Below are 113,442 nucleotides of genomic sequence, written 5' to 3' on the forward strand. Positions count from 1 at the left end.
TCGCGGGCGGCGATTTCGGCTTCTTCCAGGGTTTTCTGGCGGGCTATCTCGCGCGAGCGCGTGTCCTGTTCATTGGCGATCCGGGCTTCCGCCACCGCGCGCTCCTGCAGGATCCGCGCGGTCTCGGTCGCTTCGCGCGCGGCGATCTCTTCTGCTTCATCTGCCGACGCACGGGCGATTTCCCGCGCCCTGATTTCACGTTCGGAGCTGATCCGGGCCTCGGCGATGCCGCGTTCATTGGCGATCCGCGCCTTTTCGATCGTCTCACGGGCGCTGATCTGGGCGGATTCGGCTTCGGTCTCGCGTTCGGCCCGCTCACGCGCCAGTTGCGCCCGCTGCTGCGCACGGCGGAATTCGACTTCCCGCTCCTGGTCAAGCCGCGCTTCCTCGCTGGCGCGCTCGATATCGAGTGCCTGCTTCTCGGCCTCCAGGTTTCGGGTGCGGATCTGGATCATCGAATCCTGTTCGATGTCGTTGCGCAGCTTGCGGCGGGCCTCAATGTCCCGGATCAGATCGGTCAGACCTTCAGCGTCAAACCGGTTGGACGGATTGAAGTATTCCAGCGGCGTCTGGTCGACATCGATGATCGCCACGCTTTCCAGCTCGAGCCCGTTCTTGGTCAGATCCTCCTGGGCCACCTCGCGCAGACGCGTCACATAGGTTGAACGGTTCTCGTGCATCTCGCCCATCGTCATCTCGGCAGCGATGGCGCGCATGGCGCTTTCGAACTTGCCCGACAACAGCCCGTGCAGATTGCTTGCTTCCAGCGTGCGGCGGCCAAGCGTCGATGCCGCCATCGACACCGAGGCCTTGGACGGATTGACCCGGACATAGAACTCGGCCTCGACATCGACGCGCATCCGGTCCTTGGTGATCAGCGCCGTCTCGTTCTTGCGCGCCACCGCCAGAGGCAGGGTGTTCATGTTGACCGGCGTTATTTCGTGGATGATCGGCCAGACGAAGGCGCCGCCGTCGATCACCACCTTCTCGCCCAGGAAGCCGGTTCGGACGAACGCCACCTCCTTGGTCGAACGCCGATACAACCACTGCATCACCCAGTAGATGATGGCGATCACCACCACAGCCAGAATAAGCCACAAGATCAGTTGTCCGATGATCTGTCCCGTCATCTCTTCCTCCCCTGGCGCGTTGCCAGTTACTTGCCTGCTATGCGCTTGAATGCGCGGGTCTGCTCAGTCAAAGCCACCTCGGTGGGAAGCCGCTCCATCGATGAAGCGCCGTAAAAACCGTGGCAGGTGGATGTGTTTTTCAAAACGTAATCAGCATCTTCGGGCATGGCGACGGGGCCGCCATGAACCAGGATGATCGCGTCCTTGTTCACCCTCAGCGCCGCTTCCGCCCAGCGGTCGACCAGCGCCGGACAGTCTTTGAGCGTCAAGGCTGTCTCCGCTCCGATTGCTCCCCCGGTGGTCAGGCCGAGATGGCAGACGATCACGTCCGCCCCGGCCCTGGCCATCGCCTCGGCGTCCTCCTCGCAAAAGACATAGGGCGTGGTCAGCATGTCCTTGGCCCGCGCCTTGGCAATCATGTCGACCTCGAGCCCGTAGGACATTCCGGTCTCTTCGAGATTGGCGCGGAAGGTGCCGTCGATCAGACCCACGGTCGGAAAGTTCTGGACGCCTGAGAATCCGACGCGTTTGAGCTCGTCGAGAAACACGTCCATGATCCGGAACGGGTCGGTGGCGCAGACGCCGGCCAGCACCGGCGTCGACTTGACCACCGGCAGCACCTCGCCGGCCATTTCGAGCACGATGGCGTTCGCATCGCCATAGGGCATCAGACCGGCCAGGCTTCCACGCCCCGCCATGCGGTAACGGCCGGAATTGTAGATCACGATCAGATCGATCCCGCCGGCTTCTTCGCATTTGGCGGACAGGCCGGTGCCGGCGCCACCGCCGATGATCGGCTCACCTGCGGCGATCATGGCCCGGAATTTTTGGAGAATTGCGTCTCTGCCGATCATGATTACGCCTCTCGTCTGCGGGCTGGACGGCCACCGCCATGAAGCGCGCGGAAAGCGGCAACGACGGCAGCGGCGAATTCTGGATCATTGATATGGTTCGGAAGCCGGATCAGCTGCCGGTTCGATGTCTGCCGGACCGTGGCTTCAAGCGCCGAGAAGAGCGCCTTGCGCGCGACAGGATCGTTAAACGCCTGACCGGGTGCATCGAGCGCCGATACCCCGCCCTCGGGCAGGAAGAAGCGGACCTGGCCTTCCATCTGGTTGAGACGCTCGCCGATCCACCGGCCCATGGCGGTGCATTCCTCCGGCGTGGTGCGCATCAGCGTCACCTGGGGATTGTGCGGGTAGAAGGTGCGGGACTGGTATTTCGCGGGCACCGTCTCGGGGGCTGCGAAGTTGACCATGTCCAGCGCGCCGACAGAGCCTATATAGGGCATCCGAGTGCGAATGACGGCGCCGAAGCGGTCTTCCTTCGCCGGGAACACCCCGTCCATCATCATGTCGCAGATTTCGGTGGTGGTGATATCGATCACGCCCGAAACCTTGCCGGAATCGATCAGTTTCTCCATAGACTGGCCGCCAATCCCGGTGGCGTGAAAGACCAGGCAATCATAGGCGTCATCGAGCAGGCCGACGATCTGCTGCACGCTTGGCGTCGTGACCCCGAACATGGTGAGCCCGACAGCGGGTTTTCCAGGCGCCTTGGGCTTGGCTCCGCGCCGTGCCTTGACCATGCCGATCATGGCATGGGCTGCGTTGCCGAGGACTTCCTCGGTGATGGAGTTCAACCCCTGCACATCGGCCACCGAGTGCATCATGGTGATATCGGAGGGACCGACATATTTGCCGACCTCGCCGGAGGCGACGGTGGAGACAATCAGTTTGGGAACCCCGATCGGCAACGCGCGCATCGCCGGGGCGACCATGGCGGTGCCGCCGGAGCCGGCCGCAGAGATGATCCCGCCAATTCCCTGCTGGCGCTCGATCCAGCGCGAAAAGGCAAGCGTCATTCCGGCGACCGATTGCCCCCGGTCTCCGGTGAAGACACCCGCCGATCCGCGCGGATGGAATGCCGCGATCTGATTGGCCGGAATTTCGGCTCCCGAATGGGCGCCGGACGTCGATAGATCGACAAGCCGGACCGGAAGCCCCGCCGCGCGTATCTGGTCGCGGATGAAGCGCAGTTCGGCGCCCTTGGTGTCGAGCGTGCCGGCCACCAGCACCACGCTGTCACCGGGGCTCGCCAATTGCCTGATTTCCGCCTGCCCCGAGGTCACCGACGCATGCCCCGTGGTGACCACTCGTGCCGAGCGTTCGATCTGGGCCACCGGCGTGGGCTGCGACCACCGGGTCGGTGAAACCGGATTGGACATGTAGATTTTGACCGAATGCCCCGCCGACGCCGTCTTTTGCGTCTCGTCGGCGGACGGCGTTTGAGGCGCCTCGGGCGTGTCGTCATGGCTGTGCCGGCCAACACCGAGAAGGCGTTGCTGCAGCTCGCGGTCCGCAGCCAGCTCCCCGGCAGGCGCAATCCGGTTGATGCGGCCGTTGACCATGATCGCCACATTGTCCGAGATCCCGCAGGCGACGCCGATGTTCTGCTCGATCACCAGAACTTCGATGTCGCCCTCTTCGGACAGGCGGACGAGCATTTCCTCGACCTGGGCGACGATGACCGGAGCCAGTCCTTCGGTCGGTTCGTCCATCACCAGCAGCTTCGGATTGGACAACAGCGCACGTGAAATCGCCAGCATCTGCTGTTCACCACCCGAAAGCTGCGCCCCGCCATTGCTCTTGCGCTCGGCAAGCCGGGGGAAGGTCGAATAGATCCGCTCGACCGTCCAGGCTCCGGATTTGGTGGCAACCATCTGGAGATGCTCGTCAACCGAGAGAGAGCGCCACAGCCGGCGCCCCTGCGGGACATAGCCGACGCCCATCCGGGCGATCTCGGCCGGTGTCTTGCCGACCAGCGACTGGCCGGCGAAATTGATCGAGCCGGACGCCACAGGCACCATGCCCATGATCGCCTTGCACAGCGTGGTCTTGCCCATGCCGTTGCGGCCGACAACCGAAAGCACGCCGCCTTCGAGCTTCAGATCGACACCCTGGAGCGCGTGGGACGCGCCGTAGAAAACGTTCAGTCCCCGGATATCAAGGGCCGGAGTGCGACCGCGCTCAACCATGACCGTCCCCCAGATAGAGTTCCTGGACTTCCGGATCGTTCTCGATCTCTTCGGGCGTTCCCTCCTTGAAGATCCTGCCGTTGTGCATCATCGTCACGCTTTCGGCGACGCGCAGCGCCACATCCATGTCGTGTTCGATGATGATGAAGCCGATATGCGATGGCAGTCCGGTGAGAATGGCAACGAGTTCGGCACGCTCGGTCGGAGACAGCCCTGCGGCGGGCTCGTCAAACAGGATGAAGCGCGGCGCACCGGCGAGCGCCAGCGCGATTTCCAGCTGGCGCTGCTGTCCGTAGCTGAGTTCGGACACCAATGTATCGCCTGATGCGGTCATGTGAACCGCCTCGATCAGTTCCGCCGTGCGGGTGAGCAAGGGATCACCCCGGCGCGGCCTGAGAAGCGAGAAGCGGCCGCGCGAAACGCCTCGGCAGGCCAGGTAGACATTGTCGGAAACCGTCAATCCACCAAAAAGCAGGCTGATCTGGTAGGTTCGGCGCAGCCCGCGGCGGATCCGCTCATAGGCCGGAAAGTTGCTCACATCCTCGCCAAATAGCCGGATGGTGCCGGATGTGGGCAGAAAGTCCCCGGTGATGCAGTTGAACAGGGTAGTCTTGCCCGCGCCGTTGGAACCAAGCACCGCGCGACGCTCGCCGGGACGGACCGAGAGCGTTATGTCCTCGATCGCCGCCAGCGCACCGAACATCTTGGTCACGCCGCGTAGCTCGAGCGCATTGCCGGAACTGACAGAGGCGAGGGTTTCGGAGCTTCTCCGCGTGTCGAGAAGGGTCATTTCGCCTCCCCGGTCAGTGGATCCCTGCCACGACCCTTGCGGGCGCGCCAGCGTTCCCAAAGCCCCAGAACGCCATCGGGAGAGAAGAACACGACGGCCAGAAATCCTAGACCGATCAACAGCTTGAAGCGTTCGCCCGACAGGCCGAATCCGGTCAGGATGTCTGGCGAGAAGGTGCGCAACACGGTGTAGATCAGCGCGCCGATGAAGGGGCCGATCGGCCGGCGGACGCCGCCGACCACGGCGATCACCAGAATATCGATCACCGCCGGAATTCCGGCCGTGCCCGGGGAAATCTGGGCATTCTGCCAGACCAGCAGAATGCCCCCAAAGGCAGCAATCACAGAGGCGAAGGTGTAGGCGGCGATCCGGTGGGCGGTGACGTTGAAGCCAAGCGCCGCCATACGCCGCGGATTGTCCCGAACGCCCTGAAGAGCCAGCCCGAAGGGCGAACGCGAAACATAGACCACGGCAAGATAGGACAGCACCGCGCAGCCTAGCGTGAGATAATAGAACGGCATCGGCTGGCGCCAGTCCACGCCGAACAGGTGTGGGGGAACGACGAGGTTGAACCCGGAATAGCCGTTGAAAATGCCGTAGTTCTGGCGCGTGAAGTAGAAAAACGCCGACGCGATCGCCAGGGTGATCATGATCGTGTAGATGCCTTCGGTCCGCACCGCGAGCGCACCGACAAGCGTGCCAAACGCGGCCGCAACGATCACCGCGATCGGTATGTAGAGCCACCAGGGCAGGTCCATGCTGATCGCCGCGACGCCGGATGTTCCAAAGATCGCGACCATGTATCCGCCAAGGGCTGCAACCGACATCTGGATCAGGCTGACCATGCCGCCATAGCCCGCAAGGAACATCAGGCTGAGCGCAATCATGCCAAGCACAAAGGTCCAGCCGAACACCTGGAAGAGGATGAAATCGTTGACGAAGGCGGGCATGATCAACGCCACCAGCCCGGCGATCCACCATGCGGTCGGGATCCGTTCGGCCCAGGAGGACTGATAGGGTGTTGAGCGTTCAACAAGCGCCATGGTCATCCCTCATCGCGTTGATCCGAGCAGGCCCTGGGGGCGGAAGGCCAGCACTGCGGCCATGATCAGGAATGTGAAGACAACCGAGTAGGTCGGGGCATAGACAAGCCCGATCTGTTCGGACAGACCGATCACCAGTGCCCCGATGGCAGCGCCCGGGATCGATCCCATGCCGCCGACGATCACCACGACCAGACTTGCCAATAGGAAGCGCGTATCCTCGCCGGGCGACAGCGACTGGAATGTGCCGCCGACGATGCCCGCCATTCCCGCAAGGCCGGCGCCGAAGGCGAAAACCGCCAGAAAGACATACTGGATCCGGACACCGGAGGCGGCGAGCATTTCACGATCATCGACACCGGCGCGGATCAGCATGCCAAGCCGGGACTTGTTGAGCACCAGCCACATCGCGATGCCGATGGCGATGGCCGCGACAAGGATCGCAATGCGCACTGCCGGGTATTTGAGGTAGACCACGTCGCCGCTGGATTTGATCGATGAGATGATCGGCAGCACCGTCGGGCCGCTCAGCCATTCGGGCGACAAGATCGTGTAGGACTGCCCTCCCCAGATCCAGAGCATGATGTCCGCGATCACCACCGACAACCCGATGGTCACCATCGTCTGGCGCAGTTCCTCGCCTTCCATGCGGCGGAAGACCTGGTTCTGCAAAATCAGCCCGAGCGCCGCCACCACGATGAACACCACCGGAAAGGCCAGAACCCATGAACCGGTCGCGTCGGACACCTCATAACCGACATATCCGCCCAGCAGATACAGCGAGCCATGCGCCAGATTGACGTTGCGCATCAGCCCGAAGATCAGCGTGAAACCGGATGCAACAAGAAAGTACAGCGCACCGAGGGTAATTCCGCCGAAAAACGCATTGAGGAAAATACGCTTTGCCCCGATCGCGTCGACCAGACCCTCAGGCCATGGTGCGAAGATCAGCCACAACACGATCGCCACCGCGATGGCGATGATCAACGACCAGATCGGTCTGCGACTGTAAAAACCTCTCATGCGTCCAGCCCGTAATTTCGGCCCGGCCTTGCCGGACCAATAAACAGATCCTAGCCCCTTCAAAGCCTTGCATGCATACCCGACAGTCTTTTCGTTGCGCTCAGGGTCGGGAAAACATCATCCGGGCTAAGCGACATGAATGCTGCGGCGGTAGGCCGATGGAGGAACGACGCCGTTTGCTATGAAGAACCGCGAAAAGCTGGCCTGGCTTGAGTAGCCCAGATCAAAACCGATATCGGACACCGCCTCCTGAGTAACCGCCAGCCGTTCGATGGCTCGCTCCATACGCAAGGCATTGAGATAGAGGTTCGGAGTCAATCCGATTTGTTCGCGGAACAGTTTGTAGAAATGCGGCCGCGACAGGCCGACTTCACGCGCCACTGCATCCAGCGCCAAGGCCTCACCGACGCGCTGCTGCAAGACTCGCAAGGCATTGCGAATGCGATAATCGCGCTTGGCGAACATTGGGCCGGTGAAACAATCGCCCTTGCTCGTCCATTGCAATGATTGATCAAACGCCAATTGCGTGAGGGAGCACAACCGCTCCTCCAGCAGAGCATCTTCCTTGTCGGGATCCAACATCGATTGTGTCGTGCCGAAAACCAGCCGCGCCAGCTGATCGGTTACTTCAATGCCGACGCGACCGAAACTGAGCGATGCTGTCGCCCGGCGCGAGGCCTCGAGGAACCAGGCCGGGCGGATATAGAGAACAAGGGCCAAAGTTGGCCCCTCACGGTGCAAACGGTTGTAATGATGGGACTGCCAGGGGCTGACCGCAACCGCCTGCCCCGGGGCCAATGGCCAGCGGCGATCATTGACCACCATCTCGGCCGGCGGGCCCTGAATATGGAAAACAAGATGACCTTCGCGGTGTCCGTGAGGCACCATTCCGCGATCCATCAAATATAGGCACACTCTCCCGAAAGCACCATGAAACACAGACAATGCAGTGCTCATTCTCCTCCCTCATGCGTTCTTAAGATGCGCTTTACAGAAACGATAACGCGGAATTTTCTTGCCGTAAACACATGTTTTTTCGACACCTTTATTTGAAAAAACTACCGCAGCGCACACTAAAAAGCCTCCTCGAGCAAACGTAGATAGTCTTCTGCGGACGCCAACCGGGGATTGGTTTGGTTTGCAGGGTCTACTGCGGCAGCCTGCGCCGCGCGACGAAGCGACGCCCGCCCCAGGCCCAATGGTCCGATCCTCTCGGGCAGACCAAGCCTGGCTCCCAGCTCGGTGATCGCCGAAGCGACATCGCAGCCGGCCCGCAATCCGATTGCTTCACGAACCACGGGAAGCCGGTCGCTTACAGCAGGCAGATTGAAGCTGAGAATGTGAGGAAGCAGAGCCGCATTGAGCGAACCGTGCCGCCCGAACATGCCTGCCTCGGCTTCCAGCGCTCGTGCAGCTGCATCGATGCCACCGAGCCCTTTTCGCGCCGACAGCCCTGCGTTGAGTGCTGCCGCGAGCATCTCGCGACGAGCCTCCACGTCACTCTGGTCTTCGACCGCGCGCGCCAAATGGCGCATGGCCCGCCGCAACCCTTCCAGCGCAATGCCATCAGCGGGTGGATTGAACGCGGTTCCCAGATAGGCTTCGAGGCAATGCGTAAGGGTATCCATTCCGGCAATTGCCGTCGCATATGCGTTGTTGCCAAGCGTCAGAGTGGCATCGCAAAGGACAACCGACGGGTTCTTGGGATTGAGGATCGGCAGGTCGGAAATCGCTCCGCCAATGGGACCTAGTCCAACGCTTTCAGTGGTTGTCGGTATCGTCAGCAAGTGCGCCTGATTACCTCTCTTGGGAGGCGCATCGATCACCCGCGCCAGATCGAGGGCAACGGCGCCACCAAAGCCGATCACCGCATCGCAGCCGTTCTTGAGATAGGTCTTCGATGCGGCGCGAACCTGCGATGCTTTGACCTGCGGCCGATACCCGCTCAGATGGACAGGTGCGCAATCCGCCGGAAGCGCATCGATAAGCCGTTCCAGGCAATCTTCATTTTCGCCAGCCTCATCGGTGACGATCAACGGGCGCCTTATGTCCAGCTTGCGCAATTCCTCCGGCAAGGCGTCCTCCAGGACGCGGTCGGCGAAATGAATCCGGGTCATGAATGAAATCAATGACATAAATCCATTCTCTCACAACAACCGGCCCCTTGGTGGAGCCTGGCAACCAAGGACGAGAGTAGACAGGGCGTGAAGACCCGCCACTGGCCGGGAGCATGTTCCCGGCCAGTGGCCTTGGTGTGTATCAGCCCTTGCCACCGAGCGCGGTGCAGTCAGGTGTGTCGCGTGAGGGAAGGCCCATTGCGCGGAATTCGTCCGGCGTCATGCCCAGCGTCTGGTTGACATTGTCGACGCGTGACTTGAGCTCGACCTTGAGGCCGCCTGCCCCGTCTTCAACCACTTCGGTGATGAAGACCGAACCCGATGCCTGACGGTTCTCGTTGAGCGTTACTGTGCCCAGCGGGGTATCAAGCGGCTTGGTCGAGAGCGCTTCCCGCAGTTTGGCCTGTCCGTCGCCCAGATCTCCCCCGACTTCGTTGATGCCCTGGATCGCCGCCAGCGCTGCGACATAGTAGCCAACGCCGAACAGTGATGGCGACGGGAACCGTTCACTTTCCGGGAATGCGTCCTGATAGGCCTTGACGTAAGCCTGCCATGCCGGGCTCGGATCGTCCGTGGCCAGCGGACCGGATGTCGGCGTGCCGATTAGCGCATCCTTCGCCCGTCCCTTCGAGGTCAGGACGGTCTGGTCGGCCATGATGGTGCCGCCAATAAGATTGGTTTCCGCACCGGCCTGTTCGTACTGGTTAAGGAAGTTGATGGCGTCCGTGCCGCCAACCCCGAGATAGATCGCATCGATGTCATCGGGCATCGCCGCAATCACGCCACCGAAATCGGAGGAGCCCAGCGGCACCCAGAACCGCTCGACGATTTCACCGCCGGAACGGCAGAAATCGACAGCGAAACCAAGGAAGTTGGTGTAGCCGAAGGAGTAGTCGGCAGCCACCGTGGCAACCTTGTTCCATCCCTTCTCCTTGACCACATATGAGCCAAGGCCGGCGCCCCATTGAGAGCCATCAAGATTGAAACGGAAGAAGTTCGGGGCCGGATCGACCCAGGTCGTTTCAAGCGCGCCGGAAATACCATTTATAATGGTCTTGTCGGGCACTGTCTTTGCGTAGTCGCGCATGGCGATGCCTTCCGAGCCGGAGAGCGGCCCGAGAATGATGTCCACGCCATCCTGCTCGATCAGCTTGCGCGCCTGGCGCACTGCCGTGTCCGGCGTCGTGTCACTGGGTGCCACCACGAGTTCGATCTTCTTGCCGCCGGCCATGCCGCCGGCCTGCTCGACTGCCAATTCCACATTGCGGACACCATCGGCGCCGCCGGCAGCAAAAACGCCTTCCAGCGCAACCAGAACGCCGATCTTGATTGTATCCTCGGCCATTGCTCCCGCGGGCAGCAAGAAGCATGTCGCAACCGAAGCGAATAATGCCTTCTTCATTGTCTTCCTCCCTAAGCAAGCGCGGACCACTTCTCCCAAAGTCACCGCCCCGCTGCCTGCATGAATATGGACGGCAACGGACCCAAGGTTAGCAGCATCACCACGGGTCGCGATGCCCCGGGGTTGGTTGCCATACCCCTACGTCTTTTTTTTTGAACGAATGGATGGCGATCGGCGCTGAACCGAAGCACGATGCGAGGCCGCAGGCACTCGCCGAAGCGGACAGGGAGATCGAAATCCGTGGGTCGGCGAAGCAGGAATGCGCAACCAGCACAGCCTGGTTGCGGCACTCACAGCCAGATGAATGATCGGGGAGAGAACGCATGAATGACCAGCAATTCCAGGGAATGACCGCAATCGTTACCGGCGGCGCCCAGGGTATCGGTGAGGCCGTGGCGCGGCGGTTGAACAAGGGCGGCGCAAGGATTGCCTTGTGGGATCTTGACCAGGAGCTGGCAAATCGCACCGCGCAAACACTCGATAACGCCATAGCATTGAAGGTGGACATCTCTGACTGGAACAATGTCGAAAGCGCCTGCGCGAAAACACTCGACGCGTTTGGCCGTATCGACATCCTGGTCAATTCAGCCGGCATCGCCGGATCGAATGCTCCGGTCGATCAGTACCCGGTGGATGAATTTGCAAAGATCGTCGCGGTCAACCTGAACGGGACCTTTCACGTCAATCGAGCCGTGGTGCCGTCCATGCGGGCTCAGGCCTATGGCCGGATCGTCAACATCGCCTCTGTTGCCGGCAAGGAAGGCAATCCGAATGCATCCGCCTATTCCGCCTCCAAGGCCGGCGTGATCGGCTTTACCAAGTCGCTGGGCAAGGAACTCGCCGGGCTCGACATCGCAGTCAATTGCGTTACCCCTGCGGCAGCGCGGACACGCATCTTCGATCAGATGGCACAAACCCACATCGATTACATGCTCTCGAAGATCCCGCGCGGCCGCTTCCTCGAACTCGACGAGGCCGCCGAGATGATCGCCTGGCTTTGCTCCCGCGAGAACAGTTTCACCACGGCCGGCGTCTTCGACCTCTCCGGCGGCAGAGCAACCTACTAGCACGCGCGTTGAGACCGGGTCAGGCAGGCAATCCGTCTCCTGCCCGGGTTATTGATCGGACGCGGCCGGCAGGCCGTGCTCGCCGCTTCGCGTCAGGCTTTTGGAACCAGCACGAAATCGTGCACCACTTCGTAATAGGGTCCCTCCATCCCGGCAGCCGCGATCCGGTCGGTATCCTCCACCCATTCGAAGGTGGCGAGAAGACTTTGCTTCACCCCGAAGACCGCGTCGGAATTGATGTAGGGATCATCGGGATCGAAAATGTGCGTCACCAGCGTCTCATAACCCTCCGCTTCGAGGATGTAGTGCAGATGGGCCGGCCTGTAGGGATGGCGGCCGAGCTTTCGCAGAAGCTGCCCGACCGGTCCATCGTCCGGGATCGGGTAGTATTTCGGCTTCACCCCCTTGAAGTGGTATGCGCCCTCCGGACCGGTGCGGAATACACCGCGCAGGTTGAAGTCGGGCTGGATGCCTTTCTGCTGGACATCGTAGAAGCCCTCGTCATTGGCCTGCCAGACATCGATCTTGGCGTGATCGATGGGCTTGCCGTCGGTGCCCAGAATGTGCCCCTTGACCAGCATCGGATCGCCCTTCTGGTCGAGGCAGATGTTGGCGCCCATCGGCAGTTCGGGCGCATCGGCGACATGAAACGGTCCGAGCACGGTGGATTCGGAGGCGCCCGAAGGCTTGCGGTTGTTGATGGCGTCGACCAGCATCGAGACGCCCAGGATGTCGGACAGCAGGATGTATTCCTGCCGCCAGTCGTTGCACATCTGGCCTGTTTTGGTGAGGAACATGATCGCCTCGAACCATTCCTCCTGGGTCGGCTCGATTTCCTTGACCGCGGCATGCAGATGCCTTGTGATCACCGCCATGACCTCGGCCAGGCGCTGGTCGCCGGCCTTGGCGTTGCGGCTGATCACCACGTCGGCGGAGTTTTCTTCCGTGAAGAAGCCCTGTTCGTGCGTTTCCATGATCATTCCCCTCACTGCGCCGCCCGGAGCGTGGCCGCCGCATCCCGATGCAGGACCGCGGTCAGCACCCGCATCAGATCGGCCTCGGGGTTGTCGGACAACTCCTCCGCGCGCCAGGCGACGTGCTGATCGGGACGGACCAGCACGCAGCCGCTTTCTGCGACTTCCCGCGCCCGGGCCCAATCGCCGTGATGGTCGACTATGTCGCGGCGCGGCCCGATGACGTGGACCGCCAGCTCAAGCCGCATCGACGACGCCACCTTCCCGGCCGCCCTGGCCCAGGCCTCGCCGCTGATCCCGGTCAGGATGGTGAACCGGCCACGGCCGACCAGGTCCAGCGTCGAATGCCTGCCGCCGTCGCGGTCATAGACCCAGGCGTGCGGGATGCGGGCGCCGGGCCATGTGGTGGGCTGGTAATGCAACTCGGCATCGAGTTCGTAGGCCGGCTCCATCTGTCCGTCGGTAACGACCGCGCCGGACTTGTAGCGCTGGTTCATCTCGACGCCGTGGGCATCGAATTCGTATTTCTTGAAGGCGATGGCCTCGCGGATCGCCGTACGCTGCCGCTCGGCATCGGCGCCAGCGTCGCAGCGCTTGTCCATGTTGGCCTGCATGACCTCGGGGTCGGTCGATTCCGTCAGCCCCAGAGCCTCGAAGATCGGTCCGAACTCGCCGATCGACTGGTTGGCGCGGGTGACGATCTGTTTCGCCACGGGCGCCCGCTCCTTGCTGTAGGTGTCGAGCAGGCCCTCGCCTGCCTGGCCCTTGAGCACGGCCGCCAGTTTCCAGGCCAGGTTGAAGCTGTCCTGGATCGAGGTGTTGGAGCCAAGCCCGTTCGACGGCGGGTGCCGGTGGGCGGCGTCGCCCATGATGAAGACGCGGCCTGACTGCATGTGGGTGGCGTACATGTTGTTGACCGTCCAGGTCGACACCGAAGTGATTTCCGGCTCCAGCGACTGGTCGCCGACCAGATCGCGCACGACCTTGCTGGCAAAGGCGTTGTCGACCACCGGCTCGGGGCCGTTGATGTCGTAGCCCCAGACGATCAGCCATTCGTTCCAGGGGCGCACCATGCGCACCAGGCCCATGCCGATGCCGCCGACATCGGCGCCGGGCTGGACGACCCAGTAGAGCACCGAAGGACGGTGGGCGACATATTTGCTCAGGTCCGCCTTGAAGATGATATTCATCGAGCCGCCGACGCCCATCTGGCCCTCGAATGGCAGCTTTTCCAGTTCGGCTACCTTCGAATTGCCGCCATCGGCGCCGATGAGATATTTCGACCTTATGGTCACCTGCTTGCCGGTCAGGCGGTCGAGACAGGTGGTGGTCACGCCATCGGCATCCTGCACGTGGCTGAGATACTCCGTCGACATCCGGGCTTGCGTGCCGCGCGAACAGGCTGTCTTGAACAGCAGCGGCTCCATGAAGGTTTGCGGCAGGTCGTTCATCATCGTCGGCGAGGACAACAGGTGCTCGGCCTTCGACAGCGGATGGTTGCCCCAGCTCTTCATCCGGCCGATCTCCTCGCCGGCCAGGCTTTCGCAAAACACGTTCTCCCCCATCAGGTCCTGGTGCGAGCAGAACAGATAGGCCTCGTCCTCGACCTCCCTGCCGAGGTCCCGCAGCACTTCCATGGTGCGCTGGTTGGTGATGTGGGCGCGCGGCGTGTTGGCGAGCCACCGGTAGCGGTTGACCGCCATGTTCTCGATGCCATAGGTCGACAGAAGCGCTGCCGTCGCCGATCCGGCGGGGCCGGTGCCGATGATCAGGACGTCGGTTTCGATATCAGCCATGATCTATTCCTCCTTCGATGATGATGATGTGGCGGACAGGCGCCCGCCGGAGATACCCCCGCCAATCAGGCGTCGGCGCACCGGAAAAAGCTCGATGCCCGTGCGATCGGAAAACAGCCCCCACAGCCCGCGCGGTGCAAACAGCATGATGGCGACTCCGATGGCGCCGAGCGCCATCAGGTACCAGCTGCCATAGTCGGCCAGCAGCGACTGCAGGATGAAGAACACCAGCACGCCCAGGATCGGCCCTTCGATGGTGCCGATGCCGCCGATGACGACGATGAAGATCACATAGGCGGTCCAGTCCTGCAGCGAGAACGCAGCGTCCGGCGAGATCCGCGCCTTCTGCAGATAGATCAGCCCGCCGGCGAGCCCGGTGCCGAAGGCCGAGACCAGGAACACAAGCCACTTCATCCGCACGGCATCGACACCGACGGATTTGGCCGCCTCGATGTTGTCGCGCACTGCGGCCAGTCCGAGCCCGCGCTTGGTCCTGAGCAGCCAATAGATCCCGGCGATGGTGGCAACCGCCAGAAACACCGCCAGCCAGTAGGCGAGAATGTCGCGCGCGGCCGCACTCTTGACGTCAAACAGTGTCTCGATCGCTCCGGTGAACCACATGTCGCTGGTGGCCGATCTTGGCAGCGAGGTGCCGGTGCCGCCGCCGACCTGCTTCCATTGCGCCACCAGGAGCCGCACGACCTCGGCGATCACCCAGGTGCCGATGGCGAAGTAGGCGCCCTGCAGGCGGAAGGCGAAGAACGCGGTGGGGATTGCGAGCACCAGGGCGGCGATGCCTCCGATCAGGATCGAGGCAACCGGATCGAACCCGAGCAGAATGACGACCCCGAACATGGCATAGGCGCCGATGCCGACAAAGGCCTGCTGGCCGACCGAGACAAGTCCGCCATAGCCCGCGAGCAGGTTCCAGAACTGGGCCAGCACCAGCATGGTGAGGATGAAGAACATATCCTGGATCAGGCTGCGCGAGGCGAATGCCGGCAGGGCCAGCGCCAGAACGACGAGCGCCAGGGCGACGATTGCCGAGATCGAGGAGGCCCGGGTGCGGGTCTGGACCGAATAGTCTGTAGGCAGCTCGCTCATGGTCAGTCCACCGCTCTCGGGAACAGGCCGCGTGGGCGCAGCAGCAGCACGACCAGGAAGGCCATGTGCCCGGCCAGGATCTGCCATTCGGGATTGATCGCAGCACCCACGGTCTGGGCGACGCCGATGATGACGCCGCCGGCGAGCGTGCCCCACAACGAACCGAGCCCGCCGATGATGACCGCCTCGAAGGCATAGATCAGGCGCGCCGGGCCGATGCTCGGATCGAAGTTCGAACGCATGCCGAGATAGAGTGCGGCGATGGTGACGATGATCATCGCGATTCCGGTCGCCTTGGCGAAGATGCCGGCGGGCTTGATGCCCATCAGGCTCGCAGTCGTCGGGTCATCGGAGGTCGCGCGAAAGGCCCGGCCGAGCGAGGTGCGGTAGAACAGCTGGTTGAGCCCGATGATGACGACAAGCGCCGAGGCAAAGGTCAACAGCGGCATGACGCCCAGGTTCAGTCCGGCGATTTCGACCGATGCGCTGGAAAGCGGGCCGGACTGGATGCGCTGGCTGTCGGCTGAAAAGCCTTCGAGAAGCGCATTCTGCAACACCACGGACAAGCCGAAGGTCACCAGCAGCGGCGGCAGGATGTCATCGCCCAGCACCCGGTTGAGCATGAATTTCTGCAATCCGTAGCCGAGCGCGAACATGAAGGGCATGGCGACGGCGGCGGCAACGAAGGGTGACAGCCCGGTCAGCGTTACCAGCAGCAGGATGAGATAGGCGCCGAGCACGATCAGGTCGCCATGGGCGAGATTGACCAGCCGCATGATGCCGAACACCAGCGACAAGCCGGCGGCGAACAGCGCATAAAGCCCGCCCAGCAGGATCCCCTGGATGATGGTATCGACCCAGATCATGCGGCGGCTCCGAAATAGGCGTTGTGGATCGCCTCGCGGCTGAGATCGGAGGGCCGGCCGGACAGGGTGATCCGGCCTTCCATCATGCAATAGACCCGGTCGGCGACAGCCATCGCCTGCCCGATATCCTGCTCGACCACGATCATCGAGGCTCCGGATGCCCGGATCTTCGGAACCGCCTTGTAGATGTCCTTGATGATCACCGGCGCCAGCCCGAGCGAGATCTCGTCGCAGAGCAAGACCCGCGGGTTGCTCATCAGCGCACGGCCGATGGCGACCATCTGCTGCTGCCCGCCTGAAAGCGCGGTGCCCGGATTGTTGCGGCGTTCCTTGAGCACGGGGAACAGCTCGTAAACGGTCTCGAGCGACCAGTAACCGCCGGTCTGGCGGCCGTAGGCGCCGATCTGCAGGTTCTCCTCGACGCTCAATGACGGAAACAGCTTGCGGCCTTCCGGCACCATGGCGATACCCATGGCCATGATTTCGTCGGCCGGCCTGCCGCCAATGGCGCGGTCCTCGAAGCGGATGCTGTCGACCGGATTGGTCAGCACCCCGGCGATCGAGCGCATCAGCGTTGTCTTGCCGGCGCCGTTGGAGCCGATGATGGCGATGGTCTCGCCTTCATCGAGCACCAGGTCTACCCCGAACAGCGCCTGGAAATCCCCGTACCGCGCCGTCAGGCCGCGGGTCTCGAGCAGCGCCGTCATATGTCGATCCCCAAATAGATCTCCCGGACCTCTTTGGACTCCATGATGGCGGCCGGTTCGCCGATGCCGATCACCTTGCCGAAATCCAGCACCAGCAGCCGCTCGACGACCGAATTGAGCGCATGCAGCACGTGCTCGATCCAGATGATGGTGGCGCCCTCGGCATGGATCGCCTTGATGGTCTCGATCAGCGACTGGCATTCGCCATCGGTCAGGCCGCCGGCGATTTCATCTAGCAGCAACAGCTTCGGGTGGGTCGCCATGGCGCGCGCCAGTTCGAGCCGCTTGCGTTCGAGCAGCGACAGACCGCCGGCCGGGTGGTTCGCCCTGGCGATCAATTCCGTGCGTTCGAGGATGACGGCGCAGGTCTGGGCGACTTCGTTCTCGCTGCGATCCTGGCCGAAGGTGGCCGCAACCAGCAGGTTCTCATAGACGGTCAGCTTGGAAAACGGCTGCGGGATCTGGAACGAGCGCCCGATACCCGCGAGGCAGCGTTGCCGCGCGGGCGTCCGGGTCACGTCGCGGCCAAGGAACTCCACGGTGCCGCTGTCCGCGGAGATGTTTCCGGTGATCAGGTTGAACAGCGTCGACTTGCCGGCGCCGTTGGGGCCGATGATGCCCAGCGCCTGGCCTTCGGGGACCTCGAAGCTGACATCGTCTGTCACCTTCAGGGCGCCAAAGCTTTTCGATACGTTCTTGAGGGCAAGAATGGCCATTTGAACCGCTGCTTGTATGGGAAAGGAACGCTGGCCCGGGCGGCATATTGCCCAGGCCAGCCGGTATCGGGGTCAGACGATCGGCTGCATCGTGCCGCCGGTCGGGATCGACGGCTGATCGGAGTTGTCGACAATGACAAGATCGTAGCCGCCGCCGTCTTTCAGCCGCCACTGGCCGCCGACCAGCGGGGTCTTGCAGATGTTCTTGGCGGCAAACGGCGGCAGACCCTTGCCGTCAAAGGCGATCGGTCCGACGATGGTTGCGAGGTTCGAGGCGGCGATGGCTTGCGCCACCGCGTCGCTGTCGCCGGCGTCGCTGACCCGGCCCATGACGTCGGTCGCAAGCTCGAACAGCGCATGGACAAAGCCGATCGGCTGGGTCCACTGCTTGCCGGTGGCTTCGGAATAGGCAGCGGCCACCTCACCCGCAGTCAGGCCGTTGAGCGACGACTTGAACGGATGGCTTGGCGACCACCACACTTCCGAGGACAGGTTGTTGCCGGCATCACCCAGCGCCTCGACGGCCTGCGGGAACAAGATCGCCTTGCCGATGGAAGCGGCCTTTGGCGTGAACCCCTGCTGCTTGGCCTGGTTCCAGAAGGTGGTGAAATCCGGCGGGATGGGAACGCCGGTGACGATCTCGACGTTGCCCTGCTTGAAGGCATTGATCTGGGCCGAGAAATCGTCGGTCAGGTTCTGGTAGCGGCCCGGATCGACAAGGCCATAGCCGAGCTTGTCGAGCACCGGCGGGAATCCGACATTGGGATCGCCCCAGGCATTGCCGTCGCCGTCATTGGGGAACAGGCCACCGACCTGCTTGTTGGTTTCGAGCTGGCCCCACATGGCGGTGAACACCGAAATCACGTCCTCCAGACCCCAGAAGAAGTGATAGGCATAGTCAAACGGTTGCCAGCTGTCAGGCGCGCCCGGATTGCCCTGCTGGCCGATGAACCAGGGCTGCCATGGCGCAACCGTCGAGATCACCGGAATGCCCTCGGCCTCCGCGGTTGTCGCGACCGGGTTGGTGGTTTCCGGCGTCGAGGCGACCAGGATCATGTCGACTTCGTCATCGACGATCAGTTCCTTGGCCACTTCAGCCGCGCGGTTCGGGTTGGACTGGCTGTCCTTGACGATCACCTCGAAATTTTTGGCAACCTCCGAGGCGCTGAAATTGGACAGGATGAAATTGTCAGCCTCGGCAAAGGCCGCAAGCGGTCCGGATTGCGGGCTGACATAGCCCAGCTTGATCCTGGCGCCCTGCGCGATGGCGGGTGCGGCCAAGCCTCCGGCTGCGAGCGTCAACCCGGTTGCGGCGGTCGTCTTCAGAAGTGTACGGCGAGTAATCATGGCTTCCTCCCAATGATTGATGACAAAGGTTCGTTCCCTATGCGGCCGGCGGGTCTCCAGCCCAGGCGGCCAGCAACAGCTCATCGATTGCCGGTCCGGTAACCGGGTGCGGGTTCCAGTAGGGTTTGCGCGTGGCAAGATCCGCGGCCCTGGAAATGTCGTCGCGCTTGAGCCCCAGGTCTCGAAGGGCCAAAGGCGCGCCCATGGAGCTGGCAAAGTCAAACAGCGCCCGACCGGGCTCGGATCCGCCGAAAATCTCGGCCACCGGCGCCAGCTGATCCGGCACCGCGCGCGCGTTGAAGGCGATCGCATGCGGCAGAATGATTGCATGGGTTTCGGCATGCGGCAAATCGAAGGCTCCGCCCAGCGTGTGGCAAAGCTTGTGATGCAGGGCCATGCCGACCTGTCCGAGCACGGTGCCGCAGAGCCAGGCGCCGTAGAGGGTTTCGCCGCGGGCGTCGAGATCCTGCGGATTTTCGATCACCCTCGGCAGCGCCGCGGCAAAGGCCCTCAGTCCCTCGATGGCAAGCATGGTCGACATCGGGTTGCGGTTTTCGGCGTAGAGCGCTTCCGCCGCATGGGCCATGGCGTTGAGCGCGCTGGTCACAGTCATGTCCACTGGCAGCGTGCGCACCAACTCGGCGTCATAGAGAATGACTTCGGGCTGGACTTTCGGGTCGGTCAAGGTGGTTTTCACGCCGTTTTCGGTCTGCCCCAGAATCCACGTCGCCTCGCTGCCGGCATAGGTGGTCGGAATGACGATCTGGGGAAGATCGGTCCGATAGGCAATGGCCTTGCCGAGGCCGGTGGTAGAACCACCGCCAAGCGCAACAAGGCAATCGGCGTTAACGGAGCGCGCATGCTCCATTGCCTCTTCGGTGACGGCGACCGGCGTGTGCATGGCAGCGCGGGTGAAAACGCCTGCCGCCAACCCTTTCAGGTCGGCTGCAAGCTGCATGGCGCCGTCGGCTTGCGGCGGTGTCGACAGAATCAGCGCACGATGGCAGCCCATGCGACCGATCTCGTCGGCAAGTTTGTGACGGACGCCAGCGCCGAATCGGACACGGACCGCGGCACTCCGGGCGTCAAAACTGGCCTGAAAAAACGACATCGAACCTCCTCGCACCCGCCGGCCGTCTCCTCTGGGCCGTGGGCTCTGGGATGGTTCTATCACGCCATGATGGGTATCTTGATCCAATTGCTGCGAGATTATATACCTTCGAGTTATGAAGATAGACTCGCGTCACCTGGAGATCATCGCAGCCATTGTCGACAATGGCGGTCTCACCGAGGGGGCCGAGGCGCTGGGGAAGTCCCAGCCAAGCGTTTCGCGCACTGTCGCCATGCTTGAGGCCCGCATCGGCGCACGGCTGTTCGAGAAGAACCGGCGACCGCTTCAACCCACCGATCTTTGCCAGGCGCTGGCGGTAGAGGGCCGCAAGGTGCTTGCCGCCAATCAGACCGCTTCCGCCCTGGTCAAGCGGTATGTCGACGGGAAGTCCGGCGTGGTGCGGGTTGGCGGAACGCCGTTTTTCATGGACGGCGTCATTTCCGGCATGATCGCCGAGTTCCAGCGTGCCTATCCCGAAATCCGGATCGAGCAATCCTACGCCTACGCCGCCGACCTTTCGCGGCAGCTCAACAGCAATGCGCTCGATGTCGCCATCTGCCCGATGGATCCGGGTGCCCTGCCCGAGACCCTTGAATTTTCTGCCTTGCTTGACGGGCGCAACGTGATTGCCTGTTCCCCCACCCATCCGCTGGCCGGCAAGCCTTCGCTGCGCCTGTCGGAGATCGCGCCCTATCCTTGGATTGCACCACCGGTTGAAAGCCCGTTGTATCAGGATCTGCGCAGCATTCTGGCGGGTATCGGCATGACCGATTTCAAGGTGAGTTTCTCAGGCGGAACGCTGGCCTCGATTCTCAACATCCTGACCCGCTCGGATGCGTTGACCGTTCTGCCCTACTCCGTGGTCTTCATGCTGCGCCGTCAACAGGCGCTTGCGGCGCTGCCGATCCGGATCAACCATCCGGAGCGGAGCCTGGGCCAGATGTGGAACCCGCTGCAAAACGACCGCCCGTCCGTCAGGCGGTTCCGCCGCTTCATCGATGCGGAATTTTCCAACCTGCGCACAACGATCATGAAGCATGAGCAGAACACCCTGTGGCGGCGCTAGCCTTGGCAAAGGCAAGGCTGGCGGATCAGACGACTTACCGTGCTGCGAGCCGGGTGCCGCAGGTTTAGAAATGCCCGCCCAGAAGCCGGTCGATAGGGGCGTAGTCGTCAGTCAGGATTGCGGGTGAACTGCGCGCCACCAGCCGGTCGGTGAAACTCTGCGCCATGGCGGCAAAGCGCGTCGGATCCGGCGCCGCCGCGGTGACCACGGAGAATGGCGTCTGCCTGTCAGCCGCGACCAGGACGAACACCCTTTGCTCGCCTGGGCTCGGCAGGCTTTCCTCGGTCCAGATCTCGACGCTTGCAAACACCGACGCAAGAGTTGCCGTGATGGCGCTCAGCGCCTCTAGACGCTCGGGGAAATCGATGACATTCATCAGGAAGACACCATCGTCCGACAGCCGGGAGCGGACCAGCCGGAAGAACTCCTGGGTGATCAGATGAGGCGGGACAGCGATATCGCCGAAGGCATCGCCGACAATCACATCAAAGCGGGCATCCGGCTGTTTCTGCAGGGCGACGCGGGCATCCTGATCAAGAATGGTCATGCCTTCGGGCTCAAGCCAGAACTCCTGCACCGCCGTCCGGGTCACTTCCGGATCGATCTCGGCCACGGTGATCGGCCCGGTGTCGCGGTCGGCCCAGGCGCGGGGAACCGAATAGGTGCCGCCGCCGATGAAGAATGCGGAGAAAGGACCCGGCTCCAGCCTGCCCCTGGCGATCGCGTCGAACATGGCGGTAAATTCCGAGAACATGGTTCGCGGCAGATCCCGGGCCGAGGTGCCGTGTGACAGGTGATCGAGCACCAGCCGCCTGACCGGTGATTCCGGCTGCGCCGACACATCCAGTACCCGGATGCAGAAATACTGGCTTTCCGTGGTGCAGCTCGACAGGCGGGTGAGAGAGACAGCTCCGAGCGCGATGACCAGGGCGTAGGCGACCAATGCCACCCCCGGACGGTTGACCGGGCGGGAAAGCCAGAGCAGGAGCGCGGCGGCGAAGAGATAGATCGCGGTGACGATCGCAAGCGTGAGCGATGTCCCAAGCCAGGGAATGAAGACAAAGCCCGCCAGCAGCGTTCCGGCAATCGCGCCGACCGCGCCGGCGGCAAACATGGCGCCCAGCGACCGGCCAGACCGGGCGTCCTGCTGCATCACCGCGATCTGCGCCAGAACAGGCGCCGGCACTCCGGCAAACAGGGAGGGAAGAAAAAACACGCCGGTTGTCAGGATGACGATGCCGAAGACCGGGTGCTCGACAGAAGCGAGCACCGGCCCGCCGATCAGCCGCAACAGCAGCAGAGCCCCGGCCGTGGAGAATGCGGCTGCCAGCATGACCCAGCCGGTCGTCGCCAGAGCCTGTCGCGCCGGGCGCTCGGCGATATGGCCGCCCCACCAGTGCCCGGCAGAAAACCCGGCCAGGACAACGGCGATGATCGACGTCCAGGTGTAGAGCGACATGCCGACATAGGGAGCCAGCATCCGCCCGGCGACGATCTCGACGACGAGGCTGACGCCGGAGACTGCAGCCTGCAAGGCAACCAGCAGCCAGAGCGGCACGTGTGTCTGTGACATCCGCATCCATCCTGCGTCCGGGTCAACAACAATACCGTCATCTTTATCGTGCCCTGACAGCAAGACAAGCCGTCAGTTGAACGATACCCCCATTGACGGGCGGCAATGAACCTCCCGTTCTCATTGGCGTACAGATCGGGCGCTGCTGTTGCTTTGCGCTCCGGCCGCACAGGGATTGGCCTGCCGCGTAAGGGGCATTGGACAGCGCTCCGGGAATCGCCTCATCTCCCGGTACAGATTTCGCTGGCTTCAGGCGCACTGCGGCGGGAAGATGGAGCATCATGATGCGCACCAAGGTGCGGCATCCAGCATTCAAGGGATGGCAATTGACGTGACCGATTTTCTTCATGACCGTTTGAAGGTGGCGCTTCTGGCGATCGCGCTTGCCGGCCTGATTGTCGGCCTCGGGCTGAGCTTCGCCGGTTTCGCCAGCGCCGCAGATCTTGCCTGGTCCGCCGGCGTCGTTCCGGTGCTTGCGGGTCTTGTCCTCGAAATCGTCAGAAGCCTCCGAGCCGGCGAAGTCGGGCTCGACATCGTTGCCATGCTGTCGATGTCGGCCGCGCTGGCCTTTGGCGAGACACTGGCTGCGGCGGTGGTGGCGCTGATGTATTCGGGCGGCACATTGCTCGAGAGTTTCGCCGAGGGCCGCGCCCGCCGCGAGATGCAAAGCCTGTTGTCGCGGGTCCCGCGCACCGCGTCACGGCGCCTGGACGGCACGCTGGAAGAAGTGCCGCTGGACGCGATCGAACCGGGTGATCTGCTGCTCATCCGGCAAGGGGATGTGGCGCCCGTCGACGGCTTGGTTGCCAGCGACAGGGCGATGCTCGACCAATCGGCCCTGACCGGCGAATCGTTGCCGGTGCGGCTTGACCGCGGTGCCGAGGTGATGAGCGGATCAACCAATGCCGGAGAAGCCTTCGACTTGCGGGCGACCCATGAGGCGCGGGACAGCACCTATGCCGGCATCGTCAGGCTGGTCGAGACGGCGCAGAAATCCAAGGCGCCGATGGCGCGGATGGCAGATCGCTATTCGCTGGTGTTCCTCGCCATCACCGTGGCGATTGCCTTTGCCGCCTGGTGGCTCACGGGGGATCCGATCCGGGCCGTCGCAGTCCTGGTTGTCGCAACACCTTGCCCGCTGATCCTGGCAGTCCCCGTGGCGCTGGTTGCGGGCCTTTCCCGGGCCACTCATTTCGGCGTGCTGATCAAGGGCGCGAAGCCGCTCGAGAAGCTAGCGCGGATCAGGACGCTGATCCTCGACAAGACCGGCACGCTGACCGACGGCAGGCCGGTGATCGTGGCGATCGAAAGCTATGGCGACCTGTCCGAATCCGAGGTGCTTCACTTCGCTGCGGCGCTCGACCAGGGATCGAAACACCCGATCGCACAGGCCCTTGTGACGGAAGCGCAGGCGCGCGGCGCCGCACTGCCATTCCCCGAGAATCTGGTCGAAACACCCGGCGAAGGCATTTCGGGAACCATTGGCGGCAGGAAGGTCGCCGTTGGCGGATCGGGCTTCATCGCCGCGAAGCTCGGCCTGCCGCTGTCTCCGGTCAGGCGGGCGGAAACCGGCGAGGTCATGGTTGCGCTGGCGGTGGATGGCGAGTCGGCGGGCCACATCATCATGGCCGATACCCTGCGGGCGGGCACGGCCGAGATGCTGGCCGGACTGCGCAATCGCGGCATCGACCGCATCCTGCTCGCCACCGGTGACCGCCGCGCGGTGGCCGACGCCGTCACCGAAGGGCTCGGGCTTGATGCCGTACGCGCCGACCTGACCCCGGATCAGAAGGTTCTCCTGGTTCTCACCGAACGCAAGAACGGCCCGGTGATGATGGTTGGCGACGGCGTCAATGACGCACCGGCGCTGGCCGCCGCCGATATCGGCGTGGCGATGGGAGCCCGTGGGGCCGCGGCATCGGCGGAAGCGGCGGATGTGGTGCTGCTGGTCGACCATCTCGACCGGCTGCTGTCCGGGGTAGAGATCGCCCAACGAGCGCAGCGGATCGCGCTTCAGAGCGTCGCCGTCGGCATCAGCCTGTCGGTGGCCGGGATGATTGCGGCGGGCTTGGGATACCTGACCCCGGTCGAGGGCGCGCTGCTGCAGGAAGTCATCGATGTCGCTGCAATCCTCAATGCGCTCAGGGCGCTGAGGATCAGGCCTACTGCCGCCGGCAACACCGCCCCGCCGCACGCGCCCGTACAGCCTGGCTGATCCCGGTTTGCGGTCTCCGCCGAAACCGGCAACCCCGAACACGACAGGCTTAACCCACCTGCCCCGGCGCGGGGCTCCCGGCCTCGCCGGCCGATCCCGGGCATTTCGGCAAGCACGCCACACACCTCCTCTTGCATCCTGACCTGCCAGTCGCCATTGTCTTTCAAGGAGTGGGAGTAAGCTCATCACATGACTTGGAAATTCAGTTTCATCGCCTCATCGGCGCCCGACGCGCAGGCGGCTGCGGCTCACCTCGCGGCGCTTTACGGCAATACGCGCCAGCAGGATGCCGACGTGGTCGTGGCGCTGGGCGGCGACGGCTTCATGCTGCAAACCCTGCACGAGCAGATGAACAGCGGCCGCGCGGTCTACGGCATGAACCGCGGCTCGGTCGGTTTCCTGATGAACGACTATTCGGACGAAGACCTTCCGGGCCGGATCGACGCCGCGGTGGAAAACATCATCCGCCCGCTCGAAATGACCGCGAAGGACAAGCATGGCGCAACCCACAGGGCGCTTGCCATCAACGAAGTCTCGCTGCTCAGGCAAAGCTACCAGGCGGCCAAGCTGCAATTGTCGATCGACGGCCAGGTGCGGATGGAGGAACTCATCTGCGATGGCCTGATGGTGGCGACACCTGCCGGATCGACGGCCTACAACCTCTCGGCCCACGGCCCGATCCTGCCGCTCGATGCGCAGTTGCTGGCACTGACGCCTGTGAGCCCGTTCAGGCCACGCCGCTGGCGCGGCGCGCTGCTGCCCAACAAGGTGACGGTCACCATCGACGTGCTGGAATGCGACAAGCGTCCGGTCAACGCGGTGGCCGATCATGTCGAAGTCAAATCGGTGACCCAGGTACAGGTGGCCGAATCCAAGGAATCGACCACGCGGATTCTGACCGATTCCAGCCATTCATGGAATGACCGCATATTGGCCGAACAATTCCTCTACTGAGTTTATTCGAACGGAGGTTTCGTGATGATCCGTAGACTATCGAAAGTGGCTCTGGTGCTTGCCTGTCTCGCGCCGGCACTGCCCGCCTCGGGATTTGCCCAGGAGGCCGCGGAACTGGCCGGCGGCCTGTCGCCGCGCATCCTGTTCGTCACCAGCGGCGGCTATTGGGAAAAGGCCGAGGAAGGTGCGCAGCAGCGCGGCTACTATCGGCTGATCGCCATTCGCGGCGAAGACAACCGCTCGCTCCTCGAGCTCCAGCACATCGCGCTGACGCCCGATGGACCGCAGCTCCTGACGAGCGCGGGCATCGAGGAAATCAACAGTCTCGGCGCTTACATCACCGATATCCGGCCCGAGGATTCAACCGGAGCGGCAACGCAGCAAGGTTTCGGCGCCTATGTCTATCTCAAGACGGACCCGAAAGTGGTCGAGCCGGAGACCTGGGTTGTCTACATCGACGATGTCGGCGACATCCAGGTGGAACGATCGAGCAACTGAGAAGACTTTTTTCTGTCGCGACTGCGCCGGAAGCACTGACGAAAGCAAAACGGGGGCCATCAGGCCCCCGTCCTGTCGGACATGACGGCTGAAGCTATCGGATAAGCTTCACAGTGTCCGCCATATGCTTGGAATTCTGCATATGCCAGCCGAGTTCGACCTTGCCACCGGCCTTGAGCCCGGGGTCCTTGAAACCCTTGGGCAACGAATAGGCAGTCCCGTCACTGAGGGTCAGCACGTTCTGTTTGGCGTCGAAGGTCTTGATGGTCCCGGTCGACATGGTGCCGGCGGCAAACGCGCCCACCGACGAGGCCAGGATGGTTGCGGCAGTCAGGGATGCAAGAATAACACGCATAGTTGTCACTCCATCTTGAAGTCCGGCAAGGCCGAAAGTTCCTAAGATGTCATGGACCTTGCCGGGTTGAACGAAACCGTCTGGTCGAGTCGCGTCGTGAAGAAAGCTATCTCTATCTCCACCGGCTCGATCCGGCTTCGGAAGGCAAACTAACGCCGTTTCATCCGCCGGTTCAATTTACAAAAATTTAAACTTTTCAGATACCTGGCCGCCACATTCAGCCGCGGACCGACACGATTTTGCCACAGTGTTGACGGTGCGATCAATCGATGTCGGCGACGTCTTCCCCACCGCCATAGACGCGCTGGGCGAGGGCTGCTTCCATGAATTCGTCGAGGTCGCCGTCGAGCACGCCCTGCGGGTTGGTGCTTTCGGTGCCGGTGCGCAGATCCTTGACCAGCTGGTAGGGCTGAAGCACGTAGGAGCGGATCTGGTGGCCCCAGCCGATCTCGGTCTTGGACGCAGCCTCCTCGTTGGCCGCTTCCTCGCGTTTCTTCAGTTCCGCTTCGTAGATGCGGGCACGCAGCATGTCCCAGGCCTTGGCGCGGTTCTTGTGCTGCGAGCGCTCCTGCTGGCACTGGACGACGATGCCGGTCGGATTGTGGGTGATGCGGACCGCGGAATCGGTGGTGTTGACGTGCTGGCCGCCGGCGCCGGAAGCGCGATAGGTGTCGATGCGGCAGTCGCTCTCGTTGATGTCGACATCGATCGTGTCGTCGATCACCGGGTAGGTCCAGATGCTCGAGAACGAGGTGTGACGGCGGGCCTGGCTGTCATAGGGCGAAATCCGCACCAGGCGATGCACGCCCGATTCGGTCTTGAGCCAGCCATAGGCATTGTGGCCCTTGACCAGCAGCGTCGCCGACTTGATGCCGGCTTCTTCGCCGTCATGGATTTCCATGAGCTCCACCTTCATGCCGTGCTGTTCGGCCCAGCGGGTGTACATGCGCAGAAGCATGTTGGCCCAGTCCTGGCTTTCGGTGCCGCCGGCGCCGGAGTGGACTTCGAGATAGGTGTCGTTGGCATCGGCCTCGCCCGACAGCAGCGATTCGATCTGCTGGCGGGTGACTTCGGTGCGAAGCTCCTTGAGTGCGGCCTCGGCCTCGGAGACGATGCTGGCATCGCCCTCCTCCTCGCCCATCTCGATGAGCTCGAGATTGTCGGAGAGCTGGGTTTCGAGGCGCTTCAGCCCGTTGATGGAATCATCGAGATTCTGGCGCTCGCGCATCAGCTTCTGGGCTTCCTGCGCGTCATTCCAGATCGATGGATCCTCAGCCTTGGCGTTCAGCCATTCCAGGCGTTTCTGGGCAGGTTCCCAGTCAAAGATGCCTCCTCAGCAGGCTTATGGCCTGCTTGATTTCGTCGACAACGACCTGGGTTTCTGCGCGCATTGTTCTTTGGTTCCATGCTGATGTGTGGCAAGCATCCTTGCCGAAGCGGGCGGACCATAAGGTCCGCTCCGCGCGATGTAAAGGCGTCGAGGGCGCCGAATTTCTTGGTCAGTAGAGCCCGCCGACACCGTTGACCACGGCCTGGTTGGCCTGCGGCGATATTGTGGTGATGGCGTCGCCGGTGGCGAATTCCTCAAGTCCGATGACCGAGTAGACATCAGACGGTCCGGTGCCGGGCTTGAAGGCTTCCATGATCACATCGCCCTCGCCTTCAAACGCCTGCATGCCGGTCTTGCGGTTGATGGCGATCAGCTTCATGCCCTGCGGAACACGGAAATCGGCCGGCCTGGTGCCTTCGAGCGCACCTTGCATGAATTCGTTGAACACAGGCGCCGCCAGCGCACCGCCGGTCGAGCCACGGCCCATCGGAGTCGGATTGTCGAAACCGATGAACACACCGGCCACCAGGTCAGCGGTGTAGCCCATGAACCAGGCGTCCTTTTCCTCGTTGGTGGTGCCGGTCTTGCCAGCGGTCGGACGGTCGAGCTTGACCTTGCCGGCTGCGGTGCCGCGGGTCACCACACCTTCCATCATCGAGGTGATCTGGTAGGCCGTCATCGGGTCGAGCACCTGCTCGCGGGTGTCGACCACTTCGGGCTCTTCCTGCTGGATCCACGCGGTGGCGATGCAGGCATCGCAGGTGCGCTCCTCGTGCTTGAAAATGGTCTTGCCGTAGCGGTCCTGGATGCGGTCAATGAGTGACGGCTTGATCTGCTTGCCGCCGTTGGCGAGCACGGAATAGGCCGAAACCATCCGCATCACGGTGGTTTCGCCCGAGCCCAGCGACATGGCAAGCACGGGCAGCATGTCGTCATAGACACCGAACCGCTCGGCATATTCGGCGACCAGATTCATGCCCATGTCCTTGGCGAGACGGACAGTCATCAGGTTACGCGAACGCTCGATGCCGAGCCTGAGCGTCGACGGACCGGCGGAGCCGCCGCCATAATTCTTCGGCTTCCAGAGTTCGCCCCCGGAGACAATCTCGATGGGCGCATCGAGCACCACGGAAGCCGGCGTGTAGCCATTGTCGAGTGCTGCGGCGTAGACGAAGGGCTTGAAGGCCGAACCCGGCTGACGCTGCGCCTGGGTCGCGCGGTTGAACTCCGACTGGGCGAAGGAGAAACCGCCGACCATGGCCAGCACGCGGCCGGTATGGGGATCCATGGCGACGAGCGCGCCCTGGATTTTTGGCGGCTGCCTGAGGCGAAGGCGCTGCGCGCCATCCTGCTCATACGGTTCCACGTAAACAACGTCGCCCGGATTCAACACCTCGGCAGCGGATTTGACGTTACGGCTCTTCTCGCCGTCGAAATTGAGCCTGAAAGCCCATTTCATGTCATCCGCCAGGATCGTGCCGATGAGCCGCTCGGCCCCGGCCTTGCCGGACACTTCCCGACCCGGACGAAGGCCGACGTCGACCTTGTCATCGGAGGCCGACAGGACGACGGCGAGTTCCCACTCGGGCATGTCACGCAAAGGTTCCACGTCGCTCAACGGCACACCCCAGTCTCCCGATACGTCGATGCGGGTGACGGGACCGCGGAAACCGCGGCGTTCGTCATAGCTCATCAGCCCCTTCTGCAGCGCCTTGCGGGCAATCGCCTGAAGTCTCGGATCGAGCGTGGTGCGGACCGATAAACCGCCCTCATAGAGCGCGTCATCGCCATAACGGCCGATCAGCTCGCGGCGGACCTCCTCGGCGAAGTACTCCGATGCGAACAGGTAGGAACCGGTCCTGCGCGGCGTCACGCCCAGCGGCTGAGCCTTGGCGTCGGCACCATCGGTGGCGCGGACATAGCCGTTCTCGACCATCCGGTCGATCACCCAGTTGCGGCGTTCGATCGCGCGCTCGGGATGACGGAACGGATGGTAGTTGGCCGGCGCCTTGGGAAGCGCCGCGAGATAGGCGGTTTCCGCAACGGTCAGCTCGTTGACGGACTTGTTGAAATAGGTCAGCGCCGCCCCGGCGATGCCATAGGCGTTCATGCCGAAGAAGATCTCGTTGAGGTAGAGTTCGAGGATCCGGTCTTTCGAATAGGCCTGCTCGATTCGGAACGAGAGAATCGCCTCCTTGATCTTGCGCTCGTAGGTCTGGTCGGCGGTGAGCAGGAAGTTCTTGGCGACCTGCTGCGTGATCGTCGAAGCGCCCTGACGCGCGCCGGTCCGGATGTTGTTGATGACAGCACGCGCCAAGCCAACCGGATCAACACCGGGGTGCGTGTAGAAGTTCTTGTCTTCGGCCGACAGAAACGCCGCCTTCACCCGGTCCGGAATAGCCTGGATCGGCAGGAACAACCGCCGCTCGCGCGCGTATTCCGCCATCAACTCACCAGAGGCGGCGTGGACGCGCGTGGTCACCGGCGGCTCGTAGCTGTTGAGCACTTCGTAGTCCGGCAGATCCTTGGACACATCGCCGATGTACCAGGCAACGCCGGCTGCGACGATCAGGAACAGCACGGTCCCAATCCCGAAGAAATATCCAATCAGTCGTATCATCAGCCAGCTACCGTTTGCTTTCCTGTCGACCTGCCTGACCAACGCCAGGGCAAGAGCCCACCATGTCGTCTGTCCGGTTAGCCCGGACAATGTGAATAAAATAGGGCGCTACCGCATTTGCCGCATCACGGGTGATGAACAAAAAGTGCCGGAACGTCTTGAGCCTCGACTTGAGCACCGCCCTAAACCCGTACAGGTTCGAAGACCTGCACCTTGCAACGGAAGCCGGCAAGGCCAGGGTCTTGCGCCACCGCGCGGCACCCGAGCCTTCACACCGCTTGTCCCGTCCAGATTCGATCATTGCTTTATCGGCCATCATCGCCTGCCCGCCAAGATCATTTCACGGTAATTCTGCACCGACCGGGCGAGCAACTGCGCGGTACTTTTCCGCCATTCCTCGTCGTTGAGCAGCTTTTCGTCCTCGCGATTGGACAAATATCCCATTTCCACGAGGACCGAAGGCACATCGGGCGCCTGCAGCACGCGGAACCCGGCGTGCCGTAGCGGATTCTTGATAAGCTTGACCTGCCCCTCGAAGGAGTTGATCACCTGCTGGGCCAGCCCCGTGGAAAATACCCGGGTTTCGGTCCTGGCCAGATCGACGAGAATGGCGGCGATCGCTTCGGGCGCATTTTCCAGGCTCGCGCCGGTGATTGCGTCCTCGCGATTTTCCTGATCGGCGAGCGACTGGGCCAGCGCGTCGGAGGCCTTGTCCGACAGGGTGTACACCGTCGCACCGCGCAGCGACCTGACGGAGATCGAATCGGCATGCAGCGAGATCAGCAGATCCGCCGCCTCGTCGCGCGCACGGCGGACCCTTGCCGACAGCGACAGGAAGCTGTCATCCGTCCGGGTCATGGCAACGCGAATGCCGTCCTGTTCCTCCAGCGCGGCCTTCAGCGCCTGGGCGAATGCGAGCGTGACATTCTTCTCCATCGAACCGGCAGGCCCCTCGGCGCCGCCATCAATCCCCCCATGTCCCGCATCAATCACGATGGTCAGGGTGTCCCCGGGCGGGGCTGGCGCTTGTCCGGGGACGGCATTCTCATCGGGCTCAGGCCAGTCCGAACCGGCAACCTCCGCCGAAAACCTCTCCGGATCGACAATGGTAATGTCAAACACCATCCGGTGCACGGCACCGGCGGCCTCCTTGCTGGTTTCGACAAGCTCCATCCTGACAGGCACTGAAAATTCGAACACCATCCGCGCCCTTTCGTTGCCGGAGTTGCCATAGCGGACGGCGGACACCAGTCCGCGCGACTGCAGCGCGTCCTGCGGAAAGGCAAAGACGGTCTCGGGCAGGTCGATGACGGCGCGATAGGGATTTTCCAGATAATGCAGCTCGAATTCGGGCTCCCGCTCGAAATCGAGCACCAGGCGGACGCGGCTCTCATCGCCGGCGAGCCGCGCGGCGATGGCGACATGCCTGGACCCAGCCGCGTCGTCGGGCATGGCAACAGAGGCCGCAGTCCAAAAGACAAGCAAGGCATGGGCGAGGACTGAAACCAGCGCGCCAGAGAACAGCGCCCGGCACGACGTCCCAGGGCGGCTCCCGCGTGCTCCAAATCGCCGGTGTTTCGAACGTAACCGCATTCGTCTGCCTTCAGCTCTCATCTCGTGACGCAGTTACCTGACGCCACACCCCCAACCGGTACAGGCAAACAGCGTCAAGAGGATGGCACGATTCGCCCTGCGAACCCGGCAAGAGCATGGCGCAATCGGGTTAACCATCCGTTCACCATGATGACTTGCTATTTCTTACCCGGCTCTCCGCAACGTCAACCGGTCAAGTTGCACAACCTCATGTGCAGATGTTTTCAGTTGCCAGATCGCCACTCAGCCCATAAAAGCTTTCATTGGGTAAGTATATTGACGGGATAGAACTGTCACCCTTCCGGCCGCCGCCTGCATCAGGCCCAGGGCGCCAGGAGTGCGGATCGTCCGTCGTCCAATAACCATCCTTCCCCGGAGCGGCCAGCTCGCAGTTTCCATCTCGGGAACCCAATCTGACTGCTCCTGCCAGGCAATATGGCCGAAAATGCGGAGAGGCTCTTCAGTCTTCGACAGCACCGAGGCCACGACAGTGATTAAACCCGGCAGGCGAGGACTCCTGCCACAACCTTCGCGGCCTTGCTGCCGCATTGCCCCTTTCAGGGGCTTTCATCGGTCCGCAAGGACTATACGCAAATGAAATTTCGGCCGGCTTTTATGGTGCAAATGCGGATCTCCCAAAGTGTTAACAGGCCCCGGGCACACCAAGCCCCGGGTATAGTCCTGCTGACCTCTGCATCAAGCCGAGTACCGGAATACCTATCATCCGGCGCACTCCCCACAGACCATCCCCTGCCCCGACTTTCGGAGCGGCGGAGTCTCACGTCGAGAGCGCGCCGAGGAGCTTACATTCAATGGCAGAAAAAATGCTTATCGACGCCTCCCATCCCGAGGAGACCCGCGTCGTTGTCGTTCGTGGAAACCGCATAGAGGAATTCGATTTCGAATCGGAGCACAAGAAACAGCTCCGCGGAAACATCTACCTGGCAAAAGTCACACGTGTGGAGCCTTCGCTCCAGGCCGCCTTTGTCGATTATGGCGGCAATCGCCATGGTTTCCTCGCTTTCTCGGAAATCCACCCCGATTACTACCAGATCCCGCTTGCCGACCGGCAGGCGCTGCTTCAGGCGGAAGCCGAGGACGCTGCGAACGATCCCGACTTCGAAAGCGCCGACGAGGCCGACAACGGCCAGAGCAAGGCCAAATCCCGTTCCAAGGCAAAGCCCGCCGAAGACGACGACGGCAGTGAAGACGGCAAGGCCTCGAAATCCCGGCCGCGCCGCAGCCGCCGCGGCAAGAAGTCCGGCGAACCAGCCAAGGCCGCTGAGTCCGACACGGCGGAAACAACCGATGGCGACGACGCAGCAACCGATGCCGACGAGGCTTCCGGAGAGGAGCTTGCTGCAGCACCGGACTCGACAGATGACGACACCGCTGCTGCATCCGGACCGGACGATGCAGGTTCGGACGATGAAGATGACAATGACAAGCCGACCGAAATGGCGGCAGACGTCGAAGCCGACGAGATTTCCGAGCCAGTCTCGCGCCGCAGGCGCAAGAACAATGACGACGACGACGCGTCCAGCGACGACGAGTCGGTCGAATCGGTCGGCTCCGAAGACGCGATGGAGGAAGTTCCGACACGCTCGCAGCGCAAGCCGCGCAAGCAGTACCGGATCCAGGAAGTCATCAAGCGCCGGCAGATCCTGCTGGTTCAGGTGGTCAAGGAAGAGCGCGGCAACAAGGGAGCGGCTCTGACAACCTACCTGTCGCTCGCCGGCCGCTATTCCGTGCTGATGCCGAACACCGCCCGTGGCGGCGGCATCTCGCGCAAGATCACCAACCTGCCCGACCGCAAGCGGCTCAAGGAAATCGCCCGCGAGCTGGAAGTACCGAAGGGCATGGGTGTTATCCTGCGCACTGCCGGCGCCAACCGCACCAAGGTCGAGGTCAAGCGCGATTTCGAATACCTGATGCGGCTGTGGGAGAATGTCCGCAACCTGACGCTCAAGTCGACGGCGCCGAGCCTCGTCTACGAGGAAGGCAGCCTGATCAAGCGCTCGATCCGCGATCTCTACAACAAGGACATCTCGGAAATCGTCGTCTCCGGCGAGGAAGGCTACCGCGAAGCCAAGGATTTCATGAAGATGCTGATGCCGAGCCACGCCAAGGTGGTTCAACCCTACCGGGACCTGCATCCGATCTTCTCGCGCTCGGGCATCGAGACACAGCTCGACCGCATGCTGCAGCCGCAGGTGACGCTGAAATCGGGCGGCTACATCATCATCAACCAGACCGAAGCGCTGGTTGCCATCGACGTCAACTCCGGCCGTTCGACCCGCGAGCACTCGATCGAGGACACGGCGCTGCAGACCAACCTGGAAGCTGCAGAAGAAGTCGCCCGCCAGCTCCGGCTGCGCGACCTCGCCGGCCTGATCGTGATCGACTTCATCGACATGGAAGAAAACCGCAACAACCGTGCGGTCGAAAAGCGGATGAAGGACTGCCTGAAGAACGACCGCGCCCGCATCCAGGTCGGCCGGATCTCGCATTTCGGCCTTCTGGAAATGTCGCGGCAGCGGATCAGGGCTTCGGTGCTGGAAAGCACCATGCAGATCTGCCCGACATGCGGCGGCAACGGACATATCCGGTCGCAATCGTCGGTGGCGCTGCACGTGCTGCGCGGAGTCGAGGAATACCTGCTCAAGAACACCACCCACGACATCATCGTGCGCACCACGGCCGAGACCGCGCTGTACATGCTCAATCACAAGCGCGACACGGTTGTCGATCTGGAGAAGCGCTTCGGCGTCTCGATCAGCTTCTCGGCTGACGAAACGGTCGGGGCGAACCATTTCGCCATCGATCGCGGTGCAGCGGTGGAATCGCCGGTCAATATCGAACACATCACCGTCAATTCTCCGGCCTACCCCGAGGACGACGACGATATGGATATCGTCGAGGAAATCGATGACGAGAGCGTCGAAACCGAGGAGACCTCGGAAGCCCAGGGCGAAGACCGTCCCGAGCGCGAGGACGGCCAGGGCAAGAAGCGGCGCAGGCGCCGCCGCCGCGGCGGCCGCAAGTCCGACGGTGACAACGGCAATGGCGACGATCAGGCCGCCTCGGCCGACACCGGCTCCGATCAGGACGACAAGAGCGATGACGGCGACGCGGCGGACGCGTCGTCGGACGACGAGGCCTCATCCGATGGCGACAGCGACGAACAGCGCCGTGGCAAACGGCGCCGTCGCGGCAAGCGCGGTGGACGCCGCAATCGCGAGGAAGATGCAAACGGCTCTGCTGAGTCTGCTGACGAAGCCGGAGAGCCAGGCGAGGTTGCGGCCTCTTCCGATGAGGCTGCCGCGGAGGCGGAAGTGACCGCGGAGGCTCCAGAGGCAGCACCTGCGGCGGAAACCGCACCCGCCGAGGCCGAACAGGCGGAAGCGGAACCCGCAGCGGCGGCAGAAGACGAAGCGCCTGCCAAGCCGGCCCGCAAGAAGCGCCGGACCAAGGCGCAGATCGCGGCCGACAAGGCTGCCGAAGAAGCGTCTGAGGCAGCGGCAGCCGAAGCGGAAGTCAGCCCCGAGATCTACCCGGCGGCGGACGCCGAGGCCGAAGCTGCACCCGAAGATGTGACTTCGGAGAGCGGCGAAGCCGAAGAGAAAAGCGAAGAAACGGCGGCCGACCGTCGTGCGCGCACCGATCTCGCCGCGATTGCCACCGCACCGGTGGTCACTTCCTCGAACGGAACGGACGAAGCGAAGAAGCCGAAGAAAGCCGGCTGGTGGCAGAAGCGCGGCTTCTTCTGAGCCAAGGCACAGGACAAGACAAAAAACCGGCGCTCACACGCCGGTTTTTTTTGGCCCCCGCAAAAGCACTGCTGGTCCAGAGGTCCGCTCGAGACAGTTATATTAGTTTATTAGATATTCTTCATATCTATTTCCGGTTACTTGCTTTTCCACACATTGGATATGGCGGAAAAGCCCTATCGGGTGGCAAGCCAACCCTGCATGCGGTCAAGCGCGGTGATCATGTCCGTGTGGCTGCCGGCGTAGGAAAACCGCATGAAGCGAGCGCCGTCGACCGGATCGAAATCCCGCCCCGGCGTCGCCGCGACATGGATGTCCGAAAGCATCTGCCGGGCGAAGGCCATCGAATCATTGGTGTACGCCGCCACATCCACCCAGGCGTAGAAGGCCCCGTCCATGGGCGCCGCAAACGGCAAGCCGAGCGCAGGGAGGCGTTCGGCAAGCAGCGACCGGTTCTGCCGGTATCCCTCCCGAACCGCCTCCATCTCTTCTATCCCGTCGAGTGCCGCTTCAGCCGCGATCTGGGAGAGTTCGGGCGGGCTGATATAGAGGCTTTGCGCCAGGCATTCGACGGGCCGCACGAGATCCTCGGGCAGCACCATCCAGCCGATGCGCCAGCCGGTCATGCAGAAATATTTGGAGAACGAGTTGATCACCACGGCGTTGTCGGACACCGACAAAGCCGTGGTCTCTTCCCCGCTCCAGGTCAGGCCGTGGTAGATCTCGTCGGAGATGAAGGCCACGCCGCGCCCGGCGCACCAGGCGTCGAGTTCGGCGATCGCCTGCCTGGAATGAACCGCGCCGGTGGGATTGGCGGGACTGGCAATCAGCACCCCGGCAACCCGCATGCCGGTCTCGCGCTCCGCCGCCTCGATGGCCGCGGGCGTGAGCGCATGGCCGGTGTCGGCACCGACGGAAATCTCGACCACATTGAGCCCCAGGGCCGACAGGATGTTGCGATAGGCGGGGTAACCCGGCCGGGTGATCACCACCACGTCACCGGGACTGAAAAGCTGCAGAAACGCAAGATTGAAGCCCGCCGAGGAGCCAGTCGTGACGGCGACGCGCTGCGGATCCAGATCCACATCGTAGAGATGCCGGTATCGCGCGGCGATTGCCAGGCGCAGGCTCTTGATTCCGAGTGCATCGGTGTAGCCGAGACCGCCGGCATCGAGCGCACGCCGGGCCGCGGCCCTGGCGGTGGATGGCGCCGGATGGGCCGGCTGCCCCACCGCCATGGAGATGACAGGCTTGCCCTCCCCCTTGAGCCGGGTGGCTTCGGCCAGGACATCCATGGCATGGAACGGCTCGACCGATGGCTTGCGCTGAATTGTCAAAACTCGAACTCCTCTGGCCGTGAACCGGCACTGCGGACCTTGGTCCAATCGTCAGTAACATCGTCATGCCGGCCCGGGGTGCGGCAATATCGCGCCCGCGCCGGTACCTTGCGACAGCGGATGGCCGCACAAATGCCCGATTGTCGTGGCCATCACAAGTGCGAGAGTTTGATGGCCTGGACAGGATCAGCGATTGCTTTTCCGGACTTAGACATTACCTTTCAGCATCATGACGAGGACATCACGCATCATGGCGAAAGTTGGCCGGGCGCCACATTCATGCAAAAGGAACAGAGGCTGGCTCGGCCGCGTCGTCGCGACGGTGACGGCCACCATCGTCTCCTTCACGCTTGCTATGCCCAGTCATGCGCAGGGACGGGTCGCGGTGGTCCGCGATGCGGAAATCGAAACCCTGCTCAAGGACTATGCGAGCCCGATCTTCAAGGCCGCCGGGCTGAAGACCAGCCGGGTGCAAATCGTGCTGGTCAACGATCCGGCTTTCAACGCCTTCGTCGACGGGCAACGGATGTTCATCAATACAGGCGCACTTGCCGATTCCACCGTGCCCAACGAGATCATCGGGGTAATCGCGCACGAGGCGGGTCACCTCGCCGGCGGCCATCAGCAGAGACTGCGCGAACAGATAGCCGCCGCCAGGACGCTGGCCATCGTCGGCGGCCTGCTCGGCGTCGGCGCGCTTGCGGCGGGCGGCATCTCCGGCACCGCTGGCGGCGCCGAAGTGGGCGGGGCGCTGATCACGGCGACGCCGACACTGGTTCAGCGCAATCTCTTGAGCTATCGCCGCTCGGAGGAAATGAACGCCGACCAGGCCGCCGCCCGCTATCTCAATGCCACCGGGCAATCGATGCAGGGCATGCTCACCACTTTCCAGCGGTTTTCCCAGAGCCTGTCCCTCTCCGGCGTTCGGGTGGACCCTTACCAGATCAGCCACCCGCTGCCGCGTGAACGCATCGCGCTGCTGGAAGAACTGGCGCGCAAGAGCAAGTACTTCGACACCAGGGACCCGGCGCAACTCAACGAGCGGCACCAGTTGATGCGCGCCAAGATCGCGGCCTATTCAGGCGGCGCCGCAGCGGTTGCGCGGATGTTCTCGAAGGACCGGGGTTCTCTGGCGGCCCGTTATGGCGACGCCATTGCCACCGACCTCTCGGGAAACTCGGCCGCATCGCTGAAAAAACTTGACGCGCTGATCAAGGAGAAGCCCGGAAGTCCCTATTTCCACGAGTTCCGCGGCGAAGTCCTGCTCAAGCTGCGCAAGAGCGACGAGGCGATCAAAGCTTTTTCCCAGGCTGCCAAACTTGACCGGAGCAAGTCGCCGCTGATCAGGGCGCGTCTCGGATTTGCGCTGGTCGCTTCAGGCAAGCCTGAAAACATGAACCGTGCCATCGAGGAACTTCGGGTGGCCATCCAGGCCGATCCCGACAACTTCAACGCCTACCGCAATCTCTCGCAGGCCTATGGCCAGACCGGTGACATCGCCAACGCCGAGCTGATCATGGCCGAGGGGAACTTTCGCGCCGGCAATGCCAGGGAGGCCAAGGTGTTTGCCGCCCGCGCCCTGCAGAAGCTTCCCAAGGGCTCGCCCGGCGCCATCCGCGCCAATGACATCTTAACCATCGGAAACTAGAAAGCTTCTGCGGCGCGCCGGACGCGACCCGCATGGACAGGGACAAGGATAGATCGACATGGCATTTCTGAACCGCAAGGGCCTGACGGCCGCTCTTCTCATCGGCATGTCGACGGCGCTGCCGCTGCCGGCAGCGGCACTCGACGACGCCCAGAAGCAGGAGTTCGGGGCCTTCATCCGGGAATATCTTCTGGCGAACCCGGAAATCGTCGAAGAGATGGGCCGGGCGCTGGAGATCAAGAAGGAAGCGGAAAGCCGGGTGATGGCGCAGGCCGCGATCGCTGACAACAAGGAGGCGATCTTCAACGCCCCGGAAGACATCGTGCTCGGTAATCCGGAAGGTGACGTCACCGTGGTCGAGTTCTACGATTACAATTGCGGTTTCTGCAAACGCGCGATGAATGACATGATCGCCCTGATCGACAAGGATCCGAATGTGCGTTTCGTGCTCAAGGAGTTTCCGATTCTCGGCCCGGATTCGCTTGCGGCCCACCGGGTCGCCATGTCGTTCCGCGCGTTGGCGCCCGAGCAATACGGGGACTACCACATGAAGCTGCTCGGCGGCGATGTCCGTGCGACCGAAGCTCATGCAATTGAAATCGCCAAGGAATTTGGCGTCGACGAGACAGCGTTGAAAGCCGGAATGGACGACCCGGCAATCGATCAGTCGATCCGCCAGACCTACGAGCTGGCCAATGCGCTGGGCATTTCAGGCACGCCATCCTTCGTTATCGGCAACGAGGCCGTGTTCGGCGCGGTTGGCGAAGAGGTGCTGCTTGGCAAGATCGCCAACATGCGGCAATGCGACAGCACCGTTTGCTAAAGCCTCACGCCGCAACACCTGGCTGACACCCAGACGGACCGCACCAGAACGGTATTCCGCGGCAATCGCTTGTGGACAATGGGCCGCGCCGTCGAAAGGTTTGCCAATGGCCTGACCAGACAGTGTATGGGTGAAGGCCGTGGCCTGCACCTGAAACCGGGGTTTCGGGCCTATTCGCAGCTCCAGGCGCCGCGCGGGCTTGTCACCGGGCAGTTCGGGGCTGTAAAGGACAGTCAACCAGCGGAATGGCTTGAACTGCCGCCCGCAACAACAAAAACAAAGGCAATAGTCCGATGGCAACACGAAAACCGTCGATCGACCAGGATCTGATCCGGGATCTGGCCAATATTCTCAATGAAACCGATCTCACCGAGATCGAGATCGAACAGGATGACTTGCGCGTCAGGGTGAGCCGTGCCGGAACGCCGCAGATGATCCACGCTCCGATCGCACAGCATCAGGTGCCCGCGCCGCAGCCCACCGCCGCCCAGCCCGTGGAAGCCGCTCCGGCAGCTCCGTCATCGGCCAATGCCGTGACCGCGCCGATGGTCGGCACCGTCTATCTGTCGCCTGCTCCGGGCGCCAAGCCGTTTGTGGAGATCGGCCAGTCGGTCAAGGAAGGCCAGACCATCCTGATCATCGAGGCGATGAAAACCATGAATCAGATCCCCGCGCCCCGCGCCGGCAAGGTCGTGAGCGTTCTGGTTGCCGACGGCGACCCGGTCGAATTTGCCGAACCGATGATCGTGATAGAATAAGTGAGCGAGCCTATGTTCTCCAAGGTTCTCATTGCAAACCGTGGTGAAATCGCGCTCCGGGTGCTGCGCGCCTGCAAGGAGCTCGGCATCAAGACTGTCGCGGTGCATTCCACCGCCGATCAGGACGCCATGCATGTGCGCCTTGCCGACGAGAGCGTTTGCATCGGCCCGCCGCCCTCGCGCGACAGCTATCTCAACATCCACCAGATTGTCGCCGCCTGCGAGATCACCGGCGCGGACGCGGTGCATCCGGGCTACGGCTTTCTCTCCGAGAACGCCAAGTTCGCCGACATCCTCGATGCCCACGGCATCACCTTCATCGGACCGACCGCCGATCACATTCGCATCATGGGCGACAAGATCACCGCCAAGAAGACCGCGGAAGCGCTTGGCATTCCCGTAGTTCCGGGATCCGAAGGCGAGATCACCACGGACGAGGACGCGGTCAAGATCGCCAAGGAAATCGGCTTTCCGGTGATCATCAAGGCGACCGCCGGCGGCGGTGGCCGCGGCATGAAGGTGGCCAACAACGAGGAAGAGCTCTCGCTGGCGCTGTCGACCGCACGCTCGGAAGCAGGCGCGGCATTCGGCAATGCGGCGGTCTATATCGAGAAGTATCTTAGCCACCCCCGCCATATCGAGATCCAGGTACTTGGCGACGGTGAAGGCAAGGCGGTCCACTTGGGCGAGCGAGACTGTTCGCTGCAGCGGCGGCACCAGAAGGTCTGGGAAGAAGCCAACTCCCCGTCGCTGAACGAAGACCAGCGGATGGAAATCGGCGAGATCTGCGCGGCGGCGATGCGCAAGCTGAAATACCGCGGCGCGGGGACCGTCGAGTTCCTCTACGAGGACGGCAAGTTCTATTTCATCGAAATGAACACCCGCCTGCAGGTCGAGCATCCGGTAACCGAGGCCATTACCGGCATCGATCTGGTCAACGAGCAGATCCGGGTCGCTTCCGGCGCCGGTCTGTCGGTCACCCAGGACGACATCCGCTTCCACGGCCACGCCATCGAATGCCGGATCAATGCCGAGGACCCGGACACCTTCGTCCCCTCGCCCGGCACCATCACCCACTACCATCCGCCCGGCGGACTTGGCGTGCGGGTCGATTCCGGCGTCTATCAGGGCTACAAGATCCCGCCCTATTACGACAGCCTTATCGGCAAGCTGATCGTGCACGGGAGAACACGTGTCGAATGCATGATGCGGCTCCGGCGGGCGCTGGATGAATTCGTGGTAGACGGCATCAACACGACGATTCCGCTCTTCCGTGACCTTCTTGCCAATCCGGACATCGCAAATGGCGACTATGACATCCACTGGCTTGAAAAGTTCCTTGCGGCCAAGGCAGGGAAGAAGCCCTGATCTGAAATCAGCCCGGGGAGGCTGAGGTGCGGCACGGCGCCGATCACAGGATCACACCGGATCTGCTGCTGCGTGCCTATGCCTCGGGCCTGTTTCCGATGGCGGATTCGGCTGACGATCCGGACCTGTTCTGGGTCGAGCCGGAATTGCGCGGCGTGTTGCCGCTCGATGCCTTTCACATCCCCAAGCGGCTCGCCCGCACCGTGCGGCAGGCGCCGTTCGAGATCCGCTTCAACACGGCGTTCGACGAGGTGGTCTCGGCCTGCGCAGAAAGCGTCGAGAACCGCCCCTCGACCTGGATCAATTCGACGATAACCGAACTCTACGGTGCCTTGCACCGGCTCAATCATGCCCATTCCGTCGAAGCCTGGCGCGACGGCGAACTGGTGGGCGGATTGTATGGCGTTTCGCTGCGGCGGGCGTTCTTTGGCGAAAGCATGTTCAGCCGCGCAACGGACGCCTCCAAGGTCTGCCTCGTGCACCTGGTCAACCGCCTGCGCGAACGCGGCTTCGTGCTGCTTGACACCCAGTTCACCACCGAGCACCTGAAACGCTTCGGGGCGATCGACGTGCCGCGGGACGATTATTCCGAGATGCTGGCCGAGGCGCTCGAGGGGCCGGATCTGGCTTTCTCCGACACCGTCTGAAGCAAGAGCTTTGGCGATCCTCAAATAGCCACAGTGGTACGGTAGAGACCAAACTCCTTCCGGCACATTCCAACCACATGATCCGCAAGCAACGCCCGGTCCAAGTCGACCGAGCGCGACCTGAGTGACGCCGCGGAGTGCTTCCTGGCGTCATCGGTCGATGCCACTGGACATAAGGGTGGATGGAACCGCAAGGGGCGCGCACGCGTTGACCGTTCGAAGGAACGTTTACCCCACAGGAGTTGCCCTCGTGACAATGACACGCATACTGCTTGCCTCCACCGCCATCAGCCTTGCCAGCCTTGGTTCTTCCCACGCCTTGCCTTTCGGCCAGGCGCCCTCTCTGGCCCCGGCAAGAACGGCCATGACGCAATACCTGGCCCGGGTGCAGCTGAGCGTGGCCGACGCGGAAACCCGACTGGCCGAAGCGCTCGCCCGCAAGGCGGAAGCCGAGGCGTCGGGCGGCGATGTTGCCGCAGCGCAAGCCGAGGTCGACGCGGCGCAGGCCGAACTCGCAGCCGCCCAGGCAGCCACACAGGACGCGACCGCGCCAGCCCCGGAAGCTGAAGCGCCTGCCGAAGAGGCACCGGCCGCCGAAGCCGTCGAGCCCGTGGCACCTGAAGCTGCGCCGACCGCCGAGCCAGAAGCAGTTCCCGAGCCCGCTGCACCAGTTGAGCCTGCCGCTGAAGAGGCCCCGGCGCCCGAAGCCGAGGAGCCGGTGGTCGAGCCAGAGGCCACCGCCCCGACCGAGGCAGCGCCGGAAACCGAGGCACCCGAAGCCCCGGCGGAAACCGCCCCGCCAGCCGAGCCAGAAGCTGCTCCAGCGTCTGATTCGACTGCTGAACCCGCCGTGGAAGTGCCCCCGGCACCGGAGGCCGCGGAGCCCGCCGCCGAACCGGAAGCGGCCACAGAGCCGGCTGCCGAAGCGCCGGACGAAACCGAGACCCCTTCCGAAGATGCCGTCGTTCCCACACCGGAGCCAAACTCGGCAGCGCCAGAAGCCCCGGCAACCGAGGAACCGTCCGCCGCCGAAGAGCCTGCAACCGAAGCAGCGCCGGAAGAGCCTGCAGCCGAAGCCGCCCCTGCAGAGCCGGCGCCAGCCGCAGAGCCGGCAGAGGGGGCAGCCGCGCCGGCTGAAGAGGAGGTGCTGACGCTTCCAGTGGAGGATGGCGCACCGGTGCTCGACAGCGCCAAGGAAGAGCCTGTGGCAGGAGATGAACCGGCCACAGCACCGGCTGTGGAAGAGCCTTCCGCCCCGCCACCGGCATCCGACGAGGAAGCCCAGGCGCCCGAAACGAGAAGCGCACCTGCGCCACAGGCAATGTCGGAGCAAGGCGTGCGCATGAGTGCAGAGCCCGCCCCTGAAGCGCAGACCGATGTCACCATCATCAATCAGTATGACAACCGGACCATCATACAGGTCGACAACCGCACCATCATCGAGCATGACGAACGCGACCGGCTGCGGGCCGGCAGCGAGGACGTCTATTACGAACAGTTGCGCGGTGGCCGGGTGCGCGAGGTCGTCGTCCGGCCCAACGGCGTTCAGCTCGTCACCATCACCAACCGCTGGGGCGATGTGGTGCAGCGCAGCCGGATCATGCCGGACGGGCGCGAATACGTGCTTTTCTACGCAAACGCCAACAGCGACGGGTCACGCCAGGCCTTTGTCGATCCCGGTCGCCGGCTGCCGCCACTTCGGCTTTCGATTTCCATCGATGACTACATCCTTGATGCGACCGAAGCCGAGCCGTCTGCCTTTCTCGAGTTCCTGATGGAGCCGCCGGTGGAACAGGTCGAGCGCCTCTACTCGGTGGAAGAAGTACGCCGCTCGGCCCGGATTCGCGACAAGGTCCGCCGCATCGACATGGACAGCCTGACCTTTGAGTTCGGCAAGGCGACCATTGCCGAAGATCAGATCCAGCGGCTTTCCGACGTGGCAAGCGCGATGACGAAGATCCTTGAGAAAAACCCGGCCGAGACCTTCCTGATCGAAGGCCACACCGATGCCGTGGGCCGCGACGAGGCAAATCTGCTGCTGTCGGACCGGCGTGCCGAGACGGTTGCCGTGGCGCTGAGCGACGTGTTTGGAATTCCGCCGGAAAACCTGGTGACCCAGGGCTATGGCGAACGGTATCTCAAGGTCCGTACCGAGGCGCCGGAACGTCTCAACCGCAGGGTCACGATCCGCCGCATCACGCCGCTGGTGACCCCGGTCGCCTCGCGCTGATCCGGTTCTGCGCCTGTGAAACCCGAAACGCCGCGCAATCTCTTCGGTTGCGCGGCGCTTCGATGATCGCGCAAGCATAATATGGCCAAGATCTTGCGGACTGTCTCAGGCATTGCCGCACGGATCCATCGTTGTGCCTGCTCGACCGTTTGCAAAGGACTGGAACTTTCGCCGGAGCCTGGCTGCCGCGGTGGGGCTGCATGCGCTGCTGATCGTCTTGTTGATGTTTTCACCCACCGCGCGCAGGCTGGTTCCGCGGCAGACCGACAGCGTCTCCGTCGAGATTGTTGTTCAGCCCGCGCGGCCCGCCGTCGCGCCGGATCCTGCGATGCTCCAATCATTTCCCAAGGACAACCTGGCCTATCCGGTGGTGCCTGCCATTCCCGAACCGCCGAAAAGCTCGGAAGTGCCAGCCTTGCCGCTCCACGCACCGGCACTTGTCAAAAGCCGGTTGCAGACCGTTACGCGCCTGTTTTCGGCTTCAGTCCTGGCCGAACCGCGGAACGCTCAGGCCCGCCAGGCGATGGGTGAGCTCGCAGCCGACGAAAAAGCCGTCCAGATCTGCAATCTCGAGGCAATGGAGCAGGCCGCGCGGCAGCACAAAAGCCTGCATCCGGACTTCGTCGTCGCCTATGCGACGGCAGACATATTGATGGAAGACGACCTTGTTGTCGCAGAAGGGGCAGCCCTTCGCAGCAGACCAGACTGGCTCGCGTTACGATACCGGTGCAGGGTTCAGCCCGACCGGGCGGGCGTGGTTGCCTTCTCGTTCGCGCTCGACGGCGCGATTCCCCGCGCGCGCTGGCAAGAAATCAGTCTGCCCGCCGGAAGCGACTGAGCTGTCAATCAGTTGTTTTTTTCCGGTGCGGGAACGTCGGACTGCTGCTTGCAGTCCTTGAGCCAGACGTCATAGACGGCATGGTCGACCGCGTTCAGGCCGGGAGAATCGGCGAACATCCAGCCGGTGAACAGCCGCCGGATCTTGCGATCGAGGGTGATTTCATCAACCTCGACAAAGGTGTCGGTCTTCGGCGCCTCGGTCTCGTCGCGGCTGTAGCAGACGCGCGGGGTGACCTGCAGCGCGCCGAATTGCACGGTTTCACCGACATAGACATCGAAGGTGGTGATTCGCCCGGTGATCTTGTCGATACCTGAAAACACCGCCACAGGATTTTCGATACGCGCGGCGTCGGCCGGCACGGATGCAGCGGCCAGCGCCACGACGGCAAACCCTAGGGCTCCTGCAAATCGTGCAAGGTTGTTCTTCGGAATAATCATTCGCTTCACTCGTCACAAGGCCCGCTCGGGGCCGTTCCCGGCATGTCTCCGGCCGGGAGCTTAGCCCACCGCCGTCAATGAAGCGTTAACCATGAAATGTGGCATGGCTGCGCCAAAGCAATGGCAGCGGGTCAGGATTTCGGGGTCCACGCGTCATAATCGCCGGTCACATGCGGACGCGCACCCTGGTTGAGGATCGAGCCCTTGGGACGGTATGCGCGTCCGGTGCCGGTCATGTTGGCCTGGTGCGCCTGTTCCCACGGCTTGGCAACGTAGGTTTCAGCCGCCGGCGAGACGTCCGTGCGGTGATGCATCCAGCCGTGCCAGCCGGGAGGAATCGCAGAGGGTTCCGACGGACCGTTGAAAATCACCCAGCGGCGGGTGCGCCCTTCGGAGTCCTTGCCGCCTTCATAATAGACATTGCCGGACGCGTCTTCGCCGACCCGCTTGCCGTGGCGCCAGGTGTGAAACCGGGTCCCCAGGGTCTGTCCGTTCCACCAGGTGAAAATCTGAAGCAGTAGCGCCTTCATGAAAGCCTCTCGTGTGTGGACCTGCGGCCAAATCGCAGCCGCGTCACAATCCGCCTTATGGCCCGCTGAGGCTGCATTGTCCAGTCTCGGAGCCGTCCGCTCAGCGCAATTTCATCTTGAAACCCAGATGGCTCTGGCTGAAGCCCAAGCGCGTGTAAAACCTGTGAGCATCAAGTCGGGTGGCGTTCGACGTCAGCTGCACCAGACGCACGCCCTGCGCCCTGCCCTGATCGATGGCGTGGCTGATCATTGCCTGGCCGATCCCGTGTCCGCGCATGTCTGTGCGGGTATGGACCGCCTCGATGGTCAGGCTCGCACTGCCCCTGCCGGTGAGTGACGTGATCAGCGTGGTCTGAAACGTGCCGACCACCTCGCCGCCAACAACGGCCACGAAAAGACTGTCGTTGGGACTTGCCGAAATCCGGTCGAATGCCGCGAGATAGTCGGGCAGATCGGCCGGATCGGCGCTGTCGCCGTGGCCTCCGAGCGCGTCCTGGGCGAACATCGCCGCAATGGCTGCCACGTCACTGCGTTCTGCGGCCCTGATGATTACGCTGTCCGTCATTTCCTCACACTCCCGCCGGAGAAAGCGTCGCTACCGAGTACAGCACGCTGAGCTGCTCGCACCAGATGGCCACTGAGCCCCATGTCGTCATATCGACGCCTTCCGGAACCACATAGGTCTGGTCGCCCTTGTTGCCTTTCAGCGGGCCAAGCGAAAGCCATCGGCTGGCGCTGACGTCGGCTGATCTCTGCGGGTCGGGGTTTTCGACCAGCCAGACCTCGAGACCGGGGCCGTTGGTCACTTCGAACTCGGTGAACCTGAGCAAGGTGCCGCCCGCCGCGTTGGCCAGGACCTTCACCGTGCCCGTGCCGCGGTGGGCTCCATCGACATCACGGAAGCTTCCGGATCGCGATTCGGTCAGTTCCAGCCCCGCGGGCAGTTCCTCGCTGACAACGCGGTCGATGAAGGCGGGCGAAAACAGATACCAGAAGCCCGCACCGGCGATGAAGCCAAGAACAAAGACCGGGATCGCCAGTTTGTAAACTTGTGTCATGTCCCTCGCCCGGTCGCGGGACCATCCCCGCAGTTTCCGTCCTGTCAGCTTACGTAAGCTGCCATCCGGGAACCTTGCAGGCACGCCTTGCCCAGGGTCAATTGTGTTTGACACTGTTCACACAGGAAAATCCCAATCATTATCGGCCGACTGGAAAAACAAAGGGGGAAGCTGATGATCATGAAGTTCCTGAGTGCTGCGGCGATTGTGCTGGCAGCGATTACGCCGTCCATCGCCCAGGACGGGCCGATCGGCATCGCCTTCGCCGAGGCGCCGGAACAATCGTCAGGGGTCTGTACCGGGCAGAGCACGGACAAGACACTCGCCTGCGCGCGGGAGAAATGCGTTGAAGGCGGGGCCCTGGCGGAAGACTGCCTGAGGGTGAAATGGTGCTATCCGGCAGGCTGGTCGGCCGATCTGTTCGTCCAGCACCAGGAAGGCATCCACTGGCACCAGTATCTCTGCGGCTGGGACAGCAGGGAAGCGCTGATGGCTGCGGTGGCGGTTGCCTGCGACAAGAGCCTGCGCCCCTACATCATCGAATGCTCTGCCGTCCGCTTCTGGGACAACAATGGCCGGGAGATGGAAGCAAACTGAGCCTCAGTCCGGATCAGCCGGCGAGCGGCTTGCTCATGATGATGGCAGGAATGCCGGATTCGCCCTTGCCGCAATTGCCGGTGCGCCCGGTCTCGCTCATGCCGTGCGCCTGATAGAAGGCGATCGCCGGTTCGTTGCCGGGATCCACCTCCAGGGTGAGGCTTCGCGCGCCTGGGAAACAGGTTTCGATCTCGGCGAAGAGATCGCGTCCGATGCCGAGGCCCTGGCACTCGGGCCGGACATAGAGCTGGTGCAGGGAGACGACATGGGTGCCCGGGGCGTGGCTGGCGAAGGCGACGCCGCCGATCCGTGTTCCATCGTCGGCTACAAGGAACTCGCCGTCTGGCCGGGCCAGCGATGTCTTGATCGCGGCTTCCGAATGCCAGTCGGCGATGATCTCCTCGACCTTGGCCGCGCCATAGAATGGCGCGTAGGTGGCCCGCCAGGTTTCCGCCAGCACCTCCCGAATCGCCGGGATGTCGCGGGCAGAGGCGGAGCGGACGAAGAACATCGGCTTCCTACTCGTCCACGATGCCGAGCTTGGCCTTGACCAGTTCCTGCACCGCAGCCGGATTGGCCTTGCCGCCGGTGGCCTTCATCACCTGGCCGACGAACCAGCCGGCAAGTGCGGGCTTGGCCTGGGCCTTGGCGACCTGGTCCGGGTTGGCGGCAATCACCTCGTCGACGGCCTTTTCGATGGCGCCGGTGTCGGTGACCTGCTTCATGCCCTTGGCCTCGACGATCTCGGCCGGATTTCCGCCCTCGTTCCAGACGATCTCGAACAGGTCCTTGGCGATCTTGCCGGAGATGGTGCCGTCCTTGATCAGGTCGATGACACCGCCGAGCTGGGCGGGCGAAACCGGAGTCTCTTCAATGCCTTTGCCGGATTTGTTCAAGGCGCCAAGGAGGTCGTTGATGACCCAGTTGGCGGCCATCTTGCCGTCTCGGCCCCTTGCCACCTCCTCGAAATAGTCGGCGATCGCCTTCTCCGAAACCAGGATCGAGGCGTCGTAGACACTCAGCCCCATGTCGGCGACGAAACGGGCCTTCTTGTCGTCCGGCAGTTCGGGCAGGCCCGCCTTAAGTGCTGCGACATAGGCGTCGTCGAACTCGAGCGGCAGCAGGTCGGGATCGGGGAAGTAGCGGTAATCATGCGCGTCTTCCTTGGAGCGCATCGACCGGGTCTCGCCCTTCTGCGGATCGAACAGGCGGGTTTCCTGATCGATGGTTCCGCCATCCTCGATGATGGCAATCTGGCGGCGGGCTTCGGATTCGATGGCCTGGCCGACGAAGCGGATCGAGTTGACGTTCTTGATCTCGCAACGGGTGCCGAACTCACCGCCGGGCTTGCGCACGGAGACGTTGACGTCGGCGCGCATCGAACCCTCGTCCATGTTGCCGTCGCAGGTGCCGAGGTAGCGCAGGATCGAGCGGAGCTTGGTGACATAGGCCTTGGCCTCGTCGGCAGAGCGCATGTCGGGCTTGGAGACGATCTCCATCAGCGCCACGCCGGAACGGTTCAAATCGACATAGGACATCGACGGATGCTGGTCGTGCATCGACTTGCCGGCGTCCTGCTCGAGATGCAGGCGCTCGATGCCGATCTCGATATCCTCGAACTGGCCCTGACGGTCGGGACCGACCGAGATGATGATCGTGCCCTCGCCGACGATCGGGTCCTTGAACTGGGAGATCTGGTAGCCCTGCGGCAGGTCGGGGTAGAAATAGTTCTTGCGGTCAAACACCGAGCGGTTGTTGATCTGCGCCTTCAGGCCGAGGCCTGTGCGCACGGCCTGGGCCACGCATTCCTCGTTGATCACCGGCAGCATGCCGGGCATGGCGGCATCGACCAGGCTGACATTGGTATTGGCGGCCTTGCCGAACTCCGTGGACGAACCGGAGAACAGCTTCGAATTGCTGGTCACCTGGGCGTGGACTTCCAGACCGATGATGATTTCCCAATCGCCGGTGGCGCCGGGAATGAGGCGTTTGGGGTCGGGCGTACGTGTATCGACGAGGGTCATGTCAGGCTCATTGTCTTTCCGGGATCTGCTCCCTGTCGGGTAGAACAAAGCCGGCCCGACTGCAAGGCTTTCCGGGCGCCGGGCGGTTCAACTGTCCGAAACAACCTGCAAAATGTTTGACCGAGATCAATGTCGGGGACCCGGCTTCGTGAGATTCCTGCTTCAACATCGAAGAGGAGAAGATCATGAGCGTACTTGATATTTTCAGCCGTTTGACAAAACAGGCAGACCTGATGGACGCCATGATGAAGAAGCTTGGCGTCGCCGACGAGATCTGGAAGTTGCCGGATCATGCCGGTGTGCTGCGCCGTGCCGCCAACCGCTGCCTGACCTGCGACCGGCCCGATGCCTGTCAGCACTGGCTGTCGCATGAAGTCGATGCAGATGAAGCGCCCTCCTTCTGCCGCAACCATGACCTTTTCGAGCGGGTGCTCTCCAACGCCGAAGCGAATTCGCAACCCGCGGCCTGATTTTACAGCTCCCTCTAGGCGAAGTGATCTTTGCCCGACTTGGAAACCCGGATCGGAAATCCCGTATCCGGGTCCTTTTTTGTCTTGAAGCAGAAATCGCCCTACTCCGCGCGGGGAGCGGGAGCGATGTGCCTCACTGGTCGTAAAGACCGTATTCCCCGGTTCCCGGATCGACAGGATCGCTGCCGGGCTCGAATTCCTTGATCATCTCCACCTTGTCGATATCCTCGTCAAGCGGTTCGGAATAGGTCACGAAATAGGTTTTGACGCGGTAGCCCAGGCGCTTGTAGAGCCGGATCGCGCCGATGTTGCGGGCATGGGTGTCGAGCCGGGCGGCGGAATAGCCACGCTGCCTGATGCCGGATTCGATCTTGTCCAGAAGCGCAGTGCCGATGCCCCTGCCCTGGTATTCCGGCAGCACCCAGAGATCGGTGATGAAGTCATCCGCCTTTTCGCAAGAGCCCCAGCCAGCCAGTTCGCCATCCCATTCGGCGACCAGAATGTCGGGCCAGCATCGGGTGCAGAAATCGTAGTAGGCTTGCCGCGCGTTGTCACGCAGCCGGTCGGCATCCTCCCCCCAGACGCGGATCGCCTTCTCCCAGGCAGCCAGGCCGATCTTGGCGAGATCCTGGGCTTCCGCGGAATTGGCAGGCCGGATAGACAGCATTCAGACCGCTCCGTGTACAGATGACCCCGAATGGGCGAGCCACTTGAGCTGACTTTCGCCGGAAATGGCTGGTTGGGCAAGTGCTTCGCCGGTTTTGAAGGGCAATATGGCAACAGTGGCGGACTTTCGCGGCAACCATCGGGACGGGAAATCTTGATCCGGCGACACCGGCCACCTATTATCGGACGGTCCACTACCGGAGCCTTTATGTTCTTCTTGTCCGAGTCCCGATAAAGGGCCACGCCCCGCGTTCAACACGCCGCGCATGGCCCGACAAAAACATGACAACCGCCGATATCCCTGATGTTGGCAGATGTTTTTGTGCGCTCGAACGAGCGCTTTCCCGGACACGACACCTATGGATATTTCCCGCGCCGAACAGCGCATTCTGCACCTGCTCGCCCAGGGCGGCAGGATCGAACTGATCCGTGACGACAACCGAAAGGTCGCGGAAATCAAGCTCATCACCCGTGAAGGCTGGCTGTTTGCCGGCCTTGATCTCGAAACCTTCCGGAAGCTGAAACGCAAACGGGCGATCAGCTCGCGCAAGGGACAGCCCTACGGCGTCACAAGGCGCGGGCTGGAACTGGTCAGGTCGCAACTCGACAACCGGTAAACGCGAAACGGCGCCTTCGGGCGCCGCTTCAACATCAAGCCAATCTGCTAAAAGCGCCTCGGCTGCCGGCCTCCGTCACCACCAACGCTTGGGCTCGAACCGGCCCGCGGCCTGCTCGATCACGTGGGCGGTCTTGAACAGTGTCTCTTCCTCGAACGGACGGCCGATCAGCTGCAGGCCGAGCGGCAGACCCTTGGGGTCAAGGCCCGCAGGGACGGCAATACCTGGAAGGCCGGCCATGTTGACGGTCACGGTGAAGATGTCGTTGAGGTACATCTTCACCGGATCGCTCGCCAGATCCTCGTCGCCAACGGCAAAGGCCGAGGACGGGGTGGCGGGCGTCAGGATGGCGTCAACGCCGGCCTCGAAGGCCAGTTCGAAATCGCGTTTGATCAGGGTGCGGACCTTCTGGGCGCGCAGGTAGTAAGCGTCGTAGTAACCGGCGGACAGCACGTATGTGCCGATCATGATGCGGCGCTTGACCTCCTGGCCGAAGCCTTCGGCGCGGGTTTTTTCGTACATGTCGGCAATGTCCTTGCCGGGCACACGAAGACCGTAACGGACGCCATCGTAACGGGCCAGGTTGGACGAGGCCTCGGCAGGTGCAACGATGTAATAGGCCGGCAGCGCGTACTTTGTGTGCGGCAGCTCGATATCGACGATCTCGGCGCCGGCGTCCCTGAGCCAGGCAATCCCCTGCTGCCACAGCGCCTCGATTTCCGCGGGCATGCCCTCGACGCGGTATTCGCGCGGGATGCCGATCTTCAGGCCCTTGACCGAACCGCCGAGTGCAGCCTCGTAGTCGGGCACCGGCAGATCGACGGAGGTGGTGTCCTTGTCGTCGACAGAAGCCATCGAGCCGAGCAGGATCGCCGCGTCGCGTACGTCGCGGGCGATCGGGCCGGCCTGGTCGAGCGAGGAGGCAAAGGCTGCGATGCCCCAGCGCGAGCAGCGGCCATAGGTCGGCTTGATGCCGACGGTTCCGGTGAACGCCGCCGGCTGGCGGATCGAGCCGCCGGTGTCGGTGGCCGTCGCGCCGGCGCACATCAGCGCCGCGACGGCGGCAGCCGAACCGCCCGAGGAGCCGCCGGGTACCAGGTTGGCGTTGGAGCCTTCGGCGCGCCAGGGGTTGATCACCGGACCGTAGTAGGAGGTCTCGTTGGACGAGCCCATGGCGAACTCGTCCATGTTGAGCTTGCCGAGCATGACTGCGCCATCGGCCCAGAGATTGGCGGTGACGGTGGATTCGTAGCGCGGCTCGAAGCCGTCGAGCACATGGGAGCAGGCCTGGGTGTGAACGCCCTCGGTGGCGTAGAGATCCTTGACGCCGAGCGGGATGCCTTCCAGCGCTCCGGCCGTGCCGCCGGCGCGGCGGGCGTCGGAGGCTTTCGCCATCTCGCGGGCCTTGTCGGCGGTCACCTTCACATAGGCGTTGATCGCCGGGTTGGCGGCTTCGATGGCAGCCAGGTAGGCGTCGGTCAGCTCGACACTGGAGAAGGCGCCCTTCTTCATTTCGTCACGGGCTTCGGCGATGGTCAGACGGATCAGGTCGGTCATGCGGACAACTTCTTTTCAAAGAACCGGGAATAGCCGGAATCAGGGTAATCGAGGACGGCGCCACATTCGGTGAAGCCATGATTTTCATAAAGCCGGACGGCGGCGGCAAGCCCCTCGCCCACGCCGGTTTCAAGAACCAGCCTTTCAATGCCGAGGTCGCGGGCGCGCGCGCAAATCGCATCGAGAAGCGCCGAGCCTATGCGCTGGCCGCGCACCTCAGGCGCGGTGAACATGCGCTTGACCTCGCCGGTGCGGGCGCCGGCGTCGAGGCCGACATCCTTGAGCGCGCCGAGACCGACGGCCAGGCCTGTCTCGTCCCGCGCGACGAACACGGTGGTATCGTCGCGCGCCATTTCCTCGATGTTCAGACCGAAATGAAATTCGGCCGGCGCCAGCGGCACCAGATAGGCGTCCAGCGCTTCGACAAGCGCCGTGACGTCATCCTGAATCGGGGATTCAATGGCGACCGAAACAGCCATAGTGCTACTCGACCACCTTCGGGACGACAAAGAAATTGTCGGTCGATTCAGGCGCGTTGGCGACAATGTCCTCGGCCTTGGAGCCGTCGGTGACAACATCTGCGCGCTTTTTCATCGCCATCGGGGTGACCGAGGTCATCGGCTCGACGCCGTCGACATTGACTTCGGACAGGTGTTCAACGAAGCCCAGAATGGTGTTGAGTTCACCTTCCATGCGGGCGGCTTCCTCGTCGGTGACCGCAATGCGGGCCAGGTGCGCAACGCGTTTGACGGTGGCAAGATCTACGGACATCGGGTCCTCATCGGGTGATATGAACGGGTGGCCCCGCTATAGCCGCGCGCGGGCAGCCGCGCAACTGCGGGGCCAGGATTTGTCGTCGCGCCAGGCTGTCCTTCATCCAAAAGCCAACATTACTTGATCGCGATGACATGAAGCCATTCGGTGGGCTTGCCGTCATAGCCACCACCCATTTCGGTTGTGATTTTCACGTCCGTCCATCCCGAAGCCGTGTACCAGTCCTGCAACAAGCGCTCCGACGGGTAATTGTAGTACCGGTCAAATTGGTCGCAGCCTTCTGTTTCTCCGGCCTTGAAGCTGGCGTAGAAGGGCCCGCCGTTCCTCAATGCGGCATGAATTCTCGAAAGAATTCCCGGCAGGTTTTCCCTTGGGACATGCAACAGGCAGGCATTCGCCCATATCCCGTCACAGCTGTGTTTCTCGTCCAGATCGGCGAACAAGAGAGTGGCAACAGGAATGCCGAGACGCTGTTCGGCCGCTCGCGCCATTTCGGGCGTCCCGTCGGTCGGACGCACATCAAATCCCCTTCCAATCATGAATTCGCTGTCCCGCCCGTCACCGCATCCCAACTCGAGAATGACGGTGCCGGCTGGCAGCAAAGACAGAAAAGCCTCGATATGCTTCGAATTCGGATGTTCACCCCGTGAGGCATAGGCGGAAGCTTCCCGCGAATAGAAGTCGATCGTCCGATCATCCCGGGTCATTTTCTTCCCATGTTCCGCTTCGCGACCATTCCATTCTTGAGAAAGGCGGTCGTGGCGCGTTTGGCCAAATGTACCCCGGTCAGCGCGTCAGACAGTCACGCTCTCGCCGGATCTGGGCACGGCGACGTTCTTGGCGTCGTCTTCCATCGCCTCGACGAAGGCATCGGCCGTCTGGTCGAGGATCGGGAACGTGCCGTAGTGGCAGGGCAGCACCTTGGCGAAGGAGAAGAACCTGCGGCAGGCGAGCGCCGCCACCGCGCCACCCATGGTGAAGCGGTCGCCGATCGGCACGATGCCGATTTCCGGGCGATGCAATTCGTTGATCAACGCCATATCGGAGAAGATGTCGGTGTCGCCCATGTGCAGCAGACCCGGCTCGTCCTCGAAATGCAACATCAGGCCATTGGCGCTGCCGAGCGAGTGCGACACCCCGTCGGAGGTGATGTGGGCGGAGGAATGCAGCGCATTGACGAAGGTCGCGGAAAAACCGTCGAGTGAAATCGTGCCGCCGGTGTTGCCCATTTCCAGGCGGTCGAGGCCGTGGTGATGGCTGAGCCACACGCCCAGATCGTAATTGGCGAGCACCACCGCGCCGGTTTCCTTGGCGATCGTCGCGGTGTCGCCGACATGATCGCCATGGCCGTGCGTGAGCAGGATATGGGTGATGCCCTTGACCGCATCCTTGCGGTCATTGCCTTCAAAGGAGGGGTTTCCGGTGAAGAACGGATCGATGAGGATCGTCGACTTGGCGGTTTCCAGCCGGAATGCAGAATGACCTAGCCAGGTGATTTTCATGAGTTTCTCTCCCTCGCAATTTGCGGCCCTCGCATTTCAAGGGCTTGTTCGCTAAACCCATCATCTAGCGCGGCAGACGCTGTGGCGCAAAGGCAGAGAGTAAAAAATGGCGGCTATCAGCATCGAAGAGCTTTCCGGGCAAATTCAACCCGGGCAAACCATTGCCGGAATAGACCTGGGTACGGAAACCATCGGACTGGCGGTCTCGGACCTGTCGCTGAGGCTCGCCTCGCCGCGCCCGATGATCAAGCGCAAGAAGTTCACGCTCGATGCCATTGCCCTGATCGAGGCCCTGGACCGCGACAAGGCGGGTGCGGCGGTGATCGGCCTGCCGGTCAACATGGATGGCAGCGAAGGCCCGCGCGCCCAGGCGACCCGGGCCTTCGTGCGCAACATGGCGCAGAAGACGGAATTGCCGTTCGTGTTCTGGGACGAGCGGCTGTCGACAGTGGCCGCAGAACGGGCGCTGATCGAGATGGATGTCTCGCGCAAGAAGCGCAAGGAGCGCATCGATTCGGCCGCCGCCAGTTTCATCCTGCAGGGCGCGCTCGACCGGTTGACCGGATTGCGCACGCAAAAGGCTGCCTCAGGAAATACGTGAGTACTCGGCCTCGGCGGAGTTGGGGACCTGCATCGGGTCTTCGCGGCTTTCGCTCCAGCCAAGCATCTTGCGGATGGCGGCCCAGATCTGCTTGCGGCGGCGCTTGATCACGATGAAGCCGATGACCAGAAGCGTGTCGAGAATGATCGCCTTCAGCACCAGCGGCGGAATGGTTTCGGGCGGAATACCAAGCAGGTTGCCATAGATGGTGAAAACCAGGTCGTGCAGGTCGCGGCTCAGAATCCGGTAGCCGAAATTGATGTCGTAGTAGGACAGGCCGTACCAGCTGCCGAGCAGGACGATCGGCGTCACCCAGAGAACGAGAAAGACCTTCATGAACGTGTTCCCTGCCTGGATATGGACGCAAGCTGCGCACTGAAGGCCGCATGATTGGCGGCGTGATCGGCAATCACCCGATCGAGCTCGCCGATCCCTTCATCCCCCACCCCATCGGGTTCGATCCGCGACTGGGAAAGCGACATGATTGTCAGGAAAAGTCCGCCAAGGGCGCCGAATTCCAGCGCCAGCAGTGTTCCCGCCTGACCGCCGGCGAAGAACACCAGCGTGGTCAGCATGGAGGCCGCGGCCGTGCAGGCCACCGCCCCTTGCGCCAGGGGCCGCGCTTCGCGCTGTTCGCGCTCCTCGCCAAAGACATAAAACACCATCGCAAAAAGAAGCAGACCGGCGGATGCGGCGCTGAAACCGCCGAGAAGCCCGAAGACGACGCTTTGTGCAAGCGGGGACAGGCCGATGGCCCGCATCGCGGCTGTGGCGCTGTCCACCAGCCCGGCATCGGCAAAAAGGGTCAATCCGGCCAGACTGACACCGTCCTGCGGCGCATAGGTCACAACCAGCGCCAGAAGCGACAGGTAGCAGACCCAGAACAGCATCATCGAGGCGTAGTACAGGCGGCTTGATATCATCACGGGTCCGTCGGAGCTCATCGGATGTGGTTAATCTTGCCTGACACCATGACGGCGGCGACCGGCCCGCGCAATGTAAACCATTTGTTAAGGTTAACGGCCGCCATTGCCCAACCTGCCCGAGCCGCTTATGAGGAGGCTCACTTCATCCGGCGATACCCATGATCCCCATTTTCGAAAGCATCCTGCCGATTTTCCTGATCGTGCTGCTCGGCGTGGCGCTCAGACGCGCCCCGTTTATCGACCAGAGCGTCTGGCCCGGCCTGGAAACGATCGGCTACTACCTGCTGTTTCCATCGCTCCTGTTCCTGACCCTGGCAACAGCCGATTTTTCCGGCCTTGAACTCGGTACCGTTGCGCTGGTTGCGCTGCTGGCGATGATCGTCATGACAATCCTGCTGGTCGTCATTCATCCGCTCGCCCGCGCCCGGGGCATGTCGGACGCAAGCTACACATCGTTGTTTCAGACGTCTTCGCGCTGGAATGCGTTCATCGCGCTGGCGATCGCCGAGAAACTGGCCGGTTCCACCGGTCTGGCGCTGGTGGCGCTGGTGATGGCGGTGCTGGTGATCCCGCTCAACCTCATCAATGTCACCATGCTGGTCTGGTACGGAACCGGCGCACGCAGCATGGGAACGCTCGCCAAACGCATTGTCGGAAACCCGCTGATCCTTGGCTGTGCGGCAGGCATCGCCGTCAACGCCCTGCCCTTCGATCTCTACCCGCCGGTCGAACAGGCGGTCGACCTGATCGCGCGATCCTCGCTCGGGCTCGGGCTGTTGATGGTCGGTGCCGGCCTCAAGCTCACCGACGCGCTGCGGCCAGGTCCGGCGGTGCTGACACCTGTCGCGCTCAAGCTGATCGTCTTCCCGGTCATCATGGTGGGGCTGGCGCTCGGTCTTGGGCTCAGCGGGGAGACGGTGCTGATCCTGGCGCTCTGCGCTTCCGTGCCGACTGCGATGAACGGCTATCTGCTGGCGCGCCAGATGGGCGGCGATGCTCCGCTTTATGCGGCGGTCACCACCGTGCAGACGGTGGCATCCTTCGTGACCATTCCAGCGGTGATGTGGGCAGCCGGGCTGATCGCTGCGGCTCAGGCCGCCGGCGGATAGAGCAGGTCGACGATCTGGCGGGCATCGAACCGGGCATCAAGCATGCCGTAGGTCGAGCGCCATGCGCCGCCGAGCCGGGTTTCGACAAAGGCTTCGGCAACATGGCCGGCGCCGAGCCGGGTCAGTTCGGCTGCGGCAGCGGCAAGCGCCAACTGCTCGGTCAGCAGCCGCGCGGCGCCCTCATCGCGTTCCGCCACCGCCATGCAGGCGCGCAGCACGTCAACCGTGCGCGGACCGGCGGCGCCCAGATCACGGTTGATGCTCTCGAGCGCCACTTCGCACAGGTCGCGGCCGCGGGTCAGCACCCTGAGCACATCAAGCGCCATGACGTTGCCAGAGCCTTCCCAGATGGCGTTGACCGGCGCCTCGCGGTAGTGACGCGCAACCGCCCGCTCCTCGACATAGCCATTGCCGCCCATGCATTCCATAACCTCGTAGATGACCGAGGGCGCGATCTTGCAGACCCAGTACTTGACCACCGGGGTCATAAGCCGGGCGATGGCGGCTTCGGCAGGGTTGTCACGGGCCTTGTCGAAGGCGCGCGCGAGCCGCAGCGACAAGGCGGTTGCCGCGGCGGTTTCGAGCGCCAGGTCGGCCAGCACCCGCGCCATCAAGGGCTGGTCGATCAGCAATTCCCCGAACACCCGGCGATGGCGGCAATGGTGCACGGCCTCGGCAAGGCTCGCACGCATCATGCCGGCCGAGGCGAGTGCGCAATCAAGCCGCGTCAACGTCACCATGTCCAGAATGGTGCGCACCCCCTCGCCTTCACCACCAAGCAGGAAGCCGAACGTGTCGCTGAACTCGACTTCCGATGATGCGTTGGAGCGGTTACCAATCTTGTCTTTCAACCGTTGCAGGCGCAGGCCGTTGAGGTTTCCGTCCTCGAGAATGCGCGGCACCAGGAAGCAGCTCAGTTCACCGCTCGATTCGACGCCGGTGCGGGCCAGCATGACGAAGGCATCCGACATCGGCGCGGACAGGAACCATTTGTGGCCCGACAGCCGGTAGACGCCTTCGCCGGCGCGGGTGGCCACGCTCTGGTTGGCGCGGACGTCGGTGCCGCCCTGCTTTTCGGTCATGCCCATGCCGATGGTCACGCCGGATTTTTGCATTGCCGGACGGTGGCTCGAATCGTAACGCCGAGAGACCACCTGCGGCGCCCAGGCCTTCTCGATGCGCGGCGAGGCCATGATCGCGGCGATCGAGGCGTTGGTCATGGTCAACGGGCAGAGATGGCCGCATTCCAGACCTGCGGTGAGGAAGAAGCGGATGGCGCGCGCCTGGTGCGCATAGCCCGCCTCCTCGCGCCGGCCTTCCCAGACCGAGCCCTGCAGGCCGCCCGCCACGCCGCGGCGCATCAGTGCGTGCCAGCTGGGATGGAAATCGACCTGATCGATGCGGTTGCCGAAGCCGTCATGGGTCCTGAGCTCGGGCACGGAACGGTTGGCGATGCGGGCCAGGTCCTGGGCTTCGGCGGAGGCCACGAACTTGCCGACCGTTTCGAAATCGATGCGCAGCGCCCGCGGCATGTCGGCCGCGATGTCCTTCAGCAAGGGATCGGAACGGTAGGCATTGTGCCCGGAAAAGGCAGGGCTTTGATTGTCGGCCTGGGGGCCAAAGGCTTGGATCGGGCTCATCGGACCTCGCTTACAGGGATTCGCGCGGTTTTGCATGGGGACATCGCGCATTTCCGGCTCCGGCATGCTTGCCCCTGCCCCGGAACCTTTCTATAGACCGCTCACGTCTTCAATCCTATGGGACCCACGATGTCATTTCCGCACCGCCACCTTCTCGGAATCAAGGGGCTTTCGGAGCCGGACATCCACTATCTGCTCGATCAGGCGGACGAAGCGGTCAAGATTTCCCGCCAGCGAGAGAAGAAGACTTCCACCCTTCGGGGTCTCACGCAAATCAACCTGTTCTTCGAATCCTCGACCCGGACGCAAGCCTCGTTCGAACTGGCCGGCAAGCGGCTCGGCGCGGACGTGATGAACATGTCGGTTGCCAATTCCAGCGTCAAGAAGGGCGAGACCCTCGTCGACACCGCGATGACGCTCAATGCCATGCGGCCCGACGTGCTGGTGGTTCGGCATTCGTCGGCGGGCGCCGTGGCGCTTCTGTCGCAGAAGGTCGGCTGCCCGGTGATCAATGCCGGAGACGGGGCACATGAGCACCCGACCCAGGCGCTGCTCGACGCGCTGACCATCCGCCGCGCCAAGGGCAAGGTCGGGCGCCTGACGGTGGCCATCTGCGGCGACGTGCTGCACTCGCGCGTCGCCCGCTCGAACATCCTGCTGCTCAACGCGCTTGGCGCGCGGGTCCGGGTGGTGGCGCCGTCGACGCTGCTGCCTTCCGGCATCGCCGACATGGGTGTGGAAGTGTTCCGGCGCATGGAGGACGGGATCAAGGACGCCGACGTGGTGATGATGCTGAGATTGCAGCGCGAGCGCATGGCCGGCTCCTTCGTGCCGTCGGTGCGCGAGTATTTCCGCTATTTCGGCCTCGACGCCGAGAAGCTGAAGGCGGCCAAGGAAGATGCCCTGGTGATGCACCCCGGGCCGATGAACCGCGGTGTGGAAATCGCCTCCGACATTGCCGACGGGCCGCAGAGCGTGATCGAACAGCAGGTCGAGATGGGCGTCGCGGTGCGGATGGCGGTGATGGAGACGCTGATGCTGCACGGGGAGTTGGCCCGATGAGCGCGCGGATCCTGAAGAATGTCCGGATTGTCGATCCCTCGACCGGCATGGACGAAACCGGCGACATCGTCATCATCGACGGGAAGATCGCCGCCTGTGGCGGGGATGCGGCAGGGTTCGCCGCGCCGGCTGATGCCGAGACCGAAGACTGCAGCGGTCTGATCGCCATTCCCGGGCTTGTGGACGCCTGCGTGCATATCGGCGAACCGGGCGCGGAGCATCGCGAAACCATCGCGTCCGCCAGCCGGGCGGCGGCCAAGGGCGGCGTCACCTCGATCATCATGATGCCCGACACCGATCCGGTGATCGATGACGTGGCGCTGGTCGATTTCGTCCAGCGGCTGGCCCGCGACGAGGCCATCGTCCGGGTCCATCCGGCCGCAGCGCTGACCAAGGGGCTCGACGGCGAGGAAATGACCGAGTTCGGCCTGCTTCTCGAAGCCGGCGCCGTCATGCTCTCCAACGGACGGCATACGGTCGACAACCCGGCGGTGATGCGGCGGGCGATGACCTATGCACGCGACTTCGGCGCGGTGATCGCCGTGGCGACACAGGACCGGCAACTGGGCGGCACAGGCGTGATGAACGAGGGTCTGTTTGCAAGCTGGCTGGGATTGCCCGGCATCCCGCGCGAGGCCGAGATCATCCCGCTCGAGCGCGACCTGCGGCTGGCGGCTCTGACCCGCTCGCGCTATCACGCGATGAGCATTTCGGTGCCCGAGTCCGCCGAAATCATCCGCGCCGCCAAGGCGCGCGGGCTCGATGTAACCGCCGGGATCTCGATCAATCACCTGACCCTCAACGAGACAGACATCGGCGAATACCGGACCTTCTTCCGGCTGTCGCCGCCGCTTCGGACCGAAGATGACCGCCGGGCCATGGTTGCCGCGCTGGCGGACGGCGCCATCGACATCATCGTCTCGGCGCATGATCCGCAGGATGTCGACACCAAGCGCCTGCCCTTCGCGGATGCGGAGAACGGCGCCATCGGGCTTGAAACCCTGCTCGCGGCAGCACTCAGGCTTTATCATTCGGGCGATGTTCCGCTGATGCGTCTGGTGGACGCCATGTCGACGCGGCCGGCGAAGATCCTCGGCCTTGATGCGGGAACGCTGCAACCGGGCGCGCGCGCCGACATCGCCCTCGTCGACCCGGACTATCCATGGGTTCTGTCCAAGGATGATATTGTCTCCAAATCGAAGAACAGCGCGTTCGAGGATGCGCGGTTTACCGGCAAAGTATTGCAAACCATGGTTGCAGGTGTCACAGTTTACAGAACCTGAGAGCGGCTTCACAAAGCTGCGAGCAGGGTTCGTCGGAGGAAGAACGCGCCGTGCCTGACTTGATCCAATGGACCCTGTCCACTCCGCTGATGCTTGGCTCGCTGCTGTTCGGCTATCTGTGCGGCTCGATCCCGTTCGGGCTGATCCTGACCCGCATGGCCGGTCTCGGCGATGTCCGCAAGATCGGCTCGGGCAATATCGGCGCGACCAACGTGCTGCGTACAGGCAACAAGAAGCTCGCCGCGGCAACGCTGCTTGCCGATGCGCTGAAGGGTACGGTGGCGGTTGTCGCCGCCCGGCAGGTTCTTGGCATGGAAGCCGCCCTGCTCGCCGGTCTCGGCGCGTTCCTCGGACATCTCTATCCGGTCTGGCTCAAGTTCAAGGGCGGCAAGGGTGTTGCCACCTATCTCGGCGTTCTGCTCGGCCTTGCGCCGCTGATCGTCATCGTCTTCGCGGTCGTGTGGCTCGGCATGGCCAAGGTCTTCCGCTATTCCTCGCTGGCCGCACTGACTGCTGCGGTGGTGGTGCCGATCGCTCTTTACCTATACGGCAGGCCCGAGGTCGCGTCGCTGTTTGTGGTGATGTCGCTGATCACCATTCTCAAGCACCACGAGAACATCCGCCGCCTACTTTCCGGCACCGAAAGCCGGATCGGGGACAAGAGCTAATGTCTGCCGGCGACGAAGGGAGACGCGGCGTCCCCCTTTCCGATCGCCAACGACTGAACTGGCTTCGCCTGATCCGCTCCGACAATGTCGGCCCTGTAACATTTCGCGACCTGATCAATCATTTCGGCTCGGCTGAAACGGCAATCGAGCAATTGCCGGAACTGTCGCGGCGCGGCGGATCGGCGCGCTCGATCCGGGTGGCGAGCGTCGACGACGCGGAACGCGAACTGGAGGCGGCGCGGAAATTCGGCGCGGTCTTCATCGGCATCGGCGAGCCGGACTACCCGCCGGCGCTCAGACGCATCGACGGCGCGCCGCCGCTGATCGCAGCCATCGGCGACCTGGCGCTGGCGACTCGGGCTTCGGTGGGCATTGTCGGCGCGCGCAACGCCTCGGTATCAGGCGCCAAGATGGCCGCGCGGATGGCGCGGGAACTGGGGGCTGCCGGCTATGTCATCGTTTCCGGCTTTGCCCGCGGCATAGATGCTGCGGCGCACCGGGCAAGCATGGAGAGCGGCACGATCGCCGCGCTGGCAGGAGGCCTCGACCAGCCCTATCCGCCGGAGAACGCCGAACTCTACAGTGAAATCTGCGCCGGTAACGGCCTGGCAATCAGCGAGATGCCGATGGGCTGGGAGCCGCGGGCACGGGATTTTCCCCGACGCAACCGGTTGATCGCCGGCGTCGCGCTGGGGCTTGTGGTGATCGAGGCGGCAGAGCGCTCCGGATCGCTGATCACCGCGCGCCGCGCCGCGGATTTCGGCAGGCTGGTGTTCGCGGTCCCCGGCTCGCCACTCGATCCGCGCGCGGCGGGAACCAACGGCCTGCTCAAGGACGGCGCGATCGTGACCACCGCGAGCGGCGACGTGATCGATGCCCTGGCACCCTCAAGCCGGCTGTTCCCCGATGACGAGCCGTTACTTGAAGAGCCGGAAGACGACGGCGCGCGCTTCACCGAACCGCATGACGACGAGCGAACCCGGGTGATCGAGGCGCTGGGGCCCTCGCCAGCCGAGATCGACGACATCATCCGGCATACCGGGGTTCCGGCGCAAACAGTTTATCTGGTGCTGATCGAACTCGATCTCGCCGGCCGTCTGCACCGGCACCCCGGCGGCATGGTGTCACTTGCCTTCGACAGCGACTAAGACCGTTTTTCAGTGACGCTCACCGGTCTTGAACCCTTGAGTATTTCGCCCGCCTCGAGATAGGCCATCTCGATCAGGTAACAGAGCATGTCGGCTTCTTCGTTGCGCGCAACGGTGCCCAACTCCCCCAGCATCTGCCTGATATAGGCGATGTTCTGCTCCTTGCGCACCGTCTCCGGCTTGCCTTGAGAGGGGTGGGTTTGCATCGACGCTCCCTTGCTGTTGGCCGTTCCCGGTCGCGTGACGAGCGGGGTCCGGATCGGAAATTCACGATAACTTAATTATCTTAAATTGCAATACAGTTGCAATCGCGCATTGGTTGTATTCGGGTTGCGAAATGGGCGTAAATCGGAAGATGGGCTTGACCGCATCGATTTCGATGTACATTTCGTGGGCCAAATCGGTACGGCGCGAATTCGCGCGGCATGCCGAAAACCTAGGCCGAGTGCGAGCAATCTTATGAATGTAGTGGTAGTGGAATCGCCTGCGAAGGCAAAAACGATCAACAAGTACCTCGGAAACGGGTACAAGGTCCTGGCATCGTTCGGCCACGTCCGCGACCTTCCGGCCAAGGATGGCTCGGTGCTTCCCGACGACGATTTCGCCATGTCCTGGGAAGTCGACACCGCATCGAACAAGCGGCTCAAGGATATCACCGACGCGCTCAAGGGCGCTGACTCTCTCATTCTGGCAACCGACCCGGATCGCGAGGGCGAGGCGATTTCCTGGCATGTGCTGGAAGTGCTGAACAAGAAGAAGGCGCTCAAGGACAAGAAGGTCTCCCGCGTTGTCTTCAACGCCATCACCAAGAAATCGGTGCTCGACGCGATGGCCAATCCGCGCGAGATCGACACGCCGCTGGTCGACGCCTATCTGGCGCGCCGGGCGCTCGACTACCTGGTCGGCTTCAATCTTTCGCCGGTTCTGTGGCGCAAGCTGCCCGGCGCTCGTTCGGCCGGCCGCGTTCAATCGGTGGCGCTCAGACTGGTCTGCGACCGAGAGAGCGAGATCGAACGCTTCAACTCGGAAGAATACTGGCAGATATCGGCGGATCTGAAGACCCCGCGCGGCGATGCATTCACCGCCCGGCTCACCTCGCATGACGGTGAGAAAATCACCAAGATGTCGGTGACCAACGGCGATCTCGCCAACAGGATCAAGGGCATGCTGGACGGCGCTTCGTTTGTCGCCGACAGCGTCGAAGCCAAGCCGACGCGGCGCAACCCGTCGCCGCCGTTTACCACGTCGACGCTGCAGCAGGCCGCGTCCTCCAAGCTCGGCTTCAATGCCTCGCGCACCATGCAGGTGGCGCAGAAACTCTACGAAGGCATCGACATCGGCGGCGAGACCGTCGGTCTGATCACCTATATGCGTACGGACGGCGTGCAGATGGCGCCGGAGGCGATCGAGGAAGCAAGAACGGCCATCGCGACGCGCTTCGGTGCGAGGTATGTGCCTGAAAAGGCACGGCTTTACTCGACCAAGGCGAAGAACGCGCAGGAGGCCCACGAGGCCATCCGCCCGACCGGTTTCGAGCGTGCGCCGGATGACCTGAAGCGATATCTCGATGCCGACCAGCTCAAGCTCTACGACCTGATCTGGAAACGCGCCACCGCCAGCCAGATGGCCTCGGCGGAGATCGAACGGACGACGGTGGACATCACCGCCACCAAGGACGGCAAGACGGCCGGACTTCGCGCCACGGGCTCGGTGATCCGTTTCGACGGCTTCATCGCCGCCTACACGGACGCCAAGGAAGACGGCGAACAATCCGACGGGGACGGCGATGACGATGCACGGCTGCCCGAGATCAATGCCCGCGAGGCGCTCGCCAGGGAGAAGATCAACGCCACCCAGCATTTCACCGAACCGCCGCCGCGCTATTCGGAAGCCTCGCTGATCAAGAAGATGGAAGAGCTCGGCATCGGCCGGCCCTCGACCTATGCCTCGACGCTGGCAACGCTGCGCGACCGCGAATACGTGACGATCGACAAGCGCAAGCTGACCCCCGAACCGAAGGGCCGCCTGGTCATCGCGTTCCTGGAGAACTTCTTCGAACGCTATGTCGAATTCGGCTTCACCGCCGATCTCGAAGAGAAGCTTGACCGGATCTCTGCGGGCGAGCTGGCCTGGAAGGACGTGCTTCGAGAATTCTGGACGGAATTCCATGCGCATCTCGACGAGACCAAGGATCTTCGCGTTACCCAGGTGCTCGATGCACTGAACGAGGCGCTTGCGCCGCTGGTCTTCCCGGTGCGCGAAGATGGCTCCAACCCGAGGATCTGCCCGACCTGCGGAACCGGAAACCTGTCGCTCAAGCTCGGCAAGTACGGTGCCTTTGTCGGCTGCTCGAACTATCCGGACTGTAACTTCACCCGCCAGCTGTCGAGCGACCAGAACGCCGAGGGCGATGCGGCGCTGTCGAACGAGCCGAAGGATCTCGGGAAAGATCCGCACACGGGCGAGCCGATTACCCTGCGCACCGGCCGGTTCGGGCCTTACGTCCAGCGTGGCGACGGCAAGGAGGCCAAGCGCGCCAGCCTTCCCAAAGGCTGGGCTGTCGATTCCATCGACCACGAGAAGGCCATGGCGCTCATCAACCTGCCGCGCGATATCGGACAGCATCCTGAATCGGGCAAGATGATCTCCGCCGGCATCGGCCGCTATGGCCCGTTCGTGCTGCATGAGGGAACCTACGCCAACCTTGAAACCGTGGAGGACGTGTTCTCCATCGGCCTCAACCGCGCGGTCACGGTGATTGCCGAAAAGCAGGCAAAGGGTCCGGGCCGCGGACGTGGTACGCCGACTGCGCTGAAAAGCCTGGGCGATCACCCCGATGGCGGTGAAATCACCGTGCGCGACGGCAAGTACGGACCTTACGTCAACTGGGGCAAGATCAACGCCACCCTGCCCAAGGACAAGGTCCCGGCCGAGGTCACGGTCGAGGAGGCGCTCGAACTGATCGCAGCCCGGGCCGCGGCCTCCGGCAAGAAGACCAAGGCACCGGCCAAGAAGGCGGTCGCCAAGACCAAGCCGAAGGCGAAAGCCGCCGCCAAGAAACCGGCGGCGGCGAAGAAGCCGGCTGCCGCCAAGGCCAAGAAGGACTGAATTTGGGACATCCTCCCCGCAAACCAGGGACCAGAAAACCCGACACCGGCAAGGTGGACGGCAAGGTAGCGGACGCGCGCCCGGCCTTCCGGCGCGGCGACATGCCCGACAGGGAAACCATCCTGCGTTTTCTCAGCGAAAACCCCGACCGGGCGTCCAAGCGCGACATCGCCAAGGCGTTCGGGCTGAAGGGCGACACCAGGACCGAACTGAAGGACCTGCTGCGCGAGCTCGAAGACGAGGGACTGGTCGAGCGGGACCGTAAGATGCTCAGGCGTCCAGGCACGCTGCCGGCGGTGGCGGTGCTGGAGATCACCCTGCGCAACAGCGACGGCGACCTGATTGCCCGGCCGGCGGAATGGCTCGAGGATCACGGCGCAGCACCCGTGGTCACCGTCCGCCAGTCCAATGCAGGCCGTGACCGCGGAAAATCCCGCACGCCGTCAACAGCAGCGAGCATCGGCGACAAGGTGCTGGCGCGGATATTCCCTTCCACCCATGGCAAGGGGACCAGCTACACCGCCCGCATCATGAAGATCCTTGACCGGCGCGACGGATTGATCCTCGGGGTTTTCCGGTCGACGCCCGGCGGCGGCGGCCGACTGATGCCGATCGAGCGGCGCGGCGAGGAATTCGCCATCGATCCGGATTTCACCGGCGACGCCAGGGACGGCGACCTGGTCGAGGCGGAACCCGCGCGCCTGGGACGGATGGGGCTTCCCCGCGCCAAGGTGCACGCGGTGCTGGGCTCGGTGGAGGGCGAAAAGGCGATCTCGATGATCGCCATCCATTCGCACGGCATTCCGCACATCTTTCCGTCCGAGGTGATCGAGGCCGCCGAGAACGCCAAGCCGGCGCCGCTTTCGGGCGGGCGCGAGGACTGGCGCGACATCCCGCTGGTCACCATCGACCCCTATGACGCCAAGGACCATGACGACGCTGTCTTCGCCGAAGAAGACCCCTCCCCGGACAATGTCGGCGGCGTCATCATCACCGTCGCGATCGCCGATGTCTCCTGGTATGTGCGCCCCGGCTCGGCACTCGACCGGGAGGCGCTCAAGCGCGGCAACTCGGCCTATTTCCCCGACCGCGTGGTGCCGATGCTGCCGGAGCGGATCTCCAACGATCTGTGTTCGCTGCGCGAGGGCGAGGACCGGCCGGCGCTGGCGCTGCGCATGGTGTTTTCCGCCGAAGGCCGCAAGGTCGGCCATCGCTTCCACCGGGTGATGATCAAGAGCGCCGCCAAGCTGTCCTACCAGCAGGCGCAGGCGGCGATCGACGGCAATCCGGACGACAAGACAGGCCCGCTGCTCGACGCTGTTCTCAAGCCGCTGTGGAACGCCTACCGCGTGCTCAAGCGCGAACGAGACCGGCGCCAGCCGCTCGATCTCGACATGCCGGAGCGCAAGATCCTGCTGACGCCGGAAGGCAAGGTCGACAAGGTGATCGTGCCGGAGCGGCTCGATGCGCACCGGCTGATCGAAGAATTCATGATCCAGTCGAACGTGGCTGCGGCCGAAACGCTGGAAAAACGGCGGCAGCCGCTGATCTACCGGGTTCACGACCAGCCCTCGCTGGCCAAGCAGGAAGTGCTGCGCGAGTTCCTCGGCACGCTGAACCTGTCGCTGGCGCGCGGTGCGGCCATCCGCGCCAATGCCTTCAACGGCATTCTGGCCAAGGCCCAGGGCCAGCCCTTCCAGGGCATGGTCAACGAGATGGTTCTGCGCAGCCAGAGCCAGGCGATCTACTCGCCGGACAATATCGGTCATTTCGGCCTCAACCTGATGAAGTACGCCCACTTCACCTCGCCGATCCGGCGCTATGCGGATCTGATCGTGCACCGGGCGCTGGTCGGATCGCTGGGGCTCGGCGAAGGCGGCATCACGCCGGCGGAGGAAGCGGCGCTTGAAAGCATTGCCGCCGAGATCTCCACCACCGAACGGCGCGCCATGGCCGCCGAACGCGATACCGTGGACCGGCTGGTGGCGCACCATCTGGCCGGACTCATCGGCGAGGCCTTTGACGGGCGCGTCTCGGGCGTGACCAAGTCGGGGCTGTTCGTCAGCCTGCCGCAATTTGGCGCAGATGGATTTATTCCGGTTTCAACTTTGGGAATGGACTATTATCACTATGACGAGGCACACCAGGCGCTGACGGGGGAGAAGACCGGCCTGGGGTATCGTCTGGGAGACGGAGTGGAGGTCAAGCTGGTCGAAGTGATCCCGCTGGCAGGCTCAATGCGGTTTGAGATGCTGAGCGAAGGGCAGGAAATGCCGAAGGGCACTCGATCGTTTCACAAATCCGGCCGTGCGCGCCGAGGCACCCCAAAGAAGCCCGGCACACGACCACCTCGCGGGCGGCGCTGAGCAAGCGCCCAAGCGAACAAGACCGCCGTCCCAAGCGCCGGTTAGAACCAGGAGAGACAGATGCTTGAATTTGGCGGCAAAGCAGCCCTTGAAGGCAAACAGGAGACACCGAGAGACACATGGCGCGCGGTCAAGCGCGGCCTTCTCGGCCGGTGCCCGCACTGCGGCGAAGGCAAGCTGTTCAGGGCCTATCTGAAGCCGGTGGACGCCTGTTCCAGCTGCGGCGAGGAAATGCTGCATCACCGCGCCGACGATTTCCCCGCCTATCTGGCGATCTTCATTGTCGGCCACATCGTGGTGGCCGGCTTCATGGCTACCGACACCTGGCTGGTGCTTGAAAGCTGGCAGCACCTGATGATCTGGATCCCGGTCACGATTGTCCTGACGCTCGCGATGCTGCAGCCGATCAAGGGCGGGGTCATCGGACTGCAATGGGCGTTGCGTATGCATGGATTTGGCGGCGAATCGGAAGAACCGATGCTTGCCGAACCTGCCTATGAGGATGCGCGATGAACGACAGCGTTGCCGCCAATACCGCGCTTCTGACAGAAGACCATCAGAGCAGGACAAGCGAAAAGCGGCATCCGACGCGCGCCCCACGGGACGCGGCCTCGCTGATCCTCATGGACCGGAGCGGCGACGTGCCCCGCGCGCTCCTGGGAAAGCGCGGCAAAGGCCATGCCTTCATGCCCGATCTCTACGTGTTTCCGGGCGGACGGCGTGACCCGGGCGACAACAGGATACCGCTTGCCCATCCCTTGCGCGACGAGGTTCTGGGCAAGCTCATGATGCGGACACAGGCCCGCTTCCGCGATCACAGCGCCCGCGGCCTGGCCGTGGCGGCGGCGCGGGAAATGATGGAGGAAGCGCATCTTTCGCTGACGCCGCCGGACCATTCGAATTCCCTGTGCCCGGACGTCTCGCATTTCCGCTATCTCGCCCGCGCAATCACGCCTCCCGGCCAGTCACGCCGGTTCGACACCCGGTTCTTCGCCTGCTTCTGCGATGAACTGGGCCTCGATCCTTCCGCGGTCCGCGACAGCGACGAACTGCATGACCTGACATGGCTGCCGATCGACGCCCACGAAAGCCACCCGTTGCCCCGGATCACCAGAGTGATTCTCTCCGACCTGGTCCAGGCGCTTGCGGAAGACCCTTCTTTACCATTTGGCAAAGCGGTTCCGTTCTACTACTCCCGCAACGGACGATTCGTTCGCGAATTGATTTAAGGCGAAATCCAGATGGACAATACATCCTCTCGCACCCCCGTGATCCGCGAGGATATCCACTGGCCTGCGCTGATCGCGGCCGTCGCGTCCATCACCGCCGTTGGCATCGCCATCGGACTCGGGCTGCCGCTGCTCTCCATCATCCTGGAAAAACGCGGCGTCTCGTCCACCATGATCGGCCTGAACTCGGCGATGGCCGGTGTGGCGGCCATGGTTGCGGCGCCGCTGACGACCATGATCGCGCAGCGCCTGACCGTGGTCACCACCATGGTGCTGGCCATCGTTGCCGCGGCGGCCAGTGCGCTCGGGTTCTACTACGCCGAAGCGCTGTGGATGTGGTTCCCGCTGCGCATCGTCTTCCATGGCGCAATCACGATCCTGTTCGTGCTGTCCGAATTCTGGATCAACACTGCTGCCCCGCCGTCGCGCCGCGGCCTCGTGCTCGGCATCTACGCGACGGTGCTGTCGCTCGGTTTTGCGGCTGGCCCACTGATCTTCTCGGTCATCGGCTCGGACGGCATCCTGCCGTTTGCGATCGGGGCCGGCATCATCCTGCTTGCCGTCATCCCGGTCGTCATGGCGCGCAAGGAAAATCCTGTGATCGACAAGATGCCGGACCTTCCCTTCATGCGCTATGTTTTTCTGGTGCCGACCGCGACGGCCGCGGTGTTCATCTTCGGCGCGGTCGAATCGGGCGGGCTGTCGCTGTTTCCGATCTATGCCAACCGCACCGGCTTCACCGAATCACAGGGCGCCCTGCTTTTGATGATGATGGGACTGGGCAATGTCCTGTTCCAGATCCCCGTCGGACTGATCTCCGACCGGATGAAGGACCGGCGGCCGCTGCTGTCGCTGTTTGCCCTCATCGGGCTTGCCGGGTCGCTGGCCCTGCCCTTCCTGATCCACAACTGGCTTCTCACGGCCGTCATCCTGCTGTTCTGGGGCGGCAGCGTCGCGGGCCTCTACACGGTCGGCCTGGCGCATCTGGGAGACAAGCTGCACGGTGCGGATCTCGCATCCGCCAATGCGGCGTTCGTCTTCTGCTATGCTCTGGGCATGCTCGTGGGTCCGCAAACCATCGGTGTCTCCATGGATATTGCCGGCGATCACGGATTTGCCTGGGCGCTGGCGTTCTTTTTTGCGCTTTATGTGGCCCTGACGCTGTTTCGTATCGCGCTGCGTCCAAAACGGGCTTGACTTTCCCGGCGGCTTTTGTAGTTTCCGCGCAAGTTTCGCCGTGGAGCCTTGAGCGCTGTCCGCGGCTTCATTTTTGAAGAAGGCAAGAAACCATGGCCAAGGCGACCACCATCAAGATCAAGCTCCTGTCGACTGCCGACACAGGCTTTTTCTACGTCACGAAGAAAAACAGCCGTACGTTCACCGACAAGATGGTGAAGACCAAGTACGACCCGATTGCAAAGAAGCACGTTGAATTCAAGGAAGCCAAGATCAAGTAATCCGGCTTTCAGGCCTGCCCCGGCGCAGACCTTTCGACAGCAGACAAAAAAACCCGCCTCCTTCCGGAAGCGGGTTTTTTCGTGTCGAGGGCCGATCGAAACAAAGGCGTGGAACGAGGATGCCACTGTGCGCTTGATCTCGATCGGCCACCCCACGATCCAGGAGATGCGGCGGACCTGAACATCATGGGGTATTCGAAAACTCTTGCTGTTGCAGGACGCCGAGTTGACAGTCCCAAAACACTGCATGTGGGGTGATATTTGTCCCAAAGCGGTAAAAAATCAATAGTTTCTTAAGACTCTTTCCAAACTGTCGCTGGAGGTGGTTAATATTGGAATCAATTTTAACTATTAATCTGCCCCGCGACAGATATCACAAATCTACACTCCAGCATTTTTATTTGCCGGCGCAGCTTTCAAAGCAACACTGTGTAAATCGTCAGGCAGCCTGTCCGACAACCTGGTTACGGCCATTGTTCTTGGCCTGATAGAGCGCCTTGTCCGCGCGGCGGATCAGCGAATCGGCTCCCTCACCGTCCGCTTCCAGCGTTGCAATGCCGACCGAGGTGGTGACCGGCGCGGCGGCTCCGGAGGCCGATATCCTGAAGGGGGCGCCGGCAACGGCGTCACGCAGCCGTTCCGCCACCTGGGCGGCAATCTCGAATGTCGTATCGGGCATCACCACCACGAATTCCTCGCCGCCGTAACGGCAGGCTAGGTCGGCGCCGCGCACGGCACCGCGCACGCGCCTGGCGAACTCCCGCAGGACGTCGTCGCCGCCCTCGTGGCCGTGGGTATCGTTGATCGACTTGAAGAAATCGATATCGGTGATCAGCACCGACAACGGCCGGCCACGGCGATTGGAGCGATCGACCAGGGTTGCCAGGTGGGTGTCGAGATAGCGGCGGTTGTTGAGGCCCGTGAGCGCATCGGTGACGGCGAATTCGACAGACTGGGAAAGACTTGCCCGCAACCGGTCGGAATAGCGCTTGCGGCGGATCTGGGTGACGCTGCGAGCCACCAGTTCGTTGGGATCAAGCGGACGCAACAGGTAGTCGTTGACGCCGAGTTCGAGCGCGCGGATCACCAGATCCTCCTCGCCCTGTTCAGCCACCACGAGCATCGGGATGAACCGGGTTCGCTCCAGGGAGCGCAGCTGCGAGCACAGCCGCAGCGGATCGTAGTCTTCAAGCGACGACGAAACGATCACTAGCTCATAAGGCTTGTCGGCCGCCTCGAAGAGAGCGGCCTGCGGATCTCCGATGGCGGTGATTTCGGCGATTCCCGCGAGCGCCCGTGACATGCGGTCTTGCGAGTTGGCGCGGCTTTCAACCAGCAGCACCAAACCGGGCTCGTCCAGCTTGCCCTGATGCGGCGCCAGAAGGGCTTCCAGCCCCAAGCCGCGCGCGGTTTCCGCACGCAGCCGCAATTCGTCGCTCAGGGCCTTGAAGCGGATCAGGCTCTTGACCCTGGTCATCAGCTGGAGATCGTTGACGGGCTTGGTCAGGAAATCATCGGCACCGGCCTTGAGGCCGCGGACGCGGTCCGCAGGCTGGTCAAGCGCCGTGACCATGACCACGGGAATGTGGGCGGTACGCGGATTCTGCTTGAGCCGTTCACAGACCTCGAAGCCATCGATGCCGGGCATCATGATGTCGAGCAGGATGAGATCGACCGGCGTCTGGTCACAGATCGACAGCGCGGTCATGCCGTCGGCGGCAGTGAGAACCTCGAAATACTCGGCCAGAAGACGCGCTTCGAGAAGCTTCACATTGGCCGGGATATCGTCAACCACCAGGATGCGCGCGGTCATGTCAGTTCTCCACCCTCACGCATCACCCAGATAGGTCTTGATGGTCTCGATGAATTTCGGCACCGAGATCGGCTTGGAGATATAGGCTTCGCACCCGCCCTGGCGGATGCGTTCCTCGTCGCCCTTCATCGCGAACGCGGTAACGGCGATGATCGGAATCACGTGCAGGTCGTCATCCTGCTTGAGCCATTTGGTAACTTCGAGACCGGAGACTTCCGGAAGCTGGATATCCATCAGGATGAGGTCGGGACGGTGCTTGCGGGCAAGATCCATGGCTTCCAGACCGTTGCGGGTCTGGATCGTCTTGTAACCTGACGCCTCGATCAGGTCCCGGAAGAGTTTCATGTTGAGTTCATTGTCCTCAACAATCATAACCTGCTTTGTCATATCCGATCCCATTCCCGATCCAGGCAGACCATTCGTCTGCCCGATCCCGTCATTGCCGGTGACCAGCGGCCAATTTCACCGGCTTTCGGCTGCCCCGGTCCGGGCAAAACCTGTTCCGCATGACCGGTCATTGCCGTCACCTTAGTTCCATTAGGTTGAAAAAGTGGTAATCGGTCATTTCGAATACCGTGCATGAAACTTTGGAAGGACATGGCAGCGATGGCGGATGCGGAAGAGACGGCGATCGCGGTGCTGGTCTGGCTTGCGGGCGAACCCGAACTGATGGGCCGTTTCCTGGCGCTGACCGGGCTCGAGGCTTCCAACCTGCGCGAAGCCGCCAGGGAGCCGGGGTTCCTCGCCGGCGTTCTGGGCTTCCTGATGAGCCATGAACCGACGCTGCTGGCATTCTGCGCGGCAACCGATACCAGGCCTGAAACGATTTCCCGGGCTTTCCATGCACTTGGCGGAACCAGCGAGGCATGACGATGCTTATCCCCGAAGCGGAACATGATGATCTGCACTTGGGCGAGCGACCGCTGATCGTCTGCGATATCGACGAGGTCGTGCTCGAATTCGTCACCCCCTTCATGGCCTATCTCGACCACAACGGCCACGAGTTGCGGGCCACGTCGTTCCGCCTGCACGGAAATGTCTTCAGCCGCGCCGACGGCAGTGAAACGCCGGGTGAGACCGTCAGCGCAATGCTGGAAGCCTTCTTCGAGGCCCAGGACGAGTGGCAGACGCCGGTGATCGAGGCGGCAGAGAGCCTGGCGCGGCTGTCCACCCACGCCGACATCGTGTTCCTGACCGCTATGCCGCCGCGCCATCGGGGCCTGCGGCGAACCCTGCTTTCCCGGCATGGCTTCGATTATCCGATGATTGCGACCGAAGCGCCCAAGGGGCCTGCGGTGCTGGCCCTGCACGGCGCGCGGGCGCAGCCGGTGGTGTTCATCGACGATATCTTCGTCAATCTGCAGTCGGTGCGCAAGCATGTGCCGGAGACGCTCTTGGTCAACCTGATGGCCAATGACACCTTCCGCGCGCTGGCGCCACATCCCGGCGACGGAGTCGAGATCGCGACCGACTGGCCGCATGCCGAATCCCTGATCAAGGCCCATATCAACGCCAGTGCCGGCTGAGCGGAGGGCTGCAGCAAAGGTGCTTGCCGGGTAGACAGAGGTGCGTCTCATGCAAGCGCTTTTCGCATTAGCGGCCGTCCCGGCTTCCGCTCAGCGATGCGCTCGAAACCCGCCTTCTCGAACACCGACACGGAGCCGACGAACAGGCCTACCGATTTCGACTGCTTGGCCTTGAGCATCGGGCAGGCCTCGACAATCTGTGCACCATTGTCCCTCGCATGCTCCACCGCCGCGTTGAGAAGAGCGTGGCTGATCCCCTGCCCGCGGCGCTTGGACTGGATAAAGAAGCAGGAGATTGCCCAAAGCCGCGGATCGGTTGGATCGTCGCCATCCAGCGGCCGGGACACGGTCCGGTCGGTATTCCAGCGCGGCACATGGGCGCGCGGCGTGACCTGTACCCAGCCAACGGGGACACCGTCCTCGAGCGCGATCAGGCCGGGCGGCAGCGCCGCCCCGGTCGCCTTCTGCAAGAGCTGCTTCTTCTCCTCCTTGTCCATCGCGGCACGTTGTTTCGGCGCCAGCCGGAAATAGCTGCACCAGCATCCGTAACAGGCGCCCTGCGGCCCGAACAGGGTTTCGAGCGCCGGCCACAAGTCGGCGGTGACGGGACGAATATCAAGGTTCACGCGCTTTCCTTCGATCGGCTGGACCATCCACTGAGTCGCAAGGCTATTTCGAAACCCGGCAACGTTCAACTTTTGTTCACGGCTATTCCGGTCCACACAACTGACGGATCCGCGTCCCCGTTCCGCAAATCGGCTTGCGACCAATGGCCCATCCGCACCGGCTGGATTTGCCTTTGCAACCGCGTATGCTGGCGGACAAGTTCTGGGAGGATCTTCACCATGCATTCTGCGGTCGATCATGCATCGCGTGTCGAAGCTGCGCTTTATTCGGGCAAGGCGGCCCAGCTCCCGGTGGTCGCGTCCTGGCAACGTTCGAAAATGTTGCACCGGATCGACCCGGATCAGGCCAAGCCGCCGGAACGGCTGACATCCCAGGAGCTTTCGGAAGTCTACGAACGCACCGGGCTGCTTTTGCACACGTCCAATCCCAGCCTCGACAGCCTGTACCGGGCTGTCGGCGATGTCGGCTGCTCGGTGTTGCTGGCGGACGCCGACGGCGTGATCATCGCCCGGCGCGGCGCCGTTCAGGACGACCGGACCTTCGACGAATGGGGTTTGTGGACCGGGGCGGTGTGGAGCGAACAGCGCGAAGGCACCAATGGCATTGGAACCTGCCTCGTCGAAAAGCGGGCCCTGACCATCCACAAGGACCAGCATTTCCAGGCCAAGAACACCGAGCTGTCCTGCACCGCCGCCCCGATCTTCGATCATCAGGGCGATTTGCTGGCGGTCATCGATGTCTCCTCCTGCCGGGCCGACCTGACCGCCGGGTTCTCGCGCCTTATCGGATGCGCGGTTCTCGATGCCGCACGCCGGATCGAGGCGATGTATTTCGGCGCCATGTTCCCCGATTGCCGGATCGTCCTTACCGGCCCGGACCCGGAAGCCTGTTCGAGTGCGGCGAGCGACCAGCTGGCGACACTGATCGCGGTCGATCGGGATGACTTCGTGGTTGGCGCTACCCGACAGGCGCGACGGACATTCGGCCTGAGCGCCGAAGATTTCCATCAGCCTATTCCGCTGTCGCGACTGCACGGCCAGGTGGTCAACGGCAACGAAGACTTCCAGACCGCCGAACGGCGGATCATCCTGCAGGCGCTGGCGCGTAGCGGAGGCAATGTGTCGGCGGCGGCTTCGGCCATGGGCATCAGCCGCGCCACGCTTCACCGGAAGATCAAACAACTCGATTTGAAGCGGTAACCCCAAACACCGAGCTTTGGTGCCGGATGTGTCGCAATTCTGCGACACATCCAGTCCAGCTTCGAATGTGGGCCGGGTGACAGCTTACGGCAGCCAATGCAACGTCCTTCCATTGCACTTGCAACCATCTGGGAGGACTACATCATGGCTTTCAAATTCAAGGCGAAATACGGAAACTTCATCGGCGGCAAATTTGTCGAGCCTGTCGATGGGCAGTATTTCGACAACATCACCCCGGTCAACGGCTCGGTTCTGTGCCAGGTCGCCCGTTCGAACGCCAAGGACATCGAACTGGCGCTTGATGCCGCGCACGCCGCCAAGGACGCCTGGGGCGCAACCAGCGTTGCCGAGCGCAGCGTGCTGCTCAACAAGATCGCCCAGGCGATGGAAGACAACATCGCCATCCTGGCCGAAGCCGAGACCTGGGACAACGGCAAGCCAATCCGCGAGACGACAGCCGCCGACGTGCCGCTCGGCATCGATCACTTCCGCTATTTCGCCGGTGTCATCCGCGCCCAGGAAGGCTCGCTGAGCGAACTCGATGCCGACACCGTCGCCTATCACTTCCATGAACCGCTCGGCGTGGTTGGCCAGATCATCCCCTGGAACTTCCCGCTGCTGATGGCGATCTGGAAGCTGGCGCCCGCGCTGGCGGCCGGCAATTGCGTGGTTCTCAAGCCGGCCGAACAGACCCCGGCTTCGATCATGGTGCTGATGGAGCTGATCGCCGACATCCTGCCCGCGGGCGTGGTCAACGTGGTCAACGGCTTCGGCCTCGAAGCAGGCAAGCCGCTCGCCTCGTCGACGCGCATCGCCAAGATCGCTTTTACCGGCGAAACCACCACCGGCCGGCTGATCATGCAGTATGCCAGCCAGAACATCATTCCCTGCACGCTCGAACTCGGCGGCAAGTCGCCCAACATCTTCTTCAAGGATGTCGCCGACCATGACGACGATTTCTTCGACAAGGCGATCGAAGGCTTCGTGCTGTTCGCCTTCAACCAGGGCGAGGTCTGCACCTGCCCGAGCCGCGCCCTGATCCACGAGGACATCTACGAGGAATTCATGGCCCGTGCGCTCAAGCGCGTCGAAGCCATCGTCCAGGGCGATCCTCTCAAGTTCGAAACCATGGTCGGCGCGCAGGCCTCGAGCGAGCAGTTCGAGAAAATCCTGTCCTACCTGGACATCGGCCGCAAGGAAGGCGCGGAAGTGCTGATCGGCGGCGAGGCGATGCCGACCAGCGGCGCCACCGAAGGCGGTTATTACATCAAGCCGACGGTGTTCAAGGGTCACAACAAGATGCGGATCTTCCAGGAGGAAATCTTCGGTCCGGTGGTCTCGGTCTGTACCTTCAAGACCGACGAGGAAGCGCTGGAGATCGCCAATGACACGCTCTACGGGCTTGGCGCCGGCGTCTGGAGCCGCAACGCCAACACCTGCTACCGCTTCGGCCGGGCGATCAAGGCGGGCCGGGTCTGGACCAATTGCTACCACGCCTACCCGGCACACGCTGCATTTGGCGGCTACAAGCAGTCCGGCATCGGTCGCGAAAACCACCTGATGATGCTGCATCACTACCAGCAGACCAAGAACCTGCTGGTCAGCTACAGCCCGAAGAAGCTCGGCTTCTTCTGATATGCTCCAGGACCCGGGCGGCTCTTGCGCCGCCCGGGTCCGCCTGCTCGCGGCACAAACGGGAGGTTGTCATGCTGAACCAGGTCGAGGCGACAGACGCCGCGCTGAAACTGATCGAGGAAATCCGCGCCGACCACGGGCCGGTGATCTTCCACCAGTCCGGCGGCTGCTGCGACGGCTCGGCGCCGATGTGCCTGGCCGAAGGCGACCTGATGATTTCCGACAGCGACGTGCTTCTCGGCGAGATCGGCGGCGCGCCGTTCTACATCGGCGGCCTGCAATACGAGGCCTGGAAGCACACGCGGCTGATCATCGACGTGATCGACGGGCGCGGCGGCATGTTCTCGCTCGACAATGGCCGCGGCAGGCGCTTCATCACCCGATCGGACCTGTGCAGCCTCGATTGAATGCAGCGCGGCTGTGGCCCCGATAGATGTGCGCACCCTGTTTGATACACTTGCGCAAAGCGGCGATGTTCAATATTTGTTCTTGCCATGTCCGCAGCCTCTTCCACTCCCGGCTTTTGCCGTGACTGCCTGGCCCCCGCGCGCGCGGAGACCAGGCGCTGCCATGCCTGCGGCAGCCCACGGCTGATCCGCCACGCCGAGATCGACCGGCTGACGCTGGCGCATGTGGATTGCGATGCATTTTACGCAACGGTGGAAAAGCGCGACAATCCGGAGCTTGCCGACAAGCCGGTGATCATCGGCGGGGGAAAACGCGGCGTCGTCTCCACCTGCTGCTACATCGCCCGCATCCACGGTGTGCGCTCGGCGATGCCGATGTTCAAGGCGCTCGACGCCTGCCCGGACGCGATCGTCATCAAGCCCGACATGGAGAAATATGTGCGCGTCGGGCGCGAGGTGCGCCGGATGATGGAGGAACTGACACCGCTGGTGCAGCCGATCTCGATTGACGAGGCGTTCCTGGATCTCGCGGGCACCGAGAGGCTGCACAAGGACACCCCTGCCCGCACGCTGGCACGCTTTGCCGCGCGGGTGGAAGCGGAAATCGGCATCAGCCTGTCGGTCGGGCTGTCCTACTGCAAGTTCCTCGCCAAGGTCGCCTCCGATCTCGACAAGCCGCGCGGCTTCTCGGTGATCGGCAAGGCCGAAGCGCTCGCCTTCCTGGCGCCGAAACCGGTGTCGCTGATCTGGGGCGTCGGCAAGGCCTTCTCGGCGACGCTGGAGCGCGACGGCATCAGCACCATCGGCCAGTTGCAGACGATGGAGGAAACCGCGCTGATGCGCCGCTACGGCGTGATGGGCAAGCGGCTCTATCACCTTGCGCGCGGCGAGGACGACCGCACGGTGCATCCGAACGAAGGCGCGAAAAGTGTTTCCGCCGAGACCACGTTCAACACCGACCTGTCGCAAGCCAAGGATCTGGTGCCGGTGCTCCGGCGGTTGTCGGAGAAGGTGTCGGCGCGCCTCAAGGCATCGGGCATCGCCGGTCAGACAGTCGTGCTCAAGCTCAAGACCGCGGATTTCAAGAGCCGGACCCGGAATTTCAAGCTCGAAGACCCGACGGTGCTTGCCGACAGGATCTTCCGCACCGGTCTGCACCTGCTCGAACGCGAACTCGGCCAGGACCGGTTCCGGCTGATCGGCATCGGCGTGTCGGATCTCACCGACGCGGCCCGCGCCGACCCGCCCGATCTGGTCGACCCAGTCGCGGCACGGCGGGCGGTGGCGGAAAGCGCCATCGACAAGGTGCGGCAGAAATTCGGCCGCGACATTGTCGAGACCGGCTACACCTTCGGTACCTCGCGCAAGACACGGCAGGCGGACGAGGACTGAGGTCCGTCGCCGGTCCGGCGAGGCTTTGACTGATGCGGCTTGCAGCACCGAACCTGCCTTCAAGCCGAGCGCCCGACGCCCCCGCCTGCAATGATCATCGCCCCGGGGCCGATCATCGTCCGGTGAGCGGACACGCCGCCGCATGCCTTGCGAAGAAAATGACGCCCGCAAAGCTTCCAATGAACTTGGCAAAAGACCCTCTGTACTTCTTTGCGTACTTTTCCTTATGGTTGATTATTTTCCTATATCTCGCATAGGTTGCATAGACGTGAGGAATGTTGTTCGCCATATCGTTTTCTTCCGCACGACGACGCACCGCGGAATGGAAACCTTCAGGCTTCTGGTCGACTCGGACGATCGTGGCCTTGACCGGACGCTGCGCAACACCATCCGCAACACTGCACATCTCGACTTCTTCGATATGCCGCCCGAGGGCGGGACGATCGACAGCCAGATCGTCATCTTCGATTGCCGGCACCGCTTTTCAGGCGCCGGCGCCCTGGCGATGCCGGACCTGAACGCCGGCTCCTCCCATATCGCGCTTATCAACCCGGAACCCGGCAGCCGTCACGACGCCTACAGGACCGGGTTTTCGGACTTCCTCAGTTGGCCCCTTCTGGCCCCCGAGTTACATGCACGGCTGCTCGCCCAATCCCGCGCCCACTCGCTCAAGGATCCGAGGCACCGCTATTCGCGCGTCGCCCTGGTCGAGCGCTGCTGCGCATTCATGGCCGAACAGATCGCCACGTCCATCTCGGTCAGATCGCTGGCGCAGAAGTTCAACACCAACCACAACACCCTCAACGAGCTGTTCAAACGGGAAATGGGCCTGCCGCCGCTCGCCTGGCAACGCAAGCTCCGGCTGGAGCGCGCAGCGCGCCAACTGCGGATCACGGACGCTCCGATCAACGTGATAGCGGCCGATCACGGATACGACCTGCCTGCCAACTTCACGACAGCATTCCGGCGGCATTTCGGCGCCACGCCGCACGATTACAGAAAATCTGAAAACATCAGAACTATAGATGAATAGTTAAATATCTTTATTACTACAGTAATCTATATTGAATTCATGATTTGCCTAATATCCACAAGATAAATCACGCATTACGAGTCTTCATCTTGGGTGCATTTACGCCAATCATAGCCTGAAACCGAAAGCAACGGGGGCCTGCATTCTCCAGGTTCTCCGTTCAATCAACCCCGCAAAGGACATTCAACATGCCGACTTACGAACTGGACATCACATTCGACTCCGCCGGCCTCGATGCTCTGAACGCCTCGGGTCAGAAAGTCACCATCGTCAAGCAGAGCTCCGGCGGCAAGCAGACCGCCTGGATCACCTTCACGCCGCAACTGGCCAATTCGGTGACCTGGACCGAGCAGTATTCGGTCTACTCGTCCACCACCAACGCCCAGGCCGGCGCGAAGATCATCACCAGCTCCGAGGCGACGGCGATTGGCGGCAGCAGCTACACCCTCAACACGTCCGGCTACTTCGATGCGGGTGTCTCCGGTGTGGTCTTGCCAACCCAGTACCAGATCTTCAATGGCGATCCGGACCTCTTGATCGGCACAACGCCGATGGTCACCGGCGGCCTGGTGCAGGGCGCAAGCGTGAACGGCACCACCGTTTCCGCGCCGATGTGTGCGGTCGGAATTCTCTACAACCAGACCGCCGTGTTCACCCCGATTGAGACCATCCTGGTCTACACGTCGAGCTACTCAGACAACGGCATCGTGATCTCCAGCGTCGCCGGCAACGCCTTGACCGTTCAGTACACCACGAACACGACGGCGAGCATCACCTACAACGACCAGAACAACCAGTTCATCATGTCCTAGGCCCTTTCGAGGAGGCCAAGCCTCCTCGATTGCCTCGGCAAGTTCTGATGAAACCGACCGCCCTAACAGGAGGCCATGATGCCAAACCAAGCAGTTCCACGGGGCCTTACGGCGAACATCGGCGCCAATGTGATCGCCGGGAACCTTCAAGTCATCGGGGTCGCGACGCCCTATACGATCTCGATCAATGGCGCGGCGGCGACCGCGCATGTCGCTGCAGTCGCTGTGCCCGATACCTATGCGATCAACAACCAGACGGTATCGGTGACGAACACCACAGCGACGCCCGGCCCGGACAACCTGACCCTGAGCTGGTAGCGCCAGACCAGCATCCAAGATGCATTTGCCCGGATTGATCAGCATCGCAGTCCGGGCAAATGCCTTGCTCCCTGGCTTGACGACCTCAAAGGGTCTCCAGGCTCTCCCCTGAGCGGACCGAAAGATGACGAATTACTCGCTCGACATCCAGATTGACCAGGCCGGACTGCAGACGATAGCAGCGGCGGGCTATTCCGTGGCACTCTTGCAGCCGCAGTTGAATGCGGACTACCAGATCGTGGCGGTTCTCACGTCGGCCAGCGGAACCATGCAGGTCACATGGACAGACAGCGGGTCGATCTATGTTTCGCTCTACGCCCTGTCGGACTATTCGGTGCTGCAGATCAATTCATCAATCTCGGCGCTCTCGGGCCAGACCTTCACCTACAACGGCACCCAGATATCAGCCACAGGCTCGACCAGCCTGGCGCAGACGATCCAGCTCACCAATGCGTCGACCGGCATGGTGACATCCGGACTTGCCCGGGCCTTCAGCATCAACGGGCAGGTCCAACCGCTCGCCATCACCAGTGCAGACGTTTTGCTCACGAACGGGTTGGGCAGCTTCGAGATCTCGAACCAGATGCTGCTGACGCTGATGAGCGGCGCACAGCTCGGCATGGCGTTGCCGAGCCAGGTGATCCCGAACTTCCAGGTCAACCAGCGGCGCAAACGCAACGTCGCCGCGGTGACCGTTCAGCCGCCGCTGCTTCTCGATTTCAGTGCCGGCAATGCCGCGGCGCAGACCGTCCATTTCAACGATCAGACCGGCAGCTTCGTGCCGGGCAGCCTGACCTAGCCTCAATCCAATCGGCTAGACCAGTTCCACGTCCAGAACTCCGGGCGCCGCCTTCAGAGCCGAGGCAAGCTGCGGCGATATCTTGTAGCGGTCCGGCAGGGTGACCTCGATCTCCCGGCGGCCATCATCCTTGATCATGACGAAGGAGACCTGGCCCTCGCCGCGCGAATTGAGATGGGTCGACACCGAATTGAGCGGCCGCGCATCGCGCATGAAGACACGGAGCGCCGACTGGCCGCGGGCTGCCCGGTCCTCAAGCGAGTCGGCGGTCTGGATGCGCAAGCCGATGCCCTCGGGCCGCTCCTCGGCGTTGACGGTGATGACGATCGACTTGCCGGGCTCGAGCAATTCCCGGTAAAGCGCCAGGCCTTCGGAAAACAGCACCGCCTCGTACTGGCCGGAACTGTCGGAAAAGGCGACGATGCCCATCTTGTTGCCGGTGCGGGTCTTGCGTTCCTGCTTGCTGGTCACGGTGCCGGCCAGCCGCCCGGCGGTGGCGCCGGCCTTGACTGCGACGGAGAAGTCGGCCCAGGTCTGCACCCGCATCTTGGCAAGAAGCTCATTATAGGAATCAAGCGGATGGGCCGAAAGATAAAAGCCCAGCGCCTGGTATTCGCGGTGCAGCTTTTCGGCCGGCAGCCAGGGTGTGGCCGCGGGCAACTGGATCGTCTCGGCCTCCGTGGCGCCGCCGCCGATGCCGAACATGTCGCTCTGGCCGCTGATGCGGTTTTCCTGGGCGCGCTGGGCAAACCCCAGAATGCGGTCGAGCCCGCCGCTCAGAACCGCGCGGTCGTGGCCGAAGCAGTCGAATGCGCCGGCGGCAATCAGGCTTTCCAGCACCCGGCGGTTTACCTGGCGCGGGTCGATGCGGGTACAGAAATCCTCGAGCGAGGCAAAGGGCGTGTCGCCGCGGACCTCGACAATGTGCTCGACGGCGGCATCTCCTACGCCCTTGATGGCGGCCAGCGCGTAGTAGATCCGGTTGTCGCCGGTCTCGAAATGGCGGAAGCTGGTCTGCACCGAAGGGGCCACCACCTCGATCCCCAGCCGCTTTGCGTCCTGGCGGAAATCGACGAGCTTGTCGGTGTTGGACATGTCGAGCGTCATCGAGGCTGCGAGGAACTCGACGGGATAATGCGCCTTGAGATAGGCGGTCTGGTAGGAAACGATGCCGTAGGCCGCGGCGTGGGACTTGTTGAAGCCGTAGTTGGCAAACTTGGCGAGCAGGTCGAAGATCATGTCAGCCTGCGGCTTTGAGACATTGCGCTCGACCGCGCCCTCGACGAAACGGGCGCGCTGCTTGTCCATCTCCTCCTTGATCTTCTTGCCCATGGCGCGGCGCAGAAGGTCGGCTTCGCCGAGCGAGTAACCGGCGAGCACCTGGGCGATCTGCATCACCTGCTCCTGGTAGACGATCACGCCTTGCGTTTCGGCCAGCAGGCTGTCGATCTTGGGATGGATCGAGGCCAGTTCCTCCTCGCCATGCTTGCGGGCGTTGTAGACCGGGATGTTCTCCATCGGGCCCGGACGATAGAGCGCCACCAGCGCGATGATGTCCTCGATGCGGTCGGGCCGCATGCCGATGAGCGCCTTGCGCATGCCCGCCGATTCCACCTGGAACACGCCCACGGTCTCGCCGCGCGAGAGCATTTCGTAGGTTGCCTTGTCATCGAGCGGCAGGGCTTCGAGATCGATGGCGATGTCGCGCTTGGCAATGAAACCGACCGCGGTCTTGAGCACGGTGAGCGTCTTCAGCCCGAGAAAGTCGAACTTGACCAGGCCTGCCTGCTCGACCCACTTCATGTTGAACTGGGTGACCGGCATGTCGGAGCGCGGGTCGCGGTACATCGGCACCAGTTGCGACAGCGGCCGGTCGCCGATGACGATGCCCGCGGCATGAGTGGAGGCGTGGCGGTAAAGGCCTTCGAGCTTCTGGGCGATATCGAGCAGACGGCCGACGGCGGGCTCCTTCTCGACCTCCTCGTTGAACCGCGGCTCCTCCTCGATGGCCTTGCCGAGCGGCGTCGGGTTGGCCGGGTTGTTGGGCACCAGCTTGCAGATCCGGTCGACCAGGCCGTAGGGCATTTCGAGCACACGGCCGACATCGCGAAGTGCTGCGCGCGCCTGCAGGCTTCCGAAGGTAATGATCTGGCCGACCTGTTCGCGGCCGTACTTCTTCTGCACGTAGCGGATTACCTCTTCGCGGCGATCCTGGCAGAAGTCGATGTCAAAGTCGGGCATCGACACGCGGGCGGGGTTGAGGAACCGCTCGAATAGAAGCGAGAAGCGCAAAGGATCGACATCGGTGATGGTCAGCGCATAGGCGACCAGCGAACCGGCGCCCGAACCACGGCCGGGTCCCACCGGTATGTCGTGGTCCTTGGCCCACTTGATGAAGTCGGCGACGATCAGGAAGTAGCCCGGAAACTTCATGTTCTCGATGATGTCGAGCTCGACCTGCAGCCGCTCGCGATAGTCCGTTTCGGTGTAACCTTCGGCCAGCCCGATCCGCGCCAGCCGGCGGTCAAGTCCCTCGATCGACTGCCGCCTGAGTTCGGCGGCTTCGGCGGCGAGCGCCGCCTGCGGATCGTCCTCACCGCCTCCGGTGAAGCGTGGCAGGATCGGCGCCCGGCTTTCGACGATGGCGCTGCAGCGGCGCGCAATCTCGATGGTGTTTTCAAGAGCCTCGGGAATATCGGCAAACAGCTCTGTCATCTCGGCGCGGGACTTGAGGCAATTGTCGACGCTGAGCCGAGGCCGGCGGTCATCCGACATGACGGCGTTGTTGGCCACTGCCATCAAGGCATCATGGGCTTCATAATCGCCTGGTGTCGGAAAGAACGCTTCGTTGGTCGCTACCAGCGGTACTTCTGCATCATAGGCGAGCGCAATCATCTTGGCTTCATGGGCCCGGTCATAGCCGCCCTGGCGCTGCAGCTCCAGATAAAGCCGGTCGCCGAACACCTGCCTGACGCTCTCGAGCCGCGCCCTTGCTTGCTCGGGGTGCGCGTCACGCATTGCCTGATCAACCGGGCCGCCGGTGGCGCCGGTGAGCGCGATCAGCCCTTCAGCCCCCTCTTGCAGCCAGGACAGCCTGATATGAGGCCGCTCGCTGCTGTCGCCGCCAAGATAGGCCTGGCTCACCAGAGCCACGAGCCGGTCATAACCAGCCGGAGTGGCTGCGTAGAGGACAATCGACGGCGGCTTCTGGAGATGATCCCTGTGCGAGCGGCGATCGCCGGACTGGCCGTCTTCCATGTCGATATCGAGCTGGCAGCCGATGAGCGGCTGAATGCCTGCTTCCATGGCCTTGACCGAAAATTCGAGCGCCCCGAAAAGATTGTTCGTATCGGTGATCGCCAGCGCCGGCTGGTCGTCGGCAACCGCCCGCTTGATCAGGGTCTTGATCGGCAGCGCGCCTTCGAGCAGCGAATAGGCCGAATGCACCCGAAGGTGTACGAAGCCGGGCCAGTTCCCGGCACCGCGGTCGTCAGCCTGCCTGCCGCGCTCACGCGCCTGCTCCGTTCCCGCAGCCAGATTGGCCAGCAGTTTCGCCGACTTGTTTTCCCGTGCCATCAATGCCCTCTGCCGTCTGATCCGCGGTCCCGCACCGTGCCGGTGCGACCGAAGACTCAATGGCCAATTGTGAGGACCCGGACCGTAAAGTCCAGAGCACGCGCAGCTAAATCACCAAGGTTGCATGGTCCGGCGACGACCCATTCCCGGCGGGGCTCAAATCCCGCTCCCCTCTCGTCGGACCGCGCTTCGGACCCGAGAGGTCATTCACACCCGGCACATGGCATGCCGGACAGATACTGGCAGTTGTTCAAATCCGGAAATCCAGTGAACTCAGAACGCCATTGCAAGAACGGCGAAGCTCGCCACAAACAGGGACATGGAAACGAAAGCGGCAATGTCACGGGCAAATGCAGTCATGATCAACTCCTGTTAATTCCCTATATGTATTATGTATGTTCCATCTTTGTTCTCATGTCAATTGCATTTATGGCGAATTTTCGAGACCGGCGCAGTCCAGCAATCCCCCGCCCCGCGGCGCCGGGGCAAGGCCGCGCGGCCTGCCAGGTGCCCTGGCGACGATCCGCGGCCAATAAAAAAGCCCGGGTGCTTGCACCCGGGCTCTCAACTCTCGCGCTTTTGACGGCGGCTTAGTTGCAGGCGTCCTTCAGACCCTTGCCGGCCGAGAACTTCGGCACGTTGCGGGCAGGAATGTCGACTTCCTTGCCGGTCTGCGGGTTGCGGCCCTTCGAGGCTTCGCGACGCGAAACGGTGAAGTTGCCGAAGCCGATCAGACGGACGTCGCCGCCATTCTTGAGCTCACCGGTGATGGTTTCGAAAACCGCTTCGACAGCCGAGGTTGCGTCACCCTTGCTGAGGCCTGATTTCTCGGCAACAGCTGCCACGAGTTCATTCTTGTTCATTTCCGTCCCTTTCTGGCGTTATGTCGACTCATTTCGTTCGATGCGGTGATCCTACGCATCTCGACGTTCCGTGCAACCAAACTCCCCGGAAACCCGCGCTTTATAAAGGCTTTTCACAGGGAAAACGTTATTTTCCGGTTCGGCGAACCGGCCAAGCCCTGCGAAATCGTGTTGACAACCGGTGAGGCGTTCCCTTTCGGCACATCCGGCCCGTGGAGTGGCGCGCATGTCGCGCCTGATGACACGAAAACGGGCGGGAGATGATCCCGCCCGTCAAGCATTTTTCCAGTTCTGCCAAAGGCCTAATGCGCGATGGCCGCTCCGCTGTCTTCTCCGGCCTCGGCCGCAATCGGAGTTTCCGGCTTGGCGTCCGGATCCCATGTGATTGCCTCGGGCATTCTGACCAGCGCATGGCGCAGCACATCACCCATCTTCGCGACCGGAATGATTTCCAGGCCGTTTTTGACATTGTCCGGGATCTCGGGGAGATCCTTGGCATTGTCTTCCGGGATCATCACGGTCTTGATGCCGCCGCGAAGGGCTGCGAGCAGCTTTTCCTTGAGCCCGCCGATCGGCAGCACCCGTCCACGCAGCGTGATCTCGCCGGTCATGGCAACATCGCGGCGCACCGGGATGCCGGTCATGATCGAGACGATCGCGGTGGCCATGCCGACGCCGGCCGACGGGCCGTCCTTCGGGGTGGCGCCTTCGGGCACGTGAACGTGGATGTCGCGCTTGTCGAACATCGGCGGTTCGATGCCGAAATCGACGGCCCGCGAGCGAACATAGGATGCCGCTGCCGAAATCGATTCCTTCATCACGTCGCGCAGGTTGCCGGTCACCGTCATTTTGCCCTTGCCGGGCATCATGACGCCTTCGATGGTCAGCAACTCGCCGCCAACTTCAGTCCAGGCAAGCCCGGTGACCACGCCGACCTGATCATCAAACTCGGCCTCGCCGTAGCGGAAGCGCGGCACGCCGAGATAATCGGACAGGTTTTCGGCGGTCACGCTGACCTTCTTCACCCCGGTCTTCAGGATCTCGGTCACAGCCTTGCGCGACAGCTTCATCAGTTCGCGCTCGAAGTTGCGCACACCGGCTTCGCGGGTGTAGGTCCGGACAATCTGCAACAGCGCCTCGTCGGTGACCTCGAACTCCTCGGGCTTGAGCGCATGGTCGCGCACGGCCTTGGGAAGAAGATGCCTGCGGGCGATCTCCACCTTCTCGTCTTCGGTGTAGCCGGCGATGCGGATGACTTCCATGCGGTCCATCAGCGGAGCCGGAATGTTGAGCGTGTTGGCCGTGGTGATGAACATCACGTTGGACAGGTCGTACTCAACCTCGAGATAGTGGTCCATGAAAGTCGAATTCTGTTCCGGATCCAGCACCTCGAGCAGCGCCGACGATGGATCGCCGCGGAAATCCTGGCCCATCTTGTCGATCTCGTCGAGCAGGAACAGCGGGTTGATCTTCTTGGCCTTCTTCATCGACTGGACCACCTTGCCCGGCATCGAGCCGATATAGGTGCGCCGGTGGCCGCGGATCTCGGCTTCATCCCGGACCCCGCCAAGCGCCATGCGGACATATTCGCGGCCGGTTGCCTTGGCGATCGACTTGGCAAGCGAGGTCTTGCCGACGCCGGGAGGTCCGACGAGGCAGAGAATCGGACCCTTGATTTTCGATGACCTTGCCTGCACGGCAAGATACTCGACGATCCGCTCCTTGACCTTTTCAAGGCCGAAGTGATCCTCGTCGAGCACCTTTTCAGCGGCGTTGAGGTCGATCTTGACGCGGGACTTCTTGCCCCAGGGCAGCCCCAACAGCCAGTCGAGATAGTTGCGCACGACGGTGGCTTCGGCCGACATCGGGCTCATCTGCTTGAGCTTCTTGAACTCGGCGTCGGCCTTTTCGCGGGCTTCCTTGGACAGCTTGGTCTTGGCAATGCGGTCTTCCATTTCGGCCATCTCGTCACGGCCGTCCTCGCCGTCGCCAAGCTCCTTCTGGATCGCCTTCATCTGCTCGTTCAGGTAATATTCGCGCTGGGTCTTCTCCATTTGCCGCTTGACGCGGGAGCGGATGCGCTTTTCGACCTGCAGCACCGAAATCTCGCCTTCCATGAAGCCGAGCGACTTTTCCAGGCGGCCCTTGACCGAGACGGTCGAAAGCATGTCCTGCTTTTCAGGGATCTTGATCGACAGATGCGAGGCCACCGTGTCGGCGAGCTTCGAATAATCATCGATCTGGCTGGCAGCACCTACGACCTCGGGGGAGATCTTCTTGTTGAGCTTGACGTAGTTTTCGAACTCGGAGACGACAGACCGCGACAAGGCCTCGATCTCAACCGGGTCTTCCTCGGGCTCGGCAAGCTCGATGGCACGGGCTTCGTAATAGTCTTCGCGGTCGGTGTATTCGACGATCTCGGCGCGCGCGCGCCCCTCGACCAGCACCTTGACGGTGCCATCGGGAAGCTTGAGCAGCTGCAGCACATTGGCAATGGTGCCGATCTCGTAGATGCCGGCGGGTTCCGGATCGTCGTCGCTGGCATTGATCTGGGTGGCAAGCATGATCTGCTTGTCCGACCCCATCACTTCCTCAAGTGCCCGGATCGACTTTTCACGGCCGACAAACAGCGGCACGATCATGTGCGGGAACACGACGATGTCGCGCAATGGAAGAACGGGATAGATACCTGCCTCTTCAGGGGCGTGTGATGAGCTCACATTTTTATCCGGCATTTTGTTTCCTTTCATGGCCTGTTCAGACCGATTGGCAACGCGGCATGCGGTCCCGGTTCATCCAGCAACCGCCATCTGCGTCCTTGCATGGGGAAAACCCCTTTCCAGTCTAATTGGAGAACCGGCGCCCCGGTTTCAAGTCAGATCAACAACGGCAATTCGTTTCATTACCGATTCGTGACGATATTAGAGAATGAAAGTGGCGGGAAGCTGGAGCCGCAGGAAAACGCGCGGGAGAAACACCGACAACGCGGCGTCGCATGCGGCCCCTGCTCCCATGTCCGTAAACGCGAACGGGCCCCAGGGGGCCCGCTCAAAACGTGTTGGCAGATCTGCCCAGAGCCGATCAGGCGGAAGCCGAATCCTTGGTGTCGCCGTCCCGCTCCGCATAGATGTAGAGCGGACGGGCATTGCCGGTGACGACATCGTCGGAAATGACGACTTCGCGCACGCCTTCAAGTTCCGGCAGCTCGAACATGGTGTCGAGCAGGATCTTCTCCATGATCGAGCGCAGGCCGCGCGCACCGGTCTTGCGGATGATGCCGCGCTTGGCGATCTCGTGCAGCGCACTTTCGTGGAAGGTGAGTTCCACGTCTTCCATCTCGAACAGACGCTGATACTGCTTGACCAGAGCGTTCTTCGGCTCGGTCAGGATCTGGATCAGCGCTGCCTCGTCGAGATCTTCAAGCGTCGCCAGCACCGGCAGACGACCGATGAATTCCGGGATCAGGCCGAACTTGACCAGATCCTCGGGCTCGAGTTCGCGCAGCACTTCGCCGACGCGGCGTTCGTCCTGGGCGCGAACATTGGCGCCGAAGCCGATCGAGGTTTTCTCGCCACGGGCGGAAATGATCTTGTCGAGGCCGGCAAAGGCGCCACCGCAAACAAACAGGATGTTGGTGGTATCGACCTGCAGGAATTCCTGCTGCGGATGCTTGCGGCCGCCTTGCGGCGGAACCGAGGCAACCGTGCCTTCCATGATCTTCAGAAGCGCCTGCTGCACGCCCTCGCCCGACACGTCGCGGGTGATCGACGGATTGTCCGACTTGCGCGAGATCTTGTCGACCTCGTCGATGTAGACAATGCCGCGCTGGGCGCGTTCGACGTTGTAGTCGGCCGACTGCAACAGCTTGAGAATGATGTTCTCGACGTCCTCGCCGACGTAACCGGCTTCGGTCAGCGTCGTGGCGTCAGCCATGGTGAACGGCACATCGATGATGCGCGCCAGCGTCTGGGCCAGGTAGGTCTTGCCGCAGCCGGTGGGGCCGACCAGCAGTATGTTGGACTTGGCCAGTTCCACGTCACCCGACTTCGACGAGTGGTTGAGACGCTTGTAGTGGTTGTGAACCGCGACCGAGAGGATCTTCTTGGCCTGGTGCTGGCCGATCACATACTCGTCGAGGGTTGCGATGATTTCCTGCGGGGACGGCACACCATCGCTGGATTTCACCATCGAGGATTTGTTTTCCTCGCGGATAATGTCCATGCACAACTCCACGCATTCATCGCAGATGAACACTGTGGGACCGGCGATGAGTTTGCGCACTTCATGCTGGCTCTTGCCGCAGAAAGAGCAATAAAGGGTATTCTTTGAATCGCCGCCGTTGCTGCCGCTGACCTTGCTCATTTCACTTTCCTTCCCGCAATCCCGGCATCAAGGCCCGGATGTATGGCGCCTGACCGCAATAACGCCGTGACGTCGGTGCTTACAGGCAATCTCGGGGTACAAACCCGACCATCAGGTAACCATTCCTGCGGCCGGTGGCAACGAATCCCCGTCAATCTGGCAATGCTACGCCAGAGAAATTGAACATAGACTTAACGTCCATACTAGCGCGCTGTGGCGCTTGCGCCACCCCGGGCACACACAAACGTGTTGCAGGAGAAGCGCAATGGCCTTGAAAACGACGCCAGTTTCGAACCAAAAAGCCTGATCCCGTCCTCAGGAGTCGGTCTCGATGTACTCGCGCTTGTCGATAACGCGGTCAATCAGACCAAAACCAAGCGCCTCGTCCGCCGTCATGAAGTGATCACGATCAAGGGTCTTCTCGACCGTTTCGTAATCCTTGCCGGTGTGGGTGACATAGATGTCGTTCAACCGGCGCTTCATCTTGATGATGTCCTGCGCATGGCGCTCGATGTCCGAGGCCTGGCCCTGGAACCCGCCTGACGGCTGGTGCACCATGATGCGGGCGTTCGGCGTGGCAAAGCGCATGCCCTTCTCGCCGGCGCACAGCAGAAGCGATCCCATCGACGCAGCCTGACCGATGCACAGGGTCGAAACCGCCGGCCGGATAAACTGCATTGTGTCGTAGATCGCCATGCCGGCGGTGACCACGCCGCCGGGCGAATTGATGTAGATGGCGATTTCCTTCTTCGGGTTCTCGGCTTCGAGAAACAGAAGCTGGGCGCAGACCAGCGTCGCCATGTGATCTTCAACCGGGCCGGTGATGAAGATGATGCGCTCCTTGAGGAGCCGCGAATAGATGTCGTAGGACCGTTCGCCGCGGTTTGTCTGCTCAACGACCATGGGCACCAGGGCCATGGCGTTATCAACTGTATTTTTCATTGCGCTTCCCTTGTCAAACGGCCCGGCAGACCCAAAAGCCTGCCCAGAATCAGTCTTATTGAACTCACTACATAGAGTGTGCCCCCCCGCCGCTTCAAGACGCAAGGCGCCGAAACGGTTGGGAACTGTTGTTCACGACTGATGTTAAAGCGACGTTACGGTTTTGAAATTGTCTTTATGCAAATGGCAATTCGGCGGTTTGACCACTCGATCCCGTCCCGTTTCCAGCCCAATGTCTCCAGCCTTCCGGTCAAGCGTAAGCGAACGGCAGGTGCGGGTCGGTGGGCGGGAGACATCCAGCAGCCTGCTCTGACAGCAATCGTTAACGTTTTGCTTTCCTTGCCGCCCGGAGTGAGTCACACTCACTCGTCAAGTCGCGGACACGGCCCACAGAATGCCGCTGCCGCAGCAAGGGAGCGTGTGTCATGTCCGAGTTCTTGCCTGCCCGCCACGGCATCGTGGCAACCCTTCTTGCCTTTTCCGTCGCCTCGCCGGCATTTGCCGGCGGCAAGACGCTCGCCTGCTACCAGCAGGTGCACCAGCCCGCCGTCTACCGGACCGTCCACGAGCAGGTGGTGGTCAGGCCCGGCGGCGTTGTCCACGAGACCATCCCCGCCCGCTACAGCCAGGTCACCGAGACCGTGCTTGTCGAGCCGGAACGGGTGGTGGCGCGGCATATTCCGGCCGTGACCAGAACCGTGCATCAAACCGTGATGATCCGCGACAAGTCGGTTGGATGGGAGTGGCGCCACGTCCACGGTGTCAAGACGCTGTGCAAGGTGGTGCATCCCGCGCAATACGCCACGCGCGCCCAGACCGTGATTGTGCAGCCCGCCCGCACCGTGCATGAAAGAATTCCTGCGCGCTATGCGCACCGCACCCGCACCGTGCTGGTTCAGCCGGAACGTACTATCACCCGCCACGTACCGCCAGTCATCAAGACGGTTGCGCGCACGATGGAAGTCCAGCCAGCTTCCGCCGGCTGGGTACAGGTTTCAGGGCGCAGCCGCTGCAAGTGAGGTCCCGGACCGTCATCCGGGCAGCAGTCGTATTCCGAACGACCTCGCCTGGACCAGAACGCCGGGGCATGGGAGCCTGAAAGTTCACGTGCCCCGATCGTTTCGGATTTCCTGCCCGGCAAATCCGCGATAATGCTCGCGCATGACCACGCACAAGCTTTCCGTTTCACAAGATCCCCGCGATCCCGGTTTCGTTCAGGACCCCTACCGCTTTTACGCTGGTATGCACCGCACCTCGCCTGTCTTCTTCTGGGAAGAGTACGGGATGTGGTGCGTGTCGGGCTATGACCAGGTCAACGCGCTGCTCAGGGACCGGCGGCTTGGCCGGGAGAACCGCTGGGGCGCGCCGCTGAACCCGGCGGAGGGCCGCGGACACCTTGCCGATTTCGACCGGATCGAAAGCGGCTCGCTGCTCGAACGCGAGCCGCCTGCGCACACGCGGCTGAGAACGCTGGTCAACCGCGCCTTCGTTTCCCGCTCGGTGGAGCGGCTCAGACCGCGCATCCGTGGGCTCGCCAATCAACTGATTGACGCCCTGCCCGCAAATCAGCCGTTCGATCTGCTGCCGGCGTTCGCCACCCCGATCCCGCTGACGGTGATCTGCGAATTGCTCGGCGTCCCCGTGAGCCGGGCCGATGACCTGCTCAACTGGTCGCACGCGATGTGCGAGATGTATGTGCCGCAGCGCTCGCCCGAGACCGAGGAACGCGCCAACCGCGCCTCGGCCGAGTTCGGCGCGTTTCTGACCGCGCATATCGAGGAGCACCGGCACAATGGCGCCGACGATCTGCTTTCGGCGCTGATCGGGGTACGCGACACCGGCGAAAAGCTCTCCGACGACGAGCTGATCTCGACCTGCGTGCTGCTGCTCAATGCCGGCCATGAAGCGACCGTTCACCAGACCGGGAATGCGGTCAAAACCGTCCTCGAGCAAGGCAGCGACCCGCGCCGGTTCTTTACAACACCGGAGATGGCGGCGGCGACAATCGAAGAGGCGCTGCGCTATGACGCGCCGCTGCACATGTTCACCCGCTATGCCTATGAGGAGGTCGATCTCGGCCCGGTGACGCTGAAGCCGGGCGAGCAGCTGGCGCTGCTGCTCGGCGCCGCCAACCGCGATCCGTCCGCCTTCGAGGCGCCGCATGAATTCCGTCCCGGCAGAGCCGACCAGAAGAATGTCAGCTTCGGCGCCGGATTGCATTTCTGCATCGGTGCGCCGCTGGCCCGGCTCGAATTGCAGGAATCGCTGTCCCTGCTGTTCGACCGGCTGCCTGGCCTGAAGCTTGAAACGCCGCCGCGCTATCGCGACAGCTATCATTTCCACGGGCTAGAAAGCCTCAAGGCCGTCCAGATACAAAGCCGATGACTGGTGCGGGCCGCGCCTTCTTCTGCAAAGGCGGAGGCCCGCGGCGCAGGCGTTCAACCTGAATATGCGCTAAATCTAATGCTTCAGGTTAGAGCTTGATAACATAGTCTTTGCGAGTCGTTTCAAGGACTTCCCAGCTTCCCCTAAAGCCCGGCCTGAGGATGAAGCTGTCACCCGCCTTGACGGTAACCGCATCGGCGCCATCCTCGGAAATGACAGAAAGCCCTTCCAGTATCCGGCAGTATTCCCACTCATCGTAGGAAATCCGCCATTTGCCCGGAGTCGACTGCCAGATGCCGCAATAAAGCCCGTCGCGCTCCTCGAGGTTCCAGGTGGTGTGCACCGGATCGCCGGAAAGCAGCTTCTCCGGATCGGGCCGGGAAACATCGGGCTCAACCGCCGGTGAGACGGGAAGATAGGCGGAGTTCGACATGGGACCTCGCAGGATGCAATCGAAGCGTCTATATTGACCGCATGAGGATCGACAAGGCAATCGAAAGCACGATGGCAATGAATGATGCCACCTGGGCGCGCCATGCCAATCCCCTGAGCTTCTGGACGCGGGTGCCAATCCTGCTGTTGCTGACGCTTGCGATCTGGTCGCGTATGTGGATCGGCTGGTGGTGCCTGGCGCCGGTTGCTGTTCTGCTGGCGTGGACCTTCATCAATCCGCGCGCCTTTCCGCCGCCGGCTCACCTGAACAACTGGGCCTCGAAAGCGGTGCTCGGCGAGCGCCATTGGCTGGCGCGGAAGACCACGCCCATTCCGGCCCATCACGCGCGCTCGGCGCTGATCCTGTCGGTGCTGTCGGGCCTGTCGCTGATCCCGCTCGCCTACGGGCTTTGGGCGCTCGATCCCTGGGCGGCTTTTCTGGGCGCCCTGCTCGCCTCAGCGTTCAAATTGTGGTTCTGCGACCGGATGGCATGGCTGTCTGACGATATGGCCGTGCAGCCGATGCAAAGCGGTGCTCAGCAGACCTGAACGCCGCATTCGCTGATGGTGAATTCCTCGGCGGGCTCGGTCAGCGAGCCGTCAAACTGTCGGCCATCGGCGCATTGCGCGCGGGCCTCGAATGTCAGCCGTCCGGCCAGTTCGCCCTCCTTCATATTGAGGAAATACTCGACGGCGCAATCCTTCTCGACCGCCAGTTGCTCGGAGAGTTGGTCGAGCCAAGCCGGATTGGCCGACTGAGCATGGGCCACGGGCGCCAGCGTCAAAGTGGTTGCGAGTGCAAGGGAAATGGTTCGGAGCGTGTTGTGAAACATGGGACCTCCTGCTTCAGGTTGGGTCCAGCCTAGTCTCGCATCCGCCCGACCGCCTTGCGGCAGATCAATCGAACCGGCTTAGTTACCCAGAGCGGCTGCGAGTGCCGGCGGAGTCAGGTATTTCAACTCGTCCTGCGAAAACGGGATCCGCACGGTCGTCGGTGCTGCGGGGTCCGTGTTCTCGACCTTGCGGGCGATCAGTTCACCGAGACGGGCATCCGAACCGTCGGGATCGTTGAGGATTTCATAGCTGTAGGTGTAGCATTCGCCCATTCCGTCGCCGCAGGCGCCGCCATTGTCGGAATGGGTCGAAATGAAACCAAGATCGAGCACCTTGTCGCCGATGGCGCCAAAGACCCCGACGCCTCCCTCGGTGTAGCCCTGTCCGGTGTAATAGAACTCCATCAGCCAGCCGTGATTGTCCTTCCCGAGTTCGACGACACGGAAGGCCTCCTCCGGCGGCACTTGCCCCCAGGAGCCGGCATCGGTGGAGAGATCGTTGCTGGCAACCAGGGCCATCCTGTCTCCCCGCGGCCTGAGAATGACGAGGCCAAGCTTGCCCGAACAGGCATGGCAATCTGCATGCCCACCCTCGGAGGTGAGCGCGTAGCCGGCCATGGCGGCATAAATCGTCGGAACGCCGTCTTCGATCACGGTGGACAGCAGATGCGGACGCATGCACAGCCGCTCGGACGCGCGCGCGGCAACCCAGCATTTGCGGCGATTGTCATAAGGGCCGTAAAACTCTTCCATCGTGGCGCGCCAGAAGGTCCTGGGGTCGTCAATGCTTGAGGCCGCGATCGAGGTCAGCGTCTCGGCCCGGAGGGGCGCGGCCCCTATAATCAGCAGAAGGATCAGAGAGGGTAAGGGCAGGCGCATCATGAAAAGGCTCCGGATCGGTCGTCAGGCTGCGAATAAGACCAGCCGCGGACTGCAAGGGCAAGGCCCGGAGCCATCTCCTTCCACGCAAAACGGCCCGGCTCTTGAGGCCGGGCCGTTCATTCTCAGACTTCAGATCCGTGATCAGGCCTTGGCGAGGGCCTGCTCGAGATCGGCGATGATGTCCTTGACGTCTTCGATGCCGACCGACAAGCGGACGACGTCGGGGCCGGCACCGGCAGCAACCTGCTGCTCAGGCGTGAGCTGGCGATGGGTGGTTGAGGCCGGATGGATGACCAGCGAGCGCGTGTCGCCGATATTGGCCAGATGCGAGAACATCTCGAGAGCTTCGACGAACTTCACACCGGAATCGTAGCCCCCCTTCAGGCCGAAGGTGAACACAGCGCCGCCACCCTTGGGCGAATAGCGCTGCTGCAAGGCATGGTTCTCATGCTCGGGCCGGGCCGCATAGGAAATCCAGGCCACCTTGTCATGCTTGGCCAGCCAGTTGGCGACTTCCAGCGCATTGTCCGAGTGGCGCTGCATGCGCAGTGCCAGGGTTTCGACGCCGGTCAGGATCATGAATGCGTTGAACGGCGAGATCGCGGGACCGAAATCGCGAAGACCCAGCACGCGGCAGGCAATGGCGAAGGCAAAATTGCCAAAAGTTTCGTGCAGCACCATGCCGCCATATTCGGGACGCGGCTCGGAGAGCATCGGGTACTTGCCCGACTTCGACCAGTCGAACGAGCCGCCATCGACGATGACGCCGCCCATCGAGTTGCCGTGGCCGCCGATGAACTTGGTCAGCGAATGGACGACGATGTCGGCGCCGTGCTCGATCGGCTGGATCAGGTAGGGCGAGGCCATGGTGTTGTCGACGATCAGCGGCAGCCCGTGCTTGCGGGCGACTTCGGCAATGGCGTTGATGTCGACGAAGGTGCCGCCCGGATTGGCGAGGCTCTCGATGAAGATCGCCTTGGTGCGCTCGTCGATCTGGCTCTCGATGCTGCCCATGTCGGCCGGATCGGCCCAGCGGACATGCCAGTCGAACGACTTGAAGGAATGGCCGAACTGGTTGATCGAGCCGCCATAGAGCCGGTTGGCGGCGATGAAGTTGTCGCCCGGGCTCATGATGGTGTGGAACACCAGCAACTGGGCGGCATGGCCCGATGCCACGGCAAGAGCTGCCGTGCCGCCTTCGAGTGCTGCGATCCGCTCCTCAAGCACGGCCTGGGTCGGGTTCATGATGCGGGTGTAGATGTTGCCAAAGGCTTTCAGGCCGAACAGCGAGGCGGCGTGATCGGCATCCTCGAAGACAAAGCTGGTGGTCTGGTAGATCGGCGTGGTGCGCGCGCCGGTGGCGGGATCCGGCTGGGCCCCCGCATGAATCGCAAGCGTGTTGAAACCTGGCTGATTGTTCGGCATGGACCTCTCCCCTTGTGCCCGACTTGAATGGTGAGAGGGGTTATCCCGCATGTCCGAGCCAGGGTCAAAGAAGAATTTTGCGCGACCGGCATGGCAGGCGCGCCGCACACGGCAATTCCTGCATGAAGCAAGAAATATCATTCCACCCCATGCGTCCCCCTACCGGGACTGAGTAGCGACGGCTGGCCGGCCATGATCCTCGCTCCGGTCTAGGCCTTTGCCGTGGCAAGCGCAAGACCCGGGCTTGAGGCGCTAGCCAGCCGGTTTCTCACATTCCGGCAGGCGCGCGAGCAGCCAGTCCCGTGACGGGCGGACCTGCTCGGGCAGATCCTGCAGTACGTCGTCGACAATCTCGGCCGATACCGCGCTGACCTCGCAGCCATAGGCCTCAAGATCGCCGTCGGGATTGTCCTGCTTCCATTCGAGATAGTCCTCGCGTTCGAAGGCGATTGCCGCGGCGATGCCGGCAACCGGAACCACCACCAGGGCGCGCCGCAACCGAGCCTTGGCCTTGGTCCTGAGCACCGCGGCGGCAATGGCCTTGCGATTGGCGATGGCGGCCGCGGCAGCGCTCGCGGTCATGGTGGTCACCTGCGCCGTCAGCGACACGGCCCATACGCCCATGCTGACCGCCGTGGTGGCGAGCGAAACGCACAGGACCGCGAGAAAGGCGGTGGTTCGCATCATTTTCAACAACTGGAACAAGATCCGCACTCACTCCGTGTGATGGCAACAGCTCGCGGCATTGCGACGGATGCAAGCGAAGGCCGCGGGCCCTTTATCCCGCGCGACAGTGGCGCGAAAGCGGCAAGGTCAGGCGCCGCTTCCGTCCTCCGGCTTGCCCCTGAGTCCGTAACTCTGAAATCCGGACCGCATCACCGGCTTCCTCGATGACAGAACGCCCGAGTTGACGCCGTTCCAGCCGATCTCGCCCGATAGCCGCCCATATTCGATCTTCGGGCAGCGGTTCATCACCACCTTGATGCCTGCGGCTTCAGCACGGGCGGCGGCTTCGTCATGGCGGACGGTCAGCTGCATCCAGATCACTTTCGGCAAGGGATCAAGCGCAAGAGCTTCATCGACAATACCGGGCACGGCATCGGAGGCGCGGAAGATGTCGACCATGTCGATTGCGACCGGAATGTCACTGAGCCGTGCATAGGTCATCTGCCCGAGAATGGGCTTGCCCGCCTGCCCGGGATTGACCGGGATCACCTGGTAGCCCTTGTCGAGCATGTATTTCATGACGAAGAAGCTCGGCCGCACATCATTGGCGGACGCGCCGACCACGGCGATGGTCTTGACCGACTGCAGGATGCCGGAAATGTAGGCGTTGTCGTAGCTGTCGTGGTCCATGGTCGGCCTTCCGGAATAATCGTCTCCCAGATGTGGCAACGGCAGGGGGTGACGTCAAGCGCCTGCGGCCTTGCCTTCATCCCGATCTGCGCCACAATTGTCTGTATGCTCAATCCGGTGGCCCTAGGAGAAACCCGATGACAGAGACGTTCAAACCCATCCTGAAGATGCTGTCGGCAGCCGTGGTGATTGCAGCAACTTTGGCCGCGGCAGCAGGTCCGGCGCATGCGATCAGCCGCATCGAAACGACGAAGACCGATTGCAGCGCCATTCGTGCGACGCTGATCCGCGAGGGCGCGGCAATCCTGAGATACACCTCGAAACGAGGACTGCCGATCTACGACCGCTACGTCAGTTCTTCGCTGATGTGCGAAAGCCCGTCGGTCGGTGTCTGGGCCCGGGTGCCGGCACGCGACACCAATTCCTGCCGGGTGATCCGCTGCGACCCGCATGCCCTTGAAGATGACGAGGGCCTGCTCAACTTCCGGCCGCTGCTGCGGCTGAAGCCGTAACCGGCCGCGTCACTGCTACGACTGACGCATGTAGAAATAGTCGAACAACTCGGTCTCGAAGCTGAGCGACCGGTAGAGCGCCCGTGCCGGCACATTGTCGGTGACCACCTGCAGCACGGCCTGGTCAACGCCCTGCGCCGCCGCCCAGTGCAGAAGCGATCCGACGGCTTGCCTGGCCAATCCCCTGCCCCTGCAGCTCTCGTCGGTGGCAACCGACTCCAGCACCAGCAGACGGTCGACGATCACGCCATAGGCAATCGAGCGGATTTCGCCACCAACCTCCACGCCTGCAAACCGCTTCGGAGCCCGGATCAACCCCAGCATGCCCGCGAAGATCGCCGGATCGGACACGGCGATCCGGTCGCGCGCCGCCAGCCATTCCGGATCGGGGACATTCCACAATCGAGTTCCGAAGCCTCCAACAGGCATCCGGTTCCGGATATCGGAGCAGAGGGTCGTGGTACCGCCTTCGATCCGGTACCCGCGGCGCGCCAGCCGGTCGGCCGAGGCGGCTCCGGCAAACGAGAGCAGCCTGAACAGCGCGGGCTGACCGTAGCTCGCGTAGAAGTCTTCGGTTCGGTCGATTGTGGCGTCAGCAAGCTCGGTAGCGCCCGGCAGCGGATTGAGCGAATTCACCCGGCGGATGGTTCCGCCGCTGCGCCGCGCGCTCCAGCCGCCAAGCACGCCATCGGTATCCGCCGGCCAGGCCGCGCGGCAGGCCATTTCAGAGCGCCAAAGGAAGTCTTCGTTCATGGCACTCGCCCTCCTTGCCTACGACGAATCTATTCGGGCAATGCCATATGGCCGTTTTCATCGAGTTCCACGAACGGGTTGTGCGCCAGCTCCCAAAGATGGCCGTCCGGATCGGCGAAATAGCCGGAATACCCGCCCCAGAACACTTCATGCGGCTTCTTGACCGGGCGCCCGCCGCACTCGACCGCGAAGGCCCAAGCCGCATCCACTTCCGCGCGGGAGCCGAGATTATGGGCAAGAGCAACGCCTTCGAAACCCTGCCGCGAGGTCGGCTCGACCCCGGCGTCGGCGGCGAGCGCATCGCGCCCGAACAGGCCAAGCACCGTGCCTTTCATGTGAAAAAAGGTGACATTGTCGTTTGAAGCCGAGGATCGGCGGAATCCCAGCCTTTCATAGAAGCCGGTCGCCGCCGACACGTCGGCCACGCCGAGCGTGATCATGGAAACGCGGGATTGAATAGTCATCACTACAAACTCCTGCCGCCGCCCGGCTCAAACGCCTGCCCGACGCGCCTCAAAAAACGGAACATAAAGAGAACGAAATAGGCAAATCCTGCACGAGTCAAGAGCTTGCCTTGTCGCCAACCTTTCGCTTATTCGCCGGTCCATTCCGGCTTGCGCTTGGCGATGAAGGCGCCGATGCCTTCCTCGGCATCGCGGGCCAGCATGTTCTCGACCATGACGCCGGCGGTGTATTCATAGGCGTCCCCGAGCGACATCTCCGCCTGGCGGTAGAACGCCTCCTTGCCGATCTTGACGGTCAAGGGCGATTTGGAGGCGATGACCTCCGCGTATTTCATCACCACCTGGTTGAGGTACTGGCGTGGCATGATCCGGTTGATCAGTCCGAACTCTCGGGCGGTGGAGGCGTCGATGGTCTCGCCGGTCAGCAGCATTTCCATCGCCTGCTTGCGGTGCACGTTGCGGGAGAGCGCCACCATCGGCGTCGAACAGAACAGCCCGATATTGACGCCCGGCGTGCAAAAGGTCGAGGTGTCGGTGCACATGGCCAGATCACACGATGCCACAAGCTGGCATCCGGCGGCGGTGGCCAGGCCATCGACCTCGGCAATCACCGGCACCGGCAGATGCACGATGGTCTGCATCAATTCGGCGCACAATTTCATGGTGCGGCTAAAAAACGCCCTGCCCCGGTCCTCGTCGGCGCGGTGGACGGTCAGCTCCTTGAGATCATGGCCGGCGGAAAACAGCTTTCCGGGTGTCGCCGAGGCGAGGATCACCACCCGGACGGACGCGTCCTCGCGGGCGGCATCGAGTTCTGTCTTGAGGGCTTCCATCATGGCGATCGACAGGGCGTTGGCCGGAGGATTGTTCATCTCCAGCCGCAGCACACTGCCGTGTCGTGTGGTCTTGACGAGACCGGCGGGTGCATCCTGTTTCAGTTCGACGACGTTCATGCGTTCAGACCTCTTTCTGTTCAAATTCAATTCTAGCGCGACGGTGGCGCTGCGTGAACCCCGGTTGCAACGTTGACCGGACGCCGCATTTCCGCAACGGTGCCGGGGACAAATCGAATCTGGCGGGAGGGTTGGGGCCGATGGCGAAGGTGCTTTACGAACGCGACGGGCGGATTGCCCGGATCACGCTGAACCGGCCGGATGTGCTCAACGCCATCGACGATGACGTGCCGCGCGAGCTGGAAGCCGCGGTCCTGCGCGCCAACGAGGAGCCGGGCATTCACGTGATCGTGCTGTCGGGCGCGGGCCGCGCCTTCTGCGCCGGCTACGACATGACCTACTACGCCCAGGCCACCGGCGGCGACGGCAACGCAGTGACGCAGGCCATGCCGTGGGACCCGATGAAGGATTATGCCTTCATGAGCCGCAACACCGAGCGCTTCATGAGCCTGTGGCGCTCGCACCGGCCGGTGATTGCCAAGGTGCACGGTTTTGCGGTCGCCGGCGGGTCTGACATAGCGCTCTGCGCCGATCTGGTGGTCATGGCCGAGGATGCCGAAATCGGCTACATGCCGGCGCGGGTCTGGGGCTGCCCGACCACGGCGATGTGGGTCTACCGGCTGGGGGCGGAGAAAGCCAAGCGGATGCTGTTTACCGGCGACAAGATCGACGGGCGCGAGGCCGAACGCATCGGTCTTGTGCATAAGGCGGTGCCGGCCGAAGAGCTCGACACTGAGACCGAGCGGCTTGCCGAACGCATGGCCACGGTGCCGGTCAACCAGCTGATGATGCAGAAGCTGATGATCAACCAGGCGATCGAGGCGATGGGGCTGAAACAGACGCAGATGATCGCCACCGTGTTCGACGGCATCACCCGGCATTCGCCGGAAGGCATCAATTTCAAGCACCGGGCCGAGGCGGAAGGCTGGAAAAAGGCCGTCACAGAGCGCGATTCAGGCACCTATGACTGGACCGAGGACCGCCCGGTCAATCCGCGCGGCTAGGCCGGCTTGCAGCAACCCCATCGACACATTCAAGACACAGGAAAACGACCCATGCCCGCACCGGCAACGCCCGTAATGTCCGCCCCCGAAGTCTCGGCCTATATCGACGAGGTCTTTCCGCAGATCAAGGCAAACGGGGACGACATATCGGTGGAGACGGTGTCTGCCGGGACTGCACGCGTGCGGCTCCACGCCGACGACAAGCATCTGCGGCCCGGCGGAACCGTCAGCGGCCCCACCATGTTCATGCTCGCAGATCTCGCAGCCTATGCGGTGATCCTGGCGCATATCGGCCGGGTGGCGCTGGCGGTCACCACCAATCTCAACATCAACTTCCTGATGAAGCCCGAACCCGGGCCGCTCGATGCCACCGCGATGATCCTGAAACTGGGCAAGCGACTGGTGGTCATCGATATCGCCATCCGCGATTCCGGCGGAGAAATGGTAGCGCACGCAACCGCCACCTACTCGATTCCGCCGCGGAACTGAGCCGCAACGGGCCGAAATTATGCGGTATTTAGATACCGTATAATTAAGCCATTGTTTTGTATGGAATATTTTTGATTTCCTCTAAAGCCGATCGCTTGACGGTGATTTGCACCTCCCCTATAAGCAGCCAGCGTTGGCACCCCTATGGGGCGCCGATGCGATGTTGGTGCGGGTGAAGCCATTCCGGGCTCTTCCCGAAACAACCCAAGCAACAAGAAACGTCCGTTCCGGCCCGTCCGGTTCCGGATCCTGAATAAAGAGAGAAACTAGATGAAAACCTTCTCGCAGAAGCCTGCAGAGGTGGACAAGAAGTGGGTGATTATCGACGCGACTGATCTCGTCGTCGGCCGTCTCGCCACCGTTGTCGCCAACCGCCTGCGCGGCAAGCACAAAGCCACCTTCACCCCTCACGTTGACGATGGCGACAATGTCGTGATCATCAATGCCGAAAAGGCCGTCCTGACCGGCAAGAAGTACACCGACAAGAAGTACTACTGGCACACCGGTTACCCCGGCGGCATCAAGGAGCGCACTGCGCGCCAGATTTTCGAAGGCCGCTTTCCCGAGCGGATCATCGAAAAGGCTGTCGAGCGCATGGTTCCCCGCGGCCCCCTCGGCCGTCGCCAGATGAAGAACCTGCGCGTCTACGCCGGTTCGGAACACCCGCATGAAGCCCAGCAGCCGACCGTCCTCGACGTCGCCTCGCTGAACACCAAGAACAAAAGGAGCGCCTGATAATGGCTGAACTCAATTCGCTTGAGGAGCTCGGCGCATCGGTGACCGCAGCAGCCGAACCGGCAGCCCCGGTTCACGTCCGCAAGGTCGACGATCTCGGCCGGTCCTACGCCACCGGCAAGCGCAAGAACGCGATCGCCCGCGTCTGGGTCAAACCCGGCACCGGCAAGATCACCGTCAACGGCCGTGATTTCGTCACCTACTTCGCACGCCCCGTGCTGCAGATGGTTGTCCAGCAGCCGGTCGTCGCCGCTGCCCGCCAGGGCCAGTTCGACGTCGTCTGCACGGTCACCGGCGGCGGCCTCTCCGGCCAGGCCGGTGCTGTCCGTCACGGCATCTCCAAGGCGCTGACCTACTACGAGCCGGGCCTGCGCGCGGTTCTCAAGAAGGGTGGCTTCCTGACCCGCGACAGCCGCGTGGTCGAGCGCAAGAAGTACGGCAAGGCCAAGGCCCGCCGCTCGTTCCAGTTCTCCAAGCGCTAACTGGCACTTCAAGTATCTCAATATTTTCAAGGAGGCCCTTCACAGGGCCTCCTTTTTTCATGCCTACAAAACGTTCACAACGATTTGAAATCGCAGTTGTTCTAGTTTACGTTTTTTACAAAATGTAGACACCGCGAAATAAGGATCGACCTTTCTGGATGATGAACACAGCCTTGGAGACGGGCGAATCCTGGTCTACAAGCGGGCTGGCAGCCCCTACAGAGGTGGCTCGGTTCGTCTGAACAGTTCAGGGCGTTTCGTTAAGTGGATTTCCGCCTCGATTATGCTGCGACCAGGATTGGCGTCAGCGCTTTGAAGTAAGCCTGATCCGGTGTTTGCCGGTCAAGGGATGAATGTGGGCGTCGGCTGTTATAGAAGGCCAGATATCGACTGATGCCTGCTCGGGCCTCCGGCACCGTTTTGTAGGCGTGGAGATAGACCTCCTCATATTTGATCGACCGCCAAAGCCGCTTGACGAAGACATTGTCTCGCCATGCGCCCTTGCCGTCCATCGAGATGGCGATTTCAGCCTTCTTCAATACCGCCGTGAAGTCGATGGATGTGAACTGGGACCCCTGGTCCGAGTTGAAGATGTCAGGCTTGCCGTGGCGCAAGCGCTTCCTCAACCGCTTCGATGCAGACGGCCGTTTCCAGCGTGATCGACAGCCGCCAGGACAGAACCCGGCGGGAGAACCAGTCCACGACGGCGCAGAGATAGACGAAGCCGCGGGCCATGGGGATGTAGGTGATATCGGTCGCCCAAACCTGATTGGGTCTGGTGACAGCCAGCTTGCCTAGGAGATAGGGATAGACCTTGTGGCCCGGCGCTGGTTTCGAAGTGTTCGGCCGGCGGTAGATAGCCTCCATACCCATCTTCTTCATCAGCGTCGCGATGTGGAGACGCCCTACTGCCAGTCCTTCCGCTTTCAAGAGCCCCGGTAACATGCGACGTCCCGCGAATGGGTAGTCGAGATGCAGCTCATCAATCCGCCGCATCAGGGCAAGATCACCTTCAGGCACAGGACGAGGCAGATAGTAGACGCTGCCACGGCTGAAGCCGAGAAGCTTGGCCTGGCGTGCAATGATAGTTGGTGATGACGGTCGATCATTTCTTTCCGCCCAGCAATCCCGCCTTGCCGAGCGCCCCTGACAAAAAACCGTTTTCCAGTGCCAGTTCGCCGATTTTGGCATGAAGCGTTTTGATGTCGACGGCCGGAGCCGCCGCTTCTGTCTTGGTGTCACCGCCAAAAACGCCCGTCGCTCCCTCCAGGAGTTGTTCTTTCCATTGCTTGATCCGGTTGGCGTGGACATCGAATTGCTGGGATAACTCCACCAGCGTCTGTTCGCCACGGATGGCTGCAAGCGCCACCTTCGCCTTGAAAGCCGGGGTTGGTTCCGGCGCGGTCGTCTTGTCATGGTGTCTCCTGTTTCCGGCATCTAAGCCAAATTCAAGCAGAAATTCCACTTATCCCCGCTGTGCAGTTTTCCCGAGCCACCTCTAACGACGCAAATACAACCACGTTTGCACCATTCTAAAGTCCTTGTTTCCGTTTTAGTTTTTTTGAATCCGACTTTTAGTCAACACGCTCCATACAACCTGGGCGCAAGGTCACCGGCACCAGAATTTGCCAAAAGGGTTTCTTCCACATTCCCAATTCGAACGCCCACATTCCCAATTCGAACGCCAGAAGAAAATGAAAATAGAAGGCGCCTGGAAAACGCGGGGATATTCAAATATCAATGCTTGCAGCCCGTGAATCTAGCCGCATAATATCACCTCAGAGGCGAGACCATAACTCAGCTGATCCAAGCCGAAGAATGGGCAAATATTCTGGTGACAGGCAATTGGCCCTGTGAACCTAAGACTGATCTTGGAAATTGAGGTGATTTTCAAATGAACAGAATGTCCAGAATCATTCTCCCGGCACTTCTTTGGTTTGGTCTGATTCCAATCAGCGCATCCCTACCCTGGCCAGTGACCGATCAAAAAACACAAATGGATAACTCGCCAAATCCGTATCTGCATTTGGCCAATGTTCTGGGGAAAGATGACCGCCGTAACATTCCAAATGAGTGGGGCTATTTTACTGATATGGGTGGCTTGCTGACACTAAAATTTGGTGAATCGGAGCGAAGATGCACGGGATACTTGATAGGTCGTGAATGGATTCTGACGGCAGCTCACTGTGTTTATGACCCTGAAAAGGGAGAGGCTGCGCAGGAGGTCACGTTTGATCTCGCTCTCACCGACACCGGCAACTTTTTACATCCGCGTGAGTATGCTTCGGAATTCTGGGTTCTCAAGGACATGGTTGAACTCGTTCAATCGGGATTGTCCATCGATAGCCTTGGACCGACCAAAGAATACCAGGAAAAGGATCTTGCCGTTGTTCACATTCCGAAATTAGACGGGAGACGCAGAATATTGGGCAACCCTTTGCCTATGAAAACGGTGCGTGACCCTCACAAAACAGTTTACATGCAGACAGCAGGTTACCCCACAGATAAGAAACAGGGGAGTTATTGGTTCACAGAATGCACAGGTGAGATGAGCTCTCGCTACAATGTGTTGAACACTCAATGCGACGCCTTGCCAGGCCAAAGCGGATCAGCCGTCGTTCAAATATGGTCTCCAGACGATCTTAAAGGGATTGATTATCCCGTTCCCTACAAGCCAGAGCTCATCGGGGTAATCAGCTCAGTCAGTTCAAGCGATACCTATGTGGCCCTACTGACCCAAGAATTGATTGACGAGATAAAAGGGTTGATCGGAAAGTCCAATCACTCATTCAATTCATTTGAAAAATTTCGGCTGAAGCGGAATGTCGAAAACAGGCTTTTTGTAAATAATAGGTGCACGCGCGAAATTACAGTTTTCTTTCAGGTGCCAGTTCAAGAAAACGGAAAAATTCGACGCATTATTACGCGCTTTGATGTTCCGGCAGAAGAGAACTTTTTTCTGCTCAGCTCTGAATTTGCATCATCCCATGTCCTACTGCAACCCAAAGAAATAAATCATGTTAAACTCTACAGGCAGACTGACGATTGGGATCGTCCTGTACAAATAGAACATTTGAAGAAAATTTATGTTGAGGAGTTTCAGAAAAATTACGATGGATATGACTATGAACTTGGTAATATCTGGACTGACTCAAAATTGATTCTGGAGTGCGACAAATAGAAACGGAAGAAATCATTTGCCGGCAGCATGTCTTTAGCTTCCGCAACTGGTTTGAAATTTCTGACCCTGCCACCGGATTCTATCCAGCAGCAAGTTCGTTTCGTGCGTCGACTGAGGTGCACCTCAGCGATTGGATCACCCGTCTGAAAAACATCCGGGTGTGTTGTTGTCAAATCGGCAAAGGGCTCATCTTAGTCACGAAATAGGGTCTTGCCTCGCTCGCGAACGGCGAGCTAGGTTCGAAATCGAGGTGCAAATGGGTAGTCCGAACCTGGATTTTTTGCTCAACACAGTGGGCGACGTTTACGAAGCGGCGCTCAATCCCGAATTGTGGCCGTTTGTGGTGAACACTATCGCTGACATGATCGGTGCGGAAAGCACCCATCTGATGGTCGCAAACGCACGAACGGGCAAAGACAGCATTGGTTTTCTCGAGCGGCAGGATCCGGCCACGCTGGAGGAATACATGAATAACTATTTCCAGCAGGACATTCGCGCTACGCGACTGGCTGCAACGCCGACAGGCAAGATCATACGTGATCGTGAACTCTGGACGGAGGAAGAACGACTGACGAGTCCGCTGTACCAAGATTACCAGCGCGTTCATAAGTTGTACGAAATCACCGGAGCGCCGCTCGGTATCGAAGGTCATCTTGCCTGGCTCGGTTTTTCTCGCAACACGCCGTCACCTTTCGAGGACGACGACATTCGTATTATCAACCTGGTGGCCCCCCACTTTCGACAGTCGGTCAGGATCGCCCTGGAGATTGGCGCGGCGAACGCCCGCACGAACGTGCTGGGACATCTATGGTCCCTGAAAGGGCGTGGAGTCCTCGTTGTCACACCGGACGGCAAGGTGTCGTTTGCGAATGCCGAAGCAGAGGCTCTGGGTGCCGAAGGCGTTCTTCGCTTGTCGACTGGCGGAGTGTTTTTTAGCGGTACCACCCTTAACAAGTATTTGGCGGCAAATCTCTCGGCACTGCGCGAAGGGCTCCCCACACCGGCTGCATTTGCGACAGGACTGACAATCTCTGAGAGCGGAGAGCAGATCGGCGTGAGATTCATGCCGACCGCAAGCGGAGGGAACCTTTCATCCGGAATGACAGCTTGTCTTCTGGTGGTGCTAACTCCTTTGTCGAAACAGGCGGCTCCAAACGACGCAGAAATTTCGCAGTTTACCAACCTGTATGCGTTAAGTCTAAGCGAGCAAAAGGTGCTCCAGGCGGCATTGTCGGGCACAGATTTGGCGACCGTGGCGCGCCAACGTGGCGTAAAGCTCGATACAGTGCGCCGACAAATGAAAGCTGTCCTGTCGAAGACCCACTGCCGCAGCCAGAAGGACCTGTTCCGTATGGTCGAACGGTTCTGCTTCATTCAGCTACGTTAGAGCGCGTCAATCCCATGGAATCCTGGTAGGCATTTTTGCTCGTTCTCCATGGTAGCAAGGATCAGGACATTGCTGGCTCATCGCTCGCTATCCAAGCCGCGCTTTGCCTCGTCATACCGCTGGACAAAATCTCTCCAACCCCACGAACAGACCATCTCTTGAAGACCATGGTCTTCTTGAAATTTTCTGATATCTTTTTTTATTTCCTGGTCTGTGAATTTAAAAAATAATTTCCAGTCCAGACGTAGATTATATTGCCCTAGGTCACGCCGCACAGATTCTATTTTTGGCTTGAATTTTGCTTGGTCTTCTCCGAAATCTACGCAAGCACCAGCAATCTTGAATACAACATGAACCGCATTGATATAATCAAGTTCATTCCTACTTCGTTCTTGAGCTTCTGCGATTGTTGCCGGAGACAAGAACGAAGTAAGAATGGCACTCGCAACCAAATGCTCTTTCATAATGGTCCTCATTTCGAAACAGCTCCAAGGCGGTTCATGCAGCGCCGCATAATTCTTGAGCTTTGATAAGTTTACATAGGCGGAGCGCCGGTGGCATTCCCCATATGGGCAATGCCTTTCAAAGCAGGATGCTATCGTTCCACGATCGCAAGGAAGCGTTGGACGTGGCGACCGCACTTTACGTTTTGTTTGCGCCTCGCGCGTGCTCACATTAAATTGGAACAGCACCAGCAAAACGGGATCGGCTACCGGAAATGCGATGAACGTCAAACCAGAGAACCCAAAAGCGCTGAAACCAATGCCAGTCGCAGAATTGAAACAACTGCATACCGGCAGTCTTCTTGAACGCTTGAAGCAGCTGAGAAACCTGCAAGTTTCCTATTATGCCAGCGACTGGCTGCGGGAAGAACTGGATGCAGTTGAAGCCGCAGGTCTGATCGCATTCAAGGAAACAGATCTTTGGAGAGAGGCGTTTGATGACGTGAAGGGTATACTTGCTGAAAGAGAACATTTGCCCCGAGGCAGTAAACAAAAGCGGCAACAGGCGGCTCGGCAAAAGCAAAACAGATAGGTTGCCCGGGCTCGAATTATGTGCAATCGGGCAGTGATGTTGAGGTGATGTGTCCGGCCATGTTCCAAGTCCAAGTTGCGCGATTGGATCTGAATTCATTTCAGCATCGAAGGCAATGTCCCGCCACATATTCGCAAGAAACATAAATTGCCCCATCGCAAAATTTTTCGCAGCCATCAATGATGCTGATGGACATCATGCTCTTCAAGTCGAATGTGAGCGACCAGAAACTACCACGCGCTTTTTCTTTTCTTATTGTCCAGGCCGCTCAAAGAACACGGCACGTTGATTACATCCACAGCACATGCACCCAACCCGGCTTTGGCGAACCCCCGCTTTATTGAGAGGTGCCCACGAAAAACGCATTGGAAGTTTCGGTTGGGTTACATGACACGGCCAACCACACCGCATTCCCCATATGGGGAATGACGCTCGGGACCGACCTGCTCTAGCGTCGCCCTGTTGTGAAAGGGAGATGGTCATGGACTTATTCCAACAGATGGCAATCGGAGTTCTGGTAGTATGGATCGCGGTATCGACGGTTATTGCCGGCTTTGTGGCGCGCAACCAGCTTTCGCGTAACCTGAACGTGGCCTTGATTACGCTGATAGGATATGCGGTCCTGGTGCCCGGGCTGTATTTTGCGTGTCCATCGAGTATCCGCTTTCCCGCACTCTTCGGATTTATCGGCCTGTACGCGGCGGTGGCGGCGGTGATGGTGGCTGGCATGAGCTATGTGCGGATCGGACAAGTCCGACGTAAGACCATTTCACAATGAGCCCGGCGAGAGCGCTGATCGCCGCTTCAGCCCTGTTGATTGGAATGGGAGAAATAGCGCACGCCGACACGCCTGCGCTGAAGAGCGAAATCGATGTTTGCAAGGCTGATCCCGTCAACAAGATTGGCGGCGCGGCGATCGGCGAGTGCCTTGAAAACCGCAGCGTTGAACTCGATGCGGAGATCGCAGATCTGCTTGGTCAGTCGATCGGAAAGCTCTGCAGCGACCCGGATCGCAGGATCATTCAGAATGGCCAGAAGGCCTGGGCAGAACAACGCTCACAACAATGCGGGCTGATCACCCGGTCTCCAGGCAACACGGCTTCCTATGTCAACGGTGCTTCCTGCATGGTGCTTCAGGGCCATCA

General features: G+C 62.0%; 108 protein-coding genes and 1 pseudogene (2 of these 109 only partly in view). 51 read left to right on the forward strand and 58 right to left on the reverse strand.

What is annotated here, in order from left to right:
* From O4H62_RS02545 to O4H62_RS02585, 9 genes are all read right to left on the reverse strand, one after another.
* Positions 1–1,130 carry the start of a flotillin family protein gene (locus O4H62_RS02545; RefSeq protein WP_269385555.1) on the reverse strand. It extends 1,765 nt beyond the left edge of the window, so the window shows 1,130 of its 2,895 coding nt (coding positions 1–1,130); its start codon is at positions 1,128–1,130; its stop codon lies beyond the left edge, outside the window.
* A 26-nt stretch (positions 1,131–1,156) separates the two neighbouring features.
* Positions 1,157–1,984 (reverse strand): phosphoenolpyruvate hydrolase family protein, encoded by an 828-nt coding sequence (locus O4H62_RS02550; protein ID WP_269385556.1) that lies wholly within the window; start codon positions 1,982–1,984, stop codon positions 1,157–1,159.
* A 2-nt stretch (positions 1,985–1,986) separates the two neighbouring features.
* A complete protein-coding gene (locus O4H62_RS02555) occupies positions 1,987–4,167 on the reverse strand; it encodes an ABC transporter permease (RefSeq protein ID WP_269385557.1) in 2,181 nt (726 codons plus the stop codon).
* On the reverse strand, positions 4,160–4,957 hold the full coding sequence (locus O4H62_RS02560) for an ABC transporter ATP-binding protein (protein ID WP_269385558.1): 798 nt from the start codon (positions 4,955–4,957) through the stop codon (positions 4,160–4,162). The genes O4H62_RS02555 and O4H62_RS02560 overlap by 8 nt, the downstream gene beginning before the upstream one ends.
* On the reverse strand, positions 4,954–6,000 hold the full coding sequence (locus O4H62_RS02565; RefSeq protein ID WP_269385559.1) for a branched-chain amino acid ABC transporter permease: 1,047 nt from the start codon (positions 5,998–6,000) through the stop codon (positions 4,954–4,956). Before O4H62_RS02565 ends, O4H62_RS02560 begins: the two co-directional genes overlap by 4 nt.
* A gap of 9 nt (positions 6,001–6,009) precedes the next feature.
* A complete protein-coding gene (locus tag O4H62_RS02570) occupies positions 6,010–7,023 on the reverse strand; it encodes a branched-chain amino acid ABC transporter permease (RefSeq protein WP_269385560.1) in 1,014 nt (337 codons plus the stop codon).
* 126 nt (positions 7,024–7,149) lie between these two features.
* Positions 7,150–7,980 (reverse strand): helix-turn-helix domain-containing protein, encoded by an 831-nt coding sequence (locus tag O4H62_RS02575; RefSeq protein WP_269385561.1) that lies wholly within the window; start codon positions 7,978–7,980, stop codon positions 7,150–7,152.
* 116 nt (positions 7,981–8,096) lie between these two features.
* Complete coding sequence (locus tag O4H62_RS02580) at positions 8,097–9,158, reverse strand: iron-containing alcohol dehydrogenase (RefSeq protein WP_331284441.1); 1,062 nt, start codon at positions 9,156–9,158, stop codon at positions 8,097–8,099.
* A gap of 124 nt (positions 9,159–9,282) precedes the next feature.
* The gene (locus O4H62_RS02585) at positions 9,283–10,485 is read right to left on the reverse strand and encodes an ABC transporter substrate-binding protein (protein ID WP_269385563.1); all 1,203 of its coding nucleotides are present in this window, start codon (positions 10,483–10,485) and stop codon (positions 9,283–9,285) included.
* A gap of 380 nt (positions 10,486–10,865) precedes the next feature.
* Between O4H62_RS02585 and O4H62_RS02590 the strand changes: the two genes are divergently transcribed.
* Positions 10,866–11,609 carry an SDR family NAD(P)-dependent oxidoreductase gene (locus O4H62_RS02590; protein WP_269385564.1) on the forward strand — a complete coding sequence of 248 codons (744 nt, stop codon included), beginning with the start codon at positions 10,866–10,868 and terminating at the stop codon, positions 11,607–11,609.
* Positions 11,610–11,701: 92 nt separating this feature from the next.
* On the opposite strand, the gene O4H62_RS02595 is transcribed toward O4H62_RS02590, so the two are convergent.
* The 8 genes from O4H62_RS02595 to O4H62_RS02630 form a co-directional block, all read right to left on the reverse strand.
* On the reverse strand, positions 11,702–12,583 hold the full coding sequence (locus tag O4H62_RS02595) for an intradiol ring-cleavage dioxygenase (RefSeq protein ID WP_269385565.1): 882 nt from the start codon (positions 12,581–12,583) through the stop codon (positions 11,702–11,704).
* Between the two features lie 11 nt (positions 12,584–12,594).
* Complete coding sequence (locus O4H62_RS02600) at positions 12,595–14,379, reverse strand: FAD-dependent oxidoreductase (RefSeq protein WP_269385566.1); 1,785 nt, start codon at positions 14,377–14,379, stop codon at positions 12,595–12,597.
* Between the two features lie 3 nt (positions 14,380–14,382).
* Positions 14,383–15,483 carry a branched-chain amino acid ABC transporter permease gene (locus O4H62_RS02605; RefSeq protein WP_430538358.1) on the reverse strand — a complete coding sequence of 367 codons (1,101 nt, stop codon included), beginning with the start codon at positions 15,481–15,483 and terminating at the stop codon, positions 14,383–14,385.
* Positions 15,484–15,485: 2 nt separating this feature from the next.
* Positions 15,486–16,349: a branched-chain amino acid ABC transporter permease gene (locus O4H62_RS02610; RefSeq protein ID WP_269385567.1), complete on the reverse strand. Its 864-nt coding sequence runs from the start codon at positions 16,347–16,349 to the stop codon at positions 15,486–15,488.
* Positions 16,346–17,056: an ABC transporter ATP-binding protein gene (locus O4H62_RS02615; RefSeq protein WP_269385568.1), complete on the reverse strand. Its 711-nt coding sequence runs from the start codon at positions 17,054–17,056 to the stop codon at positions 16,346–16,348. The genes O4H62_RS02610 and O4H62_RS02615 overlap by 4 nt, the downstream gene beginning before the upstream one ends.
* Positions 17,053–17,772: an ABC transporter ATP-binding protein gene (locus O4H62_RS02620; RefSeq protein WP_269385569.1), complete on the reverse strand. Its 720-nt coding sequence runs from the start codon at positions 17,770–17,772 to the stop codon at positions 17,053–17,055. Before O4H62_RS02620 ends, O4H62_RS02615 begins: the two co-directional genes overlap by 4 nt.
* Before the next feature lie 72 nt (positions 17,773–17,844).
* A complete protein-coding gene (locus O4H62_RS02625; protein WP_269385570.1) occupies positions 17,845–19,119 on the reverse strand; it encodes an ABC transporter substrate-binding protein in 1,275 nt (424 codons plus the stop codon).
* A gap of 37 nt (positions 19,120–19,156) precedes the next feature.
* Positions 19,157–20,230, reverse strand: a complete 1,074-nt coding sequence (locus O4H62_RS02630) for a maleylacetate reductase (RefSeq protein ID WP_269385571.1) — start codon at positions 20,228–20,230, stop codon at positions 19,157–19,159.
* A gap of 115 nt (positions 20,231–20,345) precedes the next feature.
* On the opposite strand from O4H62_RS02630, the gene O4H62_RS02635 reads away from it, so the two are divergent.
* Positions 20,346–21,296 (forward strand): LysR family transcriptional regulator, encoded by a 951-nt coding sequence (locus O4H62_RS02635; RefSeq protein WP_269385572.1) that lies wholly within the window; start codon positions 20,346–20,348, stop codon positions 21,294–21,296.
* Positions 21,297–21,360: 64 nt separating this feature from the next.
* On the opposite strand, the gene O4H62_RS02640 is transcribed toward O4H62_RS02635, so the two are convergent.
* On the reverse strand, positions 21,361–22,869 hold the full coding sequence (locus tag O4H62_RS02640) for a fused MFS/spermidine synthase (protein WP_269385573.1): 1,509 nt from the start codon (positions 22,867–22,869) through the stop codon (positions 21,361–21,363).
* Positions 22,870–23,188: 319 nt separating this feature from the next.
* Between O4H62_RS02640 and O4H62_RS02645 the strand changes: the two genes are divergently transcribed.
* The 3 genes from O4H62_RS02645 (at position 23,189) to O4H62_RS02655 (ending at position 26,536) form a co-directional block, all read left to right on the forward strand.
* Positions 23,189–25,084, forward strand: coding sequence for a heavy metal translocating P-type ATPase (locus tag O4H62_RS02645; protein ID WP_430538359.1), 1,896 nt, complete (start codon positions 23,189–23,191; stop codon positions 25,082–25,084).
* A 189-nt stretch (positions 25,085–25,273) separates the two neighbouring features.
* Positions 25,274–26,038 (forward strand): NAD kinase, encoded by a 765-nt coding sequence (locus O4H62_RS02650; protein WP_269385575.1) that lies wholly within the window; start codon positions 25,274–25,276, stop codon positions 26,036–26,038.
* A 24-nt stretch (positions 26,039–26,062) separates the two neighbouring features.
* Complete coding sequence (locus O4H62_RS02655) at positions 26,063–26,536, forward strand: hypothetical protein (RefSeq protein WP_269385576.1); 474 nt, start codon at positions 26,063–26,065, stop codon at positions 26,534–26,536.
* Between the two features lie 94 nt (positions 26,537–26,630).
* Here O4H62_RS02655 and O4H62_RS02660 read toward each other — a convergent pair whose 3' ends face one another.
* The 4 genes from O4H62_RS02660 to O4H62_RS02675 all read right to left on the reverse strand — a co-directional run bounded on the left by O4H62_RS02660 (position 26,631) and on the right by O4H62_RS02675 (position 32,293).
* On the reverse strand, positions 26,631–26,891 hold the full coding sequence (locus O4H62_RS02660; RefSeq protein ID WP_269385577.1) for a DUF1344 domain-containing protein: 261 nt from the start codon (positions 26,889–26,891) through the stop codon (positions 26,631–26,633).
* Positions 26,892–27,153: 262 nt separating this feature from the next.
* Positions 27,154–28,282, reverse strand: a protein-coding gene (gene prfB / locus O4H62_RS02665) for a peptide chain release factor 2 (RefSeq protein ID WP_269385578.1) whose coding sequence is annotated in 2 segments (ribosomal slippage) — positions 27,154–28,212 and positions 28,214–28,282 — 1,128 coding nt in all. Because the reading frame shifts where the segments join, the coding sequence is not laid out codon by codon here.
* A 108-nt stretch (positions 28,283–28,390) separates the two neighbouring features.
* On the reverse strand, positions 28,391–30,841 hold the full coding sequence (locus O4H62_RS02670; protein WP_269385579.1) for a penicillin-binding protein 1A: 2,451 nt from the start codon (positions 30,839–30,841) through the stop codon (positions 28,391–28,393).
* A gap of 315 nt (positions 30,842–31,156) precedes the next feature.
* Positions 31,157–32,293 (reverse strand): N-acetylmuramoyl-L-alanine amidase, encoded by a 1,137-nt coding sequence (locus tag O4H62_RS02675; protein WP_269385580.1) that lies wholly within the window; start codon positions 32,291–32,293, stop codon positions 31,157–31,159.
* Between the two features lie 953 nt (positions 32,294–33,246).
* Between O4H62_RS02675 and O4H62_RS02680 the strand changes: the two genes are divergently transcribed.
* Positions 33,247–36,204: an Rne/Rng family ribonuclease gene (locus O4H62_RS02680; protein WP_269385581.1), complete on the forward strand. Its 2,958-nt coding sequence runs from the start codon at positions 33,247–33,249 to the stop codon at positions 36,202–36,204.
* A 176-nt stretch (positions 36,205–36,380) separates the two neighbouring features.
* On the opposite strand, the gene O4H62_RS02685 is transcribed toward O4H62_RS02680, so the two are convergent.
* Positions 36,381–37,499: a pyridoxal phosphate-dependent aminotransferase gene (locus O4H62_RS02685; protein ID WP_269386276.1), complete on the reverse strand. Its 1,119-nt coding sequence runs from the start codon at positions 37,497–37,499 to the stop codon at positions 36,381–36,383.
* A 292-nt stretch (positions 37,500–37,791) separates the two neighbouring features.
* Between O4H62_RS02685 and O4H62_RS02690 the strand changes: the two genes are divergently transcribed.
* From O4H62_RS02690 to O4H62_RS02720, 7 genes are all read left to right on the forward strand, one after another.
* Positions 37,792–39,189 carry a M48 family metalloprotease gene (locus tag O4H62_RS02690; protein WP_269385582.1) on the forward strand — a complete coding sequence of 466 codons (1,398 nt, stop codon included), beginning with the start codon at positions 37,792–37,794 and terminating at the stop codon, positions 39,187–39,189.
* Positions 39,190–39,247: 58 nt separating this feature from the next.
* Entirely contained in the window at positions 39,248–40,012 is a 765-nt protein-coding gene (locus O4H62_RS02695; protein WP_269385583.1) for a DsbA family protein, read from the forward strand.
* Positions 40,013–40,305: 293 nt separating this feature from the next.
* Positions 40,306–40,770 carry an acetyl-CoA carboxylase biotin carboxyl carrier protein gene (accB, locus tag O4H62_RS02700; protein WP_269385584.1) on the forward strand — a complete coding sequence of 155 codons (465 nt, stop codon included), beginning with the start codon at positions 40,306–40,308 and terminating at the stop codon, positions 40,768–40,770.
* A gap of 12 nt (positions 40,771–40,782) precedes the next feature.
* Positions 40,783–42,138 carry an acetyl-CoA carboxylase biotin carboxylase subunit gene (accC, locus tag O4H62_RS02705; RefSeq protein WP_269386277.1) on the forward strand — a complete coding sequence of 452 codons (1,356 nt, stop codon included), beginning with the start codon at positions 40,783–40,785 and terminating at the stop codon, positions 42,136–42,138.
* Positions 42,139–42,164: 26 nt separating this feature from the next.
* Entirely contained in the window at positions 42,165–42,785 is a 621-nt protein-coding gene (aat, locus tag O4H62_RS02710) for a leucyl/phenylalanyl-tRNA--protein transferase (protein WP_269385585.1), read from the forward strand.
* Between the two features lie 256 nt (positions 42,786–43,041).
* Entirely contained in the window at positions 43,042–45,015 is a 1,974-nt protein-coding gene (locus tag O4H62_RS02715) for an OmpA family protein (protein WP_269386278.1), read from the forward strand.
* A 190-nt stretch (positions 45,016–45,205) separates the two neighbouring features.
* Positions 45,206–45,853, forward strand: coding sequence for a DUF930 domain-containing protein (locus O4H62_RS02720; protein ID WP_269385586.1), 648 nt, complete (start codon positions 45,206–45,208; stop codon positions 45,851–45,853).
* Positions 45,854–45,861: 8 nt separating this feature from the next.
* Here the strand turns inward: O4H62_RS02720 and O4H62_RS02725 are convergent, their stop codons facing one another.
* The 4 genes from O4H62_RS02725 to O4H62_RS02740 all read right to left on the reverse strand — a co-directional run bounded on the left by O4H62_RS02725 (position 45,862) and on the right by O4H62_RS02740 (position 47,881).
* The gene (locus tag O4H62_RS02725) at positions 45,862–46,293 is read right to left on the reverse strand and encodes a DUF2155 domain-containing protein (RefSeq protein WP_269385587.1); all 432 of its coding nucleotides are present in this window, start codon (positions 46,291–46,293) and stop codon (positions 45,862–45,864) included.
* Positions 46,294–46,424: 131 nt separating this feature from the next.
* Positions 46,425–46,823 (reverse strand): NADH:ubiquinone oxidoreductase subunit NDUFA12, encoded by a 399-nt coding sequence (locus tag O4H62_RS02730; RefSeq protein ID WP_269385588.1) that lies wholly within the window; start codon positions 46,821–46,823, stop codon positions 46,425–46,427.
* 100 nt (positions 46,824–46,923) lie between these two features.
* Entirely contained in the window at positions 46,924–47,388 is a 465-nt protein-coding gene (locus O4H62_RS02735) for a GNAT family N-acetyltransferase (protein ID WP_269385589.1), read from the reverse strand.
* 4 nt (positions 47,389–47,392) lie between these two features.
* On the reverse strand, positions 47,393–47,881 hold the full coding sequence (locus O4H62_RS02740; RefSeq protein WP_269385590.1) for a DM13 domain-containing protein: 489 nt from the start codon (positions 47,879–47,881) through the stop codon (positions 47,393–47,395).
* A gap of 174 nt (positions 47,882–48,055) precedes the next feature.
* Here O4H62_RS02740 and O4H62_RS02745 point away from each other — a divergent pair, with 174 nt between their 5' ends.
* On the forward strand, positions 48,056–48,478 hold the full coding sequence (locus tag O4H62_RS02745; protein WP_269385591.1) for a hypothetical protein: 423 nt from the start codon (positions 48,056–48,058) through the stop codon (positions 48,476–48,478).
* Between the two features lie 13 nt (positions 48,479–48,491).
* Here the strand turns inward: O4H62_RS02745 and O4H62_RS02750 are convergent, their stop codons facing one another.
* Both O4H62_RS02750 and gatB read right to left on the reverse strand, forming a co-directional pair.
* On the reverse strand, positions 48,492–48,989 hold the full coding sequence (locus tag O4H62_RS02750) for a GNAT family N-acetyltransferase (protein WP_269385592.1): 498 nt from the start codon (positions 48,987–48,989) through the stop codon (positions 48,492–48,494).
* Between the two features lie 7 nt (positions 48,990–48,996).
* Positions 48,997–50,502, reverse strand: a complete 1,506-nt coding sequence (gatB, locus tag O4H62_RS02755) for an Asp-tRNA(Asn)/Glu-tRNA(Gln) amidotransferase subunit GatB (protein ID WP_269385593.1) — start codon at positions 50,500–50,502, stop codon at positions 48,997–48,999.
* Positions 50,503–50,687: 185 nt separating this feature from the next.
* Here gatB and O4H62_RS02760 point away from each other — a divergent pair, with 185 nt between their 5' ends.
* Positions 50,688–50,972: a DUF6455 family protein gene (locus O4H62_RS02760; RefSeq protein ID WP_269385594.1), complete on the forward strand. Its 285-nt coding sequence runs from the start codon at positions 50,688–50,690 to the stop codon at positions 50,970–50,972.
* Between the two features lie 133 nt (positions 50,973–51,105).
* On the opposite strand, the gene O4H62_RS02765 is transcribed toward O4H62_RS02760, so the two are convergent.
* Positions 51,106–51,639, reverse strand: a complete 534-nt coding sequence (locus tag O4H62_RS02765) for a GNAT family N-acetyltransferase (protein ID WP_269385595.1) — start codon at positions 51,637–51,639, stop codon at positions 51,106–51,108.
* A 358-nt stretch (positions 51,640–51,997) separates the two neighbouring features.
* On the opposite strand from O4H62_RS02765, the gene O4H62_RS02770 reads away from it, so the two are divergent.
* Positions 51,998–52,255, forward strand: a complete 258-nt coding sequence (locus tag O4H62_RS02770; protein WP_269385596.1) for a YjhX family toxin — start codon at positions 51,998–52,000, stop codon at positions 52,253–52,255.
* A 75-nt stretch (positions 52,256–52,330) separates the two neighbouring features.
* Here the strand turns inward: O4H62_RS02770 and gatA are convergent, their stop codons facing one another.
* The 5 genes from gatA to O4H62_RS02795 all read right to left on the reverse strand — a co-directional run bounded on the left by gatA (position 52,331) and on the right by O4H62_RS02795 (position 56,088).
* On the reverse strand, positions 52,331–53,812 hold the full coding sequence (gatA, locus tag O4H62_RS02775; RefSeq protein WP_269385597.1) for an Asp-tRNA(Asn)/Glu-tRNA(Gln) amidotransferase subunit GatA: 1,482 nt from the start codon (positions 53,810–53,812) through the stop codon (positions 52,331–52,333).
* The gene (locus O4H62_RS02780) at positions 53,809–54,291 is read right to left on the reverse strand and encodes a GNAT family N-acetyltransferase (RefSeq protein ID WP_269385598.1); all 483 of its coding nucleotides are present in this window, start codon (positions 54,289–54,291) and stop codon (positions 53,809–53,811) included. The genes gatA and O4H62_RS02780 overlap by 4 nt, the downstream gene beginning before the upstream one ends.
* Before the next feature lie 4 nt (positions 54,292–54,295).
* Entirely contained in the window at positions 54,296–54,583 is a 288-nt protein-coding gene (gatC, locus tag O4H62_RS02785; protein ID WP_269385599.1) for an Asp-tRNA(Asn)/Glu-tRNA(Gln) amidotransferase subunit GatC, read from the reverse strand.
* 119 nt (positions 54,584–54,702) lie between these two features.
* Positions 54,703–55,293 (reverse strand): class I SAM-dependent methyltransferase, encoded by a 591-nt coding sequence (locus tag O4H62_RS02790; protein WP_269385600.1) that lies wholly within the window; start codon positions 55,291–55,293, stop codon positions 54,703–54,705.
* Between the two features lie 87 nt (positions 55,294–55,380).
* Positions 55,381–56,088, reverse strand: coding sequence for a metal-dependent hydrolase (locus tag O4H62_RS02795; RefSeq protein ID WP_269385601.1), 708 nt, complete (start codon positions 56,086–56,088; stop codon positions 55,381–55,383).
* Between the two features lie 106 nt (positions 56,089–56,194).
* Here O4H62_RS02795 and ruvX point away from each other — a divergent pair, with 106 nt between their 5' ends.
* The gene (gene ruvX / locus O4H62_RS02800) at positions 56,195–56,689 is read left to right on the forward strand and encodes a Holliday junction resolvase RuvX (RefSeq protein WP_269385602.1); all 495 of its coding nucleotides are present in this window, start codon (positions 56,195–56,197) and stop codon (positions 56,687–56,689) included.
* Here ruvX and O4H62_RS02805 read toward each other — a convergent pair.
* Together O4H62_RS02805 and O4H62_RS02810 are read right to left on the reverse strand one after the other, a co-directional pair.
* Positions 56,675–57,025, reverse strand: coding sequence for a DUF6105 family protein (locus tag O4H62_RS02805; protein ID WP_269385603.1), 351 nt, complete (start codon positions 57,023–57,025; stop codon positions 56,675–56,677). The two genes, ruvX and O4H62_RS02805, sit on opposite strands and share 15 nt — an antisense overlap.
* Positions 57,022–57,612 carry a hypothetical protein gene (locus O4H62_RS02810; protein ID WP_269385604.1) on the reverse strand — a complete coding sequence of 197 codons (591 nt, stop codon included), beginning with the start codon at positions 57,610–57,612 and terminating at the stop codon, positions 57,022–57,024. The genes O4H62_RS02805 and O4H62_RS02810 overlap by 4 nt, the downstream gene beginning before the upstream one ends.
* Before the next feature lie 161 nt (positions 57,613–57,773).
* Between O4H62_RS02810 and O4H62_RS02815 the strand changes: the two genes are divergently transcribed.
* Positions 57,774–58,724, forward strand: coding sequence for an AEC family transporter (locus tag O4H62_RS02815; RefSeq protein ID WP_269385605.1), 951 nt, complete (start codon positions 57,774–57,776; stop codon positions 58,722–58,724).
* Here the strand turns inward: O4H62_RS02815 and O4H62_RS02820 are convergent.
* The gene (locus tag O4H62_RS02820; RefSeq protein ID WP_269385606.1) at positions 58,706–60,364 is read right to left on the reverse strand and encodes an acyl-CoA dehydrogenase family protein; all 1,659 of its coding nucleotides are present in this window, start codon (positions 60,362–60,364) and stop codon (positions 58,706–58,708) included. The two genes, O4H62_RS02815 and O4H62_RS02820, sit on opposite strands and share 19 nt — an antisense overlap.
* Before the next feature lie 129 nt (positions 60,365–60,493).
* Here O4H62_RS02820 and O4H62_RS02825 point away from each other — a divergent pair, with 129 nt between their 5' ends.
* The 4 genes from O4H62_RS02825 (at position 60,494) to dprA (ending at position 64,525) form a co-directional block, all read left to right on the forward strand.
* Positions 60,494–61,426: an aspartate carbamoyltransferase catalytic subunit gene (locus O4H62_RS02825; RefSeq protein ID WP_269385607.1), complete on the forward strand. Its 933-nt coding sequence runs from the start codon at positions 60,494–60,496 to the stop codon at positions 61,424–61,426.
* The gene (locus tag O4H62_RS02830; RefSeq protein ID WP_269385608.1) at positions 61,423–62,709 is read left to right on the forward strand and encodes a dihydroorotase; all 1,287 of its coding nucleotides are present in this window, start codon (positions 61,423–61,425) and stop codon (positions 62,707–62,709) included. Before O4H62_RS02825 ends, O4H62_RS02830 begins: the two co-directional genes overlap by 4 nt.
* An 89-nt stretch (positions 62,710–62,798) precedes the next feature.
* Positions 62,799–63,377: a glycerol-3-phosphate 1-O-acyltransferase PlsY gene (gene plsY, locus O4H62_RS02835; RefSeq protein WP_269386279.1), complete on the forward strand. Its 579-nt coding sequence runs from the start codon at positions 62,799–62,801 to the stop codon at positions 63,375–63,377.
* Complete coding sequence (dprA, locus tag O4H62_RS02840; protein WP_269385609.1) at positions 63,377–64,525, forward strand: DNA-processing protein DprA; 1,149 nt, start codon at positions 63,377–63,379, stop codon at positions 64,523–64,525. Before plsY ends, dprA begins: the two co-directional genes overlap by 1 nt.
* On the opposite strand, the gene O4H62_RS02845 is transcribed toward dprA, so the two are convergent.
* On the reverse strand, positions 64,522–64,731 hold the full coding sequence (locus O4H62_RS02845; protein ID WP_269385610.1) for a hypothetical protein: 210 nt from the start codon (positions 64,729–64,731) through the stop codon (positions 64,522–64,524). The two genes, dprA and O4H62_RS02845, sit on opposite strands and share 4 nt — an antisense overlap.
* A 253-nt stretch (positions 64,732–64,984) precedes the next feature.
* Between O4H62_RS02845 and topA the strand changes: the two genes are divergently transcribed.
* The 6 genes from topA to rpmG all read left to right on the forward strand — a co-directional run bounded on the left by topA (position 64,985) and on the right by rpmG (position 72,685).
* Entirely contained in the window at positions 64,985–67,633 is a 2,649-nt protein-coding gene (gene topA, locus O4H62_RS02850; protein WP_269385611.1) for a type I DNA topoisomerase, read from the forward strand.
* Between the two features lie 2 nt (positions 67,634–67,635).
* On the forward strand, positions 67,636–69,999 hold the full coding sequence (rnr, locus tag O4H62_RS02855; RefSeq protein WP_430538360.1) for a ribonuclease R: 2,364 nt from the start codon (positions 67,636–67,638) through the stop codon (positions 69,997–69,999).
* 60 nt (positions 70,000–70,059) lie between these two features.
* Complete coding sequence (locus tag O4H62_RS02860) at positions 70,060–70,512, forward strand: DUF983 domain-containing protein (RefSeq protein WP_269385612.1); 453 nt, start codon at positions 70,060–70,062, stop codon at positions 70,510–70,512.
* Positions 70,509–71,228 carry an NUDIX hydrolase gene (locus tag O4H62_RS02865; RefSeq protein WP_269385613.1) on the forward strand — a complete coding sequence of 240 codons (720 nt, stop codon included), beginning with the start codon at positions 70,509–70,511 and terminating at the stop codon, positions 71,226–71,228. The genes O4H62_RS02860 and O4H62_RS02865 overlap by 4 nt, the downstream gene beginning before the upstream one ends.
* A 12-nt stretch (positions 71,229–71,240) precedes the next feature.
* Positions 71,241–72,425, forward strand: coding sequence for an MFS transporter (locus O4H62_RS02870; protein WP_269385614.1), 1,185 nt, complete (start codon positions 71,241–71,243; stop codon positions 72,423–72,425).
* Positions 72,426–72,517: 92 nt separating this feature from the next.
* Positions 72,518–72,685, forward strand: a complete 168-nt coding sequence (gene rpmG, locus O4H62_RS02875) for a 50S ribosomal protein L33 (protein WP_007197024.1) — start codon at positions 72,518–72,520, stop codon at positions 72,683–72,685.
* Between the two features lie 439 nt (positions 72,686–73,124).
* Here rpmG and O4H62_RS02880 read toward each other — a convergent pair whose 3' ends face one another.
* Both O4H62_RS02880 and O4H62_RS02885 read right to left on the reverse strand, forming a co-directional pair.
* Complete coding sequence (locus O4H62_RS02880; RefSeq protein ID WP_269385615.1) at positions 73,125–74,498, reverse strand: PleD family two-component system response regulator; 1,374 nt, start codon at positions 74,496–74,498, stop codon at positions 73,125–73,127.
* A gap of 15 nt (positions 74,499–74,513) precedes the next feature.
* A complete protein-coding gene (locus O4H62_RS02885; RefSeq protein ID WP_152009157.1) occupies positions 74,514–74,885 on the reverse strand; it encodes a response regulator in 372 nt (123 codons plus the stop codon).
* A 219-nt stretch (positions 74,886–75,104) separates the two neighbouring features.
* Between O4H62_RS02885 and O4H62_RS02890 the strand changes: the two genes are divergently transcribed.
* Together O4H62_RS02890 and O4H62_RS02895 are read left to right on the forward strand one after the other, a co-directional pair.
* The gene (locus tag O4H62_RS02890; protein ID WP_269386281.1) at positions 75,105–75,368 is read left to right on the forward strand and encodes a DUF3572 domain-containing protein; all 264 of its coding nucleotides are present in this window, start codon (positions 75,105–75,107) and stop codon (positions 75,366–75,368) included.
* A gap of 2 nt (positions 75,369–75,370) precedes the next feature.
* Positions 75,371–76,024, forward strand: a complete 654-nt coding sequence (locus tag O4H62_RS02895; RefSeq protein ID WP_430538384.1) for a hypothetical protein — start codon at positions 75,371–75,373, stop codon at positions 76,022–76,024.
* Between the two features lie 47 nt (positions 76,025–76,071).
* Here O4H62_RS02895 and O4H62_RS02900 read toward each other — a convergent pair whose 3' ends face one another.
* A complete protein-coding gene (locus tag O4H62_RS02900) occupies positions 76,072–76,650 on the reverse strand; it encodes a GNAT family N-acetyltransferase (RefSeq protein WP_269385617.1) in 579 nt (192 codons plus the stop codon).
* A 219-nt stretch (positions 76,651–76,869) separates the two neighbouring features.
* Between O4H62_RS02900 and O4H62_RS02905 the strand changes: the two genes are divergently transcribed.
* The 8 genes from O4H62_RS02905 (at position 76,870) to O4H62_RS02940 (ending at position 84,246) form a co-directional block, all read left to right on the forward strand.
* Positions 76,870–77,850: a GAF domain-containing protein gene (locus O4H62_RS02905; RefSeq protein ID WP_269385618.1), complete on the forward strand. Its 981-nt coding sequence runs from the start codon at positions 76,870–76,872 to the stop codon at positions 77,848–77,850.
* 144 nt (positions 77,851–77,994) lie between these two features.
* Positions 77,995–79,485: an aldehyde dehydrogenase gene (gene adh, locus O4H62_RS02910; protein ID WP_269385619.1), complete on the forward strand. Its 1,491-nt coding sequence runs from the start codon at positions 77,995–77,997 to the stop codon at positions 79,483–79,485.
* 71 nt (positions 79,486–79,556) lie between these two features.
* Complete coding sequence (locus tag O4H62_RS02915; RefSeq protein ID WP_269385620.1) at positions 79,557–79,892, forward strand: DUF779 domain-containing protein; 336 nt, start codon at positions 79,557–79,559, stop codon at positions 79,890–79,892.
* 87 nt (positions 79,893–79,979) lie between these two features.
* Complete coding sequence (locus O4H62_RS02920) at positions 79,980–81,284, forward strand: DNA polymerase IV (RefSeq protein WP_269385621.1); 1,305 nt, start codon at positions 79,980–79,982, stop codon at positions 81,282–81,284.
* Between the two features lie 142 nt (positions 81,285–81,426).
* Positions 81,427–82,317 carry a helix-turn-helix transcriptional regulator gene (locus O4H62_RS02925; protein ID WP_269385622.1) on the forward strand — a complete coding sequence of 297 codons (891 nt, stop codon included), beginning with the start codon at positions 81,427–81,429 and terminating at the stop codon, positions 82,315–82,317.
* A 188-nt stretch (positions 82,318–82,505) separates the two neighbouring features.
* Entirely contained in the window at positions 82,506–83,129 is a 624-nt protein-coding gene (locus O4H62_RS02930; RefSeq protein WP_269385623.1) for a hypothetical protein, read from the forward strand.
* 78 nt (positions 83,130–83,207) lie between these two features.
* A complete protein-coding gene (locus O4H62_RS02935; RefSeq protein ID WP_269385624.1) occupies positions 83,208–83,447 on the forward strand; it encodes a hypothetical protein in 240 nt (79 codons plus the stop codon).
* A 124-nt stretch (positions 83,448–83,571) separates the two neighbouring features.
* Positions 83,572–84,246, forward strand: a complete 675-nt coding sequence (locus O4H62_RS02940) for a hypothetical protein (protein ID WP_269385625.1) — start codon at positions 83,572–83,574, stop codon at positions 84,244–84,246.
* Positions 84,247–84,261: 15 nt separating this feature from the next.
* Here the strand turns inward: O4H62_RS02940 and dnaE are convergent, their stop codons facing one another.
* The 5 genes from dnaE to clpP all read right to left on the reverse strand — a co-directional run bounded on the left by dnaE (position 84,262) and on the right by clpP (position 93,989).
* Complete coding sequence (dnaE, locus tag O4H62_RS02945; RefSeq protein WP_269385626.1) at positions 84,262–87,822, reverse strand: DNA polymerase III subunit alpha; 3,561 nt, start codon at positions 87,820–87,822, stop codon at positions 84,262–84,264.
* A gap of 590 nt (positions 87,823–88,412) precedes the next feature.
* On the reverse strand, positions 88,413–88,685 hold the full coding sequence (hupB, locus tag O4H62_RS02950; protein WP_152009162.1) for a DNA-binding protein HupB: 273 nt from the start codon (positions 88,683–88,685) through the stop codon (positions 88,413–88,415).
* Positions 88,686–88,987: 302 nt separating this feature from the next.
* The gene (gene lon, locus O4H62_RS02955) at positions 88,988–91,420 is read right to left on the reverse strand and encodes an endopeptidase La (RefSeq protein ID WP_269385627.1); all 2,433 of its coding nucleotides are present in this window, start codon (positions 91,418–91,420) and stop codon (positions 88,988–88,990) included.
* Between the two features lie 346 nt (positions 91,421–91,766).
* Entirely contained in the window at positions 91,767–93,047 is a 1,281-nt protein-coding gene (clpX, locus tag O4H62_RS02960; protein WP_269385628.1) for an ATP-dependent Clp protease ATP-binding subunit ClpX, read from the reverse strand.
* 315 nt (positions 93,048–93,362) lie between these two features.
* Positions 93,363–93,989, reverse strand: coding sequence for an ATP-dependent Clp endopeptidase proteolytic subunit ClpP (clpP, locus tag O4H62_RS02965; protein ID WP_269385629.1), 627 nt, complete (start codon positions 93,987–93,989; stop codon positions 93,363–93,365).
* Positions 93,990–94,414: 425 nt separating this feature from the next.
* On the opposite strand from clpP, the gene O4H62_RS02970 reads away from it, so the two are divergent.
* Both O4H62_RS02970 and O4H62_RS02975 read left to right on the forward strand, forming a co-directional pair.
* A complete protein-coding gene (locus tag O4H62_RS02970; protein ID WP_269385630.1) occupies positions 94,415–95,008 on the forward strand; it encodes a hypothetical protein in 594 nt (197 codons plus the stop codon).
* Between the two features lie 142 nt (positions 95,009–95,150).
* Positions 95,151–96,374, forward strand: a complete 1,224-nt coding sequence (locus tag O4H62_RS02975) for a cytochrome P450 (RefSeq protein WP_269385631.1) — start codon at positions 95,151–95,153, stop codon at positions 96,372–96,374.
* Positions 96,375–96,462: 88 nt separating this feature from the next.
* On the opposite strand, the gene O4H62_RS02980 is transcribed toward O4H62_RS02975, so the two are convergent.
* Complete coding sequence (locus O4H62_RS02980) at positions 96,463–96,807, reverse strand: cupin domain-containing protein (RefSeq protein ID WP_269385632.1); 345 nt, start codon at positions 96,805–96,807, stop codon at positions 96,463–96,465.
* 41 nt (positions 96,808–96,848) lie between these two features.
* On the opposite strand from O4H62_RS02980, the gene O4H62_RS02985 reads away from it, so the two are divergent.
* The gene (locus O4H62_RS02985; RefSeq protein WP_331284442.1) at positions 96,849–97,355 is read left to right on the forward strand and encodes a DUF6653 family protein; all 507 of its coding nucleotides are present in this window, start codon (positions 96,849–96,851) and stop codon (positions 97,353–97,355) included.
* On the opposite strand, the gene O4H62_RS02990 is transcribed toward O4H62_RS02985, so the two are convergent.
* From O4H62_RS02990 to O4H62_RS03010, 5 genes are all read right to left on the reverse strand, one after another.
* Positions 97,343–97,639 (reverse strand): hypothetical protein, encoded by a 297-nt coding sequence (locus O4H62_RS02990; protein ID WP_269385634.1) that lies wholly within the window; start codon positions 97,637–97,639, stop codon positions 97,343–97,345. The two genes, O4H62_RS02985 and O4H62_RS02990, sit on opposite strands and share 13 nt — an antisense overlap.
* Positions 97,640–97,717: 78 nt before the next feature.
* A complete protein-coding gene (locus tag O4H62_RS02995) occupies positions 97,718–98,521 on the reverse strand; it encodes a hypothetical protein (RefSeq protein WP_269385635.1) in 804 nt (267 codons plus the stop codon).
* A 141-nt stretch (positions 98,522–98,662) separates the two neighbouring features.
* Positions 98,663–99,946 carry an O-acetylhomoserine aminocarboxypropyltransferase gene (locus O4H62_RS03000; RefSeq protein WP_269385636.1) on the reverse strand — a complete coding sequence of 428 codons (1,284 nt, stop codon included), beginning with the start codon at positions 99,944–99,946 and terminating at the stop codon, positions 98,663–98,665.
* Between the two features lie 252 nt (positions 99,947–100,198).
* The gene (locus O4H62_RS03005; RefSeq protein ID WP_269385637.1) at positions 100,199–100,633 is read right to left on the reverse strand and encodes a hypothetical protein; all 435 of its coding nucleotides are present in this window, start codon (positions 100,631–100,633) and stop codon (positions 100,199–100,201) included.
* Between the two features lie 126 nt (positions 100,634–100,759).
* The gene (locus O4H62_RS03010; RefSeq protein WP_269385638.1) at positions 100,760–101,302 is read right to left on the reverse strand and encodes a CoA-binding protein; all 543 of its coding nucleotides are present in this window, start codon (positions 101,300–101,302) and stop codon (positions 100,760–100,762) included.
* A 137-nt stretch (positions 101,303–101,439) separates the two neighbouring features.
* On the opposite strand from O4H62_RS03010, the gene O4H62_RS03015 reads away from it, so the two are divergent.
* Positions 101,440–101,814 (forward strand): hypothetical protein, encoded by a 375-nt coding sequence (locus tag O4H62_RS03015; protein WP_269385639.1) that lies wholly within the window; start codon positions 101,440–101,442, stop codon positions 101,812–101,814.
* 15 nt (positions 101,815–101,829) lie between these two features.
* Here the strand turns inward: O4H62_RS03015 and O4H62_RS03020 are convergent, their stop codons facing one another.
* The 3 genes from O4H62_RS03020 to O4H62_RS03030 form a co-directional block, all read right to left on the reverse strand.
* Positions 101,830–102,567, reverse strand: coding sequence for a GNAT family N-acetyltransferase (locus O4H62_RS03020; protein WP_269385640.1), 738 nt, complete (start codon positions 102,565–102,567; stop codon positions 101,830–101,832).
* Positions 102,568–102,596: 29 nt separating this feature from the next.
* Positions 102,597–103,031, reverse strand: a complete 435-nt coding sequence (locus O4H62_RS03025; protein WP_269385641.1) for a VOC family protein — start codon at positions 103,029–103,031, stop codon at positions 102,597–102,599.
* Between the two features lie 128 nt (positions 103,032–103,159).
* On the reverse strand, positions 103,160–103,984 hold the full coding sequence (locus tag O4H62_RS03030; RefSeq protein WP_269385642.1) for an enoyl-CoA hydratase: 825 nt from the start codon (positions 103,982–103,984) through the stop codon (positions 103,160–103,162).
* Positions 103,985–104,124: 140 nt separating this feature from the next.
* Between O4H62_RS03030 and O4H62_RS03035 the strand changes: the two genes are divergently transcribed.
* The 4 genes from O4H62_RS03035 to rpsI all read left to right on the forward strand — a co-directional run bounded on the left by O4H62_RS03035 (position 104,125) and on the right by rpsI (position 106,694).
* Complete coding sequence (locus O4H62_RS03035; protein WP_269385643.1) at positions 104,125–104,988, forward strand: crotonase/enoyl-CoA hydratase family protein; 864 nt, start codon at positions 104,125–104,127, stop codon at positions 104,986–104,988.
* Positions 104,989–105,039: 51 nt separating this feature from the next.
* The gene (locus tag O4H62_RS03040; protein WP_269385644.1) at positions 105,040–105,477 is read left to right on the forward strand and encodes a PaaI family thioesterase; all 438 of its coding nucleotides are present in this window, start codon (positions 105,040–105,042) and stop codon (positions 105,475–105,477) included.
* Positions 105,478–105,747: 270 nt separating this feature from the next.
* Complete coding sequence (rplM, locus tag O4H62_RS03045; protein WP_269385645.1) at positions 105,748–106,212, forward strand: 50S ribosomal protein L13; 465 nt, start codon at positions 105,748–105,750, stop codon at positions 106,210–106,212.
* 2 nt (positions 106,213–106,214) lie between these two features.
* Positions 106,215–106,694 (forward strand): 30S ribosomal protein S9, encoded by a 480-nt coding sequence (rpsI, locus tag O4H62_RS03050; RefSeq protein WP_269385646.1) that lies wholly within the window; start codon positions 106,215–106,217, stop codon positions 106,692–106,694.
* 281 nt (positions 106,695–106,975) lie between these two features.
* Here the strand turns inward: rpsI and O4H62_RS03055 are convergent.
* A pseudogene (locus O4H62_RS03055) lies at positions 106,976–108,110 on the reverse strand (IS3 family transposase).
* A gap of 478 nt (positions 108,111–108,588) precedes the next feature.
* On the opposite strand from O4H62_RS03055, the gene O4H62_RS03060 reads away from it, so the two are divergent.
* Both O4H62_RS03060 and O4H62_RS03065 read left to right on the forward strand, forming a co-directional pair.
* The gene (locus tag O4H62_RS03060) at positions 108,589–109,875 is read left to right on the forward strand and encodes a trypsin-like serine peptidase (RefSeq protein WP_269385647.1); all 1,287 of its coding nucleotides are present in this window, start codon (positions 108,589–108,591) and stop codon (positions 109,873–109,875) included.
* Between the two features lie 256 nt (positions 109,876–110,131).
* Positions 110,132–111,262 (forward strand): hypothetical protein, encoded by a 1,131-nt coding sequence (locus O4H62_RS03065; RefSeq protein ID WP_269385648.1) that lies wholly within the window; start codon positions 110,132–110,134, stop codon positions 111,260–111,262.
* A 77-nt stretch (positions 111,263–111,339) separates the two neighbouring features.
* On the opposite strand, the gene O4H62_RS03070 is transcribed toward O4H62_RS03065, so the two are convergent.
* Positions 111,340–111,996 (reverse strand): hypothetical protein, encoded by a 657-nt coding sequence (locus O4H62_RS03070; protein ID WP_269385649.1) that lies wholly within the window; start codon positions 111,994–111,996, stop codon positions 111,340–111,342.
* On the opposite strand from O4H62_RS03070, the gene O4H62_RS03075 reads away from it, so the two are divergent.
* From O4H62_RS03075 to O4H62_RS03085, 3 genes are all read left to right on the forward strand, one after another.
* Positions 111,986–112,297 carry a hypothetical protein gene (locus tag O4H62_RS03075; protein WP_269385650.1) on the forward strand — a complete coding sequence of 104 codons (312 nt, stop codon included), beginning with the start codon at positions 111,986–111,988 and terminating at the stop codon, positions 112,295–112,297. The genes O4H62_RS03070 and O4H62_RS03075 overlap by 11 nt on opposite strands.
* A 481-nt stretch (positions 112,298–112,778) precedes the next feature.
* Entirely contained in the window at positions 112,779–113,075 is a 297-nt protein-coding gene (locus tag O4H62_RS03080; protein WP_269385651.1) for a hypothetical protein, read from the forward strand.
* Positions 113,072–113,442 carry the 5' end (the start) of a lysozyme inhibitor LprI family protein gene (locus O4H62_RS03085; RefSeq protein ID WP_269385652.1) on the forward strand. 499 nt of this gene lie beyond the right edge of the window, so only the first 371 of its 870 coding nucleotides appear in the window; the start codon lies at positions 113,072–113,074; its stop codon lies off the right edge, out of view. Before O4H62_RS03080 ends, O4H62_RS03085 begins: the two co-directional genes overlap by 4 nt.

Source organism: Parahoeflea alexandrii, assembly GCF_027214025.1.
GTDB lineage: Bacteria > Pseudomonadota > Alphaproteobacteria > Rhizobiales > Rhizobiaceae > Hoeflea > Hoeflea alexandrii_A.

Bases quoted from the DNA above. Each gene is read 5' to 3' on its own strand.
- O4H62_RS02550 (WP_269385556.1), bottom strand. From the start codon at position 1,984: ATGATCGGCAGAGACGCAATTCTCCAAAAATTCCGGGCCATGATCGCC.
- O4H62_RS02555 (WP_269385557.1), bottom strand. From the start codon at position 4,167: ATGGTTGAGCGCGGTCGCACTCCGGCCCTTGATATCCGGGGACTGAAC.
- O4H62_RS02560 (WP_269385558.1), bottom strand. From the start codon at position 4,957: ATGACCCTTCTCGACACGCGGAGAAGCTCCGAAACCCTCGCCTCTGTC.
- O4H62_RS02565 (WP_269385559.1), bottom strand. From the start codon at position 6,000: ATGGCGCTTGTTGAACGCTCAACACCCTATCAGTCCTCCTGGGCCGAA.
- O4H62_RS02570 (WP_269385560.1), bottom strand. From the start codon at position 7,023: ATGAGAGGTTTTTACAGTCGCAGACCGATCTGGTCGTTGATCATCGCC.
- O4H62_RS02575 (WP_269385561.1), bottom strand. From the start codon at position 7,980: ATGAGCACTGCATTGTCTGTGTTTCATGGTGCTTTCGGGAGAGTGTGC.
- O4H62_RS02580 (WP_331284441.1), bottom strand. From the start codon at position 9,158: ATGTCATTGATTTCATTCATGACCCGGATTCATTTCGCCGACCGCGTC.
- O4H62_RS02585 (WP_269385563.1), bottom strand. From the start codon at position 10,485: ATGGCCGAGGATACAATCAAGATCGGCGTTCTGGTTGCGCTGGAAGGC.
- O4H62_RS02590 (WP_269385564.1), top strand. From the start codon at position 10,866: ATGAATGACCAGCAATTCCAGGGAATGACCGCAATCGTTACCGGCGGC.
- O4H62_RS02595 (WP_269385565.1), bottom strand. From the start codon at position 12,583: ATGGAAACGCACGAACAGGGCTTCTTCACGGAAGAAAACTCCGCCGAC.
- O4H62_RS02600 (WP_269385566.1), bottom strand. From the start codon at position 14,379: ATGGCTGATATCGAAACCGACGTCCTGATCATCGGCACCGGCCCCGCC.
- O4H62_RS02605 (WP_430538358.1), bottom strand. From the start codon at position 15,483: ATGAGCGAGCTGCCTACAGACTATTCGGTCCAGACCCGCACCCGGGCC.
- O4H62_RS02610 (WP_269385567.1), bottom strand. From the start codon at position 16,349: ATGATCTGGGTCGATACCATCATCCAGGGGATCCTGCTGGGCGGGCTT.
- O4H62_RS02615 (WP_269385568.1), bottom strand. From the start codon at position 17,056: ATGACGGCGCTGCTCGAGACCCGCGGCCTGACGGCGCGGTACGGGGAT.
- O4H62_RS02620 (WP_269385569.1), bottom strand. From the start codon at position 17,772: ATGGCCATTCTTGCCCTCAAGAACGTATCGAAAAGCTTTGGCGCCCTG.
- O4H62_RS02625 (WP_269385570.1), bottom strand. From the start codon at position 19,119: ATGATTACTCGCCGTACACTTCTGAAGACGACCGCCGCAACCGGGTTG.
- O4H62_RS02630 (WP_269385571.1), bottom strand. From the start codon at position 20,230: ATGTCGTTTTTTCAGGCCAGTTTTGACGCCCGGAGTGCCGCGGTCCGT.
- O4H62_RS02635 (WP_269385572.1), top strand. From the start codon at position 20,346: ATGAAGATAGACTCGCGTCACCTGGAGATCATCGCAGCCATTGTCGAC.
- O4H62_RS02640 (WP_269385573.1), bottom strand. From the start codon at position 22,869: ATGTCACAGACACACGTGCCGCTCTGGCTGCTGGTTGCCTTGCAGGCT.
- O4H62_RS02645 (WP_430538359.1), top strand. From the start codon at position 23,189: ATGGCAATTGACGTGACCGATTTTCTTCATGACCGTTTGAAGGTGGCG.
- O4H62_RS02650 (WP_269385575.1), top strand. From the start codon at position 25,274: ATGACTTGGAAATTCAGTTTCATCGCCTCATCGGCGCCCGACGCGCAG.
- O4H62_RS02655 (WP_269385576.1), top strand. From the start codon at position 26,063: ATGATCCGTAGACTATCGAAAGTGGCTCTGGTGCTTGCCTGTCTCGCG.
- O4H62_RS02660 (WP_269385577.1), bottom strand. From the start codon at position 26,891: ATGCGTGTTATTCTTGCATCCCTGACTGCCGCAACCATCCTGGCCTCG.
- O4H62_RS02670 (WP_269385579.1), bottom strand. From the start codon at position 30,841: ATGATACGACTGATTGGATATTTCTTCGGGATTGGGACCGTGCTGTTC.
- O4H62_RS02675 (WP_269385580.1), bottom strand. From the start codon at position 32,293: ATGCCCGACGACGCGGCTGGGTCCAGGCATGTCGCCATCGCCGCGCGG.
- O4H62_RS02680 (WP_269385581.1), top strand. From the start codon at position 33,247: ATGGCAGAAAAAATGCTTATCGACGCCTCCCATCCCGAGGAGACCCGC.
- O4H62_RS02685 (WP_269386276.1), bottom strand. From the start codon at position 37,499: ATGGATGTCCTGGCCGAAGCCACCCGGCTCAAGGGGGAGGGCAAGCCT.
- O4H62_RS02690 (WP_269385582.1), top strand. From the start codon at position 37,792: ATGGCGAAAGTTGGCCGGGCGCCACATTCATGCAAAAGGAACAGAGGC.
- O4H62_RS02695 (WP_269385583.1), top strand. From the start codon at position 39,248: ATGGCATTTCTGAACCGCAAGGGCCTGACGGCCGCTCTTCTCATCGGC.
- accB (WP_269385584.1), top strand. From the start codon at position 40,306: ATGGCAACACGAAAACCGTCGATCGACCAGGATCTGATCCGGGATCTG.
- accC (WP_269386277.1), top strand. From the start codon at position 40,783: ATGTTCTCCAAGGTTCTCATTGCAAACCGTGGTGAAATCGCGCTCCGG.
- O4H62_RS02715 (WP_269386278.1), top strand. From the start codon at position 43,042: ATGACACGCATACTGCTTGCCTCCACCGCCATCAGCCTTGCCAGCCTT.
- O4H62_RS02725 (WP_269385587.1), bottom strand. From the start codon at position 46,293: ATGATTATTCCGAAGAACAACCTTGCACGATTTGCAGGAGCCCTAGGG.
- O4H62_RS02730 (WP_269385588.1), bottom strand. From the start codon at position 46,823: ATGAAGGCGCTACTGCTTCAGATTTTCACCTGGTGGAACGGACAGACC.
- O4H62_RS02735 (WP_269385589.1), bottom strand. From the start codon at position 47,388: ATGACGGACAGCGTAATCATCAGGGCCGCAGAACGCAGTGACGTGGCA.
- O4H62_RS02740 (WP_269385590.1), bottom strand. From the start codon at position 47,881: ATGACACAAGTTTACAAACTGGCGATCCCGGTCTTTGTTCTTGGCTTC.
- O4H62_RS02745 (WP_269385591.1), top strand. From the start codon at position 48,056: ATGATCATGAAGTTCCTGAGTGCTGCGGCGATTGTGCTGGCAGCGATT.
- O4H62_RS02750 (WP_269385592.1), bottom strand. From the start codon at position 48,989: ATGTTCTTCGTCCGCTCCGCCTCTGCCCGCGACATCCCGGCGATTCGG.
- gatB (WP_269385593.1), bottom strand. From the start codon at position 50,502: ATGACCCTCGTCGATACACGTACGCCCGACCCCAAACGCCTCATTCCC.
- O4H62_RS02760 (WP_269385594.1), top strand. From the start codon at position 50,688: ATGAGCGTACTTGATATTTTCAGCCGTTTGACAAAACAGGCAGACCTG.
- O4H62_RS02765 (WP_269385595.1), bottom strand. From the start codon at position 51,639: ATGCTGTCTATCCGGCCTGCCAATTCCGCGGAAGCCCAGGATCTCGCC.
- O4H62_RS02770 (WP_269385596.1), top strand. From the start codon at position 51,998: ATGGATATTTCCCGCGCCGAACAGCGCATTCTGCACCTGCTCGCCCAG.
- gatA (WP_269385597.1), bottom strand. From the start codon at position 53,812: ATGACCGACCTGATCCGTCTGACCATCGCCGAAGCCCGTGACGAAATG.
- O4H62_RS02780 (WP_269385598.1), bottom strand. From the start codon at position 54,291: ATGGCTGTTTCGGTCGCCATTGAATCCCCGATTCAGGATGACGTCACG.
- gatC (WP_269385599.1), bottom strand. From the start codon at position 54,583: ATGTCCGTAGATCTTGCCACCGTCAAACGCGTTGCGCACCTGGCCCGC.
- O4H62_RS02790 (WP_269385600.1), bottom strand. From the start codon at position 55,293: ATGACCCGGGATGATCGGACGATCGACTTCTATTCGCGGGAAGCTTCC.
- O4H62_RS02795 (WP_269385601.1), bottom strand. From the start codon at position 56,088: ATGAAAATCACCTGGCTAGGTCATTCTGCATTCCGGCTGGAAACCGCC.
- ruvX (WP_269385602.1), top strand. From the start codon at position 56,195: ATGGCGGCTATCAGCATCGAAGAGCTTTCCGGGCAAATTCAACCCGGG.
- O4H62_RS02805 (WP_269385603.1), bottom strand. From the start codon at position 57,025: ATGAAGGTCTTTCTCGTTCTCTGGGTGACGCCGATCGTCCTGCTCGGC.
- O4H62_RS02810 (WP_269385604.1), bottom strand. From the start codon at position 57,612: ATGATATCAAGCCGCCTGTACTACGCCTCGATGATGCTGTTCTGGGTC.
- O4H62_RS02815 (WP_269385605.1), top strand. From the start codon at position 57,774: ATGATCCCCATTTTCGAAAGCATCCTGCCGATTTTCCTGATCGTGCTG.
- O4H62_RS02820 (WP_269385606.1), bottom strand. From the start codon at position 60,364: ATGAGCCCGATCCAAGCCTTTGGCCCCCAGGCCGACAATCAAAGCCCT.
- O4H62_RS02825 (WP_269385607.1), top strand. From the start codon at position 60,494: ATGTCATTTCCGCACCGCCACCTTCTCGGAATCAAGGGGCTTTCGGAG.
- O4H62_RS02830 (WP_269385608.1), top strand. From the start codon at position 61,423: ATGAGCGCGCGGATCCTGAAGAATGTCCGGATTGTCGATCCCTCGACC.
- plsY (WP_269386279.1), top strand. From the start codon at position 62,799: ATGCTTGGCTCGCTGCTGTTCGGCTATCTGTGCGGCTCGATCCCGTTC.
- dprA (WP_269385609.1), top strand. From the start codon at position 63,377: ATGTCTGCCGGCGACGAAGGGAGACGCGGCGTCCCCCTTTCCGATCGC.
- O4H62_RS02845 (WP_269385610.1), bottom strand. From the start codon at position 64,731: ATGCAAACCCACCCCTCTCAAGGCAAGCCGGAGACGGTGCGCAAGGAG.
- topA (WP_269385611.1), top strand. From the start codon at position 64,985: ATGAATGTAGTGGTAGTGGAATCGCCTGCGAAGGCAAAAACGATCAAC.
- O4H62_RS02860 (WP_269385612.1), top strand. From the start codon at position 70,060: ATGCTTGAATTTGGCGGCAAAGCAGCCCTTGAAGGCAAACAGGAGACA.
- O4H62_RS02865 (WP_269385613.1), top strand. From the start codon at position 70,509: ATGAACGACAGCGTTGCCGCCAATACCGCGCTTCTGACAGAAGACCAT.
- O4H62_RS02870 (WP_269385614.1), top strand. From the start codon at position 71,241: ATGGACAATACATCCTCTCGCACCCCCGTGATCCGCGAGGATATCCAC.
- rpmG (WP_007197024.1), top strand. From the start codon at position 72,518: ATGGCCAAGGCGACCACCATCAAGATCAAGCTCCTGTCGACTGCCGAC.
- O4H62_RS02880 (WP_269385615.1), bottom strand. From the start codon at position 74,498: ATGACCGCGCGCATCCTGGTGGTTGACGATATCCCGGCCAATGTGAAG.
- O4H62_RS02885 (WP_152009157.1), bottom strand. From the start codon at position 74,885: ATGACAAAGCAGGTTATGATTGTTGAGGACAATGAACTCAACATGAAA.
- O4H62_RS02890 (WP_269386281.1), top strand. From the start codon at position 75,105: ATGGCGGATGCGGAAGAGACGGCGATCGCGGTGCTGGTCTGGCTTGCG.
- O4H62_RS02895 (WP_430538384.1), top strand. From the start codon at position 75,371: ATGCTTATCCCCGAAGCGGAACATGATGATCTGCACTTGGGCGAGCGA.
- O4H62_RS02905 (WP_269385618.1), top strand. From the start codon at position 76,870: ATGCATTCTGCGGTCGATCATGCATCGCGTGTCGAAGCTGCGCTTTAT.
- adh (WP_269385619.1), top strand. From the start codon at position 77,995: ATGGCTTTCAAATTCAAGGCGAAATACGGAAACTTCATCGGCGGCAAA.
- O4H62_RS02915 (WP_269385620.1), top strand. From the start codon at position 79,557: ATGCTGAACCAGGTCGAGGCGACAGACGCCGCGCTGAAACTGATCGAG.
- O4H62_RS02920 (WP_269385621.1), top strand. From the start codon at position 79,980: ATGTCCGCAGCCTCTTCCACTCCCGGCTTTTGCCGTGACTGCCTGGCC.
- O4H62_RS02925 (WP_269385622.1), top strand. From the start codon at position 81,427: ATGCCTTGCGAAGAAAATGACGCCCGCAAAGCTTCCAATGAACTTGGC.
- O4H62_RS02930 (WP_269385623.1), top strand. From the start codon at position 82,506: ATGCCGACTTACGAACTGGACATCACATTCGACTCCGCCGGCCTCGAT.
- O4H62_RS02935 (WP_269385624.1), top strand. From the start codon at position 83,208: ATGCCAAACCAAGCAGTTCCACGGGGCCTTACGGCGAACATCGGCGCC.
- O4H62_RS02940 (WP_269385625.1), top strand. From the start codon at position 83,572: ATGACGAATTACTCGCTCGACATCCAGATTGACCAGGCCGGACTGCAG.
- dnaE (WP_269385626.1), bottom strand. From the start codon at position 87,822: ATGGCACGGGAAAACAAGTCGGCGAAACTGCTGGCCAATCTGGCTGCG.
- hupB (WP_152009162.1), bottom strand. From the start codon at position 88,685: ATGAACAAGAATGAACTCGTGGCAGCTGTTGCCGAGAAATCAGGCCTC.
- lon (WP_269385627.1), bottom strand. From the start codon at position 91,420: ATGCCGGATAAAAATGTGAGCTCATCACACGCCCCTGAAGAGGCAGGT.
- clpX (WP_269385628.1), bottom strand. From the start codon at position 93,047: ATGAGCAAGGTCAGCGGCAGCAACGGCGGCGATTCAAAGAATACCCTT.
- clpP (WP_269385629.1), bottom strand. From the start codon at position 93,989: ATGAAAAATACAGTTGATAACGCCATGGCCCTGGTGCCCATGGTCGTT.
- O4H62_RS02970 (WP_269385630.1), top strand. From the start codon at position 94,415: ATGTCCGAGTTCTTGCCTGCCCGCCACGGCATCGTGGCAACCCTTCTT.
- O4H62_RS02975 (WP_269385631.1), top strand. From the start codon at position 95,151: ATGACCACGCACAAGCTTTCCGTTTCACAAGATCCCCGCGATCCCGGT.
- O4H62_RS02980 (WP_269385632.1), bottom strand. From the start codon at position 96,807: ATGTCGAACTCCGCCTATCTTCCCGTCTCACCGGCGGTTGAGCCCGAT.
- O4H62_RS02985 (WP_331284442.1), top strand. From the start codon at position 96,849: ATGAGGATCGACAAGGCAATCGAAAGCACGATGGCAATGAATGATGCC.
- O4H62_RS02990 (WP_269385634.1), bottom strand. From the start codon at position 97,639: ATGTTTCACAACACGCTCCGAACCATTTCCCTTGCACTCGCAACCACT.
- O4H62_RS02995 (WP_269385635.1), bottom strand. From the start codon at position 98,521: ATGATGCGCCTGCCCTTACCCTCTCTGATCCTTCTGCTGATTATAGGG.
- O4H62_RS03000 (WP_269385636.1), bottom strand. From the start codon at position 99,946: ATGCCGAACAATCAGCCAGGTTTCAACACGCTTGCGATTCATGCGGGG.
- O4H62_RS03005 (WP_269385637.1), bottom strand. From the start codon at position 100,633: ATGATGCGAACCACCGCCTTTCTCGCGGTCCTGTGCGTTTCGCTCGCC.
- O4H62_RS03010 (WP_269385638.1), bottom strand. From the start codon at position 101,302: ATGGACCACGACAGCTACGACAACGCCTACATTTCCGGCATCCTGCAG.
- O4H62_RS03015 (WP_269385639.1), top strand. From the start codon at position 101,440: ATGACAGAGACGTTCAAACCCATCCTGAAGATGCTGTCGGCAGCCGTG.
- O4H62_RS03020 (WP_269385640.1), bottom strand. From the start codon at position 102,567: ATGAACGAAGACTTCCTTTGGCGCTCTGAAATGGCCTGCCGCGCGGCC.
- O4H62_RS03025 (WP_269385641.1), bottom strand. From the start codon at position 103,031: ATGACTATTCAATCCCGCGTTTCCATGATCACGCTCGGCGTGGCCGAC.
- O4H62_RS03030 (WP_269385642.1), bottom strand. From the start codon at position 103,984: ATGAACGTCGTCGAACTGAAACAGGATGCACCCGCCGGTCTCGTCAAG.
- O4H62_RS03035 (WP_269385643.1), top strand. From the start codon at position 104,125: ATGGCGAAGGTGCTTTACGAACGCGACGGGCGGATTGCCCGGATCACG.
- O4H62_RS03040 (WP_269385644.1), top strand. From the start codon at position 105,040: ATGCCCGCACCGGCAACGCCCGTAATGTCCGCCCCCGAAGTCTCGGCC.
- rplM (WP_269385645.1), top strand. From the start codon at position 105,748: ATGAAAACCTTCTCGCAGAAGCCTGCAGAGGTGGACAAGAAGTGGGTG.
- rpsI (WP_269385646.1), top strand. From the start codon at position 106,215: ATGGCTGAACTCAATTCGCTTGAGGAGCTCGGCGCATCGGTGACCGCA.
- O4H62_RS03060 (WP_269385647.1), top strand. From the start codon at position 108,589: ATGAACAGAATGTCCAGAATCATTCTCCCGGCACTTCTTTGGTTTGGT.
- O4H62_RS03065 (WP_269385648.1), top strand. From the start codon at position 110,132: ATGGGTAGTCCGAACCTGGATTTTTTGCTCAACACAGTGGGCGACGTT.
- O4H62_RS03075 (WP_269385650.1), top strand. From the start codon at position 111,986: ATGAACGTCAAACCAGAGAACCCAAAAGCGCTGAAACCAATGCCAGTC.
- O4H62_RS03080 (WP_269385651.1), top strand. From the start codon at position 112,779: ATGGACTTATTCCAACAGATGGCAATCGGAGTTCTGGTAGTATGGATC.